Genomic DNA, 90,670 nt, shown 5'->3' with positions numbered 1-90,670 from the left:
CCTGAAAATATTTCCTCCCCCAATCACAATCCCTATCTGGACACCCAGGGCAGCAATCTCACTGATCTGTTCCGCATAATCATTTAAACGATTGGCATCAATGCCGTAGCCTTGTTCGCCCATGAGCGACTCACCGCTCAACTTTAAGAGTATCCTTTTGTATTGCATGATTGGTTTCTTTATGATTCAGAATTGAGCTTCAAAAATAAGGCATTTTTTTAGCGATTATATAATTTGTTGGCGGTTTTTGTCGTGAGAGGTGCTCCATATTTTGCTTTTGATGCTTCTATATTGTGTTTCTAGGTCTTCGGTAGCGACAACAAATAATTGATTTAAGGTAGGCTAATTGCACTTTACAATCAACTCTAAATCAAAAAGCGACAAATATTAATAAATTTTACCCCCCCATCTATATGATTTTTATCACAAATTCGTTTAATTTGCAAACAATTATCAATTCATACCTAACCCAGATGAAACCTAACAAATCAAATTCTCCAGTTCTAAGAATGGCAAAAGATGTCATTCACCACTCAACACAAGCCATCGATATCTGCGTTTTCTGGCGCATTTTTCAGCACCATCAAATTCAAAAATCTGAATAAAAACAAGTGATACCATCTTGTTGACTTTATTGTTGTACCTCAATTCCTAACCCTGACCTGCAATGGATAAAAAAAATCTATTCCCAAGTGAAATAATAGAATTCTCCGCAGAAAGCCATTTTGTAGAAAACAATAAACGCTTCAGGTTGATTTATGTGGGACTTGTTTTGGCTATTTTGCTCACATTAATTTTGCTCCCCCTAGTTAAAGTAACTGTAAGCACGCAAGGCAGAGGGATTGTTCGTACTTATTATGAGAACATTAGCCTCCAGGTCTCCATCTATGGGCAAGTTCGGTATTCTAATATCCATGAAGGCCAATTTGTTCAAAAAGGAGATACCTTGTTAATGCTGAGAGCTGACAGGGTTGATGAACAAATCAGTTATTACCAGAAGCAAAGTAGAGAGAACAAAGAGTTCATAGATGATTTAAAAGCTTTGTTGGCTGGGCGTTTTTCCGTTCAATCACCAAGGTTTATGCAGGAAGCAGGCCAATATAAAGCCAAACTCGAAGAGATGAGTGTTACTTTTCAAATGATTGAAAAGGAATACACATTGGCAGAACATCTTTACAACGAGAAAGTCACTGCCGAAATGGAATACTTGCAGGTAAAAAATCAATATGAACTGTTTCAATCCCAACTAGACCTCTATCAAAAACAAACTAAAAACAGCTGGGAATCAGAACGGACAAAAATCATTAGAGAAAGTGCACAGATTGAGTCCTCCATCCGACAGTTAAAAGAAGAAAAAACGCAATTCATTATAACTGCACCAACTACTGGGGTGTTGAGTCATACAACGGGCATTCAGACCGGCAGTTTTATAAATCCAGGGCAAATTTTGGCTCAAATTTCACCAGACGATGAACTGATTGTTGAATGCTATATTTCACCAAAGGATATTGGCTTTATATTTATAGAACAACCTGTAAGAATCCAGGTTGATGCTTTCAATTACAACCAATGGGGGCTTATCCATGGTGAAGTTTCACATATTTCTGAAGATATTATTTCTTTTGAAAACAACCCGGTTTTCCGGATTCGCTGCAAAATAAATCAGCATCATTTAGCTTTAAAGACAGGCCACAAGGGCCTCCTCAAAAAAGGGATGACGATTACAAGTCGTTTTGACCTCACCAAAAGAAGCCTATTCCAGTTACTGTTTGACAAAGTAGATAACTGGCTAAACCCTAAACTCCAAAATGCATAAGCATGTCAATTAAAGTTAAGCAAAGAGATATAACAGACTGCGGTGCGGCTTGCCTTGCATCAGTAGCTTCGCACTATAAACTTCAGTTACCGGTTGCCCGAATCCGGCAGATGGCGGGAACAGACAAGAAAGGGACCAACCTTTTAGGCATGATAAAAGCAGCCGAGAAGATTGGATTTACAGCCAAAGGGGTAAAAGGAGGAGCTGATGCTTTACCCAAAATCCCTTTGCCAGCCATTGCCCATGTGATTGTTAACAAGGTTCTGCATCATTACGTCGTCCTTTACAGAGTTTCTGATGCTGGGGTCGAATATATGGACCCGGCTGATGGACAAATGCACAAACGCACAATTGAGGAGTTTAGTGATATGTGGACAGGAGTCCTGATGCTTCTGGTCCCCGGAGAAAGTTTCAAAACCGGAAGTGAAAAAATCTCAAACATCAGCAGATTCCTCTTTTTACTTAAACCTCACAAAAGCATACTAACGCAAGCACTAATCGGTGCGATTGTTTATACCTTACTTGGACTTTCCACCTCCATCTACATTCAAAAAATTACGGACTACGTTTTGGTCGGTGGGAATACAAACCTGCTAAACCTCCTAAGCGTCGCGATGATTGTTTTATTAATATTCCAGATATTTATCGGCGTATCTAAAACCATCTTAATGCTTAGAACCGGGCAGAAAATTGATGCACAACTCATTCTGGGCTATTACAAGCACCTGCTGAAACTTCCACAGCGTTTTTTTGATACCATGCGCGTCGGTGAAATCATTTCCAGAATAAACGATGCAGTAAAAATAAGAGCATTCATCAACGACACAGCTGTTTCTTTAATAGTAAATGTCTTTATAGTTGCCTTTTCATTTGGTTTGATGTTTATATATAGCTGGAAGCTGGCACTTATAATGGCCATAATAATGCCATTGTATGTTGTAGTTTATGCCATCACCAACAATCTCAACAAAAAAAGGGAAAGAAAACTGATGGAGCAGGCGGCAGAGCTGGAAAGCCAGTTGGTAGAATCTTTAAATTCCGTAAAAACCATCAAACAATTTGGATTGGAAGAGTATGCCAATGTTAAAACAGAAGTACGTTTTATTACCTTATTAAAAACAATTTATCGTTCGGGTATAAATTCAGTATTTTCATCCAATTCGTCTGAATTCCTCAATCGTATCTTCACCATAATCCTTCTATGGGTTGGATCTTATTATGTTATCAACCAAAGCATAACGCCAGGAGAGCTCCTCTCCTTTTATGCAATACTAGGCTATTTAACTGGCCCTGCGGCCGGGTTAATCGGAATGAATAAAACCATCCAAAACGCTCTGATTGCAGCAGATCGTCTTTTTGAGATAATGGATCTGGAAAGGGAATCAGACGATAACAAGATTGACCTCCGACAAGAATTTTTGGGAGACATCCGATTCGAAAATATCAGTTTTAGTTATGGAACCAGAGTTGAAGTGTTCAAAGACTTTAATCTGACCATCCCCAAAGGCATGATGACCGCCATCATAGGTGAAAGCGGCTCAGGAAAAACAACCCTGGCAGGACTCCTATTAAAACTATATCCAATCAATAATGGCGCTATTTATATCGGAGATCACAACATCAACTACTTCACCAATTCAAGCATGCGGGATATCATCTCCAGTGTACCCCAAAAACTGGATCTGTTCGCGGGCAATATCATTGAAAACATAGCCATTGGTGAATTCCAACCTGATATGGAAAAGATTCTGGAAATATGCAGATTACTTGGAATACTAAACTTCATTGAAAAGCTACCAGCTGGTTTTGAAACGTATATTGGAGAAAACGGGGCCACGCTTTCAGGAGGACAAAAACAGCGATTGGCCATAGCTAGGGCATTGTATAAAAATCCGGATGTGCTGATTCTTGATGAAGCCACTTCATCGCTGGACTCAGAGTCAGAAATTTTTGTTCAGAAAACTTTGGAAGACCTTTTAAATAAAGGAAAAACGCTAATTGTAATTGCGCACCGCTTAAGCACTGTAATGAATGCCGATAAAATTGTAGTACTGGAAAATGGCCAATTATTGGAAGAAGGAACTCACCAAGAACTATACTATCAAAAAGGTAAATATTACCATATGTGGCAAAGACAAATTCCTGTGTTAAGTGAATTAATCCATTCTGATGTTTAACTTCCCCCCCCATCGCCATGAACTTCGTAAAGCAAATTGAAAGATTTCAGATCCTTAACAAGCTCATTCATGAACAAAACACTGGTTCTCCAGAAGAACTGGCAAATCGACTTAACCTGAGCAGGCGTCAACTCTATAACTATTTAGAAGAATTAAAAGACTTAGGAATGGAAATTGGCTATTCCCGAAAATACAATAGTTTCTATTTTGACAACAATAAGAAACTAAAAATCCACTTTAACCTAGAAGTGCTAGAAACTGAAGAAAACACAAAAACCATTGGAGGAAAATGTGTCAAATTTCTACCGTGCTTTTTTTCTGCACGCAGCAGCACTAATTTAGCAGTATGATTGGAGGTTTTCTGGCATGCTAGCTAAACAGATAACCTCCATGATTGGGAGACCGCCAACGCCCGATGATGGTTGGGAAATATTACAAGATACATTAACATGAAAAGTTTAGAATTTGGCAATGAAAATCTTCAAGAACTGGATCCTCTCGAAGTTAAGCTAACAAATGGCGGAGGGATAGGAACTGCCCTTGCAATAGCAGGAGCTATTATATATCTTTATAATAATAAGAGCGATATGGTTGAAGGCTTTAAAGCAGGATGGAATAGTTAATATTTTTAAAATACGAAATTACTATGGATAATCTAATGAATATTGGCTGCAAAGAAATGAGCCTCGAAGATTGTGTGAATATCGATGGAGGTGATAACTTCCTGTATGACCTATGTTATAGTTTTGGCAGAGGAGCAAGATCGGCATGGAATTTTATAAATTCAGGACCTGACGCTTCCTGTTATGACGGTATGGCTTGGCTCTAAATCATACTGTTTATTCTTTATGATGGCAATACCGTTACAATGCGGTATTGCCTTTTTAAAAATACCAAAACGTACATTGTACTCTTTTTTACGAATGCTATCACAAACGGATGACTTTAAAAAATATGCAGAGATTATTCCATTCGCACCGATTTGCAATCGGTGCAGAGCCAATGTTGAAAATTTTAAATAATTTCTATCTTGGTACGCAATAAAAAATATTATTTTCGCATATTGCTAAGGAATTAGCAAAACATAGTAGTTCTTAAATTAGTGGGGGCATTTAAGCGAAGTTTTTACAAACATCGAATAAGACTTCATTACTAGTGATGCGTTAATTATTGAATAATTATCGAGAACCATTGATTCTGTTGACCTATAGGGCTTATTCTTTTTAGGGAATTTGAAATTACAATTAATTCTTGGTAAGCACAAATTACCCTAATTGACTTATTCTCCATTAGTTAATAAGGTTCAATTTGGCAATCGAAATAGGACATTAAATTAAATGCATCAGCACTAAGATTTCATCATTTATTAGTCAAAGTAAGAAGTTTTACTAACTATATCATTACATCTATGAAGGAAAATAATGAAAATTGGGAGTCTCTGTTGAAGGAGAATAAAAAACTAAAACGAAATGTCGGCTAACTTAACTGCCTTTTTAATCATTGCTGCCATCATTTATGTTTATAATAATCTACCTGATATCATTGAAGGTTTTAAAGCCGGTTGGAATACTTGATTTGGTTCGGATTCAAGCAAAAAGAGGCCACCCGTACAGGCAGCCTCTTTGATATTGTAACACCCGAAGGTATTGGAATTTATTAGTTGCTCAATGAGTAACGCTTGAATTCAGTTACAGTAAGCCCTTTGTCGGTTTTCTGCAAGTGCTCACGGATGCTGATTTTTCCGTCTTTAACGAAAACCTGATCCAGCAAGGTGCTTTCCTTGAAGAATTTGCTCAAACGGCCCATGGCGATTTTCTCAACCATGTCTTCTGGTTTACCTTCCTGACGGGTCAGATCTTTGGCAATTTCCAGTTCTTTGTCAATCACTTCCTGTGGAACAGAATCACGGTCAACAGAAACGGGGTTCATAGCAGCCACCTGCATGGCCACGTCGCGACCAATCTGAACATCCACACCAGCCTGATTTAAACCAACCAAAGTGGCCAGTTTGTTACCCGGGTGAATGTAAGCCACTACTGTTTCAGCATTTACCACGTCGTAATAAGGCATATCCAGCTTTTCGCCAATGACACCAATTTGCTCAGTGATAACATCTTTAACAGCCACACCATTCAATTGAAGCTCTTTAACGTCGTCCACCGATTTGGCATCGCTGTTCAAAGCCAAATTCAGGATAGACTCTGCCAAAGCAATAAAACTCTCGTTCTTAGCTACAAAGTCGGTCTCGCAATTCAAAACCATTAATGCCCCCTTTTTGCCATCGGCAGACACGCTTGAAAGCACAACACCTTCCGTAGCCTCACGATCGGCACGCTTATTGGCAATGGCCTGACCTTTTTTGCGAATGATATCAATAGCTTTATCAAAGTCACCATCGGCTTCGGCTAGGGCGTTTTTACAGTCCATCATTCCGGCACCGGTTGTTTTTCTCAATTTACTTACGTCAGCAGCAGATATAGCCATAATTTTTTCTTTTTAGAAATAAAACATTTGGGGAAAGGATGCCTCCTTTTCCCCAAATTGTTGTTTTAAATAAGATTAATAAACAAAGTATAACCGAATAACTATTCCTTAACCTCGTCAGAGGCAGTATTATCCGCTTCGTTAACCGCTCCTTCTACTTCTTCTTTCTCAGCTTCATTTTTCTCACCCTCATCTTCTTTGCGGGCTTTAACGCGGGCACGTCCTTCGCCTTTTTTGGCTTTTGGCGCTGCGTTTTTCTCCTTGGCTGATGCATCGGAGTCCTTGTCGGCTTTACGCTCAGACAAGCCTTCTTTAATGGCATCGGTCATGGCACCAATAATCACTTCTATGGATTTAGAAGCATCATCGTTGGCTGGGATCACAAAGTCAATGTTGCGGGGATCTGAGTTGGTATCCACCATAGCAAATACCGGGATGTTCAAACGGATGGCCTCTTTAACAGCAATGTGCTCTTTCATAACATCGATTACAAACATCGCTGCAGGTAATCTGTTAAGATCAGCAATACTACCAAGGGTCTTTTCCATTTTAGCACGCTGACGGGCAATCTGTAATTTTTCTCTTTTAGAAAGACTGATCCAACTTTGCTCACCCATCATACGGTCAATAGAGGTCATCTTTTTAACCGCTTTACGAATGGTTGGGAAGTTGGTAAGCATACCACCAGGCCAACGCTCAACAACATAAGGCATGTTCACTGACCCTACTTTGTCGGCAATAATGTCTTTGGCCTGCTTTTTAGTAGCTACAAATAATATTTTCCGTCCTGATTTAGCAATTTGTTTTAATGCTGTGGCAGCCTCGTCGGCTTTAACAGCCGTCTTATGCAAGTCTATAATATGGATGCCGTTACGCTCCATAAAAATATAGGGAGCCATCGCCGGGTTCCACTTTCTTCTTAAGTGACCGAAGTGTACTCCGGCATCAAGTAACTGTTGAAATTCTAATTTTGGCATTTCTTAATTTTTAAAGTCGTTTACATTCTTTGTTTTCAGGCAACCGATAAGTAGTTCCTCTGCAGAAATCTTACCGATTTAGATACTAAACGCACCTGAGCTGTATTATTAACGCTTACTGAACTGGAATCTCTTCCTTGCTTTTGGACGACCCGGCTTCTTCCTTTCAACCACCCGTGAGTCACGAGTCATGAAACCGCTTTGACGCAAAGCAGATTTGTCTTCTGCATTAATTTTTACGAGTGCACGGGAAATGGCCAGACGTAAAGCCTCGGCTTGTCCTTTGATACCACCTCCGTCAAGATTTACTTTAATGTCGTAGTTGCCGGCAACATTTAACAATTCAAGCGGTTGTTTCACCACATACTGCAAAGTGGCAGCCGGGAAATAAACTTCCAACGCTCTTTTGTTAATGGTGATTTGCCCTTTTCCTTCACTTAGATAAATACGGGCAACGGCAGCCTTTCTTCTTCCAATGGCATTAATTACTTCCATAACGATTATTTAATGGTGTTTAAATCAATAGCCCTTGGCTTTTGAGCTTCTTGCTTGTGCTCAGGGCCTGCATACACAAATAGGTTTCTAAAGAGTTCACGACCCAATTTAGTTTTGGGCAACATACCTCTGACAGTACGTTCTACCAGACGCTCAGGGCTTTTTGCAAAAAGCATGGCTGGTGTTACTTCTCTTTGTCCGCCGGGGTAACCGCTATGGTAAAAGAATACCCTGTCATCCCACTTCTTGCCGGTCAATTTTACTTTATCGGCATTGATAATAATTACATTATCACCACAATCAAGGTTGGGTGTGTAATTTGGCTTGTGCTTCCCTCTTAGGAGCTTTGCCACTTCCGAACCCAGCCTACCCAACACTTTGTCAGTAGCATCTACCACTAACCATTCTTTCTGAATAGTTGCAGGCGTAGCTGAATTGGTCTTGTAACTTAAAGTATCCACAGTCTTTCTTCAATTTAAATGAGACCTACATTAATTAAAACAATTTGCCGGTGTACAAACGGCGCCAGGCGGGCACCTCAGCAGACGGGCGTGACTACTAAGGCGGTGAACAATGACCTGATTCCAATTTAATTACACCTATTTTTCGGATAATAATCGGCCGCAAAAGTACGCGATTTTTTTGTAACTACCAATGCATTAGCAAAGTTTTTAGTCCGATGACAGAAATAAACCTTAGCCCTATTTTTTATATCTTTGTGTGTTACCTACGCCAAAAATATCATGCACAATCATACGAAATACATGCGCATGGCCATTGACCTGGCCAACAAAAACATTCAGATGGGCGGCGGCCCCTTTGGGGCAGTCATTGTGCGCCAGAACGAAGTGGTGGGCGCCGGTTCCAATCAGGTAACGAACCACAACGACCCCACCGCCCATGCCGAAATTCTGGCCATTCGGGAGGCATCACAGAATCTTAACGATTACAACCTGAGCGACTGCACCCTTTACACAACCTGCGAACCCTGCCCCATGTGTCTGGGTGCCATTTACTGGGCCCGCATCCCACACGTGTTTTTTGGCAACAACCGCCAGGATGCAGCAGGAATTGGTTTTGATGACGACTTTATATATAAAGAAATACAATTGCCCCTCCAGAAACGCAGCATTCTAATGGAGCCCATGCTCGGGGAGGAAGCCATAGCCACTTTTAAACAGTGGGCCAACCTGCCCCACAAAACGGAATACTAAAAATCAATGGACCGTTAGGTGGATAGGTCATTTGTAACGCTGAACTACCTGAGCGGTAGAATATTCGTTATTAATAACTCAGGGGTAAAACCAATTCTGATGCCGTAAGCATAGTCGAACTGTTCGCTGCTCAAGTCATAATAGCCATCCACCAGCAAAGAGAACACCACATCGGGCAGCACCTTTTTATGCCACAACAGCTTTCCGGTCAGCATGGACCGGTCGGCCCACCAGGTGTTTTCCATAAAATCGGAAACAGAATGAAAAATCGGGTTTCCCCGCGATGACAGAAAGCGATCGGCCTTCCAGTAACCTAACATTAAGCTGTTTTGGGAGGATTCTAAAACCACACCTGTATAAAAAGCGTGCCCCTTATTGATACCGGAAGGATGGGCCTCCTTCAATTCATTGTAAACCAGAAAATGTCCAAACCATCCGGCTTTTTTGACAAACCCCGACTGCCGCTTTTCTAATTCCAATCCCGATGATAAATTCATAAAGTTGGCTCCAGCTTCCTCAAAATCACTAATTTGTCCGCCCCGATGCATCACAAGGGCTTGAAGCGGGAGATCCAGTTTCCATCCGGAATCCGAGTTCAATAAGTGCCTTCGGGCACTTATGCCGGCCGTGAAGATCTCCGGAATGCTATCTCCCTGCTCAATATACTGTTCCCAACTCATCCAGGCATCACCCCACCAGTTATCATCTTCATACCGGAACTGAAAACCGTTTTCTACCGGATTAACAATGCTCCGCTCGTAATGAAACAGCGCATCCGACAATCCATGATGGAGGTGTCCGTCAATGGCCCCCATGGTCAGCTGCAGCTGATCAGAGAATAAAACAGTGGCGGAAATCACGGGCCGGACCGTCATGCTTTCATTCTCACCAAAAAACTGTTGCAAATGCAGTCCCCCCCTTAGCCGAAAGCGCTCACCGGCATAATAAACCATTGTAGGTTCAAGCTGATAAGCGGGCAAGGTATAGCCCTCCACAATATCTCCAAAAAATTCATTGTTAATAAACACAAAAGAGGAGGCCATTTTAAAAGTCAGATCGCCCGGTTGGCGAGCAGGTATAGAATCGCGGACCACGGGATGCCAGAAGAGTTGCTGACTGTGCAACATCGGCCCCAACAACAAAAAGAACAAAAGAAACTTGAACACCTTTTTTGAAGATACCATAACACAATAGATCGATAGGTTAATAGATTATTAGGTTGATAGACAAAAATAAACCCATAATATTCAGCAGGTTATGTTGTTGCAACCAGCCAGCACAAGTCAGATAATATTAACGATTTACGAAACGATAACGAACTATTTCATAACAAAGAATCTGGGTTTTAAACCCTACAAAAGTAGCATTAAAGATGCCTTCTCTGTCGGACTTGTCCTAAAAATAGCAAAAACACCTATAGATACCCAACAACTAAAAGATTACTTTTGTAGCATGATCAACGAATTGGGATATTTGGCCCTGTTTGCCGCCAGTTTTCTGGCGGCCACTGTACTGCCCTTCAGCTCAGAAATGGTGCTGTCGGGCATGCTGGTAGCCGGATTTGATCCCTACATCAGTCTGGCCGTCGCCACCACCGGCAACTGGCTGGGCGGACTTTCCTCCTATTGGATTGGCTGGCTGGGAAAGTGGGCGTGGATTGAGAAATACCTGAAAATTAAGGCCGAAAAAATTGAACGGCTCCGACAAAGAATTGCCGGAAAAGAAGGCTGGATCGCATTTTTCTGCTGGCTACCGGTCATCGGCGACCCCATTGCCGTGGTTCTGGGGCTCATCAAAACCCGCTTTATCCCCACCGCCCTTTGGATGCTGGTCGGCAAGGCCGCCAGATACGCCGTGTGGGGCTACCTCACCCTAAAAGGCATCGAGCTTTTCGGGTAACCACCCTTCGTAACACCTTGCGGGATTCCGCTACGCTGCACCTCCCATCCCTATCTACCTTCACGCCCTATTTACCCATCCGACCCCATCAACCCTATCCTTCCCTATCAACCTCTTGACCTATCAACCTCTTGACCTCTCAACCTCTTAACCTCTCAACCTCTTAACCTATTCCATCGGCGTGGCGAACACCTGCACCCAGTACCTGCCATCCTTACTAACCGCTACACCCATGTGCGTAAATTCGGGGTTCATGATGTTTTTGCAGTGGCCCGGACTGGTGATCCAGCCTGCAACCACATCGGCTTCATTTTTATAGCCGTCGGCCAAGTTTTCCCCCACCAACATCCATACAAATTTTTCCTTGTCGACGCGACTGCTCACAGTCGATTTATCGGACCCGGTATGGCTGAAGAAATTCTTGCGGGCCATATCATCCGCATGCCTTTGAGCGGCACGCTCCAGTTTTTCATCCCAAACCAATGCAGGAGCGGCAGACTGTCTTTCATGGCCGCATTTACACTTTTGACCTCTGGCTTTATTCACTTCCTGTAACATCACTTCGGCATCCAATTGCTGGGCCTGAGCCGTTACCATCCAAAAAAACATTCCCATTAAAAGAACCATCCTTTGCTGCATCATCGTTTTCCTTTTTCAATTAATTACCGCTACTGTTCTATCCACCAACGGTACATACAAAATGCATACCCCGTTTCACAAATGCCGCTTACCCGCCAAAAAAATCTTTCAATTTCCGGCAAGAAAAGGCGATAGCTGATCCGAATTCTTTCTGACGCTATTTATAACGGAAGAATGAACAGAAAAGTTTCTATTTAATCGTCTCCGGCAATCTGGGATTATTGGCTTTAAGGGAGGCGATGGACAAATACAAAACAAAGGCTAAAGACGGTATGGCCACAAAGGCATAGGAACCAATTTTGGTGTAGGATAAGCTAAAAGCCACCGGTGCCAGGGCACTGGCAAAAACGATCATCGACATGGCCTTACCTGAAATAGTCCCGATATACTTACGCCCGTACAAGCGCGGCCATGCTACGGCATTTAGCACAGAGAACATACCTCCGGAAATTCCCTGTCCCGCAATCAGCAGGTACAAGCCCCATCCGTGGCCCATCCCTATTAGTCCGACACCTGCCAAAAAACTACCGAAAATCATGATGTATAGCAAAACCTTCAGACGTAACCAATCCGATATGAAATTAAAAAACAGCGATACGGCCACAGAGACCACCGACATGGGGATAAATATGGCTATGGCCTCGGCCCGGGCATATCCCGTTGATTCAAATATAGAAACGACATGAAAAGTAAAACCGGTAATAAAAAAGGAGTTAAAAGACAAGATTAAGGAGTACATCCAAAAAGCCCTGGTTTTGAAAGCCTCATGCGGCTCAAAACTTCGCAGCTCCTTAGACTCTACGGCCTTACTGTCTTTACGTGCCTTTTTTCCATCGGCCAGCAATCCGTATTTCTCGGGACTATCCCTAAAAGTAAGCAAGATCATAACAGTTATCAGCAGCAAGGCCAGGCCCATTATTTGCCAAGCCCCGTCCCAGTCGTAACCAATAATCAAGCGGTCAATCAATACCGGTGCAATCGCAAAGCCCAAAGAAATTCCCAGGGCACTAAAGGCATTGACCCGACCTCGGTAACGCTCAAACCACTTCATGACCATGTTGCGCGACGACATGGTTAAAACGCCCTGTCCGGAAAAACGAAAGACAAAAAAGAGGGCCACCATTAAAATAAAGGGAACCAACCAGTGCTGGACAGACAGGAGCGATTGAATGCCGGAAGACATGACATCAACGAACGAAGCAATAAATAGACCCAGAGCCAATACAAGCGCCGATCCGGCAGCCACTATGCGCGCACCGTAGCGGTCGAACCAGCGCCCGGCGGCGCTGATAAAAAAGGAACTCAGAATCGTGCCTATCATATAGGCCGTACTAAATTGGTCGCGACTCAAGCCCAGTGCATCTTTTACCGGATCGGTAAAAGTAGAAACACCCACTGTTTGTCCGGGCAGACTGGCCCAGACACCAATAGTGCCAACAAGTAAAACTAGGTATCCATAAAAAAATGGAAACTTTGCCGGATGGAAAAGCGATCGAATTTTCATATCCGGCAAAGTTATGAATTATATCCCCAAAATATCCATCTAATTAATAGGACCTCGGGGTACGGCCATCCGCCCCAGATTCTTAATTGTTTGATTCTATGCACCTTCATTCGCAAGGTTAAATAAACGCAACAAACCATAAAGGGCGCGACCGCTGGACGCTAATATCTTTTTCGGTTGGCAAACCACACCAAAGACAGCATCACCGGCACTTCCACCAAAACGCCCACCACAGTTACCAGGGCGGCTGGCGAATGTAAGCCAAACAATGCAATAGCCACGGCTACAGCCAGTTCGAAAAAATTACTGGCGCCAATCATGGCAGCCGGTGCGCATACTGCATGGGGCAACTTGAGCCAGCGGCCACCGTACCAGGCCAGGAAAAAGATAAAGTAAGTCTGTATGACCAGCGGAATGGCTGCCAACAATATAATCAGCGGATTATTGACAATGTTTTGTCCCTGAAAGGCAAACAGCAACAGCAAGGTTACCAACAGGGCCACAATGCTCACCGGACGCAGCCTCTGTAAAAAAACCTCTTTGAACCACTTATCACCATGCGATTTAATCAGTATTTTTTGGGTAATCACACCAGCCAACAGGGGCACAACGACAAATACGATAACACTGGCCACGAGGGTATCATAAGGTATGGTGATATTGGTAATTCCCAGGAGCAGACCGACAATGGGGACAAAAGCCACCAAAATAATCAGGTCGTTCACCGAAACCTGCACCAGGGTATAGTTGGGATCCCCATTGGTGAGGTAACTCCAGACAAACACCATGGCCGTGCAAGGAGCCGCCCCCAGAATAATGGCGCCGGCAATGTACTCACCAGCCAGTTCAGGCTCAATAAAGGCCCCATAGATTTTAGAAAAGAAAACCCAGGCGAAAAAAGCCATTGTAAAGGGCTTAATGAGCCAGTTGACAATCACGGTAAGAATGATGCCCTTTGGCTTTTGCCCTACCTTCCTGACACTGGAGAAATCAATTTGAAGCATCATGGGGTAGATCATCAACCAGATAAGAATGGCTACCGGAATATTCACATTGGCTATTTCCCAACTGCTTAACAATTCAATGGTATCACCCGCCAACTGTCCCAGCAGGATACCACCTGCAATACACAACGCCACCCACAGCGTCAGGTATTTTTCAAAAAATGCCATTTTTCTCTTTTCTGCCATAATCGAATTATTTTTTTGCTGATATGGTTATACTGTAAATACCAGCACCCGAAGCTTTAGAAGAATTCATAAGGTTTCCTATTAAATTAAAGGGCTGGCTTAATTTGCTCGGTGTAGAACTTGTGAAAGCCGGCCTTGATCTCATCCCTTACACGATAAAATTCACTCATGATAAATTCAGGCGTGCCTTCGGCATGCGAGGGATCATCAAAACCAATGTGTAAGCGGTGCTTTACCTGCCCCATAAAAGCCGGGCAAGCCTCATTGGCCCCACCGCATACGGTAATCACATAATCCCAGGCTTCGCCCAAATATTTGTCGACCGAATCGGAGGTGTGGTGACTGATATCAATACCGACCTCTTTCATGACCTGAACGGCCTTTTCATTTAAGCGACCGGAAGCCTCAGTTCCGGCGCTGCTAACGGCAATACGATCGTCAAACGACTGCAAAAAGCCATGGGCCATTTGGCTGCGGCAACTATTTCCTGTACAAAGAATTAACACTTTCATCAGCTTATAAAATTTAGATTTTACTTATGAACAACTGGTTGAGGAACAGCTATGAATAGAATCCAGAAAATGGATACTCATTTTCTTCAGCCTTTCCATTACGTCCCCGTTCAAACAATAATTGACGCGTACACCTTCCACCTCTCCTTTAATTATGCCCAACTCTTTGAGCGCTTTCAGATGTTGGTTAACGGTCGTTCTGCTTAAAGGCAACTCGTCAGAGAGATCCCCCATGATACAGGTATCTGTCGATGCCAGATACTGCAAAATGGCCAAACGGGCAGGATGACCCAGGCACTTAAAAAAGCGGGCAGCATCCTGCAACTCTTGATCGAACAATTCTTTTTTAGCCTTCACCATCGTTTGAATGTTTTTCTTGGGCAAATATACAAATCAAAGTTTATTTGACGTATAATTACGTCAAATAATTTTTGATCCCGTTTTAGTATCGACCGCCTTTAGCATATATTCAGCGGCTTTCCCGCCTATTTTAATAATTACAAAAATTTGTTATACCTTTGGCTTTCAGTAATCTAACACTACGCTCAAAATAAAATTTAAATAAAGCGTCGAATTTTTCGTAACATTTTGTATATCAACTCTGTTTAAAGGGTATGACAAGCTTTAGCCAATTATGCACATAAATATATTATTCAAACTTATTTTGATTATCGCAATAATGGCGGGTCAGATGGTCAGCATCCAGGGCCAGGTTGTTCTGCGTGACAAGCACCACAATACCTTTCGTAAAGGCATTACGGCCGCCGACCAAGGCGACTATACCACAGCCATTGACTACTTCCAGCAAATAATCAGCGAAACGCCCGATCACATAGATGCCTTAACCCAGTTGGGCGTTACCTACATGGAATCGAATCAGCAATTGGATTCCGCTATAACGCTGTTCGACCGGGTGCTGTCACTTATACCCCCTGAAGATATTTATGATCCCTTTGGTATTTACCTGCATCAGGTAAAAGCCAGGACCTACAATCTTATGCTCCAGCCACGTAAGGCACTTGCTGTGCTCAACAACATAAAGGATTCGGTTCAACTTGAAGATATAAAAGAAGAAGTGGATCTTGAACTCCAGCAGACCGCCAACGCCATCATCCTGCTCGACAATCCCATCAAGCTAAAAATCACAGATGTGGGACCGGCCGTCAATTCTGAATTTGACGATCACAGTCCGCTCGTTAACATTACCGGACAAGAAATGTACTTCACCTCGCGCAGGCCCCTGGGCAAAGACCGTAAGCTGCCCGATAATCAATATTTTGAAAACATCTTCCAATCCAAAAACCAGGGAGACGGCTGGCAAACCCCGGTGGCGGTGGATGAACTCATTAAACGCAACGAACACCTCTCCATTTTGTCCCTTTCAGCCGATGGCAACCTGTTGTTTTTATATAAAGATGAGGGTCGCATTACCCGGAATTTATTTGTCAGTCAACGCGTAAATGGCGAATGGCAGGATCCCGAAAAGCTCCCTGCCCCCATCAATTCTGAATTTGACGAGACACACGCCAGCCTGTCGCCCGACATGAGCACCCTATATTTCACCAGTAACCGCCCGGGAGGTTATGGTGGTTTGGATATCTATGAAATAGAAAAAGACAAATATGGTCAATGGGGAGAACCCCACAACCTTGGCCCCGCGATCAATACGCCCTATGATGAAGAAACGCCCATGATGCATCCCGATGGCAAAACCCTTTACTTTAACTCTGACGGCCCCTTCTCCATGGGAGGATTCGACGTTTTGTACAGTCAGAAAATGGCTGATGGACATTGGGCCGCTGCTGTCAACATGGGCTATCCGGTCAACAGTCCCGACGACGACCTCTTTTTTCTGCCCACTCTGGATAAAAGTGAGGCCTATTTAACCACCTTCCGGTATTCAGATAGTCACGGACACTCCAGCATTTACCATGTAACCTTTGAAGAGGCGCCCGGTGGTGCTCTAACTGTTATTGAAGGGGCCATGGAAAACCCCGACAACCTTCCTCTGGAGCATTTAAGAATATTGGTTTGGCGCGAATCGGACAACCACAAAGTAGGGGAATTCCGTGCCAACCCGCATACCGGTAGATACTTGCTGGTTTTAGATGCCGAGGAAAGTTATAGAATACAGGAGGCTACGCCTGAGGTCGTCAGAGATATCGACACCCTGCACATTTCCCGGGAAGTGGCCCTCAACCATAAAAATAAAATATTAATGGTGGAAGATGTCAAGATGTTCTCGCCCTTGATTCCCCGACAATTTGAAGAACCGGAAACCCTTTTGGCGGCCGTTGAAGAACCGCTTGAAGCGCAACCATCCCCTGACAACCATCGGGCGACCCACACAGAGGAAAAACGGACAGCCTTTGACGCCCGGATACCCGCTTCAACCACCAGGGATACTACGCCTACTCAACCTGCCACACAGACATCGACATCCCTGGCTAAGCCCTATACCATTCAAATCCTGGCCCTCAAAAAACGTCAGCAAGCCAACAAGCAGTATTTAGCTGGTCTCGACACCACCGATATAAAAACCTACAAAGGAAAAGACGGTTATCTTCGCTATGTCATCGGCTACTTTGACGACCCGTCAGCCGCCGAGTCGTATTTAAAGAGCCTCAAAAGCAACGACCGCTTTCAGGATGCCTGGATCAGAGAGTTATCCCGACTCGAAAAAATATCGTATTAAGCCGAAAAAGCTTACTTTAGTGCTGTAAATCTTCACAGAAAAAACATGCGACACATTTCCGGCTTTTTTAGCATTGTCCTTATCTGTTTATTTGCCTCCCCACTTAGCGGACAAAATTTTGGCGGAGGATTCAAAGGGGGCATGGTGGCCTCAGAGGTATCGGGCGACCATTTGGCAGGTCCCAACAAACTGGGTTTTTATGCCTCCGCGTTTTCTTTTCTGCCCGTTGGCCCTTACGCCCATTTACAAGGGGAGGTTATGTACATCCAAAAAGGCAGCCGTTCGGTACCCAACAAGCACAACGATTACTACGACTATCGCTTTGCCCTGCAATACGTCGAAATGCCCATACTGTATGTGCAGAATATGGCGCGCTTCACCAACAACAATTACTTGTCCCGACTCCTGCTGCACGGCGGCCTGTCTGTTTCCATTCTGACCCGGCACAAGGAGACGGAAGATGGCTACGTTCTGCTTTCGGAGCCAAACACATACAAGCCTGCCGAACTCAATTTACTATTGGGATTTTCTTTCCCCATCCGTGATGCCCTCTACTTCCAGGTGGGCTATTCCAACTCCATCACCCCCATTCGTCCCCATGCCAGTGGAGAAACCGCCTGGAACAATTACGGACAGTACAATACCTTATGGACTTTAGGCTTGTCCTACATCGTTTGGTAAGGGTCCATTTTTTCTGTTGCAAAACATTTTTTTATCCTTTGACCAATCCCTAAAAAACCTTACTTTTAAACCGGACTTTTTTATCCTTTTTGTGATTTGTGTCACAAAACCACCTCTTAATCCCAAAATATGTTAACTCAATCCAATATGTGTTTCAGCGATTCCGCCATCAAATTAGACCTGATATAAATAAAGAACTTTTTCTTTATATTATTTTTAAATAGTGCGCTAAGCGAGTACATTTGCAGCGCCAAACGGCTCGTGTATGTTGCAATCATGCCATAACCGAATGACGACCAATTAAAATAATGCCATTCGTTTACCAACAGGCCTTTGAAACTAAAACGAGCCATCATTGGCAAAGGGAACAAATGCGAAAGACACAAAACAATTAAACAATAGACATAATAAATTTAAACAGAATCTTTATGAGCAGTTTACTGAGTTCTTCCATCGGGAAGAAGTTGCTGATGGGATTGTCAGGACTTTTCCTGATGATGTTTTTGCTGGTTCACCTGGCGGTGAATTCGCTTTTGCTGGTGCCTGATGGTGGTGACACCTTCAACGCAGCTGCCCATTTCATGGCCACCAATCCGGCCATTAGAATTATGGAGCCCCTATTGGGAGTCGGATTTCTGGTTCACATCGTATGGGGCATCGTACTAACCATTCAAAACCGCAAAGCACGTGGTAACAGCAGGTATGCCTCCGGCAACAAGACCACCGGCGTGACCTGGGCCTCTAAAAACATGTTGGTTTTGGGTCTCACCATTTTGGCTTTTCTGGTATTGCACATGGCACACTTTTGGGTAAAAATGAAAGTCACCGGAGACCCCTTGCTCGATCACACGATCGTGAGCATAGCCGGTGTTGACACAGAAGTAGAAAATGCCTACCGCCTGGTTAATGCCACCTTTAGCTATCTCTGGATCATGATTGTGTATGTGGTAGCCGGAATAGGTCTGGCACTTCACCTGTCTCACGGTTTCTGGTCCTCCTTGCAGTCCATTGGTTTCAGCAACGAACTATGGCGCACACGCCTCAATACAGTAGGGCAATACTATGCCTGGATAGTGGGACTTGGCTTTTCACTCATCGCGCTGTTACAATACTTTTTCTATCAAGGTTAATTTTTTAATCACCGGAGATTATGGTAAAAATAGATGCAAAGATTCCACAAGGCCCCATGGCCCAAAAGTGGACAAACTATAAAGCTCACCAAAAATTGGTGAACCCTTCAAATAAAAGAAAACTGGACATTATTGTAGTTGGAACCGGTCTGGCAGGTGCTTCGGCCGCTGCTTCATTTGGAGAAATGGGCTTCAACGTCAAAGCCTTCACCATCCAGGATTCGCCTCGCAGGGCCCACTCCATTGCCGCTCAGGGTGGTATCAATGCGGCCAAGAACTACCCCAACGATGGTGACTCGGTCTACCGCTTGTTTTATGATACCGTTAAAGGTGGTGACTACCGTGCCCGTGAGGCCAACGTTTACCGTTTGGCGGAGGTCAGTAATTCCATCATCGATCAGTGCGTGGCTCAAGGCGTACCCTTTGCCCGTGAATATGGGGGCTTGCTCGACAACCGCTCGTTTGGTGGTGCACAGGTGAGTCGTACCTTCTATGCCAAGGGACAGACCGGTCAGCAATTGCTACTGGGTGCCTACCAGGCTCTGATGCGTCAGGTGGAGAAAAAAACCGTGACCTTATACACCCGCAACGAGCTGGTTAACATCGTTATGGTAGATGGCAAGGCACGCGGAATTATTACCCGTGATTTAATCACCGGCAAAACCCAGCGCCACTTTGGTCACGCCGTTGTATTGGCCACCGGTGGTTATGGCAATACTTTTTTCCTGTCGACCAACGCCATGGGTTCCAACGGCTCAGCCGCCTTGCAAGCCTATAAAAAAGGGGCCATGTTTGCCAACCCTTGTTTTGCACAAATTCACCCCACCTGTATCCCGGTACATGGCGAGTTTCAGAGCAAGCTGACTTTGATGTCAGAGTCCCTGCGTAACGATGGACGTATCTGGGTGCCCAAGAAAAAAGAAGATGCCGAAGCCATTCGTGCCGGCAAACTAAAGCCGACCCAAATTGCAGAAGCCGACCGCGATTATTACCTCGAGCGCAGATATCCTGCCTTTGGTAACCTGGTGCCTCGTGACGTCGCCTCACGGGCCGCCAAAGAGCGTTGCGATGCGGGTTATGGCGTGGGTAACACCGGTCTGGCTGTTTACCTCGATTTTAAAGAGTCCATTGAGCGTTTGGGAGAGGATACCATCCGTGCCCGTTACGGCAACCTTTTCCAGATGTATGAGAAAATCGTGGACGACAATCCATACGACACCCCCATGATGATCTATCCGGCCATTCACTACACCATGGGCGGCATCTGGGTCGATTACGAATTGCAAACCTCCGTTCCCGGATTGTTCTGTGCCGGAGAGGCCAACTTCTCTGACCACGGAGCCAATCGTTTGGGCGCCTCTGCTTTGATGCAGGGATTGGCCGATGGCTATTTTGTGCTGCCCTACACCATACAGAACTATCTGGCAGATGACATCGCCACGCCTCGCATGACGGGCGAAGAAAAAGAATTCATTGAAGCCGAAAAGGAATCACAAGACCGCCTGAATCAACTGCTTTCCATTAACGGACAGCGCTCGGTGGACAGTCTCCACAAGGAGCTTGGATTGGTCATGTGGGATTTCGTAGGTATGGGCCGCAACAAGGAAGGCCTGGAAAATGCCATTGAAAAAATTCGTGCCATCAAAAAAGAATTCTGGAGCAATGTCCGCATCCCCGGTTCCAATGATGGTATGAACGTTGAACTTGAAAAAGCCAACCGGGTGGCCGACTTTATTGAAATTGGCGAACTAATGGCCCTGGATGCACTGGCCCGTGAAGAGTCGTGCGGCGGTCACTTCCGTGAAGAACACCAGACACCTGAAGGAGAAGCTTTGCGCCACGATGAGCAATACGCTTACGTGTCATGCTGGGAATATCAGGGAACTGACAAGGAGCCTGTGAAACATGAAGAGAAGCTCGATTTCATAGAGGTTCCCCTGGTTCAGCGTAATTACAAGTAATGGTCAGCCAATTCAACTTATTTAATGGAGTTTAATCATGGAAAACAATATAAATATCAAACTTAAAGTATGGAGACAACAAGACGCCCGCGACAAAGGGCGCTTTGAAACCTTCAAACTGGATAATATTTCAACAGACAGCTCGTTCCTTGAGATGATGGACATCCTGAACGAGCAGTTGGTCAACGAAGGCAAAGAGCCGATCGCTTTCGATCACGATTGTCGCGAAGGTATTTGCGGCATGTGCTCCATGTACATCAACGGTCGCCCCCACGGACCCGATGATGACATTACCACCTGCCAGTTGCACATGCGTAAGTTCAAGGATGGCGAAACCATTACCATTGAGCCATGGCGTTCAGCCGGCTTCCCGGTCATCAAAGACCTGATCGTGGACCGCACAGCCTTTGACAAAATCATTGCAGCAGGTGGTTACGTATCGGTCAACACCGGTGGTGTGCCCGATGCCAATGCCCTGCCTATTTCCAAAGATGCAGGTGATGAGGCCATGGATGCAGCATCCTGTATTGGTTGTGGTGCCTGTGTGGCCGCCTGTAAAAACGGCTCGGCCATGCTGTTTGTCTCTGCCAAAGTGAGCCAGTTATCCCTGTTACCACAAGGTAAAGTAGAAGCTGCCCGCCGTGCCAAAAACATGGTGGCCCGCATGGATGAGCTCGGCTTTGGTAACTGTACCAACACAGGTGCCTGCGAAGTAGAATGCCCCAAAGGCATTTCACTGGCCAACATCTCTCGCCTCAACCGCGAGTATTTAACGGCCAAAATCAAAGACTAAGACCTTCAGGTCATTTCAAAAAAAAGAGCTGTCCCAAAGGGCAGCTCTTTTTTTTGTAGCCTCACCAGGACTCGAACCTGAATCTGAAGTTTAGGAAACTTCCGTTCTATCCCTTGAACTATGAGGCCATACGGGGCAGTTCACCTGCTGTTTGGGATGTGTAAAAATAGGGTAAATTTCGTAAGATTTCAAATTTTGATACGGAAAGTATCAAAGGCGGCTCAATGCCTCTACTGCCCTATCCACCAGATCATCGGGGCGACAAAAATTAAAACGAAGGAAGGTCCGCTTTTGCTTTTCGTGAAAGAAGGTGCTGAAAGGAACGGTAGCCACTCCATAATCATCAAACAATCGTTTGGCAAAATCTTTATCCCGCTCATCAGATATTTTGGCATAACTGTACAACTGGTAGCAAGTACCGCTGGTTGGAACAGGGACAAAACGGGTGCGCTCGGTCATCATTTCATTAAAGCGGTCGCGCTTCTGGCAATAGTGCTGAGACAAGCCCGGTAGATGTCTTTTTGACCCAGGCACTGCGCCAGCAACATTTGCAGGGGTGCAAAATGTCCCCCATCGGTTACATGCAAAATGGACCTAATCTGTTTCATCAGTTCGGCAGGCGCAGCACAGTAACCCACGGGCCAGGCAACCCGACAACTTTGGGCCATGGAGTTGACAATGATGCTGCACTCAGCCAATTTGGGATACAAGGCCACACTCTGGTGCGAGGCCCCATCGTATATCAGATGTTCTAAACACTCATCACTCAACACCAAAATCCGGGTACCATTGATTACCTTTTGCAAGCGCAACATGTCGAGCTCCGACAAAACCATGCCGGTAGGGTTGTGTGGTGTATTGATAATGATCATTTTGGTGTTAGCGGTGACCATGCGCGTTACTTCTTCCCAATCAATATGAAAATCAGGCCCTTTAAGCGACACATAAACAGGGCGGGCACCACTCAACATGATAATGGGCAAGTAATTCTCGGCAGCCGGTTCAAAAAGAATCACCTCATCCCCTTCGCCCAAAAAGGCGGTCATGGCCGCAAATAAGGCTTGATTGGCACCATTGGTAATGGTGATTTCGGTTTCGGGGCAGTAGGCCCGGTCATATTGGGAACGCATCTTATGCGAAATTTCCTGGCGTAACTCAATCAGACCGTAAGTGGAAACTATCCGGTTAAATACATCATCGGGCAAATTTTTTAAATCAGAGGCAATAGTAGATGGAAGATCGTCCGACAAGTAATTACCCGCTAAATCAATGGCTCCTGCTAATCGGGCATTTTCACTTAAGGTGGCCACGAGGCCCAAATCTATGGAAAAAAGTTTTGAATAAATCATGATTAAGGTATTTGATGTGTGCTACCTTAAACAAATTTACCGCCATTTTTGGACAATTGCACGTAATATCACCATCCTTTATCCTGTGCAATACTCAGATGACACCACCATTAGGGGTCACTGGTCAAATATTCCAACGCTTTCTTCAAATTGCAGGAAAAAAGGCGTCATTTGCCCTGCCAAAAAGAGGCGCTATTGAAAGAGATCTCTCAAGACACTGAGGGATCGAATCTTACCCACACCAGGTTGATGAAGCTCGTAAAACAAGACCAAAGCTTCCAGCAGTTGTCGCCGCTCATTCACATTACCGGCTATGGCCGGTAAATCCTTTCTCTCGAGATGGGCCATACGGTGCATGCGAAGACTCAATTCGGAAGACAAATAATGGGGATGTGCTGGTTCGCCACTCACAAAGCAGCCCTCTGTCAAATCAAACCAGGCCATTTCTTCACTGTAATTATCGTGGGGTTGAAAACCCAAAAACCGCGTGAGTTGAAACAAGAACCAAATGTGAAAGTTTTCCAATCCGGCCTGATCAGAGTCCAGAATGCCAATGGACTCTTCTATAAAATGAAACAATGGGGGATTGATGCCTTCTCCCCTGAGCACACGACTTAATATTTCTGTCAGCAAAAAAGCCTGTGCACGCCGGGTTTGTGAATAGGGGATATGCGACAACACCCTACCCAGACGAAACTCCTTAATGCGATGTATGTCCCTGTTTTCATGATGGTACACTTCCAGATCAAGAAGACTCAATGGTTGCATCAAAACAATATTCCCCTTCTTCTTTTTTCCATAGGCACCATTCACCATATAACTCTGCATGCCAAACACAGTGGTATAGATATGCACAATGGCGCTGGTTTCACCATAGCGCGTATGGGTTAAAACAATTCCTCTTGATTTATGTATCATGCCAGATTATTAAGCCGTTGCAAAAATAATGAAATTAATCCCTTTCTAAAGTGCATTTTTGTTTGGAATAAAAGGGGCAAAACCATATCTTTGCCACGCAAAAATCTTAAAGAGGTTTGCCCAGATGGCGGAATTGGTAGACGCGCTGGTCTCAAACACCAGTAGGTTCACCCCTGTGCCGGTTCGATCCCGGCTCTGGGTACTTAAAAGGCCTGACAATTTTTATTGTCAGGCCTTTTATTATACTACTTCATTGAAATTCAACCAACTCTAATCATCATACTTGTCTTCGAAGGCTTCAATGATGACCTCGAGCTTTTCCCATACCATTTCAGCCAAATCACTGTTTCCATCGGGGCTTTCAGGATATATTTCAATAATGCCATTTTCATTGGCATCCATGGCAGATGAAATATCTATGCCGCCCATAGCAGGATTAAACAGGGAGGCTATATCAAACGATACCGTTAATACGGCCCTGCTGGCTTCATCCAGATCAACGAGCTCTTCAAATTCAATTTCAACCTCCATTTCTTCATCTGACCAGAAGATAAAGGGCGTGCCATCAATGGTACCCTCAACCAATATGGATTTTCCATACATCATGGAAATGGCGTTTTCACTCTCTCTGAATTCAAACTCAATCTCATCGTAGGCGGCTGATGGCAATTCGACGTTATTGACAACGGTTGTTTCAAGCGCGCTGCCATCCATCATAAGATCCACCTCAAAGGGACCTTCCAATTCATAATCGGTAGCAACAGAATCTGACAAAAACATAGGGTCATCGTCGTTAAACTCTATTTCAATTTCTTCAATGTTGATTTTAAAGCTTTCAATCGCCACTTCGGCCGCACTGGCACTTTTTAATTGAGCCGATTTAAGGGCTTGACTGTTGGCTTCAAATTTAATGGCTGTTTGATTCTTAAGGTTATCATCCTCTTTTTCACAAGAAATCAGAAATACCGTTATAGCTAACACTATCACGGCTTTAAATACATTGAGTGCTTTCATCTCTATTAGTTTTACGTTAGAAAATATTCATTTGCTTCTACTAATAAGACGGGAACATTTTGAAAGGTGGTAAGCGTGTACTCATTATTTTAAAAAAAATAATTACCCTACAGGTCGAACTTATAAGATAAGGAAAAATTAAAGCTCGCCGCCAGGTTTCGGGTATCCTTTAAATTACCGGGAATCATCTCATCCCCTTCAAACATATTAACCAGATTATAATTAAATCGAATACTTGGTTTAAATACAATCCTTTTGGCGATGGGAACATGCACCTGATACCCGGCCAGCAATCCATAATCAAAGTCATTATAACGGTCATTAACCCCAAAAGAACTTTCCGCGATTTGCTCTTCGGCCATTGTGAGCCTTGCAGCATACCCGCCCAGAAGGATTTGTCCGGGAAGCATCTTGTTTTCATAACAATAAAAGGTTTGCAGCTTTAGGTAATCCAGTTGAATGTTTTTATCCACAAAACGGGCATTGACGTATTGCTGATAGTCCTGACCAGATTCTGCCTTCCAAAAAAACTCCAGACCAACCAGATGACGCCTAAATAATTCAAAGGTCGATGCAATACCCATATCTTGTCTGAACGTTGGCTGAACGCTCCCCAATTTGCTTGGGTTTAAACCATTTCTGGTCTCATAGTTTAATAACCAGGTATTTTTATATCCATACACTAAGCCCGCATCAACAATTCTCAAAGAGGAAGAGGAAACTGACAATTCGGGAGATTTTTCAGACGATGTAAAATAAGAATAATCTGTTTCTGTCAGATGGGGCAGGATCATATCATCCTGGCTGATCAAAAGCCTTTTGACATTAAAAGATGGGCTTTGCAAACCTTCTAAAGCTAAACGCTCCAAACGAATAACGCTATCCTCAATGGCGCCGTCTTCCGATTTTAGGATGAAATCAGCAGAGAGCCGGGGTGAGGGCACCTCACTATAGGCATCAATGCTGAGAGCATCAGCTTCTACAGGGATTCCGGCTATGGTCACTTGTGCCACTTCCAAGCCTTCCAACCCTTCCTCAGCGTCGGCTTCACCCAGCTTTGATGCAACAGGACCGACCTCTTGTGATGTACCCATCTTCTTTTCCGAAACCTCCTGACCCTGCTCTTTTGCCATGTTAGGTTGCTCCGGCTGTTTTAATAAGTATCTGACCGGAAAAAAGAGAAGCAGCAAAATGGCAGCGACTGCCGCCATCCTTTTCAGGAATCTCATGGGTAGCAACCTGCCCTTCTGAGGTTTTGTCTCATCCAATTTGGCAGAGATATGATCCCAGGTCTCCATAAAGTCCAACTCATCCTCCAATGCGTTCCATAAGCTGTCGCCCTCATCAACGTCAACTTGCTGAAGCCACTTATTGTATGCTATGTCAAACTTGCTTTTTGTCATTGCTTGCTCAATTCATAATCGTTCAGCCATTTCTTTAACAGATGGCGCGCCCTTTTGTATTGCGATTTGGAAGTTCCTTCTGTAATACTCAGTATTTTTGCAATTTCTTTATGGGCCAGTCCTTCGACGGCAAATAGATTAAAAACAACCCTGGCACCTTCTGGCAGCTTTTTGATGTAATGGAGTATCACGTCATTTGTAAGGTGCTGAAAAGTAAAACTCCCCCTTTCTTCATCGTCCGGTTCATCCGGGAAATCATCTAAGAAAACGAGTCTTTTCTGCTTTCTAAAGAAATCGATGGCCGTATTGGTAACAATGCGTCTTATCCACCCTTCCAAAGAGTTTTTTGAATTAAACTTTTCAAGATGGGTAAACACTTTGATAAAAGCTTCCTGCAAAATATCCTTCGCCTCGTCTCTGTCACCCGTATAGGAAAGGCAAATCTGAAACATTACTTTAAAATGTTTTTGATAGAGCAGTTTCTGCGCCTTTCTGTCATTGTCAAGGCACCCTCTCAGTATTTCCAAATCCTCCTCTCTCGATTTACCCACCATGGCGCGACCGTCTATTCATTAATTATCAATACGGTAGACTCCTCAATTCGATTAAAGACAGCATTATAAATGGGACTATTTATATGTTTGCTTAATAAAATATACGCCTCTCCGTCCATCCTACCAACAAATGCTTCATCCAGAATTGGTGCTGTGATGACGGAAAACCAATAGGAGGGATTGAACTGCAGACTTCCTTCATTGACAATGTTTTTATCAAGGCTGATCTCTGAGCTTCCATTTTTTCTCTTGCCATGAATCTGCATGGTTAAGGGGTCGTTGACCACGACAACAATATGTTTGATCTGCCCATTATGATTCAGCTTTCCCTTAACCATCAGGCAAGGCCTGGTATCTTCCAGGTAATCCTGAATGACATCGCCCAAATCCTCCTGCAAATCTTCCAAATCATCCCCTTCTGCCTGATCTTCCAGCCAATCCTGAATGTCCTCCATTAAATCGTCTTCCGCTTCATCGGGTTTGAAAGTAAATGAAAAGGAGATCGGGTTATACACCCCCTGCGGAATGTCCAGAACTTCAGCAGAAGCTGACGAAGAAGAGCTGACTGTAAAGCTTTTACCTTGTTCAAAGCTCCTTGACAAAAACACATCACTACCTTGTTCCCGGTAACCCTGTATACTTATCTCACTTAATTCGATGGCCACCTCATCAATAACAACCGCACCTCCCAAAACCGGCTCGTTAAGCAGCCCAAAATTCAATGTAAACTCAACCGGAAGTGTAAAGTCCTCTTTCTCACAACCCCCCAACGTGATTAAAACCAATAATAAGGGCATGAACCCAGATTTAATACATGAACTTTTCATCGGGATATCATTTATATAACTTTATCATTAAGACGCATAAATACTACCAAGGTTGTAATTTATAAAGATTTTATTTACTATTTTCATTTTTATGTATCCCGTAAACCTCCCTATCACTGCCAGATTGAGTCATCAGCGCTTAAAAAACGCACAGCGACTGCATGATGTAGACAGTTGTAAAAAACAGCTCCCAGGGTGTGCTGTTGATAAGTTTTTCAATATTTATCAGGTTTTGGAAATCTTGAATAGCTGAAATATATATCTTTAGAGTTGGATTATGCAAAAAAAATCAAGCAAGGCCATATCTGCAAGGACAAGGTAATTATGGGTAAAATATCTGAAAGCCTGTTATTCAGAAAGTTTAGAGCTTTTTTAAACAGACATCTGGGACCGTCTTCCTTACCGGGAGAAGGCATTCAGTATTGGCGGGAGAGAATATTTCATTATTTTTCGCTGGCTGTTATTTTCTTTGGCGTCGCGCTCTACCTGTATTACGGCTTATTTTTTCTGCTGTCAGAACAACATGAATTCCTTGCTTTCTCGACCATTATTTTTGTCACGTCCCTTTTTGCTTTAAGCGTTCCACGCATCCCACTTCGGTTTAAAGTAGGCTGGGTTTTATTTATACTCTACCTAACCGGGTCCTTTCTGTTGTTCATGGGCCCCCATACCAATATTGGCATGCTCTTTCTGTTTGCCTGTTCTATTATGGCAGTCACCATGTCAGGAGCAGCTACAGGACTATGGTATACACTTTTTCATGCCATAACCCTAACGGCGGTGGGTTTCTACTGGTTTTCAGGCTCTGTGGTGCACGCCGATCCTCCCGATGTTTCATTGCATACCTACGTTAACCTGTCCATCAGCTTCATGGTGCTGAACACGGTTACCCTTGCGCCCTTAACCTCGCTCTTGAATGGAATGATGTTTAGCATCAAGAAAGAACGACGTTATCAACGCATCTTGCGCAAAGAGCAAGAGGATTTGGTGCTGGCCAGACAGAAAGCGGAGGAGTCAGACAAGCTAAAAACGGCCTTCCTCTCAAACATGTCGCACGAAATAAGAACGCCCATGAATGCTATTCTGGGGTTCTCCAACCTTTTGTCGCACAAAAGCATTAACGAATCAGAAAAAGGCGAGTTTGTCGATCTTATTCGACACAATGCCAACAACCTCATGTCCTTGGTGGAAGACATCATCGACATTTCAAAAATGGAAAGCGGCCAGTTTGAAGTGCGCAATGCACCGTGTCAAATCCATCAAATACTGACAGAAGTAAAAAGCACCTACGAAGAAGAACTGTACAGAAAAGGATCCTCTTCCGTGAAAATTTACCTCAAAGAAGGACTCTCCGATGAAAAGCTGCAAATTTTAACCGACGCCGAACGTTTGAAAAAAGTATTGAGTAACCTGGTCAGTAATGCCATCAAATTTACCGATAAAGGTTATGTGGAATTCGGTTACTCGCTCAACAACGAGCAAGAAATGTTGTTTTACGTCAAAGACACCGGCATAGGGCTACCCGAAGGCACCGAAGAATTAATTTTCAACCGCTTTTTTAAATGCAGCAACAATGATGACAAGCTATATGGAGGAACAGGTATTGGTCTCACCATTGCCCGACATTTGGTCAGGTATATGGGTGGTGACATTTGGGTAGAACCCAGAACCAATGTGGGTACCACCTTCTGTTTCACCATTCCTTTCCAAAAAATAGTTTCTCCTGCCAATGAAAAAATGAAGCTTTGGCCTACAGCAAAGGTCAACTGGGAAGGCCGCACCTTCCTGATTGCGGAAGATGAAGAGGACAACTTTAGATATCTTGAAGTAGCCTTATCCTTATTCAACGCCAGTTTGATATGGGCCAGAGATGGCCGGGAAGCGGTTGAAGTCATCAAAAAGATTAAGCAAATCGACCTGGTATTGATGGATATCAAAATGCCGCTAATGGATGGCTATACGGCCACACGGGCCATCAAGAAAATATTACCAAAGATTCCGGTTATTGCACAAACAGCTTATGCCATGCAGGGCGAAAGAGCCCAGGCCATAGAAGCCGGTTGTGATGAATACATTTCAAAACCGGTTAATTATAATACGCTTATAGAAATCATCCAGAGATTTGTGCCGGGGAAATTGGAAGAAACAGTCCGGCAGCCAGATTAATTACCTCGTTAAAACTCCATTCCAATGACAGAGATATCATCGAAAATCGATTGCATATCCACATGCTTGGAAATAAAGGACCTGATTTCAACAATATTCTGATCCATGTTTTTTTGATTGGAGATGATTTTCTCAACCGACATCAATCCTGAAGTAATTTTATTACCCCGCTCCAGTTCCACCAACCCGTCGGTGAAGGCCAAAAACTTAGAGTCCTTGGAAACAAACACTTTTCCCACTTCAATAACAGGAATTACATCCAGCATGCCTAAGCCAATACATCCCTTATCTAAAGAGAGCATATGACCTTTTCTGGGTTCAAAAAGCAAAGGAGGCAAGTGCCCTGCATTAACATAGGTCAACCGGCGGGTTAGAACATTGTACTTACCAATAAACATGGTAATAAATTTCTCACTATTGGCACTTTCATTGACCCTGCGGTTTAACTGATGAACCAACTTTCTGAGACTTATCCGAGGGGAAAACACCGAACGGATAACCGCCTGGAAATTGGACATGAGCAAAGCCGCTGAAATCCCCTTGCCGGAGACATCAGCCACACAAAACCCAATGGTATTCCTGGAAAGCTTAATAAAATCGTAGTAATCCCCCCAACACCCAGGTGAGGCTGATAAATCGTATGAATAGAAATATTTTTATGCTGTGGCAAATCTTCGCGTCCCGGAATCAACTGGTTTTGAATACGAGAAGCCAATTCCAGCTCTTTCTTCATGGCCTCTTGCTCCAGTAGCGCATTGTGCATGCGCTTATTTTCAACAAAAACAATGATCAGATTAGAGATAATCTGAATCAGTTTCATGTGTTTAATGGTGGGGCTGATGCCCTGAAAATCTTCATCCACATCACCTATCAGCACATAACCAATGGCCTTGAACCGGTGAAAGAGCGGAATAATAGCATCGAATCCTTTTAGATTGTCTGGCGGAGAAAGCGTGATATTTTCGATGCCCTGGTACTTTAACAAATCACGCGCCACATCAATTCCTGCCACTTCCTCAGAGGTAACACCTGAATTGAGCAAATTGCGCCAAACACCTTCCGAACAGGTATAAACCAGCACCTTACCCACATCTAACTCTTCGCGCAACAGAATTTCAAACTCCGACAATAAGTCATCGATACTATGGTCCTCGTTGATGGTTTGCGCAAGGTCCAGAAGAATATTCAATCTGTCCTTGTAGAGCTTAATCCTTCTCTTTCTGGTTTGTGTAATCATCTGTCATATTTTCCCATTCATAGCAGTTCTCTAAATTTACAAAAAAAGAACAGAAGTCAAATAAAACACTTTAAGATAAATCAATATTTTTTAATTTTTTCAAACATAAAGGGCCTGTTGATTCATCTCTTGTGATAATCTACAGACCCTTAAACAATATTTGATGGCTAAAAGGCTCCAAGTCTTACTCTTTGGCACGCTCTACATAGCTACGCTCCTTGGTATCCACTTTAATGCGCTCACCCTGTTCAATAAACAATGGAACCATAATGGTAGCGCCTGTATCTATGGTAGCTGATTTTAAAGAATTGGTAGAAGAAGTATCTCCCCGCACCCCTGGTTCGGTATAGGTTATTTCAAACACCACAAACTGGGGCAGATTGACCATCAATGGGGTTTCTGAATCTACGTGGTAAACCAAATCAACCTCCTGACCTTCCCGCATCAGATCGGGCGACTCCACCAATTGCTCCTGTATACTCATTTGCTCAAAGGTTTCGCTGTTCATGAAGTGATACCCCATATCATCCTTATAAAGGAATTGATGCGGACGGTGCTCAACACGCGCTTCCGTTACTTTAACACCGGAGGAGAAAGTGTTTTCCAATATCCGACCGGTAGAGATATTTTTAAGCTTGGTTCGCACAAAAGCCGGACCTTACCGGGCTTTACATGCTGAAACTGGACAATGGTCACCAGTTGCCCGTTATACTCAATACACATCCCATTTCTAAAATCTGCAGTTGTTGCCATGTTATGTATCTTCGATAATAAAATAAATTTCCGGTACAAAAATAGTGCAATTGTTTGAATATGCCTAAAATCCTTCCTTATTGAGTAGCTCAGAACCAGATAAAAAAAAGATAGCCGGCAAAACCGGCTATCCTCCTTTTTCTTAAAGTGGATGACTTACATATTCAAACCAGCAAGCATTGTAGCCCCAAAAATAATGGCTATCAGGACGTATAGGGCAAATATAATGGCCATAAAGATAAGCCCTGCTTTGGCAAAGTTGGCCCAGATTCTATGGATTAAAACATACCCGAACTTTTGGCTCCCTTTGTTATTTGATCATTTTAATGGTGGTGGACGGTCGGCCATTATCATAGATGACCACAAAATATACGCCTGGCAACCAATTGGATGTATTAATATCTGTTACCCTGCCATTGGTAGCGTACACCTCTCGGCCCATCCCGTCACAGACTTTCAAACCTGAGTAAGCATCCGGAAGATCCGACAGGCGAATCACCTGATCAAAAGGATTGGGAAACGCCTGGACATCTCCAATTTGAAACAAGGGATCAGAGGTTTCTATTGAGAATACCTGATCAACCAATTCCGGGTGATCGATATAAGGATTCCGGTTTCCCTGATAAAGTGCTATGGCATCGTTACGGATGATCTCCTTTTGGCTTACCGGATCATGGCGATGCCATTCCAACAACATTTCCAATAACCATGGTTTGAAGACGGGCCAATCGTTGCCATTTAAAACAAGGTTGACCATATAATCGTCCGACCAACCCAACAACCGATGCTGATAGCGGGTGACAAAGTAAAACCAGGCCCTGGCAAAGTCCCCTTTGTAAGCATCAATGGGTTCAAAAACGGCACCGGTGTATTCCGAACCAAAGCTATTGACACCAAGCAAACTGCCATTGAGCGAAAGCCATTGAACATCCCCTACTTCGCCAAAGGGAAAGTTTCCTCTTTGCGAATTAACGACCTTATCGCTTGGGAAAATGTGGTGCACATCGGTGTACATGGTATCTGTATCGCTTCCGCCCCACCAACTGGAAGGCCATGAATGTTCCCTGTTGTAATAAATCCCCTCTGTATTCGTATCAATGCCCTTATCCTGATCCACACTGTATTCAAATTCATACGGCGGTTCAGCGCAAGGCAAGCTGGAATACATGTCCCATATTTTATCATTAAACTTCCGGTCGGCTGCACCTATCACCGTCCATATCTGCGAATAGTAAATGACATCATGGCTATTGATGATCTGATGAAGCCGGGTCATTAATTCCTTTTTTTCGCCGGTGGCAGCACTGTAATAGCCGTCAGGGATATTGCTGCTGATACCTGAGCCCGACAACAACAGTCCACCTTCATCCTGTCCGGATTGGATGACCAGACTGCCACTGTAGTCTTTCACCTCTGTCGGCACAAAATTCACAAACACCCTTTTGTCGATAAAATCCCCATCGGCATGAGGGATGGTCAGCGACCCGGAATAGGCTTGCCGACAATCCACCGAAATGCCAAAACCATCGGGAACGGTCAGAACCAAGTCCTCGGTCAATCCGCCTGCCGACAGGTAGAAAAACTGCACATCAGAGGTGTTGCCCACCACCACTTCTTTAAAATCGTACAATTCGCCCGAAATGCTAAAACCTTCGGGAAAAGTCAATTGAAGTAAGGTAACTTTATAATGTCTCACGTATTGGGGGTCTTCAGCCGTCACGGTCACCACAATTACATCCTCCGCATCCCAGACCTGGTCGGCATATGCCGATGGTTCTAAAAGGACGGAGTTGACAAACACTTCCATGGTGGCCGTATGACTGACGGTGCTCAAGGAGATGCCTGACAATAAGGAAAAATCTTCCACCTGGTAGAAGGCGCCGGCATCGGCACTTACATCTTCCACCTCAATATGGGCTAGGCTCAGCACATCTGTGTCACCAATATGAAAGCTTTGCAAGCGGGCCTCTGTCTGCATAACCCCCTCTGAGGTTTGCAGCAACAGATTGTCAATGCGTGTATTACCATTATTGCTGGTAGCGCCATCCACCACAATTCGAATGGCAAAATCTTCATTGTTGGTCATCTCCTCAATGCCCGTAAAAATGACCGTCTCCACCTGGGAGGACACCCAGTTATTTTCGTAGCCCGAAAGGTCATTGACCTGATAACTGACCCAGTTGCTGCCATCCACCGTGTATTGTATGTCATGGGTGGAAAAACCGGTACTGGTTTTTCTGGTGGCATAAGTCAGGGTCATCTCAGAAACAGTCAGGGTAGGCAACGAGAGCTGCAACCAACGACCATTGTTCTCGTTATCGGTACCGCCCTGGGGACAAAAACTGCCGCCATTGGTTTCATTCTCCAAACCATTGATACCGGTGCCTGCAAAACTGGCGGTCTGACTAAAAGTATAGCTGATACTGGCCTCACCTAAAGTCGCAGCTATCGGCTGTGGCCAGTTGCCGGAAAAATCCGGACCATTAAAATTCCAATAGGCAATGGTCTGCTGCGCGGTCACCGACCACCCAAAACCGGCACTTAAAAAAGTCCATAAAACCAGACGAAAAAGAGGTGTAAAATGCTTCATATTAACGGTTTTTTGAGAGAACTCAAGACTACATCGAAAATTTGAACCTAAAGATAGAGAAGTTTCTTATCAGATAAAAACGAACATTATTACTAATCTGTTAAATAATAGGGAATAAGCCCCTTCCTGCAATAAAACAAAGAACCCCCGGCCAGACCGGGGGTTCTTTGTTTTTGGTTGATTTTATCAACAATAAAAAAATGGGACCATCGACCAATTATACCGTCATGATATCCTTTTCCTTTTTTTCGAGCAAGTCATCAATCTTTCTCATATATTGATCGGTCAATTTTTGTGCCTGGTCTGCCGCATCTTTTTCCATATCTTCCGGCAGGCCATCCTTTTTGAGCTTTTTGAACTCATCTATGGCATCACGACGCGCATTTCGAACACCGATGCGGGACTCTTCAGATAATTTTTTCACCATTTTAACCAAATCCTTACGGCGCTCCTCGGTCAAGGGTGGCACATTTATCCGCACCAAATCACCATTGTTATCCGGATTCATACCAAGATTGGCGGCCATAATGGCTTTTTCAATGGCGGTAATCAAATTCTTTTCCCATGGTTGAATGGCAATGGTGCGCGGGTCAGGGGTGTTGATATTGGCCACCTGGGCCAAAGGGGTCATGGTTCCGTAATAATCGACCAAAATGCCATCCAGCATTTTGGGATTGGCTTTGCCGGCCCGGACTTTGGACATCTCCTTATCCAGGTGCTCAATGGCTTTGTCCATTTTCTCAACAGTGTCCTCTAGAACTATCTTTACTTCATCTTCCATGGTTGTGGTATATTAAATTCTATTAATAGATGTATGTTTGACCAGCAAATTCTTAATCGTCCACCAGACCAGGCTGACGAACGATAAAGGCATCCCTTTGAGCAAATATAAAAAAAAGTAAGGATTCCCATATAATAATTAACCATTTTCCAATTCTGAAAGAATGGAAAATGCCTCTTCCGTTCGGTCCCCGCATATCAAACGTTCGGCCTTAAATCCTCCACAAACCGCAGGTCGGTCTGCCGAATTAAACAGGCCACATTTCAAATCTTGGGTCAGATGCACACAGGCCACCCCGGCGGGTTTGCCATTGGGCATTCCGGGAATGGGGGAAGAAATAGAAATAACAATGCAGCAGGCAGCACAATTCTCGCGACACTCCATAATGAACTGAAATAGGATGCATATTAAATGTGCTGCGAAAGTATAAAAAGTACAGACCATTGACAAATCATTAACATCTGTTCAATTAACTGGTGAAGAGCTGCATACACGTCAAGCACCAAATAAGTCATTAATTACTCATTAGGATTTATTAATTTAGCAGTTCATAAAAACAAAAAAGATGTCCGATCAATATAGTGCATTAATCAATTGGTTTAAGTCCTACAATGGCGTTTTAACTGCGCTTTCGGGAGGGGTGGATTCCTGCCTGGTGGCCTGGGCGGCGCGACAGGCTTTGCCGAAAGAGAAAGCCATTGCCATCATCGGCGACTCCCCGAGTCTCAAACGCCGGGATTTCCAATTGGCGCTGGCCTTCTGTGATGAAAACGATATACAGTATGATGTGGTTCATCCCAATGAACTCAACGATCCCAACTACCGAACCAATCCCGAAGACCGCTGCTTCTGGTGTAAGAGTTCCCTATATACCGTAATGGGAGATTACAGGGAAAGCCAATACCCTGATTTTATTATGGTCAACGGAAACAACAAAAGCGACTGGGGCGATTATCGGCCCGGACTCAAGGCGGCCGATAAGTATCAGGCCTTTAGTCCCCTGGCCGAGTGCGGCATGACCAAGGAGGATATTCGAAACATGGCGCGGGAGGCAGGATTAAAAGTCTGGGACAAGCCAGCCAGTCCCTGTCTGAGTAGTCGCTTCCCCTACGGAGAATTGATTACGATGGACAAATTGGCCTTAATCGAAAAAGCGGAGGAACTTCTGGCCTCCCTGGGATTTGTGGATGCCAGGGTGCGCTATTTTGGGGACACCGCCCGTGTGGAGGTGCCGGCCTTCCAGATTCAGCAACTGCGGGAAAACTGGATGGACATCACCGCCCAATTTAAAAAATTCGGCTTTAGCCAAGCCGAAATTGATGAAGAGGGGCTCATTTCAGGAAAACTGAACCGCCTCATTGGTAAATAAACCCCGTTTTGCTTAAGGCACAAAGCTGGAAAAGGGATTTTTCAGGCCCCGGAACTGTTCCAGATCACAGACAAAGGATCCCACTTTCAGGTTGAACCGAATACGTACCGGCACCCGATTATCATCACGGGTGATCCAGATATGCATATCATCCTCTGTTTTAAAAGAGCGGCCCACCTCCGTGACGGGTGAAAATTTGTAACATTCCAATTTGCCGAAATGCGTATTAATGGTCTCCAATCCCCGGTAACGAATCCGCAGGGGAAATTCTTCATCCGCAAAGTAGGTCTGTAAGGTAATGATTTGCCCCTCTCTTAAATTATCATTGAAATGCTTTTCACGGGCGATATAAAAGGCGGAAACAATATCATAAATATTGGGCACGACCCATTTTTCACCTGAGCGTTGGCTGAGCACCCGCGTGGAATCTTCCCCCTGTTCAAATAACGATTCGTTGTACCAGCGATAGCGCCCCTCACTGATGTTTCGGATGGACTTAACGGGCAAGCGCGTCTGCGGATCGTAAAAACTCTCATAAACATCCCGCACCTTAAAAATTTTATCTGCCAGTCCGGCCGTTTTGGCCTTGCCGACCATGTGGTAAACAGCACGCCCGTTAAGAACCGAATCTTTGACGGTTAACAAACCTTCTCCCCCTCTTATGAAGCCATAATTCATCACATAATGCAATTCCTCTCCGGGACCAAAAGACTTGTGTTGAAACTTTTGGGCAGGTAATTTTTCGGCCGTCAGCGTTCCCGACAAAAGCAGAAAAGATAAGAGAATATAATTAATGGTTAATCTATTCATCATAACGCATCATTTTGTACCAAATGGTTTTGGTTGTAAGTAAAACAAATTTCAAGTAACAATCCAATAACCCTTATACAAATTATGAGCCCTTCTTGTTTCACCACCCGACAGAGAAAAGGCCAGCGTTGCGTTTAATGCTCATTACCAATACCTTAACCGCTTAAAAATATTTATTTTTGGGTGTGGTTGCCATAAAGCTTTTTAAATAAAAAGGCTCGAAATACGCCACATCTTCAAAATTTCTGGCCTCATAGCGACGCATGGCCAAAGAAGCCATGGCGGCAGCCAATGGCACAATCTCCCCCACAAACTGTGCCTGCGAGTGGGACATCACTGTGCGGCACTTATCCGATCCATCCCCAAAAAAGAAAATTCTCTGCTGCTCTAACTCAGTCCTGAAGCTGTTTTCATCGATGATCTCTGCCATCACCTCACGGGCCACCGACAGGTCTGGACGATATAAGGCCGAATAGACTTCCATGCGACGGGCATCGATCATGGGACAAAGAAGATCCTCCCTGGCTACTTCCGGTGCCTTCTGCAAAAAATGGGCCGCCATAATTTCCAAAGAAGTCATGGCGATCAAGGGCTTACCTGTGGCGAAGCAGATGCCTTTTGCAACAGAAACACCAATTCGCAGACCGGTATAGGAACCCGGACCACTGCTGACAGCAACGGCGTCCAAATCTTCGGCCCGACAATCTGCCTGTGCCAACAGTTTCTCAATGAGCAAGGTCAGTAAGGTTGAATGCGAGTTCGGTGTATCCTCGCGAAGCGCGTTCAATACCTTATGGTTTTGAACCAATGCGACGGAACACACGGTTGTGGAAGTCTCTATGCAAAGTATAAGGGCCATCTGTTCATCTTTTAAAAGGGGCCGTTTTACCCTACCCCTCCAAATTTTCCCACAAATTTAGGCATAAAAGTCAAGAGATGAATACCAACCTCCATCCAATATAACAACAAAACCCCGGAATTTCCGGGGTTTTGTTGTCTTCAGATTCTTTTTTTAACTCTTATAGCACAATGGCTTTGCCTGGTAAAAATCCAGAATTTTCAGTCGCAGCAAATAGGTATATTTGGCCTGGATAAAGTCAGATTCGGCCTTCATGTACTCGGTTTTGGCCACATTGTAATCGACCGAGTTAACCATACCTACATTGTAGCGCTTTTCGGTATATCTGAAGGATTCCTGGTAGGAATCCACCGCTGACTGTCCGGCCTCATACTGCCTGAAAGCTGCCTGGGCATCCGCGTGGGCCTGTTGTATTTCCTTACGCAACACCTGCTTCTGCTGTTCCAGCGCATACTCAGAATTCAAAACACTGATACGCGCGTTTTTAACGCCGGTGCGGGCAGAGAGGGCGTTGAACAGGGGAACCGACAGACTTAAACCATAATACCGGGAAGCATTGTCCTCAAAGCTTTGGCGGAAATCAAAATTTTCCTGACCATCGTACTTACTAACATAGGTACCCCAGCCTATATTGAAAGACAATCGGGGCATTAAATAACCTTTGGCAATGGCTACTTCCTGCTCACTGCTCCTGAGCCGCCATTCAGAGGCGGCTATTTGTGGCAGGTTATTAACGGCATAATCATAAACGCCGGATGACTCAACCAATTCGGCACCTGACAACTCAGGCATCTCCGGTGTTACAATATCAAAACCTTCGGCCGATTCCAGATCCAAAGCCTGTGCCAGATCGAGCAATGACAGGGTCAGATTGTTTTCCAACCGGGTCACATTGAGTGCATCCCGGGCTGCCAGGGAACGGACTTCCAGCAAATGGCCTTCCGGCAAACTTCCGGCCTCCACCAGCTTTTGGGTGCGATCGACCTGTAACTGTACGGTTGTATATTGTCGACGGGCAGCTTCCAACAGCTCCTTGTCGAACAAAATCTGCATATACAGGGAAGTAATATTCAAAGCCATATCATTCTCTGCTTTTTCCACATCCTTAACGGCGGCCTGCCAGTCCAACTCGCCTTTTTTAATACTATTCCGACGCGTAAAGCCTTCAAATAATGGTGTATTTGAAGAAATACCTACATTTCCGTCCTGGGTAGTGACATCAATCACCCGAAAGGCATTCTCATCCCTTACCCGGCCACTCCTCGAGCGGTAACTTCCACTGGCATTCAAATCAGGTAATAACTCCAGCTTTTTTTGCTGGTGCTGGTTGCGGGCATAATCCGCATTCAACTGTTGCCGTTTAATGGACAGGTTATTGTTTCGGGCGTGTTCGATGCATTGTTCCAATCCCCAGGCTTGCCCGGTCACCGGTGCTTCCTGGGCACTGACTGCCATGGTGGTTGCCAAAGCCCATCCAACCAATATACTTCTTAAGGTTTGCATACAACTGTAGATTTCTGTAACGCTTTAAATGAAAGCGCCATAAAAGTTTCTTTTAAATAATTACTGGTCCATTATTGCGTCCGGATGGAGGCCCGGATTAGATCGTTGGCACCTTTACTTTCTCTTCTTCTTTAAGGCCATTCAGCAGTTCGATATTCAGACCATCCGATAAGCCGGTCTCCACCAAACGCTTTTCAAAGACCTGATCTTCGGTCTCCACCTCCACAAAAACGGAGTCACCGCTAAACTGAAGCACCTTTTCATTAACGGCCAGCACGCTGTCGCGACGATCCAAAACAATGTCGGCATTGGCACTGTAGCCGGCCCTGATAAACTGTTGCTCTTTCAGTTTAACGGCCGCTTTTATCTCAAACTGAATGGCGCCGCCTTCTTCCACGCCTTTGGGAGAGATATATTCCAGATAAGCATCGAACATTTCATTTTCAACGGCGCCAATGGTCATCAGCAAATGCATGCCTTCTTTTATCTTGCCGACTTCGGTCTCATCCACCTTGCCCTCGAACACCATTTCCGACATATCGGCCACCATGGCTACGGTTGTACCATCGTTAAAGGCATTACTTTTTATCACGGAATTGCCCTCTTCCACCGGCACATCCAAAACCATTCCGTCAATGGTCGAACGGATCACTGTATTGGTTTTAGCCCCCATCTTCTTGGTAACCCCTTCCTGAATCAACTGCAAATGATTCTCAGCAGCTTGCAAATCTTCTCTGCTGGTTTTGAAGCGCAGCTCCTCTGATTGAAACTCAGAGATGGCGATCACATTTTGCTCAAACAAGTCCTTCATTCGGTTAAAATCAGCTTCGGCATTTTCAAAGGCCATACGGGCCTTGTTTACCCTGCTCTCCGCTTCATTCACCTGAACCATTTCCGGAATAATCTGAATACGGGCAATCATATCCCCCTTCTTAACCAACTCTCCGGGTTCTACAAAAAGAGCGGTAATAATGCCCGACTCCTGAGGCTTAATCGCGATTTCCTTTCGTGGAACCACGGATCCTGTAGCCACGGTCTTTTTAATGATATTCGTCTTAAACGGCGTCTCGGTTTCATAAACCGTGGGGGCTGCTTTCGATTGTTTGTAGAGATACACAAACACCCATGCTACCAATGCCACAAAAACAAGCAAAAGTCCAATTTTCAAAAATCGTTTCATATTTAAAATATTTAAAATTTATCCACTTAAACTACTCGTGTCTCAATGCTTCAATGGGCTTAATACGTATGGCCTTTTGGGCAGGTATTAATCCGGCAATCAGTCCGGTCAGCACCAATACCGCCAGGGCAATCAGTGCCATGGGCAAACCTATTTCAGGGTTCTTGAAAAAGGTGCCCTCTTCGGAAGTTTTGGCTGCCTCAGCAGCCATAATGGCCATATCAGCTGCATGCAGCACCAGGGTTCCAAGGGCCAGTCCCAGAAAACCTGCGATGGTGGTCAGAAAAACGGACTCGGTCAGGATCTGACTCACAATGGTCCAGGGACGCGCACCAATGGCGCGCTGAATGCCAATTTCCTTGGTGCGTTCACGGACTATCACCAACATGATGTTGCTAATACCCACCGCACCGGCCACCAGGGTTCCGATCCCCACAATCCAGATCAACACATTAATGCCCAAAAACATATAATTCATGGTCTTCACCTGCTCCTCGACATTAAAATGACCGGTCGCCTCCAAATCCTCAGGATCTATGGAGTGCTTGCTCTTCAATAATTGAGTGACCTTTTCGGCGGTCTCCGAAACACTTTCGCCCGCTCGTGAGGTGAAGCCAAAAAAGTGAACATCATTGCCGTAGTTAAAAGATTGTTGCATGGTGGTAAAAGGCAAGGAAATCATTTCCTTTTTATCACCTCCGATGTTGATATTGGGGTTTTTAGACCTGGCTACCCCAATTACCTGAAACCAAACGCCACTCACTTTAAGGTATTCGCCCACCGGATCTTCATCTTTTTCGAACATGACCTCGTATACCCGTTCACCAATCACACAGACTTTTCTTCGGTGGTGTATATCCATATCATTGATATACCGGCCGTAAACCATTTCATTGGGATCAATCAAATTGTAATCGGGTACTTCTCCATTAACCCGGAAGGAGCCGGTCTTCAATCCCCGAATGACATTTTCGCCATTGGATATATTCCAACCCTGAAGCTTGGGCGCCAGCACGTCCACCTCCGGAATTTCACGCCGGATAGAAGCCATGTCATCATTGGTAAAATTCCATTGACGTCCCTGCCGGAATCCCTTATAAGGTTTGGTAGTGGTATTGGCCCAGACAAAGGCACTGTTGGCCGCAAAATCTTTGAATCCATCCGTGACGCCATTAATTAAGCCGTTACCGGCCCCGGTCATGGTCACGAGCATAAAGATGCCCCAAAACACTCCGAATGCAGTAAGCACACTGCGTAACTTATTCTGTTTTATGGCATTGAAGATTTCCTGCCATCTGTCTTTGTCAAACACGGTATTTTGTTTTAAATGTTAGCCTGAAAGCCACTTGTTAAAAAGAAAGCCATCTGTTTACTCATCGTGCAAGGCCTCAATGGGTTTAATACCGGCCGCTTTGCGGGCCGGAATAAACCCGGCCAGCAATCCCGCAACCACCAGGAGTATGGTGGCAGATATGGCCACTCCAAAGCTGGCAGAGGGATTAAAAAAGACATAGCGGACGGTATCATTGGTCTCCGCCATGGAAGTCAGCACTGTACTGGCAATATGCAGAATTCCCATGCCTAATAACATGCCCACCAATCCCGCTACCGCCGTAATAAAAAGCGATTCCGACAGTACCAACATCACCACACTGAGCGGAGAGGCCCCAATGGCCTTGCGAATACCAATTTCCTTGGTTCTTTCCTTGACCAGAATAATCATGATGTTACTCACGCCGACTATGCCGGCAATGATGGTCATGATGCCGATGATCCAGACAAACATCCGGATGCCGCCGAATACGCCCTGGGCCCGTTTAAAGTCCTCCAGCGTATTCCAAACATACAAGGCCTCATCGTCAGAGGTGGAAAACCGGTGTCGCTTGGCCAAAAAACCTCTGATTTCTTCCTCTATTTGTTTATTGGCTTCAACGGTGGTGGACGTCGTGGTCATGGCCAGATTACTCAAACGATTGGCCCCGTTAAAAACCCGCTGCCCGGTAGACAACGGCAAAATGGCATCTTTGGCATTCTTGTCGGTTGGATTCTCAAGCACCCCTACCACCTGAAAATAGATGCCCCCCACTTTTACATATTCGCCTATGGGCTCCACCTCTTTGAACAACATATCTACAATGCTCTGAGAAAGCACAATGACTTTGCGGTTCTCCTGAATGTCCATTTGATTGATAAAACGCCCCTTGAGAACATTCATCAATCGGATATTAATGAACTCCGGCATCACGCAGGTCACCCTATAATTGGCATACTCATTGCCGTAGGTGATGGCCACATCCGACCAGAGGTAGAGGCGACCCGAGATATCATCAATTCCCCGCAACTCCCGTTTCATGAGGTCATAATCCTCATTGGTAAACTGCACGCGTCGACCCTTTCCCAAACCTTCAAAATTCTCACTGGTACGTCCAGGCCAAATCTGGATGGCATTTTTGGCAATGTCCTTAAAATTAAATTCCATGCCATTCTGCAAACCCCTGCCGCTTCCCAACAAAATAATCAGCATAAAAATACCCCACGCCACACTAAACCCGGTCATAACAGCCCTTAACTTATTTTTTTTAAGGGTGGATAGTATTTCTTCTAAATAATCGAACATTTTGAGTAGATGGTTAAATAAAACATAAACAGCCATTAAGCGGCACTTTCGTTTACCGATTCCATTAAAACCAGGCTTTCGAACGGTAGGCCGTTTTCTTAAAAGATTAATTGACTTCTACAGATTCTAAATGAAAAGCGTGGTTCACCTGATTCGATTCGATAACACCATCCCGCAAACGAATAATGCGCTGGGTTTGATTGGCAATATCATTTTCGTGGGTCACAATGATGATAGCGATACCGGTCTGGTTGACTTCCTTCAAAATCTCCATCACCTCCAGGGAAGTCTGTGAATCCAGCGCCCCGGTGGGCTCATCGGCCAAAATAATTTTCGGCTTGGATATCAGTGCACGGGCGATGGCAATGCGCTGTTTTTGTCCACCCGACAATTCCGATGGCAAATGGTGGGCCCACTCACGAAGCCCCATGCGCTCAAGATATTCCAATGCCAGATTGTTTCGCTTTTTCCGACTCACCTTTTGGTAGTACAAGGGCAGAGCCACATTTTCCATGGCATTTTTAAAGGAGATCAAGTTGAAGGACTGAAAAACAAAGCCGATGTATTGATTTCTGTATTTGGCCGCCTTGGTCTCATTCATTTTAGAGATATGAATGTCATCCAAATGATAGGAGCCCGCATCGTAATTATCCAAGATGCCCAATATATTAAGCAGTGTGGATTTTCCGGAACCGGACGAACCCATAATGCTGACCATTTCTCCTTTTTGGATGTCCATATCAATACCTTTAAGAACGTGAAGGGAGTTACTCCCGTTCACATACGACTTATGAAGCGCTTCCACACGAATGATACTATTACTCATTGCCCAATATATTTAACTGTTATAGATATGTTGCGAAAATTAACAATCATCTTGCCAAAAAACATAATATATTGAATTACTGTGGAATAACAAATCCATGACAGAAGTCATGTATTAAAAAGTGTCTGATTTCGGGACGAGAACTGTCCGTTAACGGACATTAAGTAAAGTTACGAACACTCTGCGCAAAAAAGCAAAAAAACACCAACACAAAAAAACAGTGTTGGTGTTATCATGAAAATATGATCAAGCGCCTATTTTCTGGCCACTCTGAATTTCAAGGTTTTGGTGCCTGAATTACCTAATTTATCAAGGGCTTCCACATGCACTTCATACAGTCGCTCATCCTTAAACAATTCATTGTCAGACGGCGAATTGTCGCCACCGTATTTGAACTTTTCTCCCCCATCAATGGTATAGAAAATATCCTGTGTTCCGCAGTAGCGATCGGTGGCTCCAATGTACATTTTTACATAGGGGGGGAATACACTGATTTTTTCACCCTCTGTCACCTCCTCACGCAAGGCCTTAATACTAAAGTTGACATAAATTTCCGGGGCCTCATTATCCACCACCAATTCACTTTGCTTCTCTGCTTCCTCATTGCCTACCTTATCTGTTGCTTTGAATGCAATGGCATGCCATCCCCCTTGGCCAACTTAAAACGGCTACCATTCTGATAAGAACCCTCATTGATTCGGTACGCCATTTGATCGACGCCTGAATCGGGATCCTCAGATTTCAGAAGGATGCTCGTTTCACTGGAAATAAAAAGGGTATCGCGTGTAAAAAACCGGGGCCCATCGAATTCAATTCTTGACATAGGCGCTTCGTTATCCATGAACACCGTTATTTTTTCGATCACCGAACGGTTAGAAACCATGTCCAGTGCCTGAAACCACACAGTCTGTAGCCCTTGCTTTTCCTCCAGCCTAAAGGGCCGCTCATAAATCTCATCCATGAAGCGTTGACTGTAACCATAGATAATATTGTGAATGCCTGAAACCGTATCTCTGGCGCTCAGCTGCAGCTGGCTGCGGGGAGAAACATACAAAACTTCACCCATAAACTGATCGCCCAAAACCAAAGATGAGGCTGTAGGGGGCGTTCTGTCAACCACAAAGGCCAAAACACTGGCCCCCACATCATTACCTTCAAACACATTGCCCACATGGTCTTCCGCCCAATATTTTAACGCATATTCTCCGGTTGGCAAAACACTCAGATCAATGCCATCTTTGTAAACATGTACTGGCTGATCATTTATTTGATAGCGAATTTGTTTCAACCCTGAACGCGTATCTTTGGCAGCGATTACAATTTTGGAATCCCCCGAGGCCGCCTTTCCATGCACATTGCCTTCCAGACTCCAATTGGCCACCGGTGGTGTAGCATCAATGGTGAATTGGTAGCTTTGTACATCCTCTGCGTTACCCACATGATCAACGGCATAAACCTTTAGCTCATAATCGCCCTCCGCATCGAAGCGCAAGGTGTCGGTACAGGCCAAAAAGGGTGCACCATTTTTGCTGATATAGATCTGCTCCACGCCCGACATCTGGTCTGCAGCCTCCAGGCTGACTTTTAGACCTTTGCGGTAAAACACCGAACCATTATCAACATGCCGATCAGCCTTACTCCATGAAACCTTTGTGACCGGCGCCATACCGTCGGCATACACATCAAATACGATGTCGGCCACCGGATAAACCATTTTTTTGGTAATCGTGTCCACCTGAGAAGGGGTACGGATGGTGTTTAAACCTTCGGTGTCAAAATAAAAAGGGTTACTATATTGCGGGGTTTCGTGGCTTTCCAGACGGTGCATGTTTTCGGTTGAAGCAGGCGCGTTACCTATAAATAAATACATGGGCTGGTGCTTGTTGACAAACAGCTTTCCATTTTCTGCCTGATACATTTTTGAAGGATGGTCCAGTCTATCCTGTCCCATTAATACAACCGAATTAACGGCAAAAACCAAAAAGACCAACAATAATCGATTTTTCATCTATGCAAAACTTTTAAAAATGGATGGATTATTCAGTTTCCCTTTCCGCTTTCACAGAGAAACCAGCCTTTGGCGATACTCTGGTACAGAGGGCGACATCAGCCGGGAAACCTTTGTTCTCACTACCCGATACGCCTTTATCCATGGCGTGGTTTCGGCTCTTTGACGGATAACTGATAAAACCTGACCAAAAGTCGAATGCATAAAACAAAAAAAAATCAGAGAAGGTGGGTACCCACATATGGGCCATAACAGATCTGCCTCAAAAGACCCGGCAGGCCATTTAGCTGACCTGAGTCATTTTTGGAATAGCTAATAAAACAGTACTTTTATCACCTGAACCGTCACCAACAAAAAACCAATCCAAAATATTAGTTATCAATGAGAAAAGGATCGCTAACACAATTACCCCCCTTCATACAGCTCATTTTTGTTCTCTGTATGGTGATCGTATCTGCTGTTGTCATTACCGCCATAGGTGTGGTGGCGGCGCTTCCATTTACAGGCTTGGAAGAAGTTGCCGGATTGTTGCAGGGAACCGGGTCCATCGCTTTTATGAAATACCTGCAGGTGTTGCAGAGTTTCGCTATTTTTATAGTACCCTCCGTTTTGGCCGCCTGGTTTTTTTCTGAAAAACCAGCCCAATGGCTCGGCTTTAACGACTCAAAAACCACGTGGATTATTCTGTCCATGGCGACCATACTGGCCATCCAGCCCTTCGTTAGCTACATTGGCATGGTGAACGCCCAAATAACCCTTCCGGATTATTTGGAGGCGCTGTATCGCTGGATGCACCAAACTGAGCAAAGTGCCAACGAGATCATATTCCGGTTTTTGGATACCCAAAACCTGTCGGTCATTCTTTTCAATGTGTTTATGATTGCTATTTTACCGGCTCTGGGAGAAGAAATGCTTTTTCGTGGCGGATTACAGCCACTGATTCAGAAGATGGTAAAAAATCACCATGCCGCCATATGGATAACAGCCTTTCTGTTCAGCGCCATGCACATGCAGTTTCTGACCTTTGCCCCCCGCTTCATATTAGGTGGCGTGTTGGGCTATTTGCTGGTCTACGGTGCAGCATCTGGTACCCCATTGCCGCCCATTTTTTCAACAATCTATCTTCTCTGGTTGTCTTTCATTACTACCGGCATACCCAACCAGAGGTGGACCCGTTTGATGCCAATATGGCCACACCGGCACTGGCGGTGGCCATATTAAGCCTCATTGTGGCGGGGGGCTTCCTTTTTCTGTTTTGGAGATGGTCGGACAAGCATCCCACCGGACCTTAATCTTTTTCTGTTGGGCGATACACATAAACAACACCATAATCACTGCATTTCTCCCGCTTTAGAGAGGGTTCCTGCTGATCATGGGCCGCTTCAATTTCATTCCACAAGTGCGTAATGAGGCCATCGGCCTGCGTTCTGAATTCAACGACCTTGTCGAGCAGCTTATGTGAAGTGTTCAATAAATCCTTATGCGTGTTATACAGTTCCACAAATTTTTCATACTTCACCCGAACCATGGCCAGAGAAGGGTTATATATGCGTGTAGCCCCCTGAGCGATTCGTTGCTCTTCCCCGTCAATCACATTTTTGCCCCAATGCAGCAATTGTTGTTCGGTCCCAATCTCAGGAACCGAACGCTCTTCCGCATCGATGCCGTAGAACTCACGGATCTCAGGCTTTAACTCACCACGCGCAACACACAGGTTAATGACCTGTAAAAAATGAGACACATAGAGACGGGCCGATCGAAATTGATCCATTAAGAGTTTTCCAATTTTGGCCTGACGATCGCGATTATGCTGATATTGAGCCAGCGCTTGTTCAAAATGCGGGTAAAAGGACTTTAATTGCAAAAGACTTTTTTGTGAGAATGCCAAATCTACCGGGCCCAGCAAAGAGCCTTTATTCATAGCAGCCTTGAGTGCCCTAAGTCGTGCCTGATCCGTATTTGGCAATCGTCGGTATGGCATAGAAATTTATTGAGGTTTACAATTCAAGTCCCGTCCCTTGCTCAAGGGTTACAAGACCCTCAGCGGTGAAAATATTCAAAAGTTTACACTAATCCAAATAATCAAACGCCTGATTGATTAGCCTATAGATAAATACCCTCTCCTACGCCAATCGGCAATCCCAGCCAGTACCAAACAAAAAGCATAATCACCCACATCACAAAAAGCACCACGCTGTAGGGTACCAAAAGAGAGAGGATGGTTCCAATTCCCACATCCTTATCGTACTTTCGCACCCAGCCTATGAGCAGGGGAAAATAAATGTAGAGCGGACTCACACAGTTGGTAATGGAGTCGCCCACCCTATACATGAGCTGGATAAAAGCCGGGCTATAGCCCAACTGTGCCAGCATAGGGATAAAAATGGGGGCAAAAATGGCCCACTTGGCGGATCCGCTGCCGATGAAAATATTCAGGAAAGCAACAATCATCATAAACAAGGTAAACATCACCGGTCCCGTTAATCCGGAGGCCTCGAGAAACTGAGCGCCATTGATGGCGAGGATGGTATCGAGCCGACTCCAGCTAAACAAGTTTATAAACTGGGCCACCACCAGCATCAATACAATGTAGCCCGATAAATCCTTCATCCCCAATTCCATGAACTTCAGCAGATCATCCGGCTTTTTAATGGAGCCGGTGACCTTTCCATACACATATCCGGGTATGGCAAAAAAGAAAAACAAAATGGGTACCAAACCTCTCAGAAAAGGCGAAGGCACCACGCCGCCGGTCTCCTGATTACGGAGCGGTCCGTTAGCCGGCGCCACCAATGCTATAACAACAGCGATAATGGCCAGGGCCGCCCAACCAGCATAAACCATACCTTTTCTTTCAAGAGGACTTAACTGCGGTTTATCCTTAAAGGCCTGAACTCCTTCCTCTCCAATGGCCAGATTTTTACATCCGGGAATGGTGAAGCGAGAGGCCACAAAGGCACCTCCTATGCCCAGCATGAGGGTAGAAGCAATCATAAAATACCAGTTGGCGGTGGCACTCACTTCAACGGAGCCATCCAGGCGGGAGGCGACATCGGTACTAATTCCTGCCAACAATACATCTGTACCGGCAATAAAGAAATTGGCCGTAAATCCCGCGGTAGCACCGGCATAACCGGCAATGAGACCGGCAATGGGATGCAAGCCCATTTGCATAAAAATCAGGGCGGCAATGGGTGGGACAATCACCACCCCTGCATCTGAGCCAATATTGCCACAGGCCCCTATAATGAAAATAACCGGCAAAACCACCTTGCGCGGAACCGCAAAAGCCATGGTACGCAAGGCAATGGGCAACAGACCACTTTTCTCGGCAACAGAAACCCCCATCAACATCACCAACACCAGGCCAAAGGGGGCAAAGTGGGCAAAATTGGTCACCATTTCTTCGAGGAAGCGCCGCAAGCCCTCACCCGAAATCAAATTTTTGGCCATAACCTCGACACCCGTTCCCGGATCCACGGCACTCACCCCCAAAAAGGCAGCAATGGCACTCAATCCAATAATAAAAACGGTGATCCACACAAACATCCAGAAAGGATGGGGCAATTTATTCCCCAGAAGTTCGATCCATTTCAACAAACCTTTACTCCCGGTTGTGTGCGCATTCGAGGTTGATTTCTGCTCTTTTGCCATAAGTCAGTATGTATAAATGTAGAATCCCCGAAAATAATATTTTTTAACTATTGCAGCAATGATTTTCTCTAGCAGATAAATCCTTCCTGATCCCGATACTTTAAAAAACGTCTTTTTTCAGCCTCCGGAAAGGTTCTGAATTTGCGCGGGGCTTCAATTTCAAGTTCAAGTTGTTCTCCATGGATGGGATGCACAAATGTCAACCCGGTGGCACATAAAAACAAACCCTTGTGCTGAAGCACCTGTCCAGCCCTACCATACAACGCATCTCCCAAAATAGGAAAACCCGCCTCAGCCAGATGTATGCGCAATTGATGGGTGCGTCCGGTGGCCGGGAAAAGCTTCACCAGAGACAGGCAACCACTCCGCAAAGACGGCCAGGATTCGAGCACTTCATACCTGGTCAAAGCAGCCTTCCCATCTATGGGGGTACGCCATTCTCCCTGAGGCATCGGCTCACCCATGACCAGTGCTGTATATGCTTTTTGAATGGCTTTTGTCTGCATGAGCTCACCCAGTGCCCGGTGGGCCCTATAGGTCTTGGCCGTTATTAACAATCCGGCCGTCAAGCCGTCCAGACGGTGAATGGCCAATGGAGCCGGCAAGACATCCGGCTGTGTGGAGGCCCTCAAATTACCGGGAAGGGCATTTTCAATGCACCTGAACCGGTTTCCACTCACAATGATACCAGCCGGTTTATAAATGACCGCCAAATAATCATCTTCGTAAACGACTTCCAGCTGAAGCGGCAAAACCCGACGTTCATCTTTCAGCGGCTTTGACCAGGTAACCTGATCCCCTTTTTTTAGGATAACCGCGGTTCGGGCGGGTTGCGAATTAACAACCACCAGTCCTTTTTTAATGGCCTTTTTGACCGCTGACTTCGTCTCCAATCCGATAAATACGCCTGGCAGATAATCGTCCAGCCGCAATTGTGTCGGATTGCCTTCTACCGTATGGTTATAATCCACAGAAGCAGCCGGCATTATTTAAATCGTTTATCGGTGACGGCAATGCCGTTGATCTTTCGAAACAGGTCGAGGGCATACACATCGGTCATGCCCGAAACAAAATCAAGCACTGTCTGTATTTTTTGATGTACGGGGGCCTGCACATCCACCCGGTATTGTTGCGGAATAAAAGGCAGTAATAAACCGGAAAAATGATCGTCGGGGTGCATCACCGCATGCGTAAATTCTTTTAAAAGCGAGCCCAAAATACGAAAACCCGCAATTTCAATCTCCACCACCGAAGGGTGCTTATAAATGGTATTAAAACCGGTTTTTTCGCACTGTCGCATGGCATCTGCTGCACTGCCGCTAAGGTGTGTAATCAACGATCCTGAAAAACTTCCTGCCAAAATCTGATCGTGATGGTCGATAAAAATGGCACTACACATTTTCACCAGTTTGCCGATAACGGTCGCCCGGATAAAAGCGATTTGCTCATTGGTATCGGTCACCTCCTGACAAGTCATTTCAATGCGCTTGATGAGATCAGCTTCTTCCCGCGTATCAAAATAAGCCAGTAAAAGTCCCCTGGTTTCATCGGTGGACAGTATACCCAACTTATGGGCATCTTCAATGTCCATAATCTGATAACAAATATCATCGGCTGCTTCCACGAGGTAAACCAGAGGATGCCTGGCAAACACACCGGGCCGTTGTGGATGCTCCTTCAACCCCAGCTCTTCGGCAATCTGAAGATAGGTGGCCTTTTCGGACTGAAAAAAGCCGTATTTCTTGAGACCTTCGGTACCGGATGCATAGGGATACTTCACAATGGAAGCCACGGTTGTATAGGTCATACCAAAACCGCCTTTACGGCGACCGGAAAACTGGTGCGTCAGTAAACGCAAAGCGTTGGCATTGCCCTCAAAGTCGATCAGATCACGCCACACCGCTGCATCATTGATCAGGGGCTCGTACTTTTGACCTTCTCCGGTCTTAAAAAAAAGCGAAATGGCCTTTTCTCCGCTGTGACCAAAGGGCGGATTACCCATGTCGTGGGCCAGGCACGCTGCTGCGGTAACGGCACCCAGCTCTTCGGCCAGGGGATTTTTGACTTGAATGGTTTCACACAAAAACTGACTGATGTTGTTGCCCAGTGAGCGACCCACGCTGGCCACTTCCAGACTGTGCGTCAGTCGGTTGTGCACAAACACACTGCCCGGCAATGGAAACACCTGGGTTTTATCCTGCAGTCGCCTAAAGGGAGATGAAAATATTAAGCGGTCGTAGTCCCTTTGAAACTGGCTACGATCGTGATGCTCTCCTTTTCTGACGGGTTGACCGGTACGAAAACCAGACAATAGTCTTTCCCAATTCATTTCGCTCATTTTAATTGGCTTGTGTTCCATTAATACGGTTCAAAAATAAGCAATATACCCGATTGATAATAAAAACCCACCTGAATATATGGCTTTAAAAGCGATCTTTCCACGTGTATCCATAAAACCAAACATCCTTTTTGTCACCAAAAAACAACCATTCGTCAAACATTCAGAACCTTTTATCCAATAATTAGACTTATTTATCAATAGCGATTTGTTTTATGTTCAATGTATTACTTACTTTGCTGCCGTGAAAGAAAAAAGGTCTTAGGTTTTAATATTTGATTTTCAGAGTTTTATATATGTAATTATAGAAATAACCATTTTATTCATAGCGACATACCAGACACAAAAAGAAACTTCAACTAACTTAATGCAAAAATTACTTACAGACCTAAACAACCAAAATCAAAATGATTTATAATCTAAACACCTTATTTTCTTTTATTTAATTGTTTGAGAATAAATTTTTATTATTTTAAGTAACTCTAACCATTTATCGATTATGAAATTGATGAGATCAAATCTGATGGGCGTACTGCTTATGGCAGTGGCCATGTTCACAGTGAGCTGTGACGATGCTATTGAAACCTCCGGCTTGACTTTGGACCAGACACAGGAAGCCACAATTACTACTTACCTGTATGCCGAACTAGACAAAACGAGCCTCGGGCTCGAATTGGCGCCCAATGGTACAAAGGTCTTTGTATCGGTAGAGAACAGTGCATTCAATTCGAAAGCTTCCGGAAGCTGGATAGACACCGTTTATGTGCAAAACGGAATGATTGAATCAGTGGTTCCGGTCACCAGTGAAGGTGTAACCGTCAAAATTACGCCGGCAGATTTTATTCAGACCCAAGTGCAGGCCCACCATTCCACTTCAGAGACACTTTCAAAAATTTTCAAGGTCCCTGGTGGAAGTACGGTCGGTAATGTAAAGCCAGGAGAAAACCGCGTCCATGAAATCACCTATACAGACGAGGATTTTGACAATCTGGCAGAATTTGTGGCCAGACGTTTCACCATCTGGGCCATCACCAATGTGGAAGACGGCCTCAAAGAAGTGGCAGGTGCCGAAATCACCTTTTACAATGGCGACTGGTCGCAGACCGTTACAAGTAACTCAGTAGGCATCATTGAGGTCAGTCTACCAAAAAGCCAAACCACAACGGCCATCTTCACCTATGACAAGAAATGGGAAGTAGACAACAACAACCGTAAACTTTACCGCTACAGATCACAGGTGGCCAGCTACAATGAATCATCACCCGTATTGGGGGATTTGAATTTTGGTGCAGGAGAACTCTACGAATAAGAACCTAAAATTAAAAATAATCAAATGAGATTCATATATTCCATTCTTTTTCTGGGAACCATGGCGGTAGCGACCAATGCTCAGGAAGATTATTCAGGCGCTTTTGAGGAAGAGCCGGCTGTTGAAACAAAACGGGTGGCCAGTGATTACTTTCCGAAAGCTGGAGACATAGGCATTGGCTTTGATGCGGCGCCCTTTTTGAACTATTTGGGCAACGCCTTTAATGGCACGCAGGGAAACACTTTAAAGCTGGGTGACAACACGCTGTATTTTCGTTATTTCCTGACCGATCGGTCAGCTGCCAGACTGGCCCTCCGAATCAATTCCAATAAAGAGGTGAACAACTTCTATGTGGCGGATGATGCCGCACAAGTGACTGATCCCTTGAGCCAGAATCAGGTAGAAGACCGTCGTACCGAACTAAGTAACACTTACGAACTGCGGGCAGGTTACCAGGCATTCAGAGGCCGGAACCGTCTGCGCGGATTCTTTGGCGGAGATTTGTTCTTCCATTACAACAAATATTCAGAAGCCTTTGAATATGGTAATAACATGAACGAACTGAACCCTTCGCCAACCACAGCGGCCTACGCTGGCTCTCCTGCACGCCGCCCCCTTAACACCAATTCGGGGGCAACGGTAAGTCTGGGGTTGGGAGCCTTCACGGGCGCCGAGTACTACATCATGCCCAATGTGTGTATTGGTGCAGAACTGGGCCTCATTTATGCCCAGTCTCTGGGCAGCCAGCGCAACGCCCAATACGAAACCATGGTCAACTCCCTGTATGTGGTGGAAGATGTTGAAATAGCGCCCGGCGACCGGTCACGGAATCTGGACACCTCCTTTCCGTCCTCGTATGGCAACCTCTATCTGATGATACAGTTTTAAGATAACACCCCCTAACCCAAAATCCGATTGCAAAGGGACTGGCTGAAAAAGTCAGTCCCTTTATTTATGTTTTGATCCCTTGAAAATGTATAGAAAAAGGACTCTATGTTTATAAACCTTTAGTATATCCTGGTTCGGTATTGCTTCATCTCTCCATCCAACTCTCTGGCTTTGCCACTTGTGCAACGATCTACCAACTTCCAGAAAGCAGCACCATGGTTCTTCTCAATGGTATGACAAAGTTCGTGAATCAACACATAATCAATCAAATGATCCGGCAAGCGCATCAAATGCAAATTCAAATTGATGTTGTTGACATTGGAACAACTTCCCCATCTGCTCTTCAGATTTTTGATAAAAACCGCCCGGTAACAAAACTGAAACTGCCTGGCCAAAACCTGTAGACGAAAAGGCAGAAACCGCTTGGCTTCCCGTCGGAGCGCTTCTTCAATGCCGTATCGAATGGCCTCCTGAATGGGTCCGTTGGTAACCGGAAGATGCGCCGGGTACAGCACTTTTAAGACGCCATTGTATAAAAACAACCGGACATCGGAACGCTCGGATTTTTCAATTTTCAAACAAAAGGAACGGGAACGAAATGGGGTATGCTCATCAAAGATGGTAAATCCGCTTTCACGCTCTTCCATCTTTCGCCGCGTTTGAATCACCCATTCTTTTTTTTGATGGACAAATTCAATGGCAGACTGGATGGAATACCCCGGAGGAAACAAAACCTGCACCCCTTCCAGTGGTTTCAAACGAATGGAAAGTCGCTTACAGCGCTGATCGGAGCGAAACAGGACTTCGCCAATAGACTCGACATGGACGACGACAGGTAATTGCTTTGACATTTGCCAGGATCTTTAGGAGACAAAAATAAACATTCTCCACCACTTTTATCCACCACCCCTTGCTTCATCCATTTAATAAAGATTCATTCATGCCTAAAAGAAGGGGGTGCACTACCCTTTACCATAAACCAGTCCGTACAAAAGTCCGGTCAGCAGTGATCCACCCACAATATTGCCCAGGGTGGCAGGAAGAAGATTATCCAACAAAAAAGAGCCCCAGGTGACGTCAGCGCCATAAAAAATGGCGACAGGGATAAAAAACATATTGGCCACACTGTGCTCAAAACCCATAGCCACAAAGGCCATGACCGGAAACCAAATGGCCAGAATTTTGCCTGAAACATCCTGGGCGGCAAAGGCCAGCCAGACGGCCAGGGCTACCAACCAGTTGGCACCTATGCCTTTGGCAAAGACGGTAAAAAAAGAAGCGGAAGTCTTGGCTTCCGCAATACCGGTAACGCTTTCCAGCCAGGGAGAAGCAGCCAGCAAACCGGTCTGAAAAGCAAGCAGATAGGCTACAAACAAAGAACCAACAAAATTTCCGGCATAAACCAGGGACCAGTTTTTTAAAAGGGCGGAAAGGGGCATCCTGCGCGAGAGTAAAGGCGGCACAAAATAAGCCGTATTACCGGTAAACAAATCAGCACCTCCTATTACACATAAAATCAATCCCAGGGGAAAGACAGCACCCATCACCCATTTTTGCAATCCTGGATTTTCAGCGGCAACACCAGGCATACCGCCGCCCACCATCACGGCCAACAAACCACCCAAGGCAATGTAAGCGCCGGCCAAAAAGGCCAATATCAAAGTGTTTCGAACAGAAGTATGGCTTCGCAATAAAGCGGCATCAGTGGCTTTAGCGACCAACTCCCCGGGTGTAAAATAGGCCATTTTATCGAATTGTTTTAATCATTAGCGCGTTGTTCTTCCGGCACGTGGCGTTCTTAGTTGACCACAACCTCTTTCACGTAACCTTCGAAGATCTTTTTGGCAACATTCAGCTGTTCCGGCGTATTGGCAGACACCCCGGAAAGTTCGTAGGGCCAACCCAAAGATTCGTATTTATGTACGCCCAATTTGTGATAAGGTTGTATTTCCAGTTTCTCAATGTTATTCATACCCGTCAAGCGTCGCCCCAAAGCGTGTAAATCGGCCGGATCATCTGAATAACCGGGCACCAGCACATAACGAATCCATGTGCTCTGGTTGATTCCGGCCAAATAATCAGCAAAAGCCAGGGTGCGCTCGTTGGACACACCCGTCAGCTTTTTGTGCTTGCTACCATCGATGTGCTTAATATCCAGCAAAACCAAATCGGTATGTTCCAGCAAGGTTTTGGAAGCACTCGTCAGTATGCTGCCATTGGTATCGATACAGGTGTTGATGCCTTCCTCTTTTAGGCGGCGAAAGAGTTCTATCAGTTCCTTGGCCTGCATTAAGGGCTCCCCGCCCGACACCGTTACACCGCCCCTTTTTCCAAAAAAGGGCCGCTGACGTTGCGCCATTTGCACCAGCTCTTCCACCGCATAGGATTTACCTCCCTCGTAAGCAATGGTATCGGGATTGGCACAATACAAACATTTGAAGTTACATCCCTGCAGGAAAATAACCAAACGAATGCCGGGACCATCGTAGGTCCCGAGTGATTCTATGGAATGGACGTTCAGCACCGGTTAAATGGTTTCAAAGAAACTACGCGCAATGACATCCTGCTGCTGTGCACGGGTAAGACGGACAAAGTTGACGGCGTAACCGGATACCCGGATGGTCAGCTGCGGATAATTCTCCGGATGCTCCATGGCATCCTCCAACATTTCACGATTGAGCACATTCACATTCAAGTGGTGCGCATCTTTCGAAAAGTAACCATCCATAATAGACACCAAATTTTCTTTGCGTTGTTCTTTGTCCACCCCTAAAGTTTTGGGAACAATAGAAAAGGTATTGGAAATACCATCCAAAGAGTCCTTATAATCGATTTTAGAAACAGAACTCAAAGAAGCCACCGCTCCACTTTTATCACGTCCGTGCATGGGGTTGCCGCCGGGAGCAAAAGCCACGCCTTTGGCCCGCCCGTCGGGTGTGGCACCGGTTTTATGACCGTAAACCACATTCGAGGTAATGGTCAGTATCGAAAGCGTTGGTTCGGCATTTTTATAGGTCGGCAGCTCTTTTAGTAAACCATTGAAGTAAGCAGGGATCTCGGTGGCAAAGACATCCACACGATCGTCATCATTGCCATAGCAAGGGAACTCACCATCGATCACAAAATCGGTAGAGATACCTGCCTCATCACGCACCACTTTTACCTTGGCATGTCGGATGGCTGAAAAAGAATCGGCGACAATACTCAGTCCGGCAGCTCCATAGGCCAGGTTGACCTTAGGATTGGTGTCCACCAAAGCCATCTGCACTTTCTCGTAATAGTACTTATCGTGCATGTAATGAATGATGTTCATCGAGTCGTTGTAAACCCGTGCCACTTCCCTCATCGCCAGCTTGAAATTACCCATCACCTCATCGAAATCCAGTACCTCCGATTTCAATTCAGGTATATTTGGAATTACCTGCTTGCCCGATAATTCGCAACGCCCCCCGTTAATGGCCAACAATAAAGTCTTGGCCAGATTGGTACGCGCTCCGAAAAACTGTATCTGCTTTCCAATTTCCTGAAACGAAACACAACAGGCAATGCCATAATCATCACTGTTTCTGGTGCACTGCATCAAATCATCGTTCTCATATTGAATGGAAGAAGTATCAATGGACACCTGCGCGCAGAACTTTTTAAAGCCTTCGGGCAGTTGGGGCGACCACAACACGGTCATGTTGGGTTCAGGTGAGGGCCCTAAGTTGTAAAGGGTTTGTAAGAAACGGAAAGACGTTTTGGTCACCTTATGACGACCGTCGGCCAATCTGCCACCAATGGCCTCTGTTACCCAGGTAGGATCACCGGCAAAAATTTCATTGTAGGCATCCATGCGCAGGTGACGAACCATGCGCAACTTCATCACAAACTGATCGATCAGCTCCTGCGCAAAAGACTCACTGATGACGCCCATTTGAATGTCCTGCTCAATATAAATGTCCAGAAAGGAAGAAACATTCCCCAATGACATGGCAGCACCATCCTGCTCTTTAACGGCCGACAGGTAGGCCATATAAACCCACTGAACAGCCTCTGTGGCATTTTGTGCCGGGCGCGACAGATCCAGTCCGTAAATCTCACCCAACTTATTCAATTCTCCGAGCGCCTTGATTTGCTCCGCCACTTCTTCCCGCAGACGAATGCGCTCATCGTTCATGGGGCCGGTCAACCCCAGCATATCCAGTTTTTTGTTTTCAATCAAACGGTTGACGCCATATAAGGCCACCCGTCGGTAATCTCCGATGATGCGACCACGTGCATAATTGTCGGGCAAACCCGTTAGTATGCCCAACGACCGAAACAGGCGAATTTCGGGCGTATATACATCAAACACACCGTCATTGTGCGTCTTGGCATAGTTTCTGAAAATATCCTTCACCCGATCCGACACTTCAAGCCCGTGCTCCTGACAAGCCTTTTCTACTACAGCAATACCACCATAAGGTTTCATCGCCCTTTTTAACAGCTGATCGGTTTGCAAGCCAACAATGATTTCCTTATCCTTATCGATGTAACCGGCCGCGTGGGAAGCCACGCCGGATACCGTTTCGTTATCAATGGCCAAAACGCCATTGTTGGCACGCTCTTCGGAGATAGCGTCAAGGCATATTTTCCACAAATGATCGGTGCGCTCCGTGGCGTCACAAAGAAAATCGCCCTCTCCATCATAGGGACGCACATTTTTCAACACAAAGTCGCGAACATCAATCGCATTCTGCCAGTTTCCGGATTTAAACATTGCTTCAGATTTTAAGGTGTGTTTTCAACTATTATTACGCTAGTATTATCTGCAAGTTTCGTTTTTAACACATTTTTGCAATCCCGAGATTGCAATTGCAAATATAAAGAAAAATTTCCCTATTAATGATGCGCGACTCAAAAATTCTGATTTTTTAACTTAAAAGAAGGGATCCAGCCAAGACATCTCAAAATAAAAACAATGGGAATCCGCAATGGTTGAGTTCCATTTGGAGGATCCTTCGGAAGAGGTTTGAAATACGGTTATACAAGCAAAGGGCTGTCTTTTAGGACAGCCCCTTGCCAATTCTTTACAAGCATTAAAAATCTATGCTGTAACCTGCTTCTCTACAGCCAGTTTTCCTCTGTAGTAACCACATTCACCGCAAACGGTATGCAGTTTCACAGATGAGCCACAGTTTGAACATACACCCAGAGCAGGCATTGCTGCTTTGTAATGTGTTCTTCTTTTGTCTCTTCTGGTTTTCGAAATTTTTCTTTTAGGATGTGCCATTTTTCAACCTCTTTACTTGTGTTTATCAATTAATTTTTTCAACTCGTCCCATCTTGGATCGCTGTCATTTTCTTCATCCGATTCCGGTGCGGAATCGACCAAATACTCCGACAGCTTTTGAACCATATCGGGGTCACAAACTCTATTGCCATCCTCATCAAAAGGGTGAAGATGACGAATGGGCATTGAAGTAACCACTAAATCATACATCATTTGTGCTACATTCAACTCATGCTCCTCCCGGGGAAGTACGATAATTTCCTCTGAAGGTTCATCGTATACCTCACCAAATTTCACATACAACTTTGTCTGATAATCAATAGGTATTTCAACAGATTCCAGACAATTATCACAAACAGAGGTCACGCTTCCCGAAAAATCAAAATCAAGAATCATCATTTGCTGATCCTTTTTTAGGTCAATATGGGCCTCCACTTGCGCGTTTTCATAAAGGCTATTTTCGAAAAGAGCGAAAAAATCAGCATCAATGGAATAATCAAAGGTGTGATTTCCATCCTTAAGGCCTTTATAACCAATGTCATATTCTTTCAACTTTCTCACGTAACCCCCGGTAAAAACTGTGCAAAGTTATAAAAATAAAAGATGTGAAGAAAAAAAACAACCCTTTTTTCTTATTTATCTCCCGTAGGTAATACGATTCTAAATACACATCCTTTGCCAGGCGCGGAACTCAGAACGCTAATCTGTCCCCGGTGGTAGTGTTCTACAATACGCTTACTCAAGGTCAGCCCCAAGCCCCAACCCCTCACCTTGGTGCTATACCCCGGCTTAAAAACGGTCTTTTGCACGGCTCGCGTCATCCCTTTTCCGGTATCGGAGATATCCACAAAAATTTGCCTTTTTTGCTGATGCAGTTTAATGGCAATGGTTCCTTCTCCTTCCATGGCGTCAATGGCATTCTTGCATAAATTCTCAATAACCCACTCAAAAAGCGGTTTGCTTAAAGGTATAATGGGGTTGGTCAACAAACTCGTTTTTACCTGAAAACGGACCAGAGAAGAACTCCTGCGCCTTAAATAAGCGACCATTCCGTTGATGACCGCTTCAATGTCTTCAGGCGGAAGATCAGGCTTGGAGCCTATCTTGGAAAAGCGTGAGGTAATGGTTTGCAGGCGCTGAATGTCGTACCTCATCTCATTCACCAGTTCCGGATCGGCCTGCTTCATTTGCAAAACATCCATCCATCCCAGCAAGGAAGTGGTTGGGGTTCCCAACTGGTGGGCTGTTTCACGGGCCATACCTACCCATACCTGATCCTGTTCCCATTGACGGGTCGCACTGAAGGCGACATAGGCCACCAACATAAATATAAAAACCACCAGCAATTGGACTATCGGAAACCATTGCAACTTAACCAACAAAATGGAGTCGCTGTAGAAAATATACTGGTATTCTCCTTCACCCAGCTGCACCTGAATGGGCGGCTTAAAGCGCTTCATTTTTTCCAATTCCTTTTGCAGATAAGCCTCCTGCTTACTTTTGGGCAATTCAATATTTCGATGGAAAATAATCTGACTGCTGTCATCGGTAAGAATGACAGGGACGGTGGTGTTATTTCTGAGAATTTCAAGGATCAGCGCCATGGTCTCACCCGTGGAACCGTCCAGTGCCAATTGGCGATTGGCCTCCGCCCATAGCTCAATTTTCTTTTGCTCCTCCTCTTTCAATTCGTTGACCAGACGATTGGTATAGAAAAGCGAGGCGATGCTAATAACCGCCGCGCCAATAATAAGGAAGATCTTCCACCACTTTTTCCTGCTGTATATCTGCATACATTTATCGATTAATAAATCCTTCTACCAGGCAAACGCCATTTTAACGGTGGAATTATGCCGCCATCGATTTTTCTTCCAACTGCTAAAAGCAGATCTCAAGAATCTTTTGATTGACCTCCTCGCTTTTCAAGGGTTTAGACAAAAAATCTCTGATGCCATGGGCCAAATAATGGTTCATCGATTCATTGTTAACCTCTTCTTCAGAAATCATTAACAAAACAGGGCACCCCTGCCTCAACTGATTGATTTGTCCAATCGTCTCTGTTTCAGAATCGCGGGATTCAAGCAAAACAACATCTGCCTTCTGATCCCTTAAAAAACTTGTCACCTGTTCCATATTAGAAAAGAGGACGGTTTTATATCCCAATTTTTTAAGCAAGTTTCCCGTCACCTTTTGATTGAGAGCATTGCTTTCCACCACCATTACCGTCAAATCTTCAGGAATCGAAAGTCGGGCATTCTTCTCTCTCTCGCTCAAGGAAGGAAAATAATCCACAAAAAACTTCCGCAGATTGATTAAGGGAATCGGTTTCCTGAGATAGACATCTGCACCCAGACGTCGGGCCAAACTTGTATTGGCCGTATGGTAATCACTGCTCTGCACCAAGATAAGCAGGTCTTTATGTAGGTGATGGTTGTGTAGCTCCTGCAAAAAATCCAACCCGTTCAAATCATACCGGTGATCGATCACCATCAATTGATAATCCGGATTTCTTTTCAAATGACTTACGGTTTCCAGAGTAGGTGGTAACACCTTGAAATCCACACCCAGTGCTATGAAGTTTCGACTCAAAACCTGTACCTGCATGGGTTCGTCCGTAATAACCAGGGCCTTTATCTGCGCAAAGGAAAACACCTTCGAAAAATCCAGGTTTTTATGATATTTCCGCCATTTCATAGGATGGTAAAGCAAAACTCAGTGCCCGGAAATTCCGGATGAGAAGAAAGACCTGATGGACTATTGGCCCAAATCTCTCCGCCCATGAGCTGTACCAATTGTTTGGATATGGTGGTTCCCAGACCGGTTCCGCCAAATTTTCTGGCAGAAGAACTATCTGCCTGCGAAAAGGGCTCAAAAATAGTTTTGAGCTTCTGGGGTTGAATACCAATTCCGCTATCCTTCACTGAAAAAAGAATGGCCTGCCCACCGTTTGGCAATTTTCCGGGTTGGGCGGAAACTTCGATTTTACCGGTTGGGGTAAATTTTATGGCATTGTTGAGCAAACTATTGAAAACCTGTCGAATGCGCAAGGGATCACCAATAAAGTCGGAAGGCAAAGCCTGATCGAAACGGGTCATTAAATGAATACCCTTTTCGCGGGCCAAAGGAATAAAATCATTTACGATGGTCTTCGTTTCCTCCTTCAGGTTAAAGGGCATGGACTCTATTTCAAAATGACCGGCCTCCAGCTTACTGAAATCCAATATATCGTTGATCAGCGACAATAAAGTCTCTGCGGACCGCTTGGCCATATACGTTTTTTCCCGGTCGTCCCGCTGGAGGGTATGCGACCCAAGCAACAGATCGGTCATTCCAATGATGCCGTTCAAGGGGGTTCGCAACTCATGACTGATATTGGCAATGAATTCCGATTGGGACGTGCTTAGCAAGGAATCTGTTTTTTGAACAAAACCTGTCAGTTCATGGAAAAACTCAAAGACATATCTTTCCGATTGTAAGAAAATAGGGATTTTTTCATTGTTAATCAGTCTTTCAACCCCATTTACATCCTGAATGGTATATCGCACACCGGAGGCAGAAACGACCTTCTTTTCCAAAATCTGAAATCCGCCAAACAAGGCGTTTTCATCCAGCACATGGCCCTCTACCATTTCCATTTCTTCCAACTGAAAAAGGCGCGTGGCCGCCTTATTGATCATCCGGATGCGCTGGTGACTATCCACCAAAATAATGCCCACCGGCAAATAATGTAACACTTTATTTAAAGAACCCTCGGATTGGCGAATGCGGTTTTTTTCAACCAATTGTTTCCGCATGTGGTAAACATATACAAAAACAAATGCCAATAATACCACCAGTGAAGCTAAGATAATGGTCATCCCGTTATTGGATACAGAAAAGTTCCAACGAGAAACCCCATTAGTTAAAAGAAAGTCGGTTAAAAAGTAATTCATTCAAAATGGTTCATTAATATTTTGAAGGCTTCATCGGTATTTTTCGTCCTTATTCAGCAAAATACTGATGTAGCTATTGTACCGGGACAAAGCCACTTCCCCCTCTTCCACGGCCTTTTTAACGGAGCAGCCCGGTTCATGTAAATGGCTGCAGTTGTGAAACTGACATTGGTGCGAAAGGGCAAAAATCTCTCTAAAAAAATGATACAACTCCTCTTTCTCAATCATGATTAATCCAAAGCCTCTGATTCCGGGTGTGTCGATGACATATCCCCCAAATGAAAAGGGATGCATTTCGGCAAAGGTAGTTGTGTGCGTGCCCGTATGATGCGAGGGAGAAATCGCTTTGGTTTTAAGATTCAGACCGGGCTCCAGACGGTTGATCAATGTGCTTTTACCTACCCCGGAATGACCCGTAATAAGCGTGGTTTTATCCTTCAGAAGCGCCTTTATTTCTTCCAGATCCTCTTGCGTTTTGGCCGACAGGGACAATGTTTGATAGCCAATTTGTTCATAAACCGCTCTTAAATCAGACATCTGCTGAAGATGCCGGGCATCATAGCGATCTACCTTATTGAATAATAACAAAACAGGAATGTTATAGGCTTCAGCTGAAGTTAAAAAGCGGTCGATAAATATAGAGGTGGTAATTGGATAGTTGATGGTGACCAGCAGGATGGCCTGATCCACATTCGCAGCTAAGATGTGTGTTTGCTTGGATAAATTAGTGGCTTTACGTATGATGTAATTCTTACGGGGATGAATGTCAGAAATGACGCCTTCACCGGTGGTGGTATCCAGCTCGTAAGAAACCCGGTCGCCTACAGCGACCGGACTGGTACTTTTAAGTTCATCCAACCTCAATTTTCCTTTTAAGCGACAAGGAACAAGTGCTTCATCACCCGTTCGAACGATAAACCAACTTCCTGTCGATTTTATGACAACACCTTCCTTCATTTATCAATATATTAAATCCGGTCGAATACTTTCATGCTTGCTCCCCTTAAGCTACCATCATGAAACATAATAGAATGCAAACAATTACTTCTTTCCAAAATTAATTAATTTCAAACTTAATGCAACACATCCCAATCCTTTATTTTAGCGGGATTTTCATGTAAGACGTTTTTCGTATATATTTTGTTTAACGAACAAGCACGAATAGCCGGAACAGACCAGCCAGAGAATTCCTCCGTTCATCTTACATTTTCATGCAATTGTCAAAATTTATGTGTGCATTTAAACAATCTGTTATATCTTAGCAAAACATTGATAAGTAATTTCTTAGGTTTATAAACCGGTATTTTCAAGCGGTAAAGAATGAGTGAAAGCGCGTTAAAACAGACATCAGAAGAAGAGCTAAATGCCGAAAATAGAAAATTAAGGCATTTACTTAACAAAGTCTATAATCTGGGCGGAGAGTCCGGGGGCAGGGACGCTTCCTGCGACCTTTCCTACTACTTACCGCTGACGATCTCACGCATACTGACGCAGGATACGCCCTTTGACGAGCGCATACAGGAAGTTCTCAAATATTTGGGCGAATTTACCGCTGTGAGCCGGGCTTACGTATTTGAAAACTCGGACGACAACCTGTTTTGCTCCAACACCTATGAGTGGTGTGAGACCCCCGCTCAATCACAAATGCATCTTTTGCAAAAAATTGATTACAAGGATGTCCCTTCCTGGAAGAAATTGCTGGAGGAAAAAGGTTCCATTGAAGCTTACCGGGTAGAAACAGATTTGCCGCAGGACCTAACTTCCATTCTTGAATCTCAGTCGATTAAATCCATTCTGGTTTTCCCCCTGACTTCCGGATCGCAGCTATCCGGATTTATCGGATTTGATGAATGTTCGTTTCACCGGCGGTGGCTGGAAGTAGAAAAAGTCTTGCTGGCAACGGTGGCACGCCTGGTGAGTAATGCTTTTCAGCAACGGAATTCCATTCGACAAATTCGCCAATCGCTTCAAACTAAGCAATTTTTATTTGATATCGCTTCCCTGCTTAACAAGGCCGAAACATTAGAAAAATCCTTTTCGCCCATTGCGGAAAAAATCACTAAAACCTGGAACCTGGAAGGCTTTGCCCTCTACTACAAAAACACGCCCGACCTCAACCATTTTGAGATGGCCGCCTACTCCACTTCCACAGAAGTTTCCGATTGGACCTTTCCCCTTCAGCTCACATTGCCTGCTGAATTCCCTTTCATCACCCTTCCCAATGATCAGGCCCTTGAGCTTTGCCAACAACCCCGGCAGGCGGCTGCCAGAAAAGCGGCTGGCTTTAGTGAACATAGCTGTTTGGTGGCCGGCATCCGAACCTACAATGGGCCCAATGGCATCATGGTGCTCAAATGGAGCAAGGCCGAAAGCACCACACCTCTTGATTATCAATTAATAGAAACCATCAGCGGCATGATTGCCCGGCAATTGGACCACCGAATGTCAGAAATCAGCAACCGCCGCCACCATGAAAAGATCCTCAGTATCAACGAGCAACTGGCAGAAAAAGAACAATTTTTAAACAACATCATAAAGGCAGCACCCATTGGCATTCTGCTGGTGAAAGACCGGATTATCCACTATCTCAACGATAAGGTGACTCAATCAAGCGGCTATGAAAGAGAAGAACTCATTGGCAAGCACTTTTCCGAGCTTTATTATCCACAATTTGAAGATGACGACAGAATTCAAAAATTCTATTCAGAAATTGTGCAAAACGGCGTAAGCGCCATTGATGTGAAATTGAGAAAGAAAACCGGTGAACCCTTATTTTATCAGGTTACCGGAACGCCGGGACCGGGGTTTGAAACAGATGGCTACTTCTTGTTGATTGGACAGGACATGACCCAGATAAAGGCGGTGGAAAATGACCTGATAGATAGTGAGGAACGTAACCGGAAAATCATTGAAACCAATGTGGATGGCATTTTCATCATCAGTCAAAACAACCAGTTGGTATATGTCAACAAGGCCGGCTGTGATTTAACCGGTTATCATCAAAAGGAAATCACCACGCTGTCACCAACGGCCTTTTTCCCTTCCAATACCGCCTTAAAAGATTACCTCTCCATCATGCAAAAATTGCGAGAAGGTGATTCTTTTAAAGGAGACACCCACATTACCCATAAAAATGGCAGCATCATTCAGGTGGAAGTCAATGCCAATGTCCTATCCTTACACGGCAGCGACCATTTTTATTTTAACATCCACGATATCACGAAAAGAAAACAAACCGAAATAGAATTATTACTGGCCAAGGAAAAGGCAGAAGCGGCAGATCGCCTCAAATCCTCCTTCCTGGCCAATATGAGTCATGAAATCCGAACCCCGCTCAATGCCATTGTTGGCTTTTCGAACCTGCTGGGGGAAACCGAACATGAACATGAATTACGTGAGGAATTTGTATCGCTTATCAACACCAGCGCCGATTCACTCATGGCCATCATCAACGATGTGATTGACCTGTCGAAAATTGAAAGCGGTTTCTTAGAAATAAAAAACACAACGGTTGGCATAGATAGCATTCTTAGAGCCATACATGCCAATTATCAAAGAAAAATAGAAAAGGAACAAATCGAGGCCTTCCAATTGCATCTGGAATTACCCCGCTCTGACCACGAAACGGTTTATGTCAATGCCGACCAGTCCAGATTACTTCAGGTCATAAATTATTTGATGGACAATGCCTTCAAATTCATTGAAAGGGGACATATCACGCTGGGTTTCGAACTCCTCCACCGCGAGGTACGTATTTTTGTAAAAGACACGGGTATTGGCATCTCTCCCGACAAACAAAGTATCGTATTCGAGGCCTTCAGACAGGAGGATGAGACCCATTCCAAAAAGCATGGCGGAACCGGCCTGGGTCTCGCGCTCTGTAAAAAACTGACCGAAGCCATGGGTGGTCGTATTGGTCTTGTTTCTGAAAAGGGTAAAGGCTCTGAGTTTTTCCTGACCCTTAATCAAACGACCCCTGTCGAAAAACAAGCACCGAAGATTCAGGTATCAAAACCCCTTGGTCTGAACATCCCCAATTGGAACAACCGGATGATTCTGTTGGTGGATGATAACAGCTCGGTTCATATGCAAATGAAGAAGCTTCTGGAGAAAACCCACATCACCATTCTATCTGCCCGCTCTGGCGCGGCTGCGCGACAGTTGCTCATGAACCGGAAGGACATTGATGCGGTGATTATGAACGATTATTTACCGGATATTGAACCGGCCAATCTGGCCAACGAATTACGGGCCGCACAGATCAATATACCTTTATTTCTTCAGTCGGGAGATGACCAGACCAGCAAGCGGGATTATTACAGGCAAAAAGGCTTCACGGATTGTGTGAATGAACCCATTTTGTCGAACGATATTTATAAAACCATCGGGTCGATGTTTGAGCCGGTGTAAACCGGCTTATTTTTCAACTACCAAGTGCGGCTTTCATTTCAAGGATGGCCTGCTTCATACTCTCCATATCCAGCCCCACTTCCTTAAACAATTCCATCTGCGAACCATGCTCAATAATCCGGTCGGGTACGCCAAGACGCTTTACCGGACAATGATAGCCATGGTCTGCCATAAACTCAATGACCGCCGTTCCCATGCCGCCCACAATGGTGCCATCCTCAATGGTAACAATGGCTTTATAGTCACTGAAAACCTCGTGTAACAGATCCGTATCAAGCGGCTTAACAAAGCGCATATCGTAATGCCCCACCTGCAAGCCGTTCGATGCCAGCGCCTCACAAACACGTCCCGCTTTAACCCCCAAGGGACCAATGGTAAGAACAGCGATTTCCTCACCTTTTCGCAAACAACGGCCTTTACCCACCTGGATTTGCTCAAAGGGTCGTTGCCAGATTTCATGACTCCCCACCCCCCGGGGATAACGAATGGAAAAGGGCCCCTGATCGGGCAATTGAGCCGTGTACATCAGATTGCGTAATTCGATTTCATCCATCGGGGATGAAACCACCAGATTGGGGACACTGCGCAGAAAGGACAAATCGTACACCCCGTGATGCGTGGCACCGTCTGCCCCCACCAATCCGCCTCTGTCGAGACAAAAAACCACATTCAAATTCTGAATGGCCACATCATGAACCACCTGGTCATAAGCCCGCTGCATAAAAGAAGAATAAATGTTGCAAAAGGGCACCATACCTGAAATGGCCAATCCGGCCGAAAAAGTGACTGCATGTTGTTCGGCAATGCCCACATCAAAAGCCCGATCGGGCATGGCCTGCATCATAATATTCAAACTGCAACCCGAAGGCATGGCAGGGGTTATTCCTACAATTTTCTCATTTTGGCGGGCCAATTCAACAATGGTGTGACCAAAAATTTCCTGAAACTTAAGCGGCTTGACTTTATCAGAACCCACTTCCTCTTCAAACAAGCCGGTCACTTTATCGAAGCGGCCTCTGGGGGCATGCCAGGCCGTTTGATTTTCCTCAGCCAGTTTAAAACCCTTTCCTTTTTTGGTGATGACATGCAACACCTTCGGTCCGGGGATATCTTTCAAGTCTTTCAACACGCTGGTAAGATGCGCAATATCATGGCCATCCACCGGCCCGAAATAACGAACATTCAAACCCTCAAAGATATTGGTCTGACGTGTTAACAAATTTTTGATGCTGTTGTTGATTTTGACAATCATCTCCTTGGAGCGGGGGCCTGCCAGTTTCAACTTGCCCAGACCTTTGAAAATTTCCCGGCGGACCTTGTTATAGGTGTGACTGGTGGCGATATCCACCAGATATTCACTAAAGCCTCCCACATTGGGGTCAATGGCCATATTGTTATCGTTCAGGATCACCAACACATTGGCCTGCATCGAGGCCAGGTTATTCAGACCCTCGAAGGCCAATCCGGCCGTCATGGAACCATCGCCAATGACCGCCACCACTTGGCGGTTGGTTAAACCCTGCTGCTTAAACGAAGTAGCCATACCTAACGCAGCGGATATACTAGTAGATGAATGGCCTACGCCAAAAGCATCATAAACGCTCTCTGTAATATTGGGAAAACCACTGATCCCCTTATATTTTCGATTGGTGTGGAAGGAAGTGCGACGACCGGTCAGAATTTTATGGCCATAGGCCTGGTGACCTACGTCCCAAATCAGCTTATCATCCGGGGTGTTCAACACATAGTGAAGTGCCACGGTTAACTCAACCACCCCCAGGCTGGCGCCAAAATGAGCAGGATTGCAAGATACGGCGTCAATAATGAACTCACGCAACTCTTTACAAACCTGTAACAATTTCTCCTCGGGGAGCTTTCTCAGATCAAATGGTGAATTGATTTGTTCCAGTAGGGGGTAACCGGCCTCTTCCATTCCTGTTAAGATTCTCAATTTGCTAATGTTGCAAATATAACACTTTGTTAACAGATAGTTTCAACCGGCCAATAATTGTTTACAGTTAAGAACCGGTCTAAGTTGAAATTTTTTAGTTATTTTATCCCTGAACAAAGACGCATTTTAAACCTTAATAGCGAAGGATGTTCTAAATCATCGATGGTATGTGGATTTCGAAAAGTCAAATGGTGGCACATGCATGGACCACGCTTCAATACCTTAGCTGGCAGCGTGTATGGAACGTGTTTCTGCTACTCAGCAGTTTTTACTGGTCCAGAATGCTGGGCCGGCCACATATCAAGGGCACGCCCTGGTCGCTATCTGTGGAGCCATCGGGACAATGCAACCTGCAGTGCCCGGAATGTCCGGTTGGTGCCGGCGTTCTCACCAGAAAAGCGGGCATGCTGACCCCCTCGCTGTTTCAAAAAATGGTCAGTGACAGTGGTCCGCAACTGGCCTACCTCAATCTTTATTTCCAGGGGGAGCCCTTGCTTAACCGACAAATAGAGGAAATCATAAACATCGCCCGGGAACACCGCATCTATACCTCCATGAGCACCAACGGTCATCAATTGACGCCACAAAAGTGCGAAGGGCTGATAAACAGCGGACTGACCAAATTGATTGTTTCGGTGGACGGACTCACCCGGGAAAGCTATTCGCGCTACCGCAAGGGAGGAGATTTAGAAAAAGTCAAGCAGGGCATCAGAACTTTTATCCGACAAAGAGCAGCCTTGAAAAGCAAAACGCCCTTTCTGGTCGTTCAATTTCTGGTGTTTGCACACAACGAGCATGAAATTCCGGAACTCAAAAAATGGTGTCGGAATATGGGGGTGGACAAATTGGAGCTGAAATCGGCCCAGTTTTACGACTTTGGCAACGAAGAGGTCAAGCCTCCTTCCAATAATAAATATTCGCGTTACTACCCGGTCCGGGATAATCAACTGACCCTGAAAGGAAAACCATACAACCATTGTTACAAACAATGGGGTTCTGCGGTGGTATCCTGGGACGGTCAAATGGCCCCGTGTTGTTACGACAAAGACCTGGATTTTTCACCGGGCAACATCCGAAACCAAACTTTAAAAACCATCTGGAAAAACGGATCATTGCACCAGTTCCGAAAACAAATACTGAAAGACAAGTCCGCTCTGGAAATGTGCAGAAATTGCCCCGAAGGCCGTCAATGGATCATTTAGCATACCTCTTTAATCCTCCTCACCAAAAGGTAACAAGCAGACCTTGGATAAGGCGTCCGACAAACTTTCACGCGTTTCGGCCAGCATCATTAAGGTATCGTGGGGTTCAATCATGGTATGGCCATTCGGTGTAATAAACTTCCCTTCCCGCTTGATCATCACAATCAAGGCCGTCTTGGGAAAATTCAGTTCCAGAATCTTCTTATGAACGGCGGGACTGTCTTCGGCCACATCCACTTCTGTAATTTCTGATTTGACACTGTCTGATAATTCAATATCCACTGGTGTTCGCCGACGCAACCTGTGTGGCAAGGCGACATGCAGCCATTTGGACATCAAAGGCAAAGTGGTCCCTTGAATCAGCACCGAAAAAATGGTGATAAAAAACACCAGATTGAAAATGATGGGGGCTTTGTCCAAACCTATAAGCATGGGATAAGTGGCAAAAACAATGGGCACAGCCCCTCTCAATCCCACCCAGGAAATAAAAAGGCGGTCACGTTGATGCATTTTAAAAGGCAGTAGCGACAGTACCACGGCCAGGGGCCGTGCCACAAAAATCAGAAACAGTGAAATCAGGACGCCCGGGACAATCAACGGAAGCATCTGAGAGGGAAAAACCAATAATCCCAGGGTGAGAAATAGAATAATTTGCATCAGCCAGGCGATACCATCGAAGAACTTGATGAGCGTTTTTTTATGAATCAATTCCCGATTTCCCAGAAAAACACCGCAAATATAGACCGCCAAAAAACCATTGCCCGATAAAAGCTGGGTAGCAGAAAAAGTAAGAATTACCAATGCCAGCACCAGCACCGGGTAAAGGCCGTCATAATCCAACTTGATCCGATTAATCACCATCTGCCCCAATTTGCCCATGCCAAAACCCATCAGGGCCCCCACCGAGAACTGCAGAAAAAACAGGGGAACGATCGACCACAGGGTCTTGTCGGGCGACTGCGTCAATGAAATCAGGGAAACCGTCAGGAAGTAAGCCATGGGATCATTGCTGCCACTTTCCAGCTCCAGGGTTGGGCGAATCTGGCCTTTAAGGTTGACACTTTTTGACCGGAGAATGGAAAACACAGCAGCGGCATCGGTCGATGACACAATGGCTCCCAACAATAAGGCCTCCAAAAAAGAAAAGGAAGTAAAATACCAGACCACCAGCGCCACCAGTCCCGCCGTCACCACCACACCCACCGTTGACAGCATAATCCCCTTTCCAATAACAGGTCGGATGCTCTTCCAGCGCGTATCAAACCCACCTGAAAACAAAATGTAGTTCAGGGAGATGATGCCAATGGTTTGTGCCAGTCCCGGATCATCAAAGTCAATCTGGCCAATGCCCTCACTACCGGCCAACACCCCAATCAACAAGAACAGCAGAAGCGTTGGAATGCCCAGTCTGTAAGATGTTTTACCCGCCAAAATACTTATAAACAACAGCATCGCCACCAACAGCAGTCCATTCTCCAGGGATATGTCCATCAAAAAACAATTTAAGTTAAACGGTTCGTTTATTGACCATACTACTTGAATATATAGCCATTATAAACGCATGAATCACAAGATACATATAGAATCATTCTTTTTCAATTGGCAACACAAATAAAAGGCCGTACTCCTAAAGAACGGCCTTTTATTATTAATCTGTCAACCAAATATCTGGATCACTCAATGCTCCAAACAACCATTTCAATGACCCGCTTCAAAAGTTCTAAACCTGGCCAGGCGTTTCCTTACTTAAGGCTCTTGAACAACTCCGTCATGCTCACCTGATCGCCGATCAGATGCTTCAGGTCGGCTATTTTCACACGCTCCTGTTTCATGGTATCCCGGTAACGGATGGTCACCGTCTGATCCGCAGCTGAATCATGGTCAATGGTGATACAGAAGGGTGTACCTATGGCGTCATGACGACGGTAGCGCTTACCAATGGAGTCTTTCTCGTCGTACTGACAATTGAAATGGTATTTCAGATCGTCCATAATGGCACGGGCCATATCGGGCAAACCATCCTTTTTCATCAAAGGCAACACCGCCAGCTTAACGGGAGCCAACACCGGCGGCAACTTCATAACCACCCGACTTTCCTTCTTCCCGTCTTTTCCTTCCACCTCTTCCTCACAATAAGCACCGGCCATGATACTCAAAAACATCCGATCCACACCAATGGATGTTTCTATCACGTAAGGCACATAGCTCTCATTGCGCTCCGGATCGAAGTAGGTAATTTTTTTACCTGAGAACTCCTGGTGCTGCGTCAAGTCAAAATCCGTCCGTGAGTGAATCCCTTCCACCTCTTTGAAGCCAAAAGGCATTTCGTACTCAATGTCGGTAGCAGCATTGGCGTAATGCGCCAATTTATCATGGTCGTGAAAACGGTATTTATGGTCGCCCATGCCCAGCGACTTGTGCCACTTCATACGGGCAGCTTTCCACTTTTCAAACCACGCCAACTCTTCACCGGGGGGAACGAAAAATTGCATCTCCATCTGCTCAAATTCCCGCATACGGAAAATAAACTGACGGGCCACAATCTCGTTACGGAAGGCTTTACCAATCTGAGCGATACCAAAAGGCAGCTTCATGCGGCCGGTTTTTTGCACATTCAGGAAATTCACAAAAATGCCCTGGGCCGTTTCGGGACGCAGAAATATTTTCAAAGCCCCATCTGCCGTAGATCCCATCTCGGTAGAAAACATCAGGTTAAACTGACGCACATCGGTCCAGTTTTTAGTGCCCGAAATGGGACAAACCACCTCGTAGTCGACAATAATCTGACGCAACTCTGTCAGGTCGTTATCATTCAAGGCCTTAACAAAACGGGCATGAATCTCTTCCTTCTTTTTCTGGTTCTCCTGGATCCGGGGATTGGTTTCCCGGAACATTTTCTCATCAAAGCTGTCCCCAAATTTTTTGGCGGCCTTTTCCACCTCTTTGTCCATTTTGCCATCGTACTTGGCCATCAAATCTTCAATGAGCACATCCGCACGGTAGCGTTTCTTACTGTCTTTGTTGTCAATCAAAGGATCGTTAAAAGCATCCACATGGCCCGAGGCTTTCCACACAGTGGGGTGCATAAATATGGCAGAATCAAGCCCCACCACATTTTCATGGAGCAAAACCATGGAGTCCCACCAATATTTTTTGATGTTGTTCTTCAATTCAACGCCATTCTGACCGTAGTCGTAAACAGCTCCCAAACCGTCATAAATCTCGCTGCTTTGAAAAACAAACCCATACTCTTTACTATGGGCTACCAATTTCTTAAACACATCTTCCTGAGCCATAATGCTAAATCTTTATATCTGTTATATTATATTTTCTATTTCAAATACCACTGATTTGAACCGGGGATTTCCAACATGGACCATAAAAAATCCGACAAAAAATCCCAGCCTCGCCATGCAAAAGCGCAAAAATAGGCAAAAAATCAGTTTTACAACAATTTAAAGCCAATTAGTTAGCGCCCACACACAAACTCAAAGCGGTCTTCCTTTTTTACTTATAATCTGCTTGGTTTTATGCGTTATGCCTCTTTTTTTATACCAGCTCCGTTCATTAACTATTGCACATTTAAAAACTTTTCATTTACTTTGTTTTTCAAAGTTCTTTTAGAAATGGAAACAAAAAACAACCCCTCCGAAGATCTGAAGCACATTCGGCAGATGATGGAAGCTTCTTCCAAGTTTTTATCCCTCAGCGGCCTGTCGGGCATAGCGGTGGGCAGCTTTGCCCTTGCAGGATCTGCCATCGCCTATTTCATCCTACTTGAAGGCGGCACCCTCAAATACGATGAATTCCTGCAGGTACTGAATCGCGGCAACCATTTCCCATTCAGGACGGCCATGTTACTGAACGCGCTTTTTGTCCTTTTCAGCGCTTTGATTTCGGCCTGGTATATTAGTTACCGTACCAGTAAAAAAAGAAAGCTGAAGTTCTGGACCCCGTCCGCCAAAAAAATGGTTTGGAGTCTTTTTTCCGTATTATCCGTTGGCGGTATTTTTTGCCTTCTACTGCTTTACAACGGCTACTTCCGGCTCATCGCTGCGTCCATGCTCCTATTCTATGGACTGGCACTGCTTCATGCCAGCAAATACTCCATGCAAAACATAAGTGCACTGGCCTATACCGAAATTACCATTGGCTTGCTGGCCACCTTATTTCACAATTACGGTTTGTTGCTTTGGACCTTGGGGTTTGGTTTTGTGCATATTGTATACGGCATTGTCATGTATTTTAAGTATGACCGACCACTTGCCAAGCTCCATGCCAAACAACAACAAAAATAAGGTAGATATGAAAACACTCATTGAGGGACTCAATAAAAACTTTGACAACCGTGTTCGCCTGGGCATCATGAGTGCCCTAATGGTGAACGAGGGTGTTGAATTTAATACCCTCAAGGATCTGCTTGGTGTAACGGACGGTAATTTGGCGAGTCACTTAAAAGGTTTGGAGAAGGCGGGAATTATTTGTGTTCATAAACAGTTTGTAGGCCGGAAACCAAATACGTCCTACACCATTTCGGAAGACGGAAAAAGGCAGTTCAACGCCCACATTGATGCATTGGAAAAACTGCTTAAGGGTCCCTAAGAAAGAAAAGTCTGCAACTAATTAATCATCTATATTTTTTTCACCATTTACTTTGTTTTTCAAAGTACTATTAAACTCAACAACCATGGAAACCAACGCACCAAAAACAGAACACTGGATGAATTCACTCACCTTTAAAATGGCCATTATCGGGGTCATGATCCTTTTGCTACTCATCCCTTTATCTATGATCAGAAGTATCATTTCTGAAAGGGAGTCCACCTCGCTACAGGTTGAAAATGAGATTTCAGCGCAATGGGGATATGCCCAAGTGCTGGCGGGTCCCATTTTGAATATTCCTACAGAATTGACATCTGTGGATAAAAACGGGAATGTCATCACTGAACGCGATTGGTTACATATTATGCCTTCCAACCTGGATATTGCATCACGCCTGGAGCCGGAGATCAGATATCGCGGCATATTTAAAACGGCTGTCTACACATCCGTTTCCCATATTACGGGCAACTTCAAATTCCAGCTTAACCCTGAGGAGATAGAGGGCGAACCAGACTGGAGCAAAGCAGTGGTTACCTTTGGGATAAGTGACAATCGGGGCATCAGGGGAGATATTGGCATATTGTGGAACAATGAGCCCCTAGAACCTGAGTCTGGTATGCTCACCCAAAACATTACCAAGACCGGCTTCAGTATTAAAACACCCCTGACGCTTGAAAACCTGGAAAACAGCATTCCATTTAACATCAACCTCGAATTGAGCGGATCCAAAAGTTTCACCATATTGCCATTGGGCCAAAAAAGCAACATCAACATCAACTCTTCGTGGACCAACCCCAGTTTCAGCGGAAATCTTCTGCCTCAAAAAAGAAAAATTTCAGATGCCGGATTTGAGGCCAACTGGCAGCTCACCCATTTAAACAGGAATTTTCCTCAATACTGGCAAGGGCAACAATTTGATGTGTGGGAACACTCACTGGGAGTTGATCTGTTTCTTCCGGTCAACCATTATCAAAAAGCGACCAGGTCGGCCAAATATGGCATACTGTTCATTATTCTTACCTTACTGGTCTTTTTGTTTATTGAACTGATTAACAACAAAAAAGTGCATCTGTTCCAATACTTGCTGGTAGGCCTGGCCTCATCCTTTTCTTTTCACTTCTAACTGCCTTAAGCGAGCATCTCGGCTTTAATCTCGCCTATCTGGTGGCCTCTCTGGTCAACATTGCGGTGATCGGATTGTTTGCCTATGGCTTGCTGGAGGACCTCCGATTGACCTCATGGGTGACCGGTCTTCTCGTGCTTATGTACACCTTCCTATTCGTTCTTTTGCAGCTAAATGATCTCGCATTCCTGGCTGGCAACATCGGCCTGGTGATCATACTTTCTGTCATTATGAAGGCTTCGCTTCGACTGACCAGGTAAGTTTCGCGGGCAAATGACAAGCCTCACATTCCCAAAAAAAGGCGTCTCCCCGGAGACGCCTTTTTTATTGGTTCAACACTTAGAGAAACAGACAAAACCTTTCTGTCCTACTCCAAAAAAATCCTGAAAGAATATTTAAAAAAACCATCTGTAAGTCACATTCACGTTCCGTCCGGGCATCACAAAATTGCGGTCTTCAATGCGGCTCAGGTGATCGCGGTATTTGGTGTCAAGGGCATTTTCCACCCGCACAATGAGCACATGCTGACCAACGGTATTGAGTCGGTATCCGGCCTGAAAGCCCAACAGGGAATACCCATCTGTGACAGCTTCATCGGGCGCCACCTGGTCCTGCCGGCGCACCGCCATATAGCTGGCGCCTACCCATCCCTTCACGTAATCATATTCCACTTCGTTGCGCCAGCGGAAAGGGGGAATAAAGGGCAGGTTCCGGTTGGGCGCATTATCGATGACCCGCCGGCCGCGTACCCAGTCCATAGAGGATTGCCACGACAAGCGATCTGTAATCTGATACCCCATACTGAATTCATTTCCATATAAGCGGGCCTTGCCTTCGGCATACTGAAAAATTTCGTAACCCGAAGACTCATCCACCTCCCGGTGGGTTGAAAAATGATATAATTGGCAAAATCATTGACAAAACCGGTCAATTCCATTTTGACCGATCCCCGCTCCCAGACAACAAAAACATCACCGCCATGCCCAATTTCATCATTGAGTTGGGTGTTGCCTTTTTCATAAACACCGGCCCCCAAATGGGCCCCATCTGCAAAAATCTCCTCCACCATGGGGTTGCGGTGCGACCGGGCCAACTGGGCCCCAATCTCCAGTCCCTCAAAGGGACGGATGTTTAAGCCCAGAGAACCGGAGTAATTGAAAGCGTTGCGCGACAAACGAACCTCCGGGAACACTTCATTTGGCAGTGCCTGCGAATTCTGAAAATCGAGTCGCAGACCAAATTGCATACGTAAGGTATTTGAAAGGGGCACCTCCTGAAAGGTAAATGTCGCCATGGAAAAGCGTTGCTCGCCGGGGGTATAAGACTCATCGCCGGTCACATCAAGACTTTGTCCGTTCAGACTGAAACCTAAGGCCCCACGGGCTAATATGCCAACCGGCTTGTGTTGCAAAGTCAGCGTTGAGCTAAAGGCGTACTGCTCATATTCCAGTCCTATCAGCTCCACGGCGGGCTGTCCCGCGGGCCGTTCAATCCCGACTTCCTGCTGGTGAAAACGGGTCGTATTGAAGCGCAATTGCGCCTGATCAAAAAACTGTCCGGATAAATTCTTTCCAAATCGCCCCTGAAAAGCCATCCGCTGCGCCCTTATCTCCACATCCTCCTCAGGCACATCCACCGATTCAGGAATTTCAAAGGACTGGTCGGATAGAGAAAAACTCAAGCCCCCATTAACCCGCTCAGTATTGATTCCCCAGCCCAAAGCACCATCGTAGTTGCTCATGGAAGTACCGGGCACAGCGCCTTCAGGGGTCGTCATGTCACCCGCCTGGCGCAGCGCAAAGCGCCCGGTAAAAGCATTGCTTTCCCGGCCAATAGTGACCCGCCCAAAGCCGGCACCCATATTATTCATGGTGGCGCCCTGGACCGAAACAACACCGGAAACATTGGCATCCCACTGGTCCGGAATATCGGTGGTCATCAGGTTAATCACACCCCCCAAAGCACTGGAGCCATAGAGCAGACTGGCAGGGCCTCGGATGACCTCTACCCGACTGGCCGCCAGAGGATCCAAAGAGATGGAGTGGTCGGCCGAAGTCTCCGAGATATCTCCCATGCGCTCTCCGTTTTCCAGAACCAGAATGCGGTCACCATCCATTCCCCTAATAACGGGACGGGCAGGTGCAGAGCCAAAACTACGCATGGAAACGCCGGGTTGCCCATTCAGCATTTCCCCAAAAGAAGGCTCACTGCGGCGCTGTATCTGTTCACCCATAAAAACCGCATCCGGTTGATAACGAAAACCACTGGCTGTGGGCGATGCCGTTAAAGTAATACCCGACAAATTAATACTGGCAGGGGCCAGATGAATATCCACCTCCTTGGTGGTTTTCAACTCCGCTTCAAAGTCAATTTCAGCCAGGGCATAGCCCATACTGGATGCCAAAATGGTTAGAGGCCCTTCGGGCAAATTGGTCAACATATAATGCCCACTGGCATCGGTTATGGTGCCTATACGGCTCCCCTTGATCAACACATTCACAAAAGGCAGATGCTCTCCGGTAGTGGCATCCACTACATGACCAAAGACATTGGCATCGGTCCGGGGACGGGCATCGCTTGGGTTAGCCACTACGGACGATCCCATACAAAAGTTCATAACCATTAATATCAGAATAATACAGGTATTTCGCATAACATTTTTATAAACAAATTCATAACTGCTTTACCAACGCTGTCATAGCAAGGTTGATAAAAAAGAAAAGAGCGTGTCTCCCCAAAAAGCGCTCATGCATAGCGCACATCGGATGGCAGGCGCCTAAAACCCACGCATTCTTTAATGGAGACAATGATGTAGAAAGATGTTAAGCGAAAACGGGCGGCCCCCGCAGTTGGTTTGTCCACTGATACCCAAAAACGATCAATCTGGAGGTCCGCGGAATAAAAAGAGAAGTATTTAAACAGGAAAATAAAATCCCCAAAACGATGAGAATGGCCAAAAGGCTGGTGCTGGAAAACAGCAGAGCCAGCATAAAAAACTCGGCACTGGTATGTTGATGATCCTGATAGGGCTGGCCCGGAATGCGTGCGCTGGAGTAAGGGTGTGCATGCTTGATAACCGCGCCATTGTCCATTTGATGATAGTGCCAGTTAACCATCTGGTTGTGATACAACCAGATAAGAAAGGGCAAACTCAGTAAAACAAGCAGTTGCTTAATTTTTCTATTTCTAATCATGGACGAAAAACATCATTATCATTGACAAAAATAACGCTTATGCCCCGGATATTGTTTTTTTGAATCACAAAAAAACATAAATGGAAGACCCACCTCCCTACCACACCACCTTTTTTCGCAGAATGATCACCTTTTGATTATCGCTATACGCCAGATCATAACCATAACGGGTGCAGATGTATTCGAAAGTCTTTGTGTGAAAAAAAGAAACATGCGTAGAATCCTTCAAATACCACCAATTGGCCACATCCATGGTTTCATCCCAGAAATTGGTCATAATGGTGAGGGTGCCATCGGGCCGCAGTAAGGCCGTTAACAATTTCAATTCCTGATTCGGATCAAAGAAATGCTCAAAACACTCGGTGGCGAAAATAAAGTCCTGCCGTTCATCGGGCAATTCAGGAAAAAAGAAGGGATCGTAATAACTGCAAGCGCAGTCATTTTTTTCAAGCATACGCGCCAGTACAGGGTTGGGACCACAGCCAAAATCCATTCCTTCCATATCCGGTTCCAGAAAAGGCAACGTCGGCTCTAGCGCCTGACTTAAAAACGTCACATATCCCGGACATTCCTCTGTATTGTTATGCTGCTGGTAACGGTCTTTTTCCGCCTCTGCTACGAGCCAATTTTGCGGTGCTTTAAAAATTAAATAACAATGATTACACTTATATAAGGTCACATCATCGTTTCCCTTAAAACTATTTAAATCCTCTCCTGCGCAAAGCGTACACTTCATTCATTCATAATTAAGTGATGAGGGGGCAAAAATACCAAATAAAAAACCCAAAGCCAATGGCTTTGGGTTTTAAAGGATTAAACAAAACAAAAAGTACTATTCAGCTTTCTTTTCTTTTGCGCATTCAGCTTTCTTAGCTTTGTCGCACTCCGCTTTTTTAGTTTTATCGCAGTCTGCTTTCTTTTCTTTGTCGCATTTCTTTTCGCAGTTTTCTTTCTTTTCAGGTTCCTGCATCATGGTAGCAGCCGTTGCGGGTGCAGTTAATGCCAAAGTGAAAACAAACAAAAATGCTACAGCTATTTTCTTACTCATAATCTTTAATTTAAATTGGTTAATGATATCTGACACAAATTTAGAATGATTCTTTAAAAGAACAAGTTACCGGCCTGTTAATTGGCGTTAATGTTATGTTAACGCATATAGTGAGTCCGTAAAAATGGCTAATTTTGAGCACCATGAAAAAAGGAAAACCAACCGACAAGCAGGGCATACTGGCCATTACCACCTTTGTGGTACTGGCACTTCTGATGATGGTTCAAATCAGCTGGATTTTCAGAGCCGCCCGTTTGGAGGAGCAAAATTTCAACCACCGGGTATCGATGGCCTTAAAAGCAGCCAGAGATGAAATCGGGGTCAGAGCGCCTAAGTGTACGGACATGTCCGATTTTCTTTGCGGACGTCAATGCCCCGAACATGTCAACCAGTCCAAACACGCAGAAGTAGACAGCATTATTCGCGCCAACCTGTCGATGTACAACATTGCTTTACCCTATACTTTTGAAATTACCGACTCCTTACTGCATCAAAGTCGGGGACGCTTTTTCAACCCTACCTGCTACCAACAGAATTTAAATGGACTCATCGATCAGAATGGCATCCAAATAAGGGTCCTCTTTCCTACCCGCAATCAATATTTGATAGGCCAGCTTTATAGCCAATTGGGCCTTTCCATTCTATTCATTCTTTTTGTCATGCTGTCATTTCTCATCACCTGGCGGCTTTTCAGAAGAGAAAAAGATTTGATGCTGCACACCACCGATTTTATCAACAACATGGTGCATGAATTTCAAACCCCCATCGCCAACATCCGCTTTGCCGCCAATTTGCTCAAGAAGAAAAAAACAGGGGACAGCCCTCAAAAGACCGAAGAATATACCGAAGTCATCCTCAATGAAACCCTCCGCCTGCAAGGCCATGTTGAAGCCATTTTAAAAGTGGCGTCCCATTCTGATAATCAGGACAGCACCGAAAAAATTGACATGCATCAAATGATCGAGCACGTCATATCGACCTTTCATTTTCGCCTGGAACATGCCCAGGCGGCCATTTCTTTGGATGCCCGTGCATCCAAACATGAAATTAACGCAGAATGGGGTCCGCTGACACTCATCATTTCCAATTTAATAGACAATGCCTTAAAATACGTCAGCCATCAACCACAAATCCATATCTCCACTCAAAACAAAGAGAACCTTCTGGTTGTTTCTGTACAGGATAACGGGATAGGTATTCGAAAAGAAGACCAATCCAGAATCTTTGATAAGTTTTTCAGAGTTTCCACCGGCAATGTGCACGATGTTAAAGGCTTTGGTTTGGGCCTGACCTACGTCAAAAAGGTGGTTGAGCAGTTCGGTGGCCATGTTACGGTTCAAAGCACCCCTGGCAAAGGCAGTATATTTACGCTGACTTTTCCTTTAATAGATAGCCATGTCAACACAGAAAACAATTCTCATCATTGAAGATGACCTCAACATGGGGTTTTTGCTTAAAGAGTATTTGACGGCCAATGATTTCAATGTGGAACTTTGCACCGATGGCGACAAAGCGCTCTCAGCCTTCCAATCCACCCGCATCGATTTCTGTCTGATTGATGTCATGCTCCCCGGCATAGATGGTTTTACTTTGGCAGAGCGCATCCGCGACAAAGACCCGGATGTACCGGTGGTGTTTCTGACGGCGCGCTCCATGAAGCAGGACAAGCTGAAGGGATTTAATCTGGGGGGCGATGATTACATTACCAAACCCTTTGACGAAGAGGAACTCCTGTGCCGCATCCATGCCATCATGAACCGATATAACGGAAAAAGAGAAACCGTGGAAGAAACAAGCATGGCTACCTGCCACATCGGGAACTACCTTTTTGACGTGCAAAATCAGGCTTTGATCCTCCGGGATCAAACACAAAGACTCACTTACCGGGAATGTGATGTGTTAAAAATGCTTTGTCAAAACAAGAACAATCTGGTTAAACGAAGCGATTTATTACAAAAATATTGGGATAAGGACGACTATTTCAATGGCAGAAGTCTCGATGTTTTCATTACCCGATTAAGAAAGCGCTTATCCGATGACAATAGCGTAAAAATAGAAAATGTACCCAAGGTTGGGTACATTTTACAAGATCAATAGGAAACTCCTTTCCTTACCATTTCACCGAATCATACACAATGACCCGCTCCCATAAATGCTGATTCTCTTCAACAAACTGTAAATGTTGCGAATCAATCTGATAGCTGTCCTGATCCTCTTTGGAATCAAAAAACAGCATCAGTGAATAGGTGTATGAGTGATCCACCACATCCCTGCTTTCAGTGGCAGCCGGTACGCCCAGGTGTGCGTAACGAATGGTTTCTATGGTTGACAATTCCTCCAGTGCGCGCTGCATCTGTTCTCTGGCATCCGGGCTATCCGGCTCATGCAGCCAAAAATAAACATGGTGCACCAATACATCCGACGGGGCATTCTTCACAGATTCTTGTTGACACCCCGAAAACAAAAACAGCCCAAGAAATAGGCAAGCGATAAATAAATAGCCTTGTTTCATCTCTCCATGATTTTATTTTTATGGGACGTAAGATAACAAATCCCAACGAATAAGAATAGAACCATCCTTCCTTATTTAGATTCTAAATAAGGGCATGGGCAGGACTTTCTATCCAAATAAAGAAAAAAATCTTCTATTTTCGACTCCGCAAAATCAAAAAACCAAAACTAAACATAATGAGTGTACAACGTAATGTTTCCGGATGGATGGTTACCCTGGCAGCCCTGGGCATCAACCTGATTCTTGGGATACTGTATTCCTGGGCAATCATCAAAAAAGCGCTGGTGGACGACTGGGGCTGGAGTAACACAGAAGCTTCACTGCCCTACATGGTCTGTGTGGCATTGCTGGCCTTTGTAACCATTCTTGGTGGCCGGCTGCAAGATAAGTACGGCCCTAAAATCATTGCGCTTATTGGCGGCATTTTATTTGGCACCGGACTGCTGCTTTCTGCCTTTGCCAAGAATCCGACCGTAATGGTGTTAACTTTTGGCGTTATTAGCGGATTGGGAATGGGCTTTGGCTATGCAGCGGCCACCCCCTGTGCCATTAAATGGTTTGAACCACGTAAAAAAGGACTCATAGCCGGCATTGTGGTAGCCGGCATTGGTCTTTCAGCCATTTACATCGGACCTTTAACCGCCTACCTGCTTAGGACATCAGGCATTGAACATACTTTTATGTTTTTAGGGATTTTGGCATTGGTGGGTCTCATACTTTTTTCATTGCTTTTGAAAAACCCACCGGCAGGTTATGTCCCCCTTGTTAAGAAAAACCGTCCGATTGTCGCCCATGGAGAAGATTTTACCTGGCAACAAATGATTAAAACAAGGCCCTTTATTCTGTTATGGCTGACCTATTTACTCAGTGCCACTGCCGGACTAATGCTGATTGGCCACATCGCCAGTATTGCAGACATACAGGCGGGCTGGCAGGCGGGCTTCGTGTTGGTGGTCATTTTGGCCATATTCAACACCTCCGGAAGAATACTGGGTGGTTTTCTTTCTGATACCATTGGACGCACCAACGCCCTTTTAATGGTGTTTGTAATTCAGGCACTCAACATGTTTGCCTTTTCCTTCCTCGATTCCATACCCTTGCTGATTGCCGGGACAGCGGTGGCCGGACTCTCATATGGTGCTTTGTTTGCTCTTTTTCCGGCGACAACGGCCGATTTCTTCGGCATAAAGAACCTGGGCGTTAATTATGGCTTAATATTTACCGGATGGGGTGTTGCAGGTATTGTTGGACCGCTTTTGGGGGGTCAGGTGGCTGACCTCACCGGTACTTATAATGTCTCTTATGTGGTAGCAGGCATTATGTTGCTTCTGGGTGCCTTACTGGTAAAATTCATAAAAGCGCCGGCAAAAAGAATCTAAAGTTGTAGTAGCTGTTTAAGCAAAACATCCCGAAGTTAAATCCCTTTAATCGGGAAAACTTAAACAGCTTCTATTATTTTTCTTGAAATTTATTTGCTTAAAACACTGGGAGTGTGTAATTTGCATACAAACTCCAAACAATGAAACAATGAGCCCTCATTTTAACCCAACCGTTCCCGGTCAACGCATTCAAATACTCGACACCTTAAGAGGATTTGCCATATTTGGCATTCTTATGGTAAATATGTTATGGATGAGTGCCCCGGTAGGCATTTCCTTAACCGATTATTCCCTCTGGAACAGCCCCACGGATAGAACGGTTGAATTTCTAATTTCCTTTTTGTTCGAAGGCAAATTCTATGTCCTGTTCTCTATGCTGTTTGGCTATGGATTCTGGCTTTTTCTGCAAAAGACCAACAACGGTGCTTCCCCTGTGAAGGTCTATGCATGGCGTCTGATACTGTTAATCCTTTTTGGAGCAGCGCACATTGTGCTGCTTTGGCCCGGTGACATCCTGTTTATTTATGGTTTTTTGGGCTTGTTTTTATTGTTGTTCAGAAACAAAAGCAACCGTGGTCTTTTTAAATGGGCACTTGCTTTGCTGATCATTCCATTGGTCCTATTGACCGGACTGGCACTTCTTTTCCATTTGGGCATGTCGAACCCGCATGCAGCAGAAGCCATTGAGTCGGCCATGGAAGACCAAAACGCCGTGTTTGTTGCCCTCATTGAAAATGCCTTAAAAATTTATCCCACCGGCACCTTTTCAGAAATCGTAAGCATTCGTCTGGAGGAATACACCACCTTACTTACAGGAGCTATTATCATGTTCTATCCCTAATGTTTTGGCCATGTTTCTGTTAGGTTTTTATGCGGGCAAAAAACAATTACTTAAAGAAGTCACCACGCATCTGCCCTTTTTCAGGAAAATGGCTGTTTGGGGCCTCTCAACAGGCTTGTTGGCCGGACTGGCCTACGCTTATTTCAAAATGGAAACAGACCTTGGCACGCCCACCTTCGAATCGGTATTGGCCATGGCGCTGAATGCCTTTGGCGGTCCGCTTCTCTCCTTGGGCTATGTTTCCACCATCCTACTACTGATCCATACCGAACGGATGAAAAGATGTGCCAAATGGCTGGCATCTGTAGGCCGTATGGCGCTTTCAAATTATCTGATGCACAGCATTATTGCAGCCCTTCTCTTTCACAGTTACGGATTCGCACTTTATGGCAAAGTATCCATTTGGCAGGGAGCTCTTTTAAGTTTGGCCATTTTCGCCATCCAGATTCCTTTGAGCATAGCGTGGCTCAACTACTTTCGCTTTGGCCCCTTTGAATGGCTTTGGCGCAGTTTGACCTATTTGAAATGGCAACCCTTTGTGAATCCCAATCAGTTGACCGACCAGCGCACATAGCGCTGTAAATCGGGGTCTACCTGTACCACTTTGCCTTTGGGAACCGAGATGCGAACAATCACTTTCTGGTCGCGGATTTTAGATGGGGTTGGCAGGGAGTAAATTTTATCCAGTTCCAGCAAGGAGTCTTTCTGCAACCAAAAATACTCCGCCATTTCGGCATGAACCCTGGCCCTGGCTTCCGAAGCCCCTTTGGCCTGGCGTTCAATCACAATGGCAAAATGTTCGGCATTCTCCCGGATAAGAATTTTTGCTCGCCATAAAAGGTCATATCATCTTCGTTCAAATGCACCCGAATGTTGTTAAATTGAATCGCCGACCGCTTTCTTATTTGTGGCATCTGCGCGGCTTGCAAATAGAGGGTATCGCCCTGAAACGTATCGGGCAAAACCACCTCCTCCACACTGGCCTTGTGCCTGAAATCCAATCCCACACGAAACGCGCCCACCGTTAAAAGGCCCAGTCCCACCAACCAGAGAATAAGACCGAGCGTTCCTATGAGTTTGCCACCTCTTTTAAACTGAAAGACCAAATGTAATCCCAGATAAAAAACCAGCAATAAAGGCACGCCACAAGCCAGTAACAGTCCGATCATAATGGGCAGGGACTCGCTCTGACTAAAAAGCATGTCGTGCACATCCCACAACAGACCCGCCTCAGGAACCAGATGAACGGCCGGTCCGCTGAAAAACAGAACCACGGTCATACCCACCATCAAGGCAAAACTTACCAGAATAATACCAACGCCCAACACAACGCCGGCCACGCGCAAAACCTGATTCAGTCCGGAAGGGGCCGTCATATAAGACGGACCTGTTGTGCGGGCTTTATTAAAAACCGGTTCACCACCAAACATCTGCATGCGCTGTTCCATGGTCAAGGCCTTGGGCATGGCAATCCATAATACCAAATAGGGAATGATGGAGATGCCATAAAACAAGCCAACCACAAAGAGCAAGCGAAATAAAAGCGGATCCACATTAAAGTAGGCGCCCAGGCCACTGCACACGCCACCCACAACTCTGGAATAGGGATCCCTGTACAAGCGTTTGTGAATGGGCTGAAGGGGAGATTCCCTTTTAAAGGAGGCAGAAGATCCGGCCGCTCCGTCAGCGTCCTCATCCACCGGCGCATAATCACGTGGCTCTCCCAGAATTTTGATGACCTCTTCCACATCCTTTAGATTCACCGCCACCTGATTTTCATGTGTCACAGGAATAAACAATTCAGCCATTCTCGACTCTATGTCGTTGATCGTCTCCCGGGCTTCATCGTTACTGCCCAGTACCGCTTGCACCGCATCCAGGTATTCCTTCAGCTGGTCATAAGCATCCTCCTCTATTCTGAAGGCGATGCCCGAAAGATTAATATGTATTGTTTTCTTCATCAGAAAAAGATTTTAAATGGTTTGAATGGTCCGCCCGCTATAGCAGGGCCATGTGCCAGGGGAAAAAAGAAAAACCTCCTGTCAACATCATGATAAAGCCAATAATAATGATCACCGCGATTAAAATTAAAAACCCCTTCATGGCCGACCGGAAAATTAATGCCAGTATTAAAATCAATATCAGCAAAGGTACAATGCCCGGGAAAGCCAAATGGGCAAAGGGCAGATGAACAAAATGGAAAGCAGGCCCATGAAACCCTATCATGCGGGTAAAAAACAAAAGTCCGATGACTATGGCGACAAAAATGAAAACATTTTTGTCTCTTTTTTTCATCCTGTTGAGGTAAGCCTCCCCATCTTTATAGGTCTTACTTTTCTTAAAGTTCGAGAATTCCGATTTCACATTTTCATATTGCTCCTTGATGTTCTTTTCAATATTAGAAACAGTGATGTTTTCTCCTCGCATTTCGAGCCTTTGCGTGGTGGTAACAGCCGGTGGAACAGCGATCCACAAAACAATATAAACAGGAATGATGGCGCCGAAACTCAGAAAAGGCAACACCGCAAAAATAACTCTCACCAAAACAGGATCCAGATTGAAATAGGCAGCAATACCGCCACAAACGCCTCCCAATACTTTATTGTCCAAATCCCGGTAAAGGCGCTTCCGGGTATAAAAAGTGGCTCCTGACCATTCTGACGCGGGACCCTTCTCTTCTTCTGCATCTCCTTCACCGGAAAAATCTTCGGGTTGACCCATTATAGAAATCACTTCCTCAACGAGGCTGACAGTAATCACGCCTGTTTTTGGATTAATGCGCTGCGAAAACAGCTCTGACATGCGGGCTTCAATATCGTTGATAATTTCTTTTCCGCCCTCCCTGGTTCTGAACCAATCCTCCAGCTTTTGCTGATACTTCTTAAGCAATTCGTAAGCATCATCATCGATGAAGAAAGCTGTGGCAGCTATGTTGATGGTTATTGTCTTCTTCATGTTACTTGTTTTTTTGGTGTATCAGGTTAACAGCCTCAACCAGCTCTATCCACGACTGGTCCAGCTCCTTTAAAAAATCACGACCCTTTTCGGTCAGGGCATAGTACTTACGGGGAGGCCCCTGGGTGGATTCCTCCCATCTGTAGCTGAGCAATTCGTCATTCTTTAACCTTGTCAGCAAAGGATAAAGCGTTCCCTCAACTACAATCATCTGAACTTCCTTTAGTTCATTGATGATGTCAGAAGCATAGGCGTCGTCTCCCGAAAGTATGGATAAGATACAATATTCCAGAACTCCCTTACGCATCTGAGCTTTTACATTTTCCAGCTTCATATTGTTAAATTTAAATTTTATTAAAACCTGAGACGCACACTTCCTATGGCGATGGCCGGAAGAACGTAAGAATAGGCAACCGATGTTTCTGTCTCTGCAGGTTCGTCAACCTGCGATGAATCAGAACCAATTTTTTCCTCCCCTTTGTGAACTTCATGAAACGACTGGGGATCACTACCCGGGTTTTTGCCATCCCTGCTGTTATGAAGTAACACAACAAAGACCAATAAAAGAGAGGCGACTTTTATCCATTGAAACAGGACCGGTGAAATAAACTTTCTCATAACTAAAAAATTTAAGATACCTTCTTATGCACTGAATTAGGTTATGCAAATATATGTCATTTATCTAGTACTTTGCAATACCTAGTACTAATTTTTTTCAAAAAAATAAATAATCGCCTAAAAAACCGTACTTTCGTAGGTTGAAAAGCAATGTAATTATGGATTCTACCAGACAAAAAAAAATAGGCCGTCTCATACAAAAAGAGATGAGTGAAATATTTCAGCGTGAAGTGAGAGATGTCATCATGGGCACCATGGTCAGTGTGACCGTAGCAAGGGTGTCTCCCGACATGGGAATGGCCAAAGTGTATCTGAGCATCTTCCCCCCTACCAATAAAGACGAGGTTTTTAAAAACATTACCCAGAATGCATCAAAGCTGCGCTTTTTATTAGGCCAGCGGGTAGGTAAACAGCTAAGAGTGATTCCCGACCTGCAATTTTTTATTGATGACAGCCTGGATTACATCGAAAAAATTGACGATCTGTTAAAAGAATAGGACATGCAATACGATCCCATTAAAAGGTCGCT

General features: G+C 45.1%; 87 protein-coding genes, 2 tRNA genes and 3 pseudogenes (1 of these 92 only partly in view). 30 read left to right on the top strand and 62 right to left on the bottom strand.

Annotation, left to right across the window (positions count from 1 at the left end):
* A partial coding sequence (locus JCM15548_RS26200; RefSeq protein ID WP_439645445.1) for an amino acid kinase family protein occupies positions 1-168 on the bottom strand: 168 nt, incomplete at its 3' end.
* Positions 169-667: 499 nt separating this feature from the next.
* Between JCM15548_RS26200 and JCM15548_RS06760 the strand changes: the two genes are divergently transcribed.
* The 4 genes from JCM15548_RS06760 (at position 668) to JCM15548_RS21555 (ending at position 4,616) form a co-directional block, all read left to right on the top strand.
* Complete coding sequence (locus JCM15548_RS06760; protein ID WP_062123719.1) at positions 668-1,816, top strand: HlyD family secretion protein; 1,149 nt, start codon at positions 668-670, stop codon at positions 1,814-1,816.
* Positions 1,817-1,818: 2 nt separating this feature from the next.
* Positions 1,819-3,993, top strand: a complete 2,175-nt coding sequence (locus tag JCM15548_RS06755; protein WP_062123717.1) for a peptidase domain-containing ABC transporter — start codon at positions 1,819-1,821, stop codon at positions 3,991-3,993.
* A gap of 17 nt (positions 3,994-4,010) precedes the next feature.
* On the top strand, positions 4,011-4,343 hold the full coding sequence (locus JCM15548_RS06750) for a helix-turn-helix domain-containing protein (RefSeq protein WP_062123715.1): 333 nt from the start codon (positions 4,011-4,013) through the stop codon (positions 4,341-4,343).
* A 99-nt stretch (positions 4,344-4,442) separates the two neighbouring features.
* Positions 4,443-4,616 (top strand): lactobin A/cerein 7B family class IIb bacteriocin, encoded by a 174-nt coding sequence (locus JCM15548_RS21555; protein ID WP_157482483.1) that lies wholly within the window; start codon positions 4,443-4,445, stop codon positions 4,614-4,616.
* Between the two features lie 1,033 nt (positions 4,617-5,649).
* Here the strand turns inward: JCM15548_RS21555 and tsf are convergent.
* From tsf to rplM, 4 genes are all read right to left on the bottom strand, one after another.
* Positions 5,650-6,477, bottom strand: coding sequence for a translation elongation factor Ts (tsf, locus tag JCM15548_RS06740; RefSeq protein WP_062123711.1), 828 nt, complete (start codon positions 6,475-6,477; stop codon positions 5,650-5,652).
* A 101-nt stretch (positions 6,478-6,578) separates the two neighbouring features.
* Positions 6,579-7,454 (bottom strand): 30S ribosomal protein S2, encoded by an 876-nt coding sequence (rpsB, locus tag JCM15548_RS06735; RefSeq protein ID WP_062123709.1) that lies wholly within the window; start codon positions 7,452-7,454, stop codon positions 6,579-6,581.
* Between the two features lie 108 nt (positions 7,455-7,562).
* Positions 7,563-7,949 carry a 30S ribosomal protein S9 gene (gene rpsI / locus JCM15548_RS06730; RefSeq protein WP_062123707.1) on the bottom strand — a complete coding sequence of 129 codons (387 nt, stop codon included), beginning with the start codon at positions 7,947-7,949 and terminating at the stop codon, positions 7,563-7,565.
* A 5-nt stretch (positions 7,950-7,954) separates the two neighbouring features.
* Positions 7,955-8,410: a 50S ribosomal protein L13 gene (gene rplM / locus JCM15548_RS06725; protein WP_062123705.1), complete on the bottom strand. Its 456-nt coding sequence runs from the start codon at positions 8,408-8,410 to the stop codon at positions 7,955-7,957.
* Between the two features lie 282 nt (positions 8,411-8,692).
* Here rplM and JCM15548_RS06720 point away from each other — a divergent pair, with 282 nt between their 5' ends.
* Positions 8,693-9,163: a nucleoside deaminase gene (locus JCM15548_RS06720; protein WP_062123702.1), complete on the top strand. Its 471-nt coding sequence runs from the start codon at positions 8,693-8,695 to the stop codon at positions 9,161-9,163.
* Between the two features lie 44 nt (positions 9,164-9,207).
* Here JCM15548_RS06720 and JCM15548_RS06715 read toward each other — a convergent pair whose 3' ends face one another.
* Complete coding sequence (locus JCM15548_RS06715; protein ID WP_062123701.1) at positions 9,208-10,347, bottom strand: lipid A deacylase; 1,140 nt, start codon at positions 10,345-10,347, stop codon at positions 9,208-9,210.
* 268 nt (positions 10,348-10,615) lie between these two features.
* Between JCM15548_RS06715 and JCM15548_RS06710 the strand changes: the two genes are divergently transcribed.
* Positions 10,616-11,062, top strand: coding sequence for a YqaA family protein (locus JCM15548_RS06710; RefSeq protein ID WP_062123699.1), 447 nt, complete (start codon positions 10,616-10,618; stop codon positions 11,060-11,062).
* 168 nt (positions 11,063-11,230) lie between these two features.
* Here the strand turns inward: JCM15548_RS06710 and JCM15548_RS06705 are convergent, their stop codons facing one another.
* From JCM15548_RS06705 to JCM15548_RS06685, 5 genes are all read right to left on the bottom strand, one after another.
* On the bottom strand, positions 11,231-11,704 hold the full coding sequence (locus tag JCM15548_RS06705) for a CAP domain-containing protein (protein WP_157482479.1): 474 nt from the start codon (positions 11,702-11,704) through the stop codon (positions 11,231-11,233).
* Positions 11,705-11,891: 187 nt separating this feature from the next.
* On the bottom strand, positions 11,892-13,205 hold the full coding sequence (locus tag JCM15548_RS06700) for an MFS transporter (protein ID WP_062123697.1): 1,314 nt from the start codon (positions 13,203-13,205) through the stop codon (positions 11,892-11,894).
* Between the two features lie 161 nt (positions 13,206-13,366).
* Positions 13,367-14,395, bottom strand: coding sequence for an ACR3 family arsenite efflux transporter (gene arsB / locus JCM15548_RS06695; protein WP_062123695.1), 1,029 nt, complete (start codon positions 14,393-14,395; stop codon positions 13,367-13,369).
* 86 nt (positions 14,396-14,481) lie between these two features.
* A complete protein-coding gene (locus tag JCM15548_RS06690; RefSeq protein ID WP_062123693.1) occupies positions 14,482-14,907 on the bottom strand; it encodes an arsenate reductase ArsC in 426 nt (141 codons plus the stop codon).
* 24 nt (positions 14,908-14,931) lie between these two features.
* Positions 14,932-15,267, bottom strand: coding sequence for an ArsR/SmtB family transcription factor (locus JCM15548_RS06685; protein ID WP_062123691.1), 336 nt, complete (start codon positions 15,265-15,267; stop codon positions 14,932-14,934).
* A 304-nt stretch (positions 15,268-15,571) separates the two neighbouring features.
* Between JCM15548_RS06685 and JCM15548_RS06680 the strand changes: the two genes are divergently transcribed.
* The 5 genes from JCM15548_RS06680 to JCM15548_RS06660 all read left to right on the top strand — a co-directional run bounded on the left by JCM15548_RS06680 (position 15,572) and on the right by JCM15548_RS06660 (position 22,167).
* Positions 15,572-17,602 (top strand): tetratricopeptide repeat protein, encoded by a 2,031-nt coding sequence (locus JCM15548_RS06680; RefSeq protein ID WP_162198185.1) that lies wholly within the window; start codon positions 15,572-15,574, stop codon positions 17,600-17,602.
* Positions 17,603-17,647: 45 nt separating this feature from the next.
* Positions 17,648-18,283 (top strand): outer membrane beta-barrel protein, encoded by a 636-nt coding sequence (locus JCM15548_RS06675; RefSeq protein WP_062123687.1) that lies wholly within the window; start codon positions 17,648-17,650, stop codon positions 18,281-18,283.
* Between the two features lie 428 nt (positions 18,284-18,711).
* Positions 18,712-19,413, top strand: coding sequence for a succinate dehydrogenase cytochrome b subunit (locus JCM15548_RS06670; RefSeq protein ID WP_062123685.1), 702 nt, complete (start codon positions 18,712-18,714; stop codon positions 19,411-19,413).
* Between the two features lie 20 nt (positions 19,414-19,433).
* The gene (locus tag JCM15548_RS06665) at positions 19,434-21,374 is read left to right on the top strand and encodes a fumarate reductase/succinate dehydrogenase flavoprotein subunit (RefSeq protein WP_062123683.1); all 1,941 of its coding nucleotides are present in this window, start codon (positions 19,434-19,436) and stop codon (positions 21,372-21,374) included.
* A gap of 37 nt (positions 21,375-21,411) precedes the next feature.
* Positions 21,412-22,167: a succinate dehydrogenase/fumarate reductase iron-sulfur subunit gene (locus JCM15548_RS06660; protein ID WP_062123681.1), complete on the top strand. Its 756-nt coding sequence runs from the start codon at positions 21,412-21,414 to the stop codon at positions 22,165-22,167.
* 56 nt (positions 22,168-22,223) lie between these two features.
* On the opposite strand, the gene JCM15548_RS06655 is transcribed toward JCM15548_RS06660, so the two are convergent.
* The 3 genes and pseudogenes from JCM15548_RS06655 to recO all read right to left on the bottom strand — a co-directional run bounded on the left by JCM15548_RS06655 (position 22,224) and on the right by recO (position 24,434).
* Positions 22,224-22,295 (bottom strand) — tRNA-Arg (locus tag JCM15548_RS06655).
* 82 nt (positions 22,296-22,377) lie between these two features.
* Positions 22,378-23,516, bottom strand: a pseudogene (locus JCM15548_RS06645) (aminotransferase class I/II-fold pyridoxal phosphate-dependent enzyme).
* A gap of 192 nt (positions 23,517-23,708) precedes the next feature.
* On the bottom strand, positions 23,709-24,434 hold the full coding sequence (gene recO, locus JCM15548_RS06635) for a DNA repair protein RecO (RefSeq protein ID WP_062123671.1): 726 nt from the start codon (positions 24,432-24,434) through the stop codon (positions 23,709-23,711).
* Between the two features lie 118 nt (positions 24,435-24,552).
* Between recO and JCM15548_RS06630 the strand changes: the two genes are divergently transcribed.
* Positions 24,553-24,636 (top strand) — tRNA-Leu (locus tag JCM15548_RS06630).
* Positions 24,637-24,704: 68 nt separating this feature from the next.
* Here the strand turns inward: JCM15548_RS06630 and JCM15548_RS06625 are convergent.
* From JCM15548_RS06625 to JCM15548_RS06610, 4 genes are all read right to left on the bottom strand, one after another.
* Complete coding sequence (locus JCM15548_RS06625; RefSeq protein ID WP_062123670.1) at positions 24,705-25,448, bottom strand: DUF4382 domain-containing protein; 744 nt, start codon at positions 25,446-25,448, stop codon at positions 24,705-24,707.
* A gap of 107 nt (positions 25,449-25,555) precedes the next feature.
* Entirely contained in the window at positions 25,556-26,851 is a 1,296-nt protein-coding gene (locus tag JCM15548_RS06620; protein WP_062123668.1) for a hypothetical protein, read from the bottom strand.
* Positions 26,848-27,405: an RNA polymerase sigma factor gene (locus JCM15548_RS06615; RefSeq protein WP_062123666.1), complete on the bottom strand. Its 558-nt coding sequence runs from the start codon at positions 27,403-27,405 to the stop codon at positions 26,848-26,850. The genes JCM15548_RS06620 and JCM15548_RS06615 overlap by 4 nt, the downstream gene beginning before the upstream one ends.
* An 11-nt stretch (positions 27,406-27,416) precedes the next feature.
* Positions 27,417-28,202, bottom strand: a complete 786-nt coding sequence (locus JCM15548_RS06610; RefSeq protein WP_062123664.1) for a hypothetical protein — start codon at positions 28,200-28,202, stop codon at positions 27,417-27,419.
* Positions 28,203-28,502: 300 nt separating this feature from the next.
* On the opposite strand from JCM15548_RS06610, the gene JCM15548_RS06605 reads away from it, so the two are divergent.
* A complete protein-coding gene (locus tag JCM15548_RS06605) occupies positions 28,503-30,398 on the top strand; it encodes an ATP-binding protein (protein ID WP_062123662.1) in 1,896 nt (631 codons plus the stop codon).
* 8 nt (positions 30,399-30,406) lie between these two features.
* Here the strand turns inward: JCM15548_RS06605 and JCM15548_RS23225 are convergent, their stop codons facing one another.
* From JCM15548_RS23225 to JCM15548_RS06580, 7 genes and pseudogenes are all read right to left on the bottom strand, one after another.
* Positions 30,407-30,916, bottom strand: coding sequence for a PP2C family protein-serine/threonine phosphatase (locus JCM15548_RS23225; protein ID WP_262486918.1), 510 nt, complete (start codon positions 30,914-30,916; stop codon positions 30,407-30,409).
* On the bottom strand, positions 30,868-31,635 hold the full coding sequence (locus JCM15548_RS23220) for a hypothetical protein (protein WP_227625534.1): 768 nt from the start codon (positions 31,633-31,635) through the stop codon (positions 30,868-30,870). Before JCM15548_RS23220 ends, JCM15548_RS23225 begins: the two co-directional genes overlap by 49 nt.
* A gap of 184 nt (positions 31,636-31,819) precedes the next feature.
* On the bottom strand, positions 31,820-32,281 hold the full coding sequence (locus JCM15548_RS06595) for an elongation factor P (protein WP_262486917.1): 462 nt from the start codon (positions 32,279-32,281) through the stop codon (positions 31,820-31,822).
* Positions 32,270-32,358, bottom strand: a pseudogene (locus JCM15548_RS25950) (elongation factor P); the annotation flags it as partial. The gene JCM15548_RS06595 and the pseudogene JCM15548_RS25950, both read right to left, overlap by 12 nt.
* A 340-nt stretch (positions 32,359-32,698) precedes the next feature.
* The gene (locus tag JCM15548_RS06590; RefSeq protein WP_062123660.1) at positions 32,699-34,978 is read right to left on the bottom strand and encodes an endonuclease; all 2,280 of its coding nucleotides are present in this window, start codon (positions 34,976-34,978) and stop codon (positions 32,699-32,701) included.
* A 217-nt stretch (positions 34,979-35,195) separates the two neighbouring features.
* Positions 35,196-35,759: a ribosome recycling factor gene (frr, locus tag JCM15548_RS06585; protein WP_062123658.1), complete on the bottom strand. Its 564-nt coding sequence runs from the start codon at positions 35,757-35,759 to the stop codon at positions 35,196-35,198.
* A gap of 138 nt (positions 35,760-35,897) precedes the next feature.
* Positions 35,898-36,143: a YkgJ family cysteine cluster protein gene (locus JCM15548_RS06580; RefSeq protein WP_062123656.1), complete on the bottom strand. Its 246-nt coding sequence runs from the start codon at positions 36,141-36,143 to the stop codon at positions 35,898-35,900.
* A 181-nt stretch (positions 36,144-36,324) separates the two neighbouring features.
* On the opposite strand from JCM15548_RS06580, the gene larE reads away from it, so the two are divergent.
* Positions 36,325-37,128: an ATP-dependent sacrificial sulfur transferase LarE gene (gene larE, locus JCM15548_RS06575; RefSeq protein WP_062123654.1), complete on the top strand. Its 804-nt coding sequence runs from the start codon at positions 36,325-36,327 to the stop codon at positions 37,126-37,128.
* A 12-nt stretch (positions 37,129-37,140) separates the two neighbouring features.
* On the opposite strand, the gene JCM15548_RS06570 is transcribed toward larE, so the two are convergent.
* The 9 genes from JCM15548_RS06570 to JCM15548_RS06530 all read right to left on the bottom strand — a co-directional run bounded on the left by JCM15548_RS06570 (position 37,141) and on the right by JCM15548_RS06530 (position 46,931).
* The gene (locus tag JCM15548_RS06570) at positions 37,141-37,941 is read right to left on the bottom strand and encodes a DUF3108 domain-containing protein (protein ID WP_062123652.1); all 801 of its coding nucleotides are present in this window, start codon (positions 37,939-37,941) and stop codon (positions 37,141-37,143) included.
* 160 nt (positions 37,942-38,101) lie between these two features.
* Positions 38,102-38,797, bottom strand: coding sequence for a tRNA (adenosine(37)-N6)-threonylcarbamoyltransferase complex dimerization subunit type 1 TsaB (gene tsaB / locus JCM15548_RS06565; RefSeq protein ID WP_062123650.1), 696 nt, complete (start codon positions 38,795-38,797; stop codon positions 38,102-38,104).
* A gap of 153 nt (positions 38,798-38,950) precedes the next feature.
* Positions 38,951-40,300, bottom strand: coding sequence for a TolC family protein (locus JCM15548_RS06560; RefSeq protein ID WP_062123648.1), 1,350 nt, complete (start codon positions 40,298-40,300; stop codon positions 38,951-38,953).
* A 97-nt stretch (positions 40,301-40,397) separates the two neighbouring features.
* Entirely contained in the window at positions 40,398-41,480 is a 1,083-nt protein-coding gene (locus JCM15548_RS06555) for an efflux RND transporter periplasmic adaptor subunit (protein WP_062123646.1), read from the bottom strand.
* Between the two features lie 31 nt (positions 41,481-41,511).
* Entirely contained in the window at positions 41,512-42,792 is a 1,281-nt protein-coding gene (locus tag JCM15548_RS06550) for an ABC transporter permease (RefSeq protein WP_062123644.1), read from the bottom strand.
* Between the two features lie 57 nt (positions 42,793-42,849).
* Positions 42,850-44,097 (bottom strand): ABC transporter permease, encoded by a 1,248-nt coding sequence (locus JCM15548_RS06545; protein WP_062123733.1) that lies wholly within the window; start codon positions 44,095-44,097, stop codon positions 42,850-42,852.
* Positions 44,098-44,203: 106 nt separating this feature from the next.
* On the bottom strand, positions 44,204-44,923 hold the full coding sequence (locus JCM15548_RS06540; RefSeq protein WP_157482477.1) for an ABC transporter ATP-binding protein: 720 nt from the start codon (positions 44,921-44,923) through the stop codon (positions 44,204-44,206).
* A gap of 254 nt (positions 44,924-45,177) precedes the next feature.
* A complete protein-coding gene (locus JCM15548_RS06535; protein WP_157482475.1) occupies positions 45,178-45,495 on the bottom strand; it encodes a hypothetical protein in 318 nt (105 codons plus the stop codon).
* Between the two features lie 35 nt (positions 45,496-45,530).
* Complete coding sequence (locus JCM15548_RS06530; protein ID WP_062123640.1) at positions 45,531-46,931, bottom strand: OmpL47-type beta-barrel domain-containing protein; 1,401 nt, start codon at positions 46,929-46,931, stop codon at positions 45,531-45,533.
* 19 nt (positions 46,932-46,950) lie between these two features.
* On the opposite strand from JCM15548_RS06530, the gene JCM15548_RS21550 reads away from it, so the two are divergent.
* Positions 46,951-47,097, top strand: coding sequence for a hypothetical protein (locus tag JCM15548_RS21550; protein ID WP_157482473.1), 147 nt, complete (start codon positions 46,951-46,953; stop codon positions 47,095-47,097).
* Positions 47,098-47,312: 215 nt separating this feature from the next.
* A complete protein-coding gene (locus JCM15548_RS06520) occupies positions 47,313-48,152 on the top strand; it encodes a CPBP family intramembrane glutamic endopeptidase (RefSeq protein ID WP_062123636.1) in 840 nt (279 codons plus the stop codon).
* A 67-nt stretch (positions 48,153-48,219) separates the two neighbouring features.
* Here the strand turns inward: JCM15548_RS06520 and JCM15548_RS06515 are convergent, their stop codons facing one another.
* From JCM15548_RS06515 to dgt, 4 genes are all read right to left on the bottom strand, one after another.
* Entirely contained in the window at positions 48,220-48,912 is a 693-nt protein-coding gene (locus JCM15548_RS06515) for a hypothetical protein (protein WP_062123634.1), read from the bottom strand.
* A 122-nt stretch (positions 48,913-49,034) separates the two neighbouring features.
* Positions 49,035-50,585, bottom strand: coding sequence for an AbgT family transporter (locus JCM15548_RS06510; RefSeq protein WP_062123632.1), 1,551 nt, complete (start codon positions 50,583-50,585; stop codon positions 49,035-49,037).
* A 68-nt stretch (positions 50,586-50,653) separates the two neighbouring features.
* Positions 50,654-51,571, bottom strand: a complete 918-nt coding sequence (locus tag JCM15548_RS06505; RefSeq protein ID WP_062123630.1) for a pseudouridine synthase — start codon at positions 51,569-51,571, stop codon at positions 50,654-50,656.
* A complete protein-coding gene (gene dgt, locus JCM15548_RS06500) occupies positions 51,571-52,914 on the bottom strand; it encodes a dGTP triphosphohydrolase (RefSeq protein ID WP_062123628.1) in 1,344 nt (447 codons plus the stop codon). The genes JCM15548_RS06505 and dgt overlap by 1 nt, the downstream gene beginning before the upstream one ends.
* A gap of 517 nt (positions 52,915-53,431) precedes the next feature.
* Here dgt and JCM15548_RS06495 point away from each other — a divergent pair.
* Entirely contained in the window at positions 53,432-54,232 is an 801-nt protein-coding gene (locus JCM15548_RS06495; protein WP_157482471.1) for a hypothetical protein, read from the top strand.
* Between the two features lie 24 nt (positions 54,233-54,256).
* Positions 54,257-55,120: a hypothetical protein gene (locus tag JCM15548_RS06490; RefSeq protein WP_062123624.1), complete on the top strand. Its 864-nt coding sequence runs from the start codon at positions 54,257-54,259 to the stop codon at positions 55,118-55,120.
* Between the two features lie 119 nt (positions 55,121-55,239).
* Here JCM15548_RS06490 and JCM15548_RS06485 read toward each other — a convergent pair whose 3' ends face one another.
* The 10 genes from JCM15548_RS06485 to rsgA all read right to left on the bottom strand — a co-directional run bounded on the left by JCM15548_RS06485 (position 55,240) and on the right by rsgA (position 65,263).
* Positions 55,240-55,971 (bottom strand): M48 family metallopeptidase, encoded by a 732-nt coding sequence (locus JCM15548_RS06485; protein WP_062123623.1) that lies wholly within the window; start codon positions 55,969-55,971, stop codon positions 55,240-55,242.
* Positions 55,972-56,082: 111 nt separating this feature from the next.
* Positions 56,083-56,865 carry a formate/nitrite transporter family protein gene (locus JCM15548_RS06480; RefSeq protein WP_062123622.1) on the bottom strand — a complete coding sequence of 261 codons (783 nt, stop codon included), beginning with the start codon at positions 56,863-56,865 and terminating at the stop codon, positions 56,083-56,085.
* A 53-nt stretch (positions 56,866-56,918) separates the two neighbouring features.
* Positions 56,919-57,644: a pyruvate formate-lyase-activating protein gene (gene pflA / locus JCM15548_RS06475; protein WP_062123621.1), complete on the bottom strand. Its 726-nt coding sequence runs from the start codon at positions 57,642-57,644 to the stop codon at positions 56,919-56,921.
* A 3-nt stretch (positions 57,645-57,647) separates the two neighbouring features.
* The gene (pflB, locus tag JCM15548_RS06470; RefSeq protein ID WP_062123619.1) at positions 57,648-59,861 is read right to left on the bottom strand and encodes a formate C-acetyltransferase; all 2,214 of its coding nucleotides are present in this window, start codon (positions 59,859-59,861) and stop codon (positions 57,648-57,650) included.
* A gap of 327 nt (positions 59,862-60,188) precedes the next feature.
* Positions 60,189-60,374, bottom strand: coding sequence for a 50S ribosomal protein L32 (gene rpmF, locus JCM15548_RS21005; RefSeq protein ID WP_083985006.1), 186 nt, complete (start codon positions 60,372-60,374; stop codon positions 60,189-60,191).
* Positions 60,375-60,386: 12 nt separating this feature from the next.
* Positions 60,387-60,935 carry a YceD family protein gene (locus JCM15548_RS06465; RefSeq protein WP_157482469.1) on the bottom strand — a complete coding sequence of 183 codons (549 nt, stop codon included), beginning with the start codon at positions 60,933-60,935 and terminating at the stop codon, positions 60,387-60,389.
* Positions 60,936-61,006: 71 nt separating this feature from the next.
* Positions 61,007-62,167: a sensor histidine kinase gene (locus JCM15548_RS06460; RefSeq protein ID WP_062123616.1), complete on the bottom strand. Its 1,161-nt coding sequence runs from the start codon at positions 62,165-62,167 to the stop codon at positions 61,007-61,009.
* Positions 62,168-62,252: 85 nt separating this feature from the next.
* Positions 62,253-63,068 (bottom strand): response regulator, encoded by an 816-nt coding sequence (locus JCM15548_RS06455; RefSeq protein ID WP_062123615.1) that lies wholly within the window; start codon positions 63,066-63,068, stop codon positions 62,253-62,255.
* Positions 63,065-64,306: an ATP-binding protein gene (locus JCM15548_RS06450; RefSeq protein WP_062123614.1), complete on the bottom strand. Its 1,242-nt coding sequence runs from the start codon at positions 64,304-64,306 to the stop codon at positions 63,065-63,067. The genes JCM15548_RS06455 and JCM15548_RS06450 overlap by 4 nt, the downstream gene beginning before the upstream one ends.
* Before the next feature lie 30 nt (positions 64,307-64,336).
* Positions 64,337-65,263 carry a ribosome small subunit-dependent GTPase A gene (rsgA, locus tag JCM15548_RS06445; RefSeq protein ID WP_062123613.1) on the bottom strand — a complete coding sequence of 309 codons (927 nt, stop codon included), beginning with the start codon at positions 65,261-65,263 and terminating at the stop codon, positions 64,337-64,339.
* Between the two features lie 363 nt (positions 65,264-65,626).
* Here rsgA and JCM15548_RS06440 point away from each other — a divergent pair, with 363 nt between their 5' ends.
* On the top strand, positions 65,627-68,716 hold the full coding sequence (locus JCM15548_RS06440; protein WP_062123612.1) for a PAS domain S-box protein: 3,090 nt from the start codon (positions 65,627-65,629) through the stop codon (positions 68,714-68,716).
* 13 nt (positions 68,717-68,729) lie between these two features.
* Here the strand turns inward: JCM15548_RS06440 and dxs are convergent, their stop codons facing one another.
* Positions 68,730-70,667: a 1-deoxy-D-xylulose-5-phosphate synthase gene (gene dxs, locus JCM15548_RS06435; RefSeq protein ID WP_227625533.1), complete on the bottom strand. Its 1,938-nt coding sequence runs from the start codon at positions 70,665-70,667 to the stop codon at positions 68,730-68,732.
* A 167-nt stretch (positions 70,668-70,834) separates the two neighbouring features.
* Here dxs and JCM15548_RS06430 point away from each other — a divergent pair, with 167 nt between their 5' ends.
* Positions 70,835-71,869, top strand: a complete 1,035-nt coding sequence (locus tag JCM15548_RS06430; protein WP_062123608.1) for a radical SAM/SPASM domain-containing protein — start codon at positions 70,835-70,837, stop codon at positions 71,867-71,869.
* Between the two features lie 9 nt (positions 71,870-71,878).
* Here the strand turns inward: JCM15548_RS06430 and JCM15548_RS06425 are convergent, their stop codons facing one another.
* Both JCM15548_RS06425 and JCM15548_RS06420 read right to left on the bottom strand, forming a co-directional pair.
* The gene (locus tag JCM15548_RS06425) at positions 71,879-73,360 is read right to left on the bottom strand and encodes a potassium/proton antiporter (RefSeq protein ID WP_062123606.1); all 1,482 of its coding nucleotides are present in this window, start codon (positions 73,358-73,360) and stop codon (positions 71,879-71,881) included.
* Between the two features lie 251 nt (positions 73,361-73,611).
* Positions 73,612-75,165, bottom strand: a complete 1,554-nt coding sequence (locus tag JCM15548_RS06420; RefSeq protein WP_062123604.1) for a glycine--tRNA ligase — start codon at positions 75,163-75,165, stop codon at positions 73,612-73,614.
* Positions 75,166-75,495: 330 nt separating this feature from the next.
* Here JCM15548_RS06420 and JCM15548_RS06415 point away from each other — a divergent pair, with 330 nt between their 5' ends.
* The 3 genes and pseudogenes from JCM15548_RS06415 (at position 75,496) to creD (ending at position 77,854) form a co-directional block, all read left to right on the top strand.
* Positions 75,496-76,167: a hypothetical protein gene (locus JCM15548_RS06415; protein ID WP_157482467.1), complete on the top strand. Its 672-nt coding sequence runs from the start codon at positions 75,496-75,498 to the stop codon at positions 76,165-76,167.
* Positions 76,168-76,174: 7 nt separating this feature from the next.
* Entirely contained in the window at positions 76,175-76,471 is a 297-nt protein-coding gene (locus tag JCM15548_RS06410; RefSeq protein ID WP_062123600.1) for a winged helix-turn-helix domain-containing protein, read from the top strand.
* 85 nt (positions 76,472-76,556) lie between these two features.
* Positions 76,557-77,854: pseudogene (gene creD, locus JCM15548_RS06405) on the top strand (cell envelope integrity protein CreD).
* Between the two features lie 135 nt (positions 77,855-77,989).
* On the opposite strand, the gene JCM15548_RS26195 reads toward creD, so the two are convergent.
* The 5 genes from JCM15548_RS26195 to JCM15548_RS06375 all read right to left on the bottom strand — a co-directional run bounded on the left by JCM15548_RS26195 (position 77,990) and on the right by JCM15548_RS06375 (position 81,836).
* The gene (locus JCM15548_RS26195) at positions 77,990-78,250 is read right to left on the bottom strand and encodes a TonB-dependent receptor (protein ID WP_173427651.1); all 261 of its coding nucleotides are present in this window, start codon (positions 78,248-78,250) and stop codon (positions 77,990-77,992) included.
* The gene (locus JCM15548_RS06390; protein WP_083985002.1) at positions 78,247-80,247 is read right to left on the bottom strand and encodes a TonB-dependent receptor; all 2,001 of its coding nucleotides are present in this window, start codon (positions 80,245-80,247) and stop codon (positions 78,247-78,249) included. Before JCM15548_RS06390 ends, JCM15548_RS26195 begins: the two co-directional genes overlap by 4 nt.
* A 169-nt stretch (positions 80,248-80,416) precedes the next feature.
* Complete coding sequence (locus tag JCM15548_RS06385; RefSeq protein ID WP_062123589.1) at positions 80,417-80,788, bottom strand: DUF8478 family putative metalloprotein; 372 nt, start codon at positions 80,786-80,788, stop codon at positions 80,417-80,419.
* A 97-nt stretch (positions 80,789-80,885) separates the two neighbouring features.
* Positions 80,886-81,524, bottom strand: coding sequence for a class I SAM-dependent methyltransferase (locus JCM15548_RS06380; RefSeq protein ID WP_062123586.1), 639 nt, complete (start codon positions 81,522-81,524; stop codon positions 80,886-80,888).
* 96 nt (positions 81,525-81,620) lie between these two features.
* On the bottom strand, positions 81,621-81,836 hold the full coding sequence (locus JCM15548_RS06375) for a hypothetical protein (protein WP_062123729.1): 216 nt from the start codon (positions 81,834-81,836) through the stop codon (positions 81,621-81,623).
* A 143-nt stretch (positions 81,837-81,979) separates the two neighbouring features.
* On the opposite strand from JCM15548_RS06375, the gene JCM15548_RS06370 reads away from it, so the two are divergent.
* Together JCM15548_RS06370 and JCM15548_RS06365 are read left to right on the top strand one after the other, a co-directional pair.
* Complete coding sequence (locus JCM15548_RS06370) at positions 81,980-83,263, top strand: sensor histidine kinase (RefSeq protein ID WP_062123583.1); 1,284 nt, start codon at positions 81,980-81,982, stop codon at positions 83,261-83,263.
* Positions 83,232-83,933, top strand: a complete 702-nt coding sequence (locus JCM15548_RS06365) for a response regulator transcription factor (protein ID WP_062123580.1) — start codon at positions 83,232-83,234, stop codon at positions 83,931-83,933. Before JCM15548_RS06370 ends, JCM15548_RS06365 begins: the two co-directional genes overlap by 32 nt.
* A gap of 13 nt (positions 83,934-83,946) precedes the next feature.
* Here the strand turns inward: JCM15548_RS06365 and JCM15548_RS06360 are convergent, their stop codons facing one another.
* Positions 83,947-84,348, bottom strand: a complete 402-nt coding sequence (locus JCM15548_RS06360; protein WP_062123577.1) for a Dabb family protein — start codon at positions 84,346-84,348, stop codon at positions 83,947-83,949.
* 176 nt (positions 84,349-84,524) lie between these two features.
* Here JCM15548_RS06360 and JCM15548_RS06355 point away from each other — a divergent pair, with 176 nt between their 5' ends.
* The 3 genes from JCM15548_RS06355 (at position 84,525) to JCM15548_RS06345 (ending at position 87,142) form a co-directional block, all read left to right on the top strand.
* Entirely contained in the window at positions 84,525-85,727 is a 1,203-nt protein-coding gene (locus JCM15548_RS06355; RefSeq protein ID WP_062123574.1) for an L-lactate MFS transporter, read from the top strand.
* A gap of 148 nt (positions 85,728-85,875) precedes the next feature.
* The gene (locus tag JCM15548_RS06350; protein WP_062123569.1) at positions 85,876-86,568 is read left to right on the top strand and encodes a DUF418 domain-containing protein; all 693 of its coding nucleotides are present in this window, start codon (positions 85,876-85,878) and stop codon (positions 86,566-86,568) included.
* Positions 86,569-86,578: 10 nt separating this feature from the next.
* Positions 86,579-87,142 carry a DUF418 domain-containing protein gene (locus tag JCM15548_RS06345; RefSeq protein WP_062123567.1) on the top strand — a complete coding sequence of 188 codons (564 nt, stop codon included), beginning with the start codon at positions 86,579-86,581 and terminating at the stop codon, positions 87,140-87,142.
* Here JCM15548_RS06345 and JCM15548_RS06340 read toward each other — a convergent pair.
* Genes JCM15548_RS06340 through JCM15548_RS06320 form a run of 5 tightly spaced genes read right to left on the bottom strand, consistent with a single transcriptional unit; the run spans position 87,118 to position 90,141 of the window.
* Positions 87,118-87,354 carry a hypothetical protein gene (locus tag JCM15548_RS06340; RefSeq protein WP_062123565.1) on the bottom strand — a complete coding sequence of 79 codons (237 nt, stop codon included), beginning with the start codon at positions 87,352-87,354 and terminating at the stop codon, positions 87,118-87,120. The genes JCM15548_RS06345 and JCM15548_RS06340 overlap by 25 nt on opposite strands.
* A complete protein-coding gene (locus tag JCM15548_RS06335) occupies positions 87,351-88,529 on the bottom strand; it encodes a PspC domain-containing protein (protein WP_062123563.1) in 1,179 nt (392 codons plus the stop codon). Before JCM15548_RS06335 ends, JCM15548_RS06340 begins: the two co-directional genes overlap by 4 nt.
* A 37-nt stretch (positions 88,530-88,566) precedes the next feature.
* Complete coding sequence (locus JCM15548_RS06330; protein WP_062123561.1) at positions 88,567-89,523, bottom strand: PspC domain-containing protein; 957 nt, start codon at positions 89,521-89,523, stop codon at positions 88,567-88,569.
* Between the two features lies 1 nt (position 89,524).
* Positions 89,525-89,857 carry a PadR family transcriptional regulator gene (locus tag JCM15548_RS06325; protein WP_062123558.1) on the bottom strand — a complete coding sequence of 111 codons (333 nt, stop codon included), beginning with the start codon at positions 89,855-89,857 and terminating at the stop codon, positions 89,525-89,527.
* Between the two features lie 20 nt (positions 89,858-89,877).
* On the bottom strand, positions 89,878-90,141 hold the full coding sequence (locus JCM15548_RS06320) for a hypothetical protein (RefSeq protein WP_062123555.1): 264 nt from the start codon (positions 90,139-90,141) through the stop codon (positions 89,878-89,880).
* 158 nt (positions 90,142-90,299) lie between these two features.
* Here JCM15548_RS06320 and rbfA point away from each other — a divergent pair, with 158 nt between their 5' ends.
* Positions 90,300-90,638 carry a 30S ribosome-binding factor RbfA gene (gene rbfA, locus JCM15548_RS06315; RefSeq protein ID WP_062123727.1) on the top strand — a complete coding sequence of 113 codons (339 nt, stop codon included), beginning with the start codon at positions 90,300-90,302 and terminating at the stop codon, positions 90,636-90,638.
* A 3-nt stretch (positions 90,639-90,641) separates the two neighbouring features.
* Positions 90,642-90,670: the 5' end (the start) of a class I SAM-dependent methyltransferase gene (locus tag JCM15548_RS06310; protein ID WP_062123552.1), read on the top strand. It continues 793 nt past the right edge of the window; only the first 29 of its 822 coding nucleotides appear in the window; it begins with the start codon at positions 90,642-90,644; its stop codon lies beyond the right edge, outside the window.

This window comes from Geofilum rubicundum JCM 15548 (assembly GCF_000974365.1).
GTDB classification, from domain to species: Bacteria; Bacteroidota; Bacteroidia; order Bacteroidales; family Marinilabiliaceae; genus Geofilum; species Geofilum rubicundum.
This window is presented reverse-complemented; position numbering and strand designations above follow the sequence as displayed.

Excerpts from the sequence above, each read along its gene's own strand:
- JCM15548_RS06715 (WP_062123701.1), bottom strand. The coding sequence starts at position 10,347 with ATGGTATCTTCAAAAAAGGTGTTCAAGTTTCTTTTGTTCTTTTTGTTG.
- JCM15548_RS06345 (WP_062123567.1), top strand. The coding sequence starts at position 86,579 with ATGTTTCTGTTAGGTTTTTATGCGGGCAAAAAACAATTACTTAAAGAA.
- JCM15548_RS06580 (WP_062123656.1), bottom strand. The coding sequence starts at position 36,143 with ATGGAGTGTCGCGAGAATTGTGCTGCCTGCTGCATTGTTATTTCTATT.
- JCM15548_RS06690 (WP_062123693.1), bottom strand. The coding sequence starts at position 14,907 with ATGAAAGTGTTAATTCTTTGTACAGGAAATAGTTGCCGCAGCCAAATG.
- JCM15548_RS06440 (WP_062123612.1), top strand. The coding sequence starts at position 65,627 with ATGAGTGAAAGCGCGTTAAAACAGACATCAGAAGAAGAGCTAAATGCC.
- tsf (WP_062123711.1), bottom strand. The coding sequence starts at position 6,477 with ATGGCTATATCTGCTGCTGACGTAAGTAAATTGAGAAAAACAACCGGT.
- JCM15548_RS06520 (WP_062123636.1), top strand. The coding sequence starts at position 47,313 with ATGAGAAAAGGATCGCTAACACAATTACCCCCCTTCATACAGCTCATT.
- larE (WP_062123654.1), top strand. The coding sequence starts at position 36,325 with ATGTCCGATCAATATAGTGCATTAATCAATTGGTTTAAGTCCTACAAT.
- JCM15548_RS06720 (WP_062123702.1), top strand. The coding sequence starts at position 8,693 with ATGCACAATCATACGAAATACATGCGCATGGCCATTGACCTGGCCAAC.
- JCM15548_RS06415 (WP_157482467.1), top strand. The coding sequence starts at position 75,496 with ATGGAAACAAAAAACAACCCCTCCGAAGATCTGAAGCACATTCGGCAG.
- JCM15548_RS06705 (WP_157482479.1), bottom strand. The coding sequence starts at position 11,704 with ATGATGCAGCAAAGGATGGTTCTTTTAATGGGAATGTTTTTTTGGATG.
- rbfA (WP_062123727.1), top strand. The coding sequence starts at position 90,300 with ATGGATTCTACCAGACAAAAAAAAATAGGCCGTCTCATACAAAAAGAG.
- JCM15548_RS06455 (WP_062123615.1), bottom strand. The coding sequence starts at position 63,068 with ATGAAATGGCGGAAATATCATAAAAACCTGGATTTTTCGAAGGTGTTT.
- JCM15548_RS06385 (WP_062123589.1), bottom strand. The coding sequence starts at position 80,788 with ATGATTAGAAATAGAAAAATTAAGCAACTGCTTGTTTTACTGAGTTTG.
- JCM15548_RS06510 (WP_062123632.1), bottom strand. The coding sequence starts at position 50,585 with ATGGCAAAAGAGCAGAAATCAACCTCGAATGCGCACACAACCGGGAGT.
- JCM15548_RS06620 (WP_062123668.1), bottom strand. The coding sequence starts at position 26,851 with ATGACAAAAAGCAAGTTTGACATAGCATACAATAAGTGGCTTCAGCAA.
- JCM15548_RS06425 (WP_062123606.1), bottom strand. The coding sequence starts at position 73,360 with ATGGACATATCCCTGGAGAATGGACTGCTGTTGGTGGCGATGCTGTTG.
- JCM15548_RS06540 (WP_157482477.1), bottom strand. The coding sequence starts at position 44,923 with ATGAGTAATAGTATCATTCGTGTGGAAGCGCTTCATAAGTCGTATGTG.
- JCM15548_RS06410 (WP_062123600.1), top strand. The coding sequence starts at position 76,175 with ATGAAAACACTCATTGAGGGACTCAATAAAAACTTTGACAACCGTGTT.
- JCM15548_RS06490 (WP_062123624.1), top strand. The coding sequence starts at position 54,257 with ATGAGATTCATATATTCCATTCTTTTTCTGGGAACCATGGCGGTAGCG.
- rpmF (WP_083985006.1), bottom strand. The coding sequence starts at position 60,374 with ATGGCACATCCTAAAAGAAAAATTTCGAAAACCAGAAGAGACAAAAGA.
- JCM15548_RS06480 (WP_062123622.1), bottom strand. The coding sequence starts at position 56,865 with ATGGCCTATTTTACACCCGGGGAGTTGGTCGCTAAAGCCACTGATGCC.
- JCM15548_RS06530 (WP_062123640.1), bottom strand. The coding sequence starts at position 46,931 with ATGAAAAATCGATTATTGTTGGTCTTTTTGGTTTTTGCCGTTAATTCG.
- JCM15548_RS06615 (WP_062123666.1), bottom strand. The coding sequence starts at position 27,405 with ATGGTGGGTAAATCGAGAGAGGAGGATTTGGAAATACTGAGAGGGTGC.
- JCM15548_RS06560 (WP_062123648.1), bottom strand. The coding sequence starts at position 40,300 with ATGCAAACCTTAAGAAGTATATTGGTTGGATGGGCTTTGGCAACCACC.
- tsaB (WP_062123650.1), bottom strand. The coding sequence starts at position 38,797 with ATGGCCCTTATACTTTGCATAGAGACTTCCACAACCGTGTGTTCCGTC.
- JCM15548_RS06460 (WP_062123616.1), bottom strand. The coding sequence starts at position 62,167 with ATGCAGATATACAGCAGGAAAAAGTGGTGGAAGATCTTCCTTATTATT.
- JCM15548_RS23220 (WP_227625534.1), bottom strand. The coding sequence starts at position 31,635 with ATGATTACACAAACCAGAAAGAGAAGGATTAAGCTCTACAAGGACAGA.
- JCM15548_RS06370 (WP_062123583.1), top strand. The coding sequence starts at position 81,980 with ATGAAAAAAGGAAAACCAACCGACAAGCAGGGCATACTGGCCATTACC.
- JCM15548_RS06610 (WP_062123664.1), bottom strand. The coding sequence starts at position 28,202 with ATGCCCTTATTATTGGTTTTAATCACGTTGGGGGGTTGTGAGAAAGAG.
- JCM15548_RS06485 (WP_062123623.1), bottom strand. The coding sequence starts at position 55,971 with ATGTCAAAGCAATTACCTGTCGTCGTCCATGTCGAGTCTATTGGCGAA.
- JCM15548_RS06700 (WP_062123697.1), bottom strand. The coding sequence starts at position 13,205 with ATGAAAATTCGATCGCTTTTCCATCCGGCAAAGTTTCCATTTTTTTAT.
- JCM15548_RS06420 (WP_062123604.1), bottom strand. The coding sequence starts at position 75,165 with ATGGCTCAGGAAGATGTGTTTAAGAAATTGGTAGCCCATAGTAAAGAG.
- JCM15548_RS06755 (WP_062123717.1), top strand. The coding sequence starts at position 1,819 with ATGTCAATTAAAGTTAAGCAAAGAGATATAACAGACTGCGGTGCGGCT.
- JCM15548_RS06675 (WP_062123687.1), top strand. The coding sequence starts at position 17,648 with ATGCGACACATTTCCGGCTTTTTTAGCATTGTCCTTATCTGTTTATTT.
- JCM15548_RS21550 (WP_157482473.1), top strand. The coding sequence starts at position 46,951 with ATGGATGGATTATTCAGTTTCCCTTTCCGCTTTCACAGAGAAACCAGC.
- JCM15548_RS06330 (WP_062123561.1), bottom strand. The coding sequence starts at position 89,523 with ATGAAGAAGACAATAACCATCAACATAGCTGCCACAGCTTTCTTCATC.
- JCM15548_RS06555 (WP_062123646.1), bottom strand. The coding sequence starts at position 41,480 with ATGAAACGATTTTTGAAAATTGGACTTTTGCTTGTTTTTGTGGCATTG.
- JCM15548_RS06375 (WP_062123729.1), bottom strand. The coding sequence starts at position 81,836 with ATGAGTAAGAAAATAGCTGTAGCATTTTTGTTTGTTTTCACTTTGGCA.
- dgt (WP_062123628.1), bottom strand. The coding sequence starts at position 52,914 with ATGAATTGGGAAAGACTATTGTCTGGTTTTCGTACCGGTCAACCCGTC.
- JCM15548_RS06505 (WP_062123630.1), bottom strand. The coding sequence starts at position 51,571 with ATGCCGGCTGCTTCTGTGGATTATAACCATACGGTAGAAGGCAATCCG.
- pflB (WP_062123619.1), bottom strand. The coding sequence starts at position 59,861 with ATGTTTAAATCCGGAAACTGGCAGAATGCGATTGATGTTCGCGACTTT.
- JCM15548_RS06625 (WP_062123670.1), bottom strand. The coding sequence starts at position 25,448 with ATGAAAGCACTCAATGTATTTAAAGCCGTGATAGTGTTAGCTATAACG.
- JCM15548_RS06430 (WP_062123608.1), top strand. The coding sequence starts at position 70,835 with ATGTGGATTTCGAAAAGTCAAATGGTGGCACATGCATGGACCACGCTT.
- JCM15548_RS06450 (WP_062123614.1), bottom strand. The coding sequence starts at position 64,306 with ATGAATTACTTTTTAACCGACTTTCTTTTAACTAATGGGGTTTCTCGT.
- JCM15548_RS06590 (WP_062123660.1), bottom strand. The coding sequence starts at position 34,978 with ATGAAGCATTTTACACCTCTTTTTCGTCTGGTTTTATGGACTTTTTTA.
- JCM15548_RS06495 (WP_157482471.1), top strand. The coding sequence starts at position 53,432 with ATGAGATCAAATCTGATGGGCGTACTGCTTATGGCAGTGGCCATGTTC.
- JCM15548_RS06355 (WP_062123574.1), top strand. The coding sequence starts at position 84,525 with ATGAGTGTACAACGTAATGTTTCCGGATGGATGGTTACCCTGGCAGCC.
- rpsI (WP_062123707.1), bottom strand. The coding sequence starts at position 7,949 with ATGGAAGTAATTAATGCCATTGGAAGAAGAAAGGCTGCCGTTGCCCGT.
- JCM15548_RS06365 (WP_062123580.1), top strand. The coding sequence starts at position 83,232 with ATGTCAACACAGAAAACAATTCTCATCATTGAAGATGACCTCAACATG.
- JCM15548_RS06710 (WP_062123699.1), top strand. The coding sequence starts at position 10,616 with ATGATCAACGAATTGGGATATTTGGCCCTGTTTGCCGCCAGTTTTCTG.
- rpsB (WP_062123709.1), bottom strand. The coding sequence starts at position 7,454 with ATGCCAAAATTAGAATTTCAACAGTTACTTGATGCCGGAGTACACTTC.
- JCM15548_RS21555 (WP_157482483.1), top strand. The coding sequence starts at position 4,443 with ATGAAAAGTTTAGAATTTGGCAATGAAAATCTTCAAGAACTGGATCCT.
- JCM15548_RS06515 (WP_062123634.1), bottom strand. The coding sequence starts at position 48,912 with ATGCCATACCGACGATTGCCAAATACGGATCAGGCACGACTTAGGGCA.
- JCM15548_RS06360 (WP_062123577.1), bottom strand. The coding sequence starts at position 84,348 with ATGAAACAAGGCTATTTATTTATCGCTTGCCTATTTCTTGGGCTGTTT.
- JCM15548_RS06380 (WP_062123586.1), bottom strand. The coding sequence starts at position 81,524 with ATGAAGTGTACGCTTTGCGCAGGAGAGGATTTAAATAGTTTTAAGGGA.
- JCM15548_RS06760 (WP_062123719.1), top strand. The coding sequence starts at position 668 with ATGGATAAAAAAAATCTATTCCCAAGTGAAATAATAGAATTCTCCGCA.
- JCM15548_RS06750 (WP_062123715.1), top strand. The coding sequence starts at position 4,011 with ATGAACTTCGTAAAGCAAATTGAAAGATTTCAGATCCTTAACAAGCTC.
- JCM15548_RS06350 (WP_062123569.1), top strand. The coding sequence starts at position 85,876 with ATGAGCCCTCATTTTAACCCAACCGTTCCCGGTCAACGCATTCAAATA.
- JCM15548_RS06660 (WP_062123681.1), top strand. The coding sequence starts at position 21,412 with ATGGAAAACAATATAAATATCAAACTTAAAGTATGGAGACAACAAGAC.
- JCM15548_RS06325 (WP_062123558.1), bottom strand. The coding sequence starts at position 89,857 with ATGAAGCTGGAAAATGTAAAAGCTCAGATGCGTAAGGGAGTTCTGGAA.
- JCM15548_RS06335 (WP_062123563.1), bottom strand. The coding sequence starts at position 88,529 with ATGAAGAAAACAATACATATTAATCTTTCGGGCATCGCCTTCAGAATA.
- recO (WP_062123671.1), bottom strand. The coding sequence starts at position 24,434 with ATGATACATAAATCAAGAGGAATTGTTTTAACCCATACGCGCTATGGT.
- JCM15548_RS06390 (WP_083985002.1), bottom strand. The coding sequence starts at position 80,247 with ATGCGAAATACCTGTATTATTCTGATATTAATGGTTATGAACTTTTGT.
- JCM15548_RS06545 (WP_062123733.1), bottom strand. The coding sequence starts at position 44,097 with ATGTTCGATTATTTAGAAGAAATACTATCCACCCTTAAAAAAAATAAG.
- JCM15548_RS06320 (WP_062123555.1), bottom strand. The coding sequence starts at position 90,141 with ATGAGAAAGTTTATTTCACCGGTCCTGTTTCAATGGATAAAAGTCGCC.
- JCM15548_RS23225 (WP_262486918.1), bottom strand. The coding sequence starts at position 30,916 with ATGTCCAATTTCCAGGCGGTTATCCGTTCGGTGTTTTCCCCTCGGATA.
- JCM15548_RS06665 (WP_062123683.1), top strand. The coding sequence starts at position 19,434 with ATGGTAAAAATAGATGCAAAGATTCCACAAGGCCCCATGGCCCAAAAG.
- frr (WP_062123658.1), bottom strand. The coding sequence starts at position 35,759 with ATGGAAGATGAAGTAAAGATAGTTCTAGAGGACACTGTTGAGAAAATG.
- JCM15548_RS06670 (WP_062123685.1), top strand. The coding sequence starts at position 18,712 with ATGAGCAGTTTACTGAGTTCTTCCATCGGGAAGAAGTTGCTGATGGGA.
- JCM15548_RS06570 (WP_062123652.1), bottom strand. The coding sequence starts at position 37,941 with ATGATGAATAGATTAACCATTAATTATATTCTCTTATCTTTTCTGCTT.
- JCM15548_RS06685 (WP_062123691.1), bottom strand. The coding sequence starts at position 15,267 with ATGGTGAAGGCTAAAAAAGAATTGTTCGATCAAGAGTTGCAGGATGCT.
- rsgA (WP_062123613.1), bottom strand. The coding sequence starts at position 65,263 with ATGAAGGAAGGTGTTGTCATAAAATCGACAGGAAGTTGGTTTATCGTT.
- arsB (WP_062123695.1), bottom strand. The coding sequence starts at position 14,395 with ATGGCAGAAAAGAGAAAAATGGCATTTTTTGAAAAATACCTGACGCTG.